Annotated in this window: 88 protein-coding genes, 3 pseudogenes and 1 other annotated feature (1 of these 92 running past the window's edge); of the genes and pseudogenes, 23 read left to right on the forward strand and 68 right to left on the reverse strand. The window is 58.4% G+C overall.

From position 1 onward, the window contains the following. Positions 1–106: 106 nt before the first annotated feature. Both PV407_RS21725 and PV407_RS21730 read right to left on the reverse strand, forming a co-directional pair. Positions 107–814, reverse strand: coding sequence for a hypothetical protein (locus tag PV407_RS21725; protein ID WP_332092093.1), 708 nt, complete (start codon positions 812–814; stop codon positions 107–109). A 304-nt stretch (positions 815–1,118) separates the two neighbouring features. Continuing rightward, positions 1,119–1,823 (reverse strand): gamma-glutamyl-gamma-aminobutyrate hydrolase family protein, encoded by a 705-nt coding sequence (locus tag PV407_RS21730; protein WP_332092094.1) that lies wholly within the window; start codon positions 1,821–1,823, stop codon positions 1,119–1,121. Between the two features lie 117 nt (positions 1,824–1,940). Here PV407_RS21730 and PV407_RS21735 point away from each other — a divergent pair, with 117 nt between their 5' ends. Further along, positions 1,941–2,501, forward strand: coding sequence for an AAA family ATPase (locus tag PV407_RS21735; RefSeq protein ID WP_332092095.1), 561 nt, complete (start codon positions 1,941–1,943; stop codon positions 2,499–2,501). 90 nt (positions 2,502–2,591) lie between these two features. On the opposite strand, the gene PV407_RS21740 is transcribed toward PV407_RS21735, so the two are convergent. After that, on the reverse strand, positions 2,592–4,145 hold the full coding sequence (locus PV407_RS21740) for a DUF4127 family protein (RefSeq protein WP_332092096.1): 1,554 nt from the start codon (positions 4,143–4,145) through the stop codon (positions 2,592–2,594). A gap of 303 nt (positions 4,146–4,448) precedes the next feature. On the opposite strand from PV407_RS21740, the gene nagZ reads away from it, so the two are divergent. Further along, positions 4,449–5,675, forward strand: coding sequence for a beta-N-acetylhexosaminidase (gene nagZ, locus PV407_RS21745; protein WP_332092097.1), 1,227 nt, complete (start codon positions 4,449–4,451; stop codon positions 5,673–5,675). 114 nt (positions 5,676–5,789) lie between these two features. Here the strand turns inward: nagZ and PV407_RS21750 are convergent, their stop codons facing one another. After that, complete coding sequence (locus tag PV407_RS21750; RefSeq protein WP_332092098.1) at positions 5,790–6,818, reverse strand: aromatic acid exporter family protein; 1,029 nt, start codon at positions 6,816–6,818, stop codon at positions 5,790–5,792. 500 nt (positions 6,819–7,318) lie between these two features. Then, a complete protein-coding gene (locus tag PV407_RS21755) occupies positions 7,319–8,479 on the reverse strand; it encodes an MFS transporter (RefSeq protein WP_332092099.1) in 1,161 nt (386 codons plus the stop codon). A gap of 274 nt (positions 8,480–8,753) precedes the next feature. On the opposite strand from PV407_RS21755, the gene PV407_RS21760 reads away from it, so the two are divergent. From PV407_RS21760 to PV407_RS21775, 4 genes are all read left to right on the forward strand, one after another. Then, the gene (locus PV407_RS21760) at positions 8,754–10,697 is read left to right on the forward strand and encodes an ABC-F family ATP-binding cassette domain-containing protein (RefSeq protein WP_332092100.1); all 1,944 of its coding nucleotides are present in this window, start codon (positions 8,754–8,756) and stop codon (positions 10,695–10,697) included. Between the two features lie 26 nt (positions 10,698–10,723). Continuing rightward, entirely contained in the window at positions 10,724–11,536 is an 813-nt protein-coding gene (locus PV407_RS21765; RefSeq protein ID WP_332092101.1) for a helix-turn-helix domain-containing protein, read from the forward strand. 178 nt (positions 11,537–11,714) lie between these two features. Continuing rightward, entirely contained in the window at positions 11,715–12,686 is a 972-nt protein-coding gene (locus PV407_RS21770) for a Gfo/Idh/MocA family protein (RefSeq protein WP_332092102.1), read from the forward strand. A gap of 28 nt (positions 12,687–12,714) precedes the next feature. Further along, the gene (locus PV407_RS21775; protein ID WP_332092103.1) at positions 12,715–13,548 is read left to right on the forward strand and encodes a sugar phosphate isomerase/epimerase family protein; all 834 of its coding nucleotides are present in this window, start codon (positions 12,715–12,717) and stop codon (positions 13,546–13,548) included. A 113-nt stretch (positions 13,549–13,661) separates the two neighbouring features. Here PV407_RS21775 and PV407_RS21780 read toward each other — a convergent pair whose 3' ends face one another. Then, entirely contained in the window at positions 13,662–13,868 is a 207-nt protein-coding gene (locus PV407_RS21780) for a hypothetical protein (protein WP_332092104.1), read from the reverse strand. A gap of 273 nt (positions 13,869–14,141) precedes the next feature. On the opposite strand from PV407_RS21780, the gene PV407_RS21785 reads away from it, so the two are divergent. Next, a complete protein-coding gene (locus PV407_RS21785) occupies positions 14,142–15,698 on the forward strand; it encodes an ABC-F family ATP-binding cassette domain-containing protein (protein ID WP_332092105.1) in 1,557 nt (518 codons plus the stop codon). Positions 15,699–15,835: 137 nt separating this feature from the next. Here PV407_RS21785 and sigW read toward each other — a convergent pair whose 3' ends face one another. The 7 genes from sigW to PV407_RS21820 form a co-directional block, all read right to left on the reverse strand. After that, complete coding sequence (gene sigW / locus PV407_RS21790; RefSeq protein ID WP_332092106.1) at positions 15,836–16,477, reverse strand: RNA polymerase sigma factor SigW; 642 nt, start codon at positions 16,475–16,477, stop codon at positions 15,836–15,838. Between the two features lie 930 nt (positions 16,478–17,407). After that, complete coding sequence (locus PV407_RS21795; protein ID WP_332092107.1) at positions 17,408–18,271, reverse strand: hypothetical protein; 864 nt, start codon at positions 18,269–18,271, stop codon at positions 17,408–17,410. Between the two features lie 420 nt (positions 18,272–18,691). Then, positions 18,692–19,381 (reverse strand): ImmA/IrrE family metallo-endopeptidase, encoded by a 690-nt coding sequence (locus tag PV407_RS21800; protein ID WP_332092108.1) that lies wholly within the window; start codon positions 19,379–19,381, stop codon positions 18,692–18,694. Then, positions 19,378–19,728 carry a helix-turn-helix domain-containing protein gene (locus tag PV407_RS21805; RefSeq protein ID WP_332092109.1) on the reverse strand — a complete coding sequence of 117 codons (351 nt, stop codon included), beginning with the start codon at positions 19,726–19,728 and terminating at the stop codon, positions 19,378–19,380. The genes PV407_RS21800 and PV407_RS21805 overlap by 4 nt, the downstream gene beginning before the upstream one ends. Before the next feature lie 77 nt (positions 19,729–19,805). Beyond that, positions 19,806–21,464: a glutamate--tRNA ligase gene (locus PV407_RS21810; protein ID WP_332092110.1), complete on the reverse strand. Its 1,659-nt coding sequence runs from the start codon at positions 21,462–21,464 to the stop codon at positions 19,806–19,808. 53 nt (positions 21,465–21,517) lie between these two features. Continuing rightward, positions 21,518–21,825, reverse strand: a binding site (T-box leader). A 207-nt stretch (positions 21,826–22,032) separates the two neighbouring features. Next, positions 22,033–23,442: an extracellular solute-binding protein gene (locus PV407_RS21815; RefSeq protein WP_332092111.1), complete on the reverse strand. Its 1,410-nt coding sequence runs from the start codon at positions 23,440–23,442 to the stop codon at positions 22,033–22,035. 96 nt (positions 23,443–23,538) lie between these two features. Then, on the reverse strand, positions 23,539–24,936 hold the full coding sequence (locus PV407_RS21820; protein WP_332092112.1) for an extracellular solute-binding protein: 1,398 nt from the start codon (positions 24,934–24,936) through the stop codon (positions 23,539–23,541). A gap of 281 nt (positions 24,937–25,217) precedes the next feature. Here PV407_RS21820 and PV407_RS21825 point away from each other — a divergent pair, with 281 nt between their 5' ends. Then, the gene (locus tag PV407_RS21825; protein WP_332092113.1) at positions 25,218–26,210 is read left to right on the forward strand and encodes a hydroxyacid dehydrogenase; all 993 of its coding nucleotides are present in this window, start codon (positions 25,218–25,220) and stop codon (positions 26,208–26,210) included. Between the two features lie 392 nt (positions 26,211–26,602). On the opposite strand, the gene PV407_RS21830 is transcribed toward PV407_RS21825, so the two are convergent. The 5 genes from PV407_RS21830 to PV407_RS21850 form a co-directional block, all read right to left on the reverse strand. After that, a complete protein-coding gene (locus tag PV407_RS21830; protein WP_332092114.1) occupies positions 26,603–26,965 on the reverse strand; it encodes a hypothetical protein in 363 nt (120 codons plus the stop codon). Positions 26,966–27,295: 330 nt separating this feature from the next. Continuing rightward, positions 27,296–28,648, reverse strand: a complete 1,353-nt coding sequence (locus tag PV407_RS21835) for a UDP-N-acetylmuramoyl-tripeptide--D-alanyl-D-alanine ligase (RefSeq protein ID WP_332092115.1) — start codon at positions 28,646–28,648, stop codon at positions 27,296–27,298. 107 nt (positions 28,649–28,755) lie between these two features. Then, a complete protein-coding gene (locus PV407_RS21840; protein ID WP_332092116.1) occupies positions 28,756–29,229 on the reverse strand; it encodes an ankyrin repeat domain-containing protein in 474 nt (157 codons plus the stop codon). Between the two features lie 37 nt (positions 29,230–29,266). After that, positions 29,267–29,809 (reverse strand): hypothetical protein, encoded by a 543-nt coding sequence (locus PV407_RS21845; protein ID WP_332092117.1) that lies wholly within the window; start codon positions 29,807–29,809, stop codon positions 29,267–29,269. 217 nt (positions 29,810–30,026) lie between these two features. Further along, on the reverse strand, positions 30,027–30,581 hold the full coding sequence (locus PV407_RS21850) for a helix-turn-helix domain-containing protein (protein ID WP_332092118.1): 555 nt from the start codon (positions 30,579–30,581) through the stop codon (positions 30,027–30,029). 201 nt (positions 30,582–30,782) lie between these two features. Here PV407_RS21850 and tdh point away from each other — a divergent pair, with 201 nt between their 5' ends. Beyond that, the gene (gene tdh, locus PV407_RS21855; RefSeq protein ID WP_332092119.1) at positions 30,783–31,826 is read left to right on the forward strand and encodes an L-threonine 3-dehydrogenase; all 1,044 of its coding nucleotides are present in this window, start codon (positions 30,783–30,785) and stop codon (positions 31,824–31,826) included. Between the two features lie 20 nt (positions 31,827–31,846). Continuing rightward, complete coding sequence (locus tag PV407_RS21860; protein WP_332092350.1) at positions 31,847–33,022, forward strand: glycine C-acetyltransferase; 1,176 nt, start codon at positions 31,847–31,849, stop codon at positions 33,020–33,022. Between the two features lie 89 nt (positions 33,023–33,111). On the opposite strand, the gene PV407_RS21865 is transcribed toward PV407_RS21860, so the two are convergent. From PV407_RS21865 to PV407_RS21875, 3 genes are all read right to left on the reverse strand, one after another. After that, complete coding sequence (locus PV407_RS21865; RefSeq protein WP_332092120.1) at positions 33,112–33,873, reverse strand: VOC family protein; 762 nt, start codon at positions 33,871–33,873, stop codon at positions 33,112–33,114. Position 33,874: 1 nt separating this feature from the next. Further along, a complete protein-coding gene (locus tag PV407_RS21870) occupies positions 33,875–35,305 on the reverse strand; it encodes a VOC family protein (RefSeq protein WP_332092121.1) in 1,431 nt (476 codons plus the stop codon). Between the two features lie 112 nt (positions 35,306–35,417). Then, positions 35,418–37,088, reverse strand: coding sequence for an RNA polymerase sigma factor (locus tag PV407_RS21875; RefSeq protein WP_332092122.1), 1,671 nt, complete (start codon positions 37,086–37,088; stop codon positions 35,418–35,420). Between the two features lie 269 nt (positions 37,089–37,357). On the opposite strand from PV407_RS21875, the gene PV407_RS21880 reads away from it, so the two are divergent. Further along, on the forward strand, positions 37,358–39,457 hold the full coding sequence (locus PV407_RS21880; protein ID WP_332092351.1) for an AMP-binding protein: 2,100 nt from the start codon (positions 37,358–37,360) through the stop codon (positions 39,455–39,457). A gap of 111 nt (positions 39,458–39,568) precedes the next feature. Here the strand turns inward: PV407_RS21880 and PV407_RS21885 are convergent, their stop codons facing one another. The 13 genes and pseudogenes from PV407_RS21885 to PV407_RS21945 form a co-directional block, all read right to left on the reverse strand. After that, positions 39,569–39,796 carry a hypothetical protein gene (locus PV407_RS21885; RefSeq protein WP_332092123.1) on the reverse strand — a complete coding sequence of 76 codons (228 nt, stop codon included), beginning with the start codon at positions 39,794–39,796 and terminating at the stop codon, positions 39,569–39,571. A gap of 218 nt (positions 39,797–40,014) precedes the next feature. Continuing rightward, on the reverse strand, positions 40,015–42,360 hold the full coding sequence (locus tag PV407_RS21890) for a hypothetical protein (protein WP_332092124.1): 2,346 nt from the start codon (positions 42,358–42,360) through the stop codon (positions 40,015–40,017). Between the two features lie 299 nt (positions 42,361–42,659). Next, a complete protein-coding gene (locus tag PV407_RS21895; protein ID WP_332092125.1) occupies positions 42,660–42,920 on the reverse strand; it encodes an S-layer homology domain-containing protein in 261 nt (86 codons plus the stop codon). A gap of 35 nt (positions 42,921–42,955) precedes the next feature. Next, entirely contained in the window at positions 42,956–47,728 is a 4,773-nt protein-coding gene (locus PV407_RS21900; protein ID WP_332092126.1) for a DUF4838 domain-containing protein, read from the reverse strand. Positions 47,729–47,864: 136 nt separating this feature from the next. Beyond that, a complete protein-coding gene (locus PV407_RS21905; RefSeq protein ID WP_332092127.1) occupies positions 47,865–48,725 on the reverse strand; it encodes a carbohydrate ABC transporter permease in 861 nt (286 codons plus the stop codon). A 12-nt stretch (positions 48,726–48,737) separates the two neighbouring features. Next, positions 48,738–49,637: an ABC transporter permease gene (locus tag PV407_RS21910; RefSeq protein ID WP_332092128.1), complete on the reverse strand. Its 900-nt coding sequence runs from the start codon at positions 49,635–49,637 to the stop codon at positions 48,738–48,740. Between the two features lie 120 nt (positions 49,638–49,757). Further along, positions 49,758–51,353 carry an extracellular solute-binding protein gene (locus PV407_RS21915; protein ID WP_332092129.1) on the reverse strand — a complete coding sequence of 532 codons (1,596 nt, stop codon included), beginning with the start codon at positions 51,351–51,353 and terminating at the stop codon, positions 49,758–49,760. A 29-nt stretch (positions 51,354–51,382) separates the two neighbouring features. Next, on the reverse strand, positions 51,383–51,529 hold the full coding sequence (locus tag PV407_RS21920) for a hypothetical protein (protein ID WP_332092130.1): 147 nt from the start codon (positions 51,527–51,529) through the stop codon (positions 51,383–51,385). A gap of 425 nt (positions 51,530–51,954) precedes the next feature. Then, the gene (locus PV407_RS21925; protein ID WP_332092131.1) at positions 51,955–54,267 is read right to left on the reverse strand and encodes a helix-turn-helix domain-containing protein; all 2,313 of its coding nucleotides are present in this window, start codon (positions 54,265–54,267) and stop codon (positions 51,955–51,957) included. A 438-nt stretch (positions 54,268–54,705) separates the two neighbouring features. Continuing rightward, positions 54,706–55,014: pseudogene (locus PV407_RS21930) on the reverse strand (metallophosphoesterase); the annotation flags it as partial. Positions 55,015–55,432: 418 nt separating this feature from the next. Further along, positions 55,433–57,262: an ABC transporter ATP-binding protein gene (locus tag PV407_RS21935; protein ID WP_332092132.1), complete on the reverse strand. Its 1,830-nt coding sequence runs from the start codon at positions 57,260–57,262 to the stop codon at positions 55,433–55,435. A gap of 16 nt (positions 57,263–57,278) precedes the next feature. Continuing rightward, positions 57,279–58,997, reverse strand: coding sequence for an ABC transporter ATP-binding protein (locus PV407_RS21940; RefSeq protein ID WP_332092133.1), 1,719 nt, complete (start codon positions 58,995–58,997; stop codon positions 57,279–57,281). Between the two features lie 208 nt (positions 58,998–59,205). Next, a pseudogene (locus tag PV407_RS21945) lies at positions 59,206–59,772 on the reverse strand (YdeI/OmpD-associated family protein); the annotation flags it as partial. A gap of 314 nt (positions 59,773–60,086) precedes the next feature. On the opposite strand from PV407_RS21945, the gene PV407_RS21950 reads away from it, so the two are divergent. Beyond that, positions 60,087–60,356, forward strand: a complete 270-nt coding sequence (locus PV407_RS21950; protein WP_332092134.1) for a hypothetical protein — start codon at positions 60,087–60,089, stop codon at positions 60,354–60,356. Between the two features lie 179 nt (positions 60,357–60,535). Here the strand turns inward: PV407_RS21950 and PV407_RS21955 are convergent, their stop codons facing one another. The 5 genes from PV407_RS21955 to PV407_RS21975 form a co-directional block, all read right to left on the reverse strand. Then, positions 60,536–61,066: a DinB family protein gene (locus PV407_RS21955; protein ID WP_332092135.1), complete on the reverse strand. Its 531-nt coding sequence runs from the start codon at positions 61,064–61,066 to the stop codon at positions 60,536–60,538. A gap of 85 nt (positions 61,067–61,151) precedes the next feature. Beyond that, positions 61,152–62,069 carry a helix-turn-helix transcriptional regulator gene (locus PV407_RS21960; protein WP_332092136.1) on the reverse strand — a complete coding sequence of 306 codons (918 nt, stop codon included), beginning with the start codon at positions 62,067–62,069 and terminating at the stop codon, positions 61,152–61,154. A gap of 213 nt (positions 62,070–62,282) precedes the next feature. Continuing rightward, positions 62,283–64,925, reverse strand: a complete 2,643-nt coding sequence (locus tag PV407_RS21965; protein WP_332092137.1) for a family 10 glycosylhydrolase — start codon at positions 64,923–64,925, stop codon at positions 62,283–62,285. 755 nt (positions 64,926–65,680) lie between these two features. Further along, entirely contained in the window at positions 65,681–66,655 is a 975-nt protein-coding gene (locus PV407_RS21970) for a Gfo/Idh/MocA family protein (RefSeq protein ID WP_332092138.1), read from the reverse strand. A 28-nt stretch (positions 66,656–66,683) separates the two neighbouring features. After that, complete coding sequence (locus PV407_RS21975; protein WP_332092139.1) at positions 66,684–67,703, reverse strand: Gfo/Idh/MocA family protein; 1,020 nt, start codon at positions 67,701–67,703, stop codon at positions 66,684–66,686. 362 nt (positions 67,704–68,065) lie between these two features. Between PV407_RS21975 and PV407_RS21980 the strand changes: the two genes are divergently transcribed. Then, the gene (locus tag PV407_RS21980) at positions 68,066–68,986 is read left to right on the forward strand and encodes an AraC family transcriptional regulator (RefSeq protein WP_332092140.1); all 921 of its coding nucleotides are present in this window, start codon (positions 68,066–68,068) and stop codon (positions 68,984–68,986) included. A gap of 61 nt (positions 68,987–69,047) precedes the next feature. Then, entirely contained in the window at positions 69,048–70,097 is a 1,050-nt protein-coding gene (locus tag PV407_RS21985) for a LacI family DNA-binding transcriptional regulator (RefSeq protein ID WP_332092141.1), read from the forward strand. A 40-nt stretch (positions 70,098–70,137) separates the two neighbouring features. On the opposite strand, the gene PV407_RS21990 is transcribed toward PV407_RS21985, so the two are convergent. The 7 genes and pseudogenes from PV407_RS21990 to PV407_RS22020 form a co-directional block, all read right to left on the reverse strand. Continuing rightward, positions 70,138–70,503, reverse strand: a complete 366-nt coding sequence (locus PV407_RS21990; RefSeq protein WP_332092142.1) for a hypothetical protein — start codon at positions 70,501–70,503, stop codon at positions 70,138–70,140. A 63-nt stretch (positions 70,504–70,566) separates the two neighbouring features. Further along, positions 70,567–71,145: an NUDIX hydrolase gene (locus PV407_RS21995; RefSeq protein ID WP_332092143.1), complete on the reverse strand. Its 579-nt coding sequence runs from the start codon at positions 71,143–71,145 to the stop codon at positions 70,567–70,569. A 96-nt stretch (positions 71,146–71,241) separates the two neighbouring features. Continuing rightward, the gene (locus PV407_RS22000) at positions 71,242–72,360 is read right to left on the reverse strand and encodes a GerAB/ArcD/ProY family transporter (protein WP_332092144.1); all 1,119 of its coding nucleotides are present in this window, start codon (positions 72,358–72,360) and stop codon (positions 71,242–71,244) included. Between the two features lie 32 nt (positions 72,361–72,392). Beyond that, positions 72,393–72,896 (reverse strand): Ger(x)C family spore germination C-terminal domain-containing protein, encoded by a 504-nt coding sequence (locus tag PV407_RS22005; protein ID WP_332092145.1) that lies wholly within the window; start codon positions 72,894–72,896, stop codon positions 72,393–72,395. A gap of 18 nt (positions 72,897–72,914) precedes the next feature. Then, a complete protein-coding gene (locus PV407_RS22010; RefSeq protein WP_332092146.1) occupies positions 72,915–73,469 on the reverse strand; it encodes a Ger(x)C family spore germination protein in 555 nt (184 codons plus the stop codon). 22 nt (positions 73,470–73,491) lie between these two features. After that, positions 73,492–74,430, reverse strand: a complete 939-nt coding sequence (locus PV407_RS22015; protein ID WP_332092147.1) for a spore germination protein — start codon at positions 74,428–74,430, stop codon at positions 73,492–73,494. Between the two features lie 49 nt (positions 74,431–74,479). After that, positions 74,480–75,070, reverse strand: a pseudogene (locus PV407_RS22020) (spore germination protein); the annotation flags it as partial. A 40-nt stretch (positions 75,071–75,110) separates the two neighbouring features. On the opposite strand from PV407_RS22020, the gene PV407_RS22025 reads away from it, so the two are divergent. Continuing rightward, positions 75,111–76,004, forward strand: coding sequence for an AraC family transcriptional regulator (locus tag PV407_RS22025; protein ID WP_332092148.1), 894 nt, complete (start codon positions 75,111–75,113; stop codon positions 76,002–76,004). A gap of 36 nt (positions 76,005–76,040) precedes the next feature. On the opposite strand, the gene PV407_RS22030 is transcribed toward PV407_RS22025, so the two are convergent. From PV407_RS22030 to PV407_RS22045, 4 genes are all read right to left on the reverse strand, one after another. After that, on the reverse strand, positions 76,041–77,123 hold the full coding sequence (locus tag PV407_RS22030; protein ID WP_332092149.1) for a glycoside hydrolase family 172 protein: 1,083 nt from the start codon (positions 77,121–77,123) through the stop codon (positions 76,041–76,043). Between the two features lie 194 nt (positions 77,124–77,317). Further along, positions 77,318–78,559 (reverse strand): Gfo/Idh/MocA family protein, encoded by a 1,242-nt coding sequence (locus tag PV407_RS22035; RefSeq protein WP_332092150.1) that lies wholly within the window; start codon positions 78,557–78,559, stop codon positions 77,318–77,320. A gap of 326 nt (positions 78,560–78,885) precedes the next feature. Then, a complete protein-coding gene (locus tag PV407_RS22040; protein WP_332092152.1) occupies positions 78,886–79,662 on the reverse strand; it encodes an ABC transporter ATP-binding protein in 777 nt (258 codons plus the stop codon). Between the two features lie 324 nt (positions 79,663–79,986). Continuing rightward, positions 79,987–80,838, reverse strand: a complete 852-nt coding sequence (locus PV407_RS22045) for an ABC transporter permease (protein WP_332092153.1) — start codon at positions 80,836–80,838, stop codon at positions 79,987–79,989. A 593-nt stretch (positions 80,839–81,431) separates the two neighbouring features. Between PV407_RS22045 and PV407_RS22050 the strand changes: the two genes are divergently transcribed. Continuing rightward, a complete protein-coding gene (locus PV407_RS22050; protein WP_332092154.1) occupies positions 81,432–82,514 on the forward strand; it encodes an aliphatic sulfonate ABC transporter substrate-binding protein in 1,083 nt (360 codons plus the stop codon). A gap of 92 nt (positions 82,515–82,606) precedes the next feature. Here the strand turns inward: PV407_RS22050 and PV407_RS22055 are convergent, their stop codons facing one another. Next, positions 82,607–83,566 (reverse strand): D-2-hydroxyacid dehydrogenase, encoded by a 960-nt coding sequence (locus tag PV407_RS22055; RefSeq protein WP_332092155.1) that lies wholly within the window; start codon positions 83,564–83,566, stop codon positions 82,607–82,609. 310 nt (positions 83,567–83,876) lie between these two features. Between PV407_RS22055 and PV407_RS22060 the strand changes: the two genes are divergently transcribed. Then, positions 83,877–85,640, forward strand: coding sequence for an ABC transporter ATP-binding protein (locus PV407_RS22060; RefSeq protein WP_332092156.1), 1,764 nt, complete (start codon positions 83,877–83,879; stop codon positions 85,638–85,640). Continuing rightward, entirely contained in the window at positions 85,615–87,444 is a 1,830-nt protein-coding gene (locus PV407_RS22065) for an ABC transporter ATP-binding protein (RefSeq protein ID WP_332092157.1), read from the forward strand. Before PV407_RS22060 ends, PV407_RS22065 begins: the two co-directional genes overlap by 26 nt. A gap of 158 nt (positions 87,445–87,602) precedes the next feature. On the opposite strand, the gene PV407_RS22070 is transcribed toward PV407_RS22065, so the two are convergent. The 13 genes from PV407_RS22070 to PV407_RS22130 form a co-directional block, all read right to left on the reverse strand. After that, complete coding sequence (locus PV407_RS22070; protein ID WP_332092158.1) at positions 87,603–88,328, reverse strand: ABC transporter permease; 726 nt, start codon at positions 88,326–88,328, stop codon at positions 87,603–87,605. Continuing rightward, positions 88,329–89,039 (reverse strand): ABC transporter permease, encoded by a 711-nt coding sequence (locus PV407_RS22075; RefSeq protein ID WP_332092352.1) that lies wholly within the window; start codon positions 89,037–89,039, stop codon positions 88,329–88,331. After that, entirely contained in the window at positions 89,039–89,953 is a 915-nt protein-coding gene (locus PV407_RS22080; protein WP_332092159.1) for an ABC transporter ATP-binding protein, read from the reverse strand. Before PV407_RS22080 ends, PV407_RS22075 begins: the two co-directional genes overlap by 1 nt. Positions 89,954–90,135: 182 nt before the next feature. Continuing rightward, positions 90,136–91,494, reverse strand: a complete 1,359-nt coding sequence (locus PV407_RS22085; RefSeq protein WP_332092160.1) for a HAMP domain-containing sensor histidine kinase — start codon at positions 91,492–91,494, stop codon at positions 90,136–90,138. Further along, positions 91,491–92,162 carry a response regulator transcription factor gene (locus tag PV407_RS22090; protein ID WP_332092161.1) on the reverse strand — a complete coding sequence of 224 codons (672 nt, stop codon included), beginning with the start codon at positions 92,160–92,162 and terminating at the stop codon, positions 91,491–91,493. Before PV407_RS22090 ends, PV407_RS22085 begins: the two co-directional genes overlap by 4 nt. A gap of 185 nt (positions 92,163–92,347) precedes the next feature. Beyond that, positions 92,348–93,667: an ABC transporter substrate-binding protein gene (locus PV407_RS22095; RefSeq protein WP_332092162.1), complete on the reverse strand. Its 1,320-nt coding sequence runs from the start codon at positions 93,665–93,667 to the stop codon at positions 92,348–92,350. A 520-nt stretch (positions 93,668–94,187) separates the two neighbouring features. Continuing rightward, positions 94,188–96,929, reverse strand: a complete 2,742-nt coding sequence (locus PV407_RS22100) for an Ig-like domain-containing protein (RefSeq protein ID WP_332092163.1) — start codon at positions 96,927–96,929, stop codon at positions 94,188–94,190. A gap of 250 nt (positions 96,930–97,179) precedes the next feature. Beyond that, complete coding sequence (locus PV407_RS22105) at positions 97,180–97,956, reverse strand: class I SAM-dependent methyltransferase (RefSeq protein ID WP_332092164.1); 777 nt, start codon at positions 97,954–97,956, stop codon at positions 97,180–97,182. Positions 97,957–98,132: 176 nt separating this feature from the next. After that, complete coding sequence (locus PV407_RS22110) at positions 98,133–99,509, reverse strand: extracellular solute-binding protein (RefSeq protein WP_332092165.1); 1,377 nt, start codon at positions 99,507–99,509, stop codon at positions 98,133–98,135. Next, positions 99,506–100,465: a DinB family protein gene (locus tag PV407_RS22115; protein ID WP_332092166.1), complete on the reverse strand. Its 960-nt coding sequence runs from the start codon at positions 100,463–100,465 to the stop codon at positions 99,506–99,508. The genes PV407_RS22110 and PV407_RS22115 overlap by 4 nt, the downstream gene beginning before the upstream one ends. Positions 100,466–101,809: 1,344 nt before the next feature. Next, positions 101,810–103,333, reverse strand: a complete 1,524-nt coding sequence (locus tag PV407_RS22120) for an extracellular solute-binding protein (protein WP_332092167.1) — start codon at positions 103,331–103,333, stop codon at positions 101,810–101,812. Between the two features lie 68 nt (positions 103,334–103,401). Further along, positions 103,402–104,268 carry a carbohydrate ABC transporter permease gene (locus tag PV407_RS22125; RefSeq protein WP_332092168.1) on the reverse strand — a complete coding sequence of 289 codons (867 nt, stop codon included), beginning with the start codon at positions 104,266–104,268 and terminating at the stop codon, positions 103,402–103,404. Between the two features lie 18 nt (positions 104,269–104,286). Further along, the gene (locus tag PV407_RS22130; RefSeq protein WP_332092169.1) at positions 104,287–105,255 is read right to left on the reverse strand and encodes an ABC transporter permease; all 969 of its coding nucleotides are present in this window, start codon (positions 105,253–105,255) and stop codon (positions 104,287–104,289) included. 206 nt (positions 105,256–105,461) lie between these two features. On the opposite strand from PV407_RS22130, the gene PV407_RS22135 reads away from it, so the two are divergent. Continuing rightward, positions 105,462–107,747 (forward strand): helix-turn-helix domain-containing protein, encoded by a 2,286-nt coding sequence (locus PV407_RS22135; protein WP_332092170.1) that lies wholly within the window; start codon positions 105,462–105,464, stop codon positions 107,745–107,747. A 124-nt stretch (positions 107,748–107,871) separates the two neighbouring features. Here PV407_RS22135 and PV407_RS22140 read toward each other — a convergent pair whose 3' ends face one another. Then, positions 107,872–108,060, reverse strand: coding sequence for a hypothetical protein (locus tag PV407_RS22140; RefSeq protein ID WP_332092171.1), 189 nt, complete (start codon positions 108,058–108,060; stop codon positions 107,872–107,874). A 490-nt stretch (positions 108,061–108,550) separates the two neighbouring features. Here PV407_RS22140 and PV407_RS22145 point away from each other — a divergent pair, with 490 nt between their 5' ends. Genes PV407_RS22145 through PV407_RS22155 form a run of 3 tightly spaced genes read left to right on the forward strand, consistent with a single transcriptional unit; the run spans position 108,551 to position 109,897 of the window. Continuing rightward, positions 108,551–108,898: a metalloregulator ArsR/SmtB family transcription factor gene (locus PV407_RS22145; protein ID WP_332092172.1), complete on the forward strand. Its 348-nt coding sequence runs from the start codon at positions 108,551–108,553 to the stop codon at positions 108,896–108,898. Between the two features lies 1 nt (position 108,899). Then, entirely contained in the window at positions 108,900–109,412 is a 513-nt protein-coding gene (locus PV407_RS22150) for an SRPBCC family protein (protein WP_332092173.1), read from the forward strand. 29 nt (positions 109,413–109,441) lie between these two features. Beyond that, entirely contained in the window at positions 109,442–109,897 is a 456-nt protein-coding gene (locus tag PV407_RS22155; RefSeq protein WP_332092174.1) for a VOC family protein, read from the forward strand. 70 nt (positions 109,898–109,967) lie between these two features. On the opposite strand, the gene PV407_RS22160 is transcribed toward PV407_RS22155, so the two are convergent. Genes PV407_RS22160 through PV407_RS22170 form a run of 3 tightly spaced genes read right to left on the reverse strand, consistent with a single transcriptional unit; the run spans position 109,968 to position 113,957 of the window. After that, on the reverse strand, positions 109,968–111,275 hold the full coding sequence (locus PV407_RS22160; RefSeq protein ID WP_332092175.1) for an ABC transporter substrate-binding protein: 1,308 nt from the start codon (positions 111,273–111,275) through the stop codon (positions 109,968–109,970). Positions 111,276–111,301: 26 nt separating this feature from the next. Continuing rightward, positions 111,302–112,255 carry a carbon-nitrogen hydrolase family protein gene (locus tag PV407_RS22165; RefSeq protein WP_332092176.1) on the reverse strand — a complete coding sequence of 318 codons (954 nt, stop codon included), beginning with the start codon at positions 112,253–112,255 and terminating at the stop codon, positions 111,302–111,304. A 43-nt stretch (positions 112,256–112,298) separates the two neighbouring features. Then, complete coding sequence (locus tag PV407_RS22170; RefSeq protein WP_332092177.1) at positions 112,299–113,957, reverse strand: extracellular solute-binding protein; 1,659 nt, start codon at positions 113,955–113,957, stop codon at positions 112,299–112,301. A 295-nt stretch (positions 113,958–114,252) separates the two neighbouring features. Between PV407_RS22170 and PV407_RS22175 the strand changes: the two genes are divergently transcribed. Next, positions 114,253–115,343 carry the 5' end (the start) of a helix-turn-helix domain-containing protein gene (locus PV407_RS22175; RefSeq protein WP_332092178.1) on the forward strand. Its footprint extends 1,147 nt past the window's final position, so 1,091 of the gene's 2,238 nt are visible here — the first part of the coding sequence; its start codon is at positions 114,253–114,255; the stop codon falls past the right edge of the window.

Genomic DNA, 115,343 nt, shown 5'->3' on the forward strand with positions numbered 1-115,343 from the left:
AACTTTTCTTGCTCTTCCACCGTTAAACGAACAGGGTTTTGGATTGGACGCATCTATGGATACCTCTTTTTAGCACTAATATACCATATCCATCCAATCTATACTATTAGAGTTGAGAGAGTACTAGGTATAGTTTATTGTTTACATTTTGTTGACCGATCCATGAGAACCAGACTATCACTTGATAGGCAACCAATACATACAGGACGTACACCATTCTGAATTTTAAATGCAGCCCGCACTTTTCTTTGAAAAAAGCTATCAAAAAGTGCAGAAATGCAATGGCGATGCACGGCAAAGCTATGCCTAGCATTAATTTTGCAATTCCATCCCCCCTTGCGGAGGCGGCTAAACTCATAAACGTCACTCCGACATTAAGAAACAGAATGGATAATATCTTAGCGGATCGGGAGTTTCGAACCTTTATGTAGAGTAGAAGCGCTACCGAAAAACATATAATCTCGGCCAAAATCGGTAAAACATCGCGTTTCAAAGAATTTTTCACTTCTTTTAACCCTACTTGTATAGACTGCCCGTCCCGGATCACCTCCAGAGTATCAACCTGTTCAACCGCTCTCCACTTCGTAATGGTCATGTGTTGATCCGGGTGATTGCCATTAACTTTGTCGATAATATCTCCAATCCGAACATCCAATCCCTTTACTTCATCCTCTAACGATCTTACTACCCATTGACTACTTTCGGTTTGGTTAACGTATATACCAAGGAAAGGGTACTTTAGATGAAGATAGCCGAACCACAGCTGCAGAGCTAACAGAAAGATAATGCCTATTGAAAAATAAAATGTTCGCATCAATAAATATCACCTTCCATTTTTAACCTTATAATACGTATAATAATAGTGTAATCTATTTGAAACGAATTGAGGAGGGTTTATATGCAAACCATTACTTGGTCGTCCGACTTACAGGCATCGGTACGGAAAACAAAAAATCGTTCTTCCCTTGTTACTCATGGACCATTGACTTCTCTGGAACAAAAAACTTTAAAGAACGTTCTCAACAAAACACATTCCAGAAGACCTGAGAACGAGCCTCGTTATCTTTGGATATAATTGAGACAAAGCCAGGATCCGCAATATCGGATCCTGGCTTATACTATGCCTGCTCCCCCCGACAAGCCTCAACAAATTGCTCGAACAACTTCCGCGAAACGTCGTCGACGCCGGCCGTATCTTCGGGGTGCCACTGCACGCCTACGACGAAGCGGGCGGACTCGCATTCGATCGCTTCGACGATGCCGTCTTCCGCCTTGGCGGTGACGCGCATGCCCGGGGCGACGTCCTTGACCGCCTGGTGATGGAAGCTGTTCGTCTTGAATTCGGCCGCGCCGGCTATGCGTCCGATCCTGCTGTCCGCCTCGGCCCGGACGCGGTGGGACAAATGGCTCCGCGGCGCATTCTGGCTGTGCTTCAGCGCCCGGCACTGCGAGTACACGTCTTGGTACAAGCTGCCGCCCAAGGCGACGTTAAGCACTTGAAGCCCGCGGCAAATGGCGAAGATCGGCTTCTGCTCCGCCATATATTCGCGGATTAGGAGCAGCTCCTGCCGGTCCCGTTCGGGCGTAATGCGCCCGAGCTGCGGCAGCGGCTGTTCGCCGTAATAGTCCGGATCGATATCCGGCCCGCCGCTGAGCAGCAGGCCGTGCGTCGCTCCGCACAGCGTCCGGACTTCCTCATCTCCCAGCCCGAACGGCACGATGACGGGAATGCCCCCCGCCTTCAAAATCCATTCGGAATACGCATGCTTAAGTCCGGCATACTCGTCCTCGCAATTGGCCGTTACGGCAATGATCGGTTTCATCCGTTTCCCCTCCGCGTCGTTCGATCGTTCCACTCAATTTGGTTATACATGATGCCCCGGATCGTGTAAACTGTTTCCAAGATGTAAAAGATGAAGCAAAGGGGAGGGACCGGTACGATGAAATTCGTTTTGCTGTTCGGACCGCAGGCCGTCGGGAAGATGACGGTCGGTCAGGAGCTGGCGAAAAGAACCGGCTTGAAGCTGTTCCACAATCATATGAGCATCGAGCTGGTCGCCCCGTTTTTCAGCTACGGCACGGCGCCCGGGAAACGGCTGGTGATGCTGATCCGCCGCGCGATATTCGAGGAAGTGGCGAACAGCGACCTGGACGGTTTGATTTTCACCTACGTCTGGTCGTTTGACAGTCGGGCCGATTGGGATTATGTCGAGGAAGTATGCCGCATATTCGAGTCCAAGGGCGGCGACGTTTATTTTGTCGAGCTGGAGGCCGATCCGGAAATCAGGCTGGAACGCAATAAAAGCCCGCACAGACTGCTGCACAAGCCGACGAAACAGGATCTCGCGTTTTCCGAACGGGATTTGAAGCAGTCGATGGAACAAAAACGGCTGAACTCCCGGGACGGAGAAATCCGGAGAGCCCGTTACATGCGCATCGACAATTCGACGTTGAGCCCGGAGGCGGTCGCCGACATGATCAAGCAAAGGTTTGATTTGTAGAAAAAAAGAGGGAACCGGGCGATGCGCGCACCGTCCCGAATTCCCCGATTTGATCGCTCGCTCTCCCGCACCTACGAACGATCTTGAATCTTATTGTTCCAGCGCGACGTCGAACCCGACCTCGAACATGCGGCTCCACGGCAAATGCACGTCCTCGATCCGAACCCGCCCCGGACAGCCCTCCTGTACGTATTCGGCGAAAAATTGCTCGAGCTTCGCGCGGATGACCGCGTACACTTCGTCCTGCACGTGGGTCAGCTCGTAATAGCTCGCTCCGAGCTTCGGCAGCTCGTTATGGATGACGTCTTTGCGCACGATCGCCTGGTAGCCCCAATCCTCGATGAGGCGGAAATAGTAGTACGCCCGGCTGCGGTTCAGCCGCTCGGCCGAATCGCCCTCGCGCCCGCGATAATACGATTCGATCACCGCATGGGAGACGACGGTGCCCATCGTATTGCCCGACGTGTTCCACGCGGCGTACGCCGCGATGTCGTGCAGCAGGCCGGCTCGGCTGACCAGCTTCATGAACGGATGATCCGAGCCGTTGCTGACGGCGACGTCGGCCAACGCGACCAGATGCCCTTCGCGAACGTAATGGCGGATCGCCTGGACGAACTCCCTCGTGTTCGTTTCCGAGAAATAGGAGCGGTGCCGCTGCCCGTACGGCGTCGAGCATTCGGCCATCTCCTTCTGGCCGACGGGCGGCGAGTTCGTCATCAGGATGAAGTCGGTGCCGCACGAATTGTCGTGAGCGACCGCTCCGGCCGCCGTCAAATGCGACTTGATGCTTTCGCCGAGCGAGCGATCCTCGTATTTCGGCACGACGAACGGGCCGTGAACGGAGGAATAGCGGACGAACGCTTTCGGCACGTAGCCTTTCGCCTCGCAAAACGCCCGCGCGAACAGCGTGCAGCCGATTTCGTCCGCGCCCGGATAAATCATGATTTTGTCGCCGAGATCGAGCTCCTCCGCGAGCAGCGACAGCTTGCGCTGCTCCATCGGGCTGAAGCCGTACTTCGAATTGTCGTCCAGCGGGATGATCAGGAAATCGATCACGCCGTCGCGGACCAGCTTCATCGTCTCCCGGTTGACGAACGCGTTCGTCCCGCGCCGGGTTAAAAAGTCGGACAGCACCTCCGTCGGAATCGCCGCCGTCACGGACGCCAGCTTCGCCGTCTCCGCTTCGTCCAGCCGCTCCTGCTCCGCCTTGTCGGTCAGCCAGCCGTACGTATAAATTTCGTTGCCGTAATCCGCATAGTAGTCCGGCTCCTCCTCCGAGCTGGAATACGCCGGCACGCGGGTAATCAGGTTGAACGCGTATATGCGCAAGCGGGGATTGCTTCGCTTCAGTTCGGCAAGTACGCCGAGACGCTCTTTGCAGACGTCTTCCGACGTATGGTGCAGCCGCGACGGGACGATGCCTCCGTGCACGAGCATGTCGATCGACACGATCAGACTGTCCGCGCCTTCGGCGGCGCCGGTCAGCCAGTCGCGCACGGCGCCGGTATCGGCGGGCGTCTTTTTGCGCCCGAGCAGGCCGATGTCGGGCACCTCCAGCGTCAGGTCGGTCATGGAAGCCAAATATTGCGGGTAGCGGTAATTGCACGGCCTTTCGTCGAGCGGAACGTATACGATTTTGGGCATGATGTCTCTCCTAGCGCATGATGATATAGAGCATTTTTTCTTTTAAGAACAAAACTTTGGAGAATAACTCCATTCTATCACGTGCGCGCCGCCAGGAAAAGCGACGCCTCGACGTCCGCTAAAATAAAAATCGGCGCCGCATCGGCTTCAGGATACGCCGGACTCCTTTACCAGATATCCGAGCCGAATACGCGAACGGACGCGACGTGCTTGTCTTTCCCCGCTATGTTACGATAAGTATTGCGCCCGATTCGTATGGGCATATTGCGATAGTAGAACCGATCCGAAAAGGAGTGAAGCCGAATGAGGACGACCCGAATCGCCGCTCCGCTGCTGCTCGCGATGCTGCTTGCGGCCGGATGCGCCGGCTCGACCAAGCCGAACGAAGCGTCGCCGGATACGGGGCAGCGGCCGGAAACGGCGGCTCCCGCGCCGGAAGATCCGATCCGGACCAAGTTGAATGCGATGACGCTCGACCAGAAGCTCGGGCAAATGGTCATTGCCGGTATCGACGGAACGGAAGCGGGCGAGCAAGCGAAAAGCTTGATCGCGAACGATTACGTCGGCGGCTTTATTTTATACAAGCCGAACATCGAATCGACGGCGCAGACGGTTCGGCTGCTGAACGGCTTGAAGGAGGCGAACCGCGCCAATCCGGCCCCGCTGCTGCTGAGCGTCGATCAGGAGGGCGGCCGGGTGAACCGGATGCCGGGCTCCTTCGTCTCCGTCCCGGCGAGCCGGGATATCGCCAAATCCGGCGACAGCAAAAAGGCGCGGGCGATCGGCGAAGCGATCGGCGACCAGGTCCGCGCGCTCGGCTTCAACGTCAATTTCGCGCCGGTATTCGACGTCGACAGCAACCCGAACAACCCGGTGATCGGCAGCCGGTCGTTCGGCTCGAAGGCGTCGGTCGTCGCTTCGTTCGCCGCCGAAGAAATGGCCGGTCTGCGCGCCAAGCGGGTCATTCCCGTCGCGAAGCATTTTCCCGGACACGGCGACACCTCCGTCGACTCCCATCTCGAGCTGCCCGTCGTCGCCAAAACGGCGGACGAGCTGCGGAAGCTGGAGCTCGTTCCGTTCGCCGAAGCGATCCGCGCGAAAGCCGACATGGTGATGGTCGCGCACATTTTGCTGCCGCAGCTCGATCCCGACCGCCCTTCGTCGATGTCGTCCAACATTATAACGGAGCTGCTGCGGAACGAGATGGGCTTCGACGGCGTCGTCATTACCGACGATATGACGATGGGCGCCATTTTGAAGCATTACGATCTCGGGCAGGCGGCCGTTCAATCGGTGAAAGCCGGCGCCGATATCGTGCTCGTCGCCCACGATTACGCCAAGGCGAAACAAACGCTCGCCGCGCTGAAGCAAGCGGCGCAATCCGGCGTAATCGCGGCGGACGCCATCGACCGGAGCGTTTACCGCATCCTTGCGCTTAAGGACCGCTACAAGCTGAGCGACGCCCCGTCCGGCCCCGTCGACGAGAGCGCGATCAACGCGGAGCTCAAAAAGGCGATCGGCGGTCCGTGACGTACGGATCCGCACAGCAACGCGATTCTGCGATGCATGTTCCGTCGGGGGGCCGCGCCGCCCCCTCCCAAAACCTCGACATATCGACTGGATTGCCCGGCACCCTGGATCCGGCTACGCCTCCAAACGAAAAAACGCTTCTCTGCCTTCGACGATCGACCGGGACGAGACGAACAGAAACGTCTGGTTAATGCCCGTAAACTGCTCCACGTATTCCGACAGCGCCTCGTACGCCTGATAATACGGAAACAAAACGTACGGCGATTCCCCTTCCCCCGCATGCAGCAGCTCCGGCCGGAGCGCCTTACGCATCAGGCCGGAATGAATTTTGCGGCCGCGCATGACGCGCTCCTGCAGCCGGACGGTCAGCCCGATCGCGCGAATAAGACGCTGCCGTTCGGGACTGGCGAGGTCGGCTTTTTGCAGCGCCTTCGCCAAATCGCGCACGCGCTCGATCATCGTCTCATACGTGCGGAACAGCTCCCCCGGCTCGACCGGATCTTTCCGGTTCAGCCAGCGGTCTTCGCGGATCAGGGCGGATATTTCTTTCCCCGACTCGATGTAAGACCGCACCTCCTCGATTTGCAGGCGCATTTGCGGCCTGTACGGCGTCATGCGGCCGACCATCAAATCGTGCTGGATGTAGTAAAGGAGCGTGCGCAGCATGCTTTCCGACTTCATGAGCAGCACTTCCTCCCGTTCCCGGTGAACCGGCTTGCGGATCATATTGACGGCCGTGCCGACGAGCATGCCGATGATGACGAGCATGAGCTGATGATAGGCGGCGTTGCCGTGCAACTCGTCGGACGTTCCGATCGTATTGACGGCCACGATGACGGCCAGCGTGAGCGATGCCGTTTGTCGCAGCTTGACGTGAACGGCCATAATGAGCAGGGCGACGCCGGCAATGACAAGCGAATAGTCTCCGATGACGAGCGCGGCGCAAATCGAGAGCAGCGCGGCGAACAAAGCGCTGGCCAGATGCGACAATGTATGCTTCAGCGACCGGTACACCGAAGGCTGAACGGCGAGCATCGAGATGATGCCGGCGAAATGATCCGGCTCCAAATGCAGAAGACGGGCAACCGCAATGCTGATCGCGATTGAAATGACCGTTTTGACGACGCGAAGACCGACCAACATTCAAACCTCCACCTTTCCGCACGAATTATGTCATATATCATAACACAAAACCGAATGAACGGAACGAACATTTTGTTTAGCGTCATGTTATATGACATAAACATTTCGTGAGATGCGTTCGGATGCTCCCTTGGCGTGCATGTGGAGATGGTTTTTCGGACATACGGCTAACGAACCGAGCGATCGTTATCGGATTCGAATACGGGGGTTTGAAATTGCAGCGAACTCCATTGTCGTTATTTCCGGCAAATCGGCTCGTTTTCTTCCATTTTCGGCTCGATAACGATGTCTCGATTCGTTAGCCTGGAAAACGTTCGTTTTTCCGCCGATAAGCATGCTGCAGTTCGTTGGCCATCGCCCCGGATCCGCCCGGTCGCCGAGATATCGTCAAAAAATAAAGCTTCCCAAACGGCAAAGCCGTCAAGGAAGCCTTCTATGATGCAGGCGCGGTTGCGAATCGCCCTATTCTCCAACTATGCCGGCCGGACGCCGTTTCCGGTTCACGCCCCGATACGTTGCCGGTTCCGGCCGAGCTGCCGCATCGCGACAAATCCGGCCCCTCCGACGAAGCAGAGCAGCGCGGCGATCCGAAACAGAAGCGGAAACCCGGCATGATCGATCAGCCAGCCGCCGAAATTGCTCGCGATCAGCACGGCCATGCTCGTGTACACCATGCTGAACAGCGTTTGCGCCGTCGTCTTCCAGCCGTCCGGGCATAAGTCGTTCGCGCATTGGACGCCGGCGGCGTAAAAGAGCGCGAACGTAACGCCCTGCAGCGGCTGGCTGAGAAGCAGCACCGCCAGCGGCGGATCGAACGAAACGATGCACAGCCGCAGCGCCGCCGTAAAGGCGCCCACCGCCAGCATCGCGCGATAGCCGAACCGTTCCGACAGCCGCGCGGCGAAAATGAAAAACGGCAGCTCGGACAAGGCCGATACGGCCGTCAGCCAGCCGATTTTTTCCGAAACGTTGCCGCCCGTCGAGCCGAGATAAACGGAGAAAAAGACGCTGAAGCTTTGCGTTCCGCAGGCGACCAGCAGCACAAGCAGCAAAAACGCCGCGAACTTTTTGTCGCGGAGCAGCTTGCCGACGTCGCGCAGCGAAGCCGACTTGCGCACGCCGCCTTTTTCGAGCACGAGCGTGATCGCGAACACGACGACCATGAACGCCATATAAAATGCAAACATATGCCGAATGCCGATATGCGTGTACAGCATGCCGATCGGCGAAACCGTGAGGGCGAAGCCGATCGAGCCCCAAACCCGCGCCGCGCCGTACGTTTGCCGGTGCTTCTGCGCGTGCGCGACCGCGATCGCGTCGGACAGCGGCACCATCGGCGAGTTGAACACGGCCAGCGCGACCGCCGTCGCCGCGTACAGGGCGAAGCCTCCGCCGGTCGAATAGCCGAACGCGATCGCCGGTACGGCGAGGCTGCACAGCATAAGCACCGCTTTCTCGATCCCGTGCTTGTCGCACAGCAGCCCCCACACCGGCTGCACGAACAGGGCGACGAGCGGGCCGATCGCGTACAGCGCCCCGATTTGCTGATTCGTTAGGCCGACCTCGCGGAACCAATAGCCGAGAAACGGCGAATACGAAGCGGCCGCCGCGAAAAAAAAGAAGTAGTAAACGTGAGGCGCGTACTGATGCAAGCGGTTCATGCCGGTCAGCTCCATCCGATGTTCGTCCCGACTGGCAAGCCGGGCCCGTCTTCCGGTGCTAACGATACCACGGCCTCTCGGACCCGTCAATACGCCAAATCGCCGCGGCCTGAGCAGCTCGCGACAGACGACGTTCGGAACCGGAAAAGGCCGCAGCGAACCAAACGGCCGGAAAACGTCCCGCTATTTTCGCCCGTTCCCCCAACAAGTGTCTAAATCGGCGAAATATGCTATGCTTGTGCTTACTACAATATTTGACGAGGAACCCGAACTTATGAATCTATTGACCGCGGAACGACTGAGCAAAAGCTTCGGCATGAAGCGCCTGTTCGAGGACGTCTCGCTTTCGATCGGCGAAGGCGAAAAAATCGGCCTGATCGGCGTCAACGGCACCGGCAAATCGACGCTGCTGAAAACGATCGCCGGCGCGGAGCCGCCCGACGAAGGAACGATCGCCGTCCGCAACGGCATTACGATCGAATATTTGCCGCAAAATCCGCCGTTCGACGACGAGGCGACCGTACTCGGGCAGCTTTTCGCCGGAGCTTCCCCCCTCATGTTGCTGCTGCGCGAATACGAAAGCGCCATGGACCGGCTCGAGAAGGGCGAAAGCGGCCCGGAGCTGCAGAAGCTGCTGCTCGGGCTGACCGCGCGGATGGACGCCGCGGACGCCTGGCACGTCGAGCACGAGGCGAAGCGCATCCTCGGCAAGCTCGGCATCGACGACTTCGCCGCGCGCATGGGCACGCTTTCCGGCGGCAGGCGCAAGCGCGTCGCCTTGGCCGGCGCGCTGATCCGGCCCGCCGATCTGCTTATCCTGGACGAGCCGACGAACCATATCGACACGGCGACGGTCGATTGGCTGGAGCAGCATTTGTCCAGGTCGAAATCGGCGATGCTGCTCATAACGCACGACCGCTATTTTCTCGACCGGGTTTGCAGCCGCATCGTCGAGCTGGAGGGCGGGAAGCTGTACGGCTACGAAGGCAGCTACAACGTCTTTCTCGAGCAAAAGGCGGAGCGAATGGCCCGGCTGCAGGCTTCCGAGCAAAAGCGGCAAAACCTGTTGCGCCGCGAGCTGGCCTGGATTCGGAGGGGCGCCAAAGCGCGGTCGACGAAGCAGAAGGCGCGAATCGAACGATTCGAGCAGCTGCGCCAAGACGCCCCGGAGACGGCCGCGCCGCCGATCGACATCGCGCTGCCCAGCGCCCGGCTCGGCAAAAAAGTGGTCGAGCTGGATCGCGTCTCGAAGGCGTACGACGGCCGCGAGGTCATCCGCTCGTTCGGCCATATCGTCCGGCCCGGCGACCGGATCGGCATCGTCGGCCCGAACGGGGCCGGCAAATCGACGCTGCTGAAGCTGATCGCCGGCAAGCTGCAGCCGGATTCCGGGACGATCGACATCGGGCCTACGGTCCGAATCGGCATGTTTTCGCAGGAAAACGAAGAGCTGGACGAAACGAAGCGGGTGATCGAGTATATACGCGAAGCGGCGGAGCAAGTCCGCACGTCGGACGGCGAGACGATCGGCGCCTCGCAAATGCTGGAGCGTTTCTTGTTCCCGCCTTCGGCGCAATGGACGAAAATCGCCGACTTGTCCGGCGGCGAGAAGCGGAGACTGTTTTTGCTGCGCATTTTGATGGAAGCGCCGAACGTCCTGCTTCTCGACGAGCCGACAAACGACCTGGACATCCAGACGCTGTCCGTGCTCGAGGACTATTTGGAGCGGTTTCCGGGCGCCGTCCTGATCGTCTCGCACGACCGCTATTTTTTGGACCGGACGATCCAAACGCTGCTCGTCGCCGAAGGCGACGGGACGTTTTCCCGTCATGCCGGCACGTTCTCGGAATACCGGGAGCGGCTCGAAGAGCTGCAGCCGTCCGCCCCGTCCGGCAAGCCGGCGACGCCCGCCCCCGCTTCCCCCGCCGCTGCCGCCGGCGATCCGGGCGACGGCAGGCCGAAGGAGAAAGCGCTCAAGTTTTCGTTCAAGGAGCAGAAGGAATTCGAGCAGATCGACGACACGATCGCCGAAGCGGAGCGGGCGCTGCGCGGCGTCTCCGACGAGATCGCGGAGGCCGGCGGCGACTACGAGAAGCTGCTCCGCCTGACCGAGCGTCACCGCGGGCTCGAAGCCGAGCTGGAACGGCTGCTCGAGCGGTGGACGTATTTGAACGATTTGGCGGAGCGGATCGAGAAGCAAAAAAACGGATCGCACTGAAGCTTTCGTATCGGGAGGTTCGACGCATGGAACAACCGGCGTTCCATATACGCAGCTTTATCGGCACGTTCAATGAAGACTGGTACGACGTCGGCTTTCATCAAAACACGACGCTTGAAATCGAAATCGTTTTGGAGGGCCGCGGTCTGTTCGAATGGCCGGAGCGCAAGGTGTACATCGAAACCGGCCACGTGGTCGTCATTCCGCCCGGCATTTCGCACCGGTTCGCCGCCGTCACGAAGGTCCGCTTCGGGGTGTTTCATTTGCAGGGGATGCCTACCGACCTGCAGGAGGTCGTCGACAAGCTGGCCTGCGGCTACGACCAGCCGCGCATATACGCGATGTCGCGCATCGACCGCGACCGGTTCGAGAAGCTGTTTCGCGAATGGCTGCGCGTGCTCGCCTCCCCGCTGAAAGACCGGGAGCGCACGCACGCCGTCTGGGCCGAGCTGCTGCTGCTGTACATGCACGAGCACGCCCAGACGGATTTGCAGGCGATGACGATTACGAAAGCGGCCGATTTCCTGCGCGAAAATTTGAGCCACAACGTCCAAATGTCCGACCTCGCCGAGCTGACCGGCCTGACGGTCGCCGGCTTTCGCCGGACGTTCGAGAAAATATACCGGCTCAGTCCGAAGCAGTACCAGCAGCAATGCCGGATGCAGGAAGCGAAATGGCTGCTCAGCGCGACGGACAAAGATTTGAACGAGATCGCCGAGCAGGTCGGCTTCCACCGGCTCCATTCGTTTTCCCAATGGTTCAAAAGCGTCGAGGGCGCCTCCCCGTCCCTTTGGCGCAAACGGCAAAAGACGATGCACGGCTACGAAGGCCGTCCGTAAACCGCTCCGTTTCCGGCGGCAGCCGCTTCTTGCGGCAACCCGGCGGCACCCGCTTGCGACACCCGTCTCGACGGGTGTTTTTTTGCGTAAATTCCGTTTCCATTTCGATAAATACAATTCCGCGCCGATCCTCTATCCTTGTTCGTGTAACGTTACCGCAAACGAGGAGGAGCCGTAAATGGACAAAGTAAGAATCGGATTTATCGGCGTCGGCGGCATGGCGGAGCATCATATCAAGACGCTGCGGAAATTGGACGGCGTCGAGCTGACGGCCGTATACGACATCAACGCCGAACGCGCGGCCCAAATTCGCGACGCCTACGGTCCCGAAGTATTCGCCGGCGAGCGGGAGCTGCTCGACTCGGGCAAGGTGGATGCCGTCTTTTTGTGCACGCCGCCGTTCGCCAGAGGAAACATCGAAGAGCAGATCGCGGCGCGAGGCATCCATCTGCTCGCGGAGAAGCCGGTCGGACTCGATCTGGAGACGGCCCGGCGAATCGGCGGCATGATCGCCGCATCGGGCATCATCAATTCTTCCGGCTACTGCTTGCGGTATTTGGAAACGGTGCAGAAGGCGAAGCAGTATCTCGCCGGCAAACAGGTGAACATGGTGCTTTCGTACCGGATCGGCGGCTTGCCGCCGGCGAAATGGTGGGCCCAGCTGGACAAGTCCGGCGGTCAAATCGTCGAGCAGGCGACGCATCAGGTCGATTTGATCCGCTATTTGGCCGGCGAGTTCGACCAGGTTCAATCGTTTTACGCCCAGCGCTCCATTCGCGGCATCGACCCGCAAGCGACGATTCCGGACGTCGGCGTCGTCAGCTTCACGATGCGCTCCGGCGCGGTCGGCTCGTTCGCCAACACGAGCGTATCGCCTCATTTCGGCCGCGGCGACGTGGAAATATTCGGACCGGGCTACTACTTGGCGATTAAAGGCCATACGCTGACGATCCATGACGCCGATCAAAAAACGACGGAAAAATGCGAAACCGACTTTTATCTCGAGCAGGACCGCGCCTTTATCGAAGCGATCCGGACCGGCCGGCAGGAGCTCGTGCTCGGCAGCTTCGCGGAAGCGGTCGAAACGCTCGGGGCAACGCTTGCCTTCGGCGAAACGAAATTCGTCGCGGATCCGGTAGCCGCCGGCTGACATCGTAACGGGGAGGAACGAGTCCAATATGCTGAAAAGCGTCAACCAGTGGTGCTTTCCGGAAGGAACGCCGCTTCCGAAGCTGTTCGAAATAAGCCGCGACGCCGGCTTCGACGCGGTCGAGCTGAACGTGTACGCGGCAGGCGCGCCGGCCGGCTTCACGATGGAAACGACCCCGGCCGAAGCCGATGCGATCGCGAAGCTCGCCGGCGATTACGGCCTGAAGCTGCGCAGCGTCTCGACCGGGCTGATGGGCCGCAATCCGCTGTCTTCGCCCGATCCGGCCGTACGCGAGCAGGGACGCGCGGTCGTGAAGAAGCAGCTGGAGCTGTGCGAGCGCATCGGAGCGGATACGGCGCTCGTCGTGCCCGGCGTCGTCAACGCGACGTCGTCGTACGACACGTGCTACGAGAACAGCCGCGGCGAGCTGGAGAAGCTTATTCCAGAGGCGGAGAAGCGCGGCGTCAAAATCGCCGTCGAGAACGTATGGAACAAATTTTTGCTGTCACCGCTCGAAATGAAACGGTACGTCGACGAGCTGAATTCGCCGAATGTCGGCGTCTACTTCGACGTCGGCAACATTTTGCTGTACGGCTTCCCGCAGCAATGGATCCGCATTCTCGGCAGCCGCATTTTCAAAGTGCACGTCAAAGATTTCAAAACGTCCGTCGGCAACCACGGCGGCTTCGTCCCGCTCATGGCGGGCGACGTCAACTGGCCGGAAGTGGTCGCCGCCTTGAACGAAATCGGCTATACGGATACGCTGACCGCCGAAATCGGCATTTACGGCTCCAACCCGTATCAAGCGGTGTACGACACCGCCCGGCAGCTTGACGCCATTATATCGGGAAAAGCCGGCTAAAAAAATTGCGCAAAAAAACGGAGCTGCCCCGGCAGCTCCGTTTTTTTGTCCTGCATCAGCCTTCCGTCGTCGCGATTCGGCGTTCGGAGCTTCGACGCTCCTCCCCCGCTTGCTTACCGCACGATGTACCAGACAAGCGCCAAACAGGCGACCAGCGTCGCAGCCGCGTAAAACAGCGTCAAACGAAGCGTGTTTTTCCCTGTCCTCGTATCGTATTGCGGATTCCCCTCTTTATTTTGCTTCGAGTTTCCGATCCACACCGTCGCGATGCCGGCAAACGCAATCAAGGCGATCAGAAGGACTACAACCGGCGCGTTCACGGCAATCGCCCGCCTTTCCGTTCGTAATGGTCCGACTATCCTTCTATTGTACAGCAGAACCGCCGAAAATAAACCGCTCGCCATATGAACGTTTTATGAACCGGAAACGGCTGCCATTTCATACCTCCGTTATGACGAGCCGCAATGACGGACCGGACCCGCGCAAGAAGCGGCTCTCGTCCGGCCGGCATAACCATTGTATTTGCGGCGCGGCGCGGACTATAATAGGTGAGTAGCGCGGGCTGACTACCATTTCTGTTAAAAGGGTGCACTATGAGCATATTAACCGTAAAACATTTGAGCCACGGCTTCGGCGACCGGGCCATTTTCAACGACGTCTCGTTCCGGCTGCTGAAGGGCGAGCATATCGGACTGATCGGAGCGAACGGCGAAGGCAAATCGACATTTATGAACATCGTGACCGGCAAGCTGCAGCCGGACCAAGGGAAGATCGAATGGGCGAAGCGGGTGCGCGTCGGGTATTTGGATCAGCACGCCGTGCTGCAAAAAGGGATGACGATCCGCGACGCGCTCAAGACGGCGTTCGCCTATTTATTCGAGCTGGAAGCGGAAATGAACGGCCTGTACGAGAAAATGGGCGAGGCGACGCCGGAGCAGCTGGAGAAAATGCTCGAGGATGTCGGAACGATTCAAGATACGCTGACGAATCACGATTTTTATATGATCGACGCGAAGGTCGAAGAAATCGCCCGCGGCCTGGGGCTCGAAGAGATCGGCCTCGACCGGGACGTTCACGATTTGAGCGGCGGCCAGCGCACGAAGGTGCTGCTCGCCAAGCTGCTGCTGGAGAAGCCGGACATTTTGCTGCTGGACGAGCCGACCAACTATTTGGACGAGCAGCATATCGAATGGCTGAAACGGTATTTGAACGATTACGAGAACGCGTTTATCGTCATTTCGCACGACATTCCGTTTTTGAACAGCGTCATCAATCTGATCTATCATATGGAAAATCAGGAGCTGACCCGGTACGTCGGCGATTATAACGTGTTTCAGCAGCAGTACGAGGCGAAGAAGCTGCAGCTCGAGTCCGCCTACAAAAAGCAGCAGCAGGAAATCGCCGAGCTGAAAGATTTCGTCGCCCGCAACAAGGCGCGCGTGTCGACCCGCAACATGGCGATGTCGCGGCAAAAGAAGCTCGACAAGATGGACATTATCGAGCTGGCGAAAGAGAAGCCGAAGCCGGAATTCCGCTTTAAGGATGCGCGGGCGTCGGGCAAGCTCGTCGTCGAAACGCGACGGCTCGTCATCGGCTACGACGAGCCGCTGTCGAAGCCGCTCGATCTGCGCGTCGAGCGCGGGCAAAAGATTGCCCTCGTCGGCGCGAACGGAATCGGCAAAACGACGCTGATGCGCAGCATTCTCGGCGAAATCGCGCCGCTCGGCGGGTCGGTCGAGAAGGGCGAATATTTGCATATCGGCTACTTCGAGCAGGAGATGAAGGGCGACAACGGCCGTACGTGCATCGACGAGGTGTGGAACGAGTTCCCCGCGATGTCGCAGTTCGAGGTACGCGCGGCTTTGGCCAAATGCGGCTTGACGACGAAGCATATCGAGAGCCGCATCGAGGTGCTGAGCGGCGGCGAGAAAGCGAAGGTGCGTCTGTGCAAACTGATCAACAAGGAGACGAACTTGCTCGTGCTGGACGAGCCGACGAACCATTTGGACGTCGACGCGAAGGACGAGCTGAAGCGGGCGCTTCAGGCGTATAAGGGGACGATCCTGCTCATTTCCCACGAGCCGGAATTTTACCGCGACGTCGCGACCGACGTTTGGAACTGCGAGTCGTGGACGACGAAGGTGCTGTAAGTAAGAGCCTTCGGGAGCTTTTATTTTGGGACCGCGATTTCCAGCCAAACGACGTCCGCTATCTTAAAAACGAAAGCCTCGGATCCGATCCGGATTCGAGGCTTTCGTTTTCTTTGGGGCGGGCCGCCCCGGCATCGTTACGCCCGGGCCAGGCTGCCGCCGTTCCAATCGAATTGGAACAGCATGCCGAGGGCGAACATCGTCACGCTGACGGCGAGCGTCATTCCCCATTTTTTGCGCAGCTGCTCCCGGCCGCGGTACAGTCTCGTTTTGACCGTCGTGACCGGCAGGCCGAGCACTTCGCTGATCTCTTCGAGCGTCAGCTCGTTCAAATAATAGAGCGTGACGATCGTTTTATATTTGTCCGACAGCTTGTCGATCACTTTGCGAAGCTGGTCTTGAAACTCGTTCAGCAGCACCCGGTTTTCCGGCCCGATCTCGTCGCTCGTCAGCTTGTCGTAAAAAATGATTTCTTTATCGTCGTTAAACCCGGTATCGAGCGAGCGGACTTCTTTCTTTTTGCGCAGCAAATCGATGCACAAATTTTTGCCGATGCGAAAAATCCAGGTCGAGAACTTCTGCTTCTCGTCGTACTGGTTCAAATTCAAGTAAACCCGCATGAACGTTTCCTGCACGATATCCTCGGAGTCGTGCTGGTTGTGCAGCATCCGGAACGCGAGACGGTGCAGCTTATCCCGGTACATCTGAATCAGTTCCATAAACGCAGCGGAATCCCCGGTGCGGGACTGCCGAACGAGCGTAACCTCCGTCGCATGCATGACGCTTCCCCCTTCAATCGAAAGCCGATTCAACCTTGACTCCAGTATACCACAACGTTCGCAATTTCTTAAAATCGATCTTGCTTGCCGGCCGGGAAAAGATCGATTTAAAAAAATTTACGCTTTCGGCGAAATCTTAAAATAGACTTTAGCGAAGGGATAACGGTAAGAAAACGAGGATGAGCGCAAACCGTCGGCTTCCGAAACGTAACGGACGCCACGGCGCTTATTTCGCGAAAATCGGCCGTTTTCCAATCGTAACGGACACCACCTGCGCTTATTGGCTCCGAACAGCCGTCCAAAAGGAGTTTTTCGCCAAATAGCTGTGCCTGTATCCGTTACAAAAAAAATAAGACGAAATGAGGCCCATTAGCGGCCGCCATGTCCGTTAGATACTTGGAACTGAGGGCCAATCCCGCCGAAGCAGGTCATACGAGCCGGTATCGCCGTTTCCCGCCACCGGCAGTAGGAAGCCCGCTCCACTCCCGACAACGCCGGCGCAGTTCGTACGGGCCGATATTCGCCGTTTCCCGCCGCCGGCAGTAGGAAGCCCGCTCCGGCTTTGGCGCTTAAGCGAAGGTCGGGACGAACGATTGTTTCTGTGCAAACCGAACCTTTTGTGCCGAAATGGCAGCGAAGCGGGGAAGCGAGATGGAAAAGTTCCCGCTAGTTTCGTTCGTTTCCCGTTTCCGGGCAAAACAACGGGAAAACGTCCCGCTAAACTCGTCCAACCCCCGCTTTTCGCCGGTTCGGCGCCTTTTTACCTGGAGCATTTCCCGGTATTTCGAAACGGCGCCTATACGAGGGCGAGTTAACCGGAGGTTTTCCCGTTCGTTCTGTTCCGGCTGCCCGGCAGCCACTGGATACGTCGGACATGGAATCATACATTTTCTACTGAAAAAGGGCCCGGCTTTGCCGGAGCCCCTGGTTTCAAGACGGTCCCGCCGCTGCGAGCATCGCCTCGATCCGTTCCTCCATACGGTCGATCGCTCCGCCCCAGTCCGCTTCCTTCCGTACGGCGCGAACCATTTCTTCCTTGACGATCCGCGACGCCTGCCATTCATAGTTGCTTTGTTCGACGGGAAACCATACTTCGTCTTCTTGCTCGAACAGCCACGAAAGCGAGCCTCCGTCCCCGGAAACGAGCGGGGTTTCGCTTCCGTATTGCTCGGCGTATAAAGACCGGCGAATGGCCGGGACATGCCCCCGCCGCGCCAAATGCATCTGGAGCGGCTCGGAGGCGAGGTACGTCATAACCTCGACCGCTCTCTCCTTCCGCTTCGACTTCGGATGGAGCGCCAAAAACGTCGCTCGCGTACCGGACGGCATACGCTTTCGTTCCCCGTATCGCGGAAACGAAACGAGCCCCATCCGGAAAGGCGCGCCGCCGGACAAACATTGGGGGCAGTGAACGCTCATCGCCACGTTTCCTTTGCGCTTGAAGCTTTTGCCGAAAACGAACAGCCTTTCGTCCGTCTCCTGGTATCCGCCGGGAATGCCGTACGCGTCCCGGACGATTCGAAAAAACGGCTGCCACTCCGGCTCGCGCAGCCGGGATTCGTGAGTATCCGGGTCCAGGCAAGTAAGTCCCATTTGCATTTTCAGCAGCGTGCAGTCGCCCATATCGAGTCCGTAAACGCGCGTTCCCCCGACATCGCCGGTTACGTTCCGCGCCAATTCGATCACTTCGTCCCAAGACATGTCGTGCGTCGGAGGCGGCACATCGAATGTCTCGAACAGCTCCGCGTTATAAAAGAGCGCATGGGCGTTCGTACCGCCCCTTTCGAAGGGCATTCCAACCAACGTCCCCGCTCGTCGCAAACGGCATCGGGCAGGCCGGAAGCGTACAAATCCGGATCGACGGCTCCGGGAGCAATCCACGGAGTAATTTCGTATTCCGACGTTTTCGGGATGGGAGCCGAGTTTATCCGAATATCGAGCGTCTCGTTCGCCTCCCACGCCTGCCAGGCTTCTTCCCGCATTCCGGTCGCATCCTGGACATGGGCGAACCCGACGTCCGGGAATTGGTCCCGAAGCCGGGACCCGATCAATCGTTCGAATCCTTCGTCGTACCAAGACGAGCTGAACGTAATGATGCTGTTCATCCTCTCATTCCTCCAATTGAATCGGATTTATGTAAACGTCCGATCGCAGCAAAACGACCGTCCGCAAACATTGTGTTGACATTCAACTCAACATCGGCCGCAAAAAAAATTATAGATCCAGCGTCATCTGCTCGTATCGGACCGCGGTCGGGCTTTCCGTCCCCGGTTTGATTATGTCGCCGTCGCGCCCGATGTGCAATAGCCGAAGCTGGTCGAGGCGAACCGCCAAAGCGGAGACGGACACCTTCAAGCAGTCGGCCAATCCGTATAAATGCCGGAGCCGGATCGAGCCGAGCATCGCGAGCTGCTTCACCGCCCTGGCCATCATCGGCTGCGGCATGAGCAAGCAGCCGGCGAACAGGTCGGCCTGCACTTCCTCGATCGGCTTCCGCGAGCTGCTGCGGCAGTAGTAGACGAACGACGATTCGTCCGCCCGTTCCTCCGATCTTCTGCCGCCTGTTCGCAAATGGGGCCGCTCCGCCGCATGCAGCACCCAATGGCCCAGCTCGTGCGCCAGCGTAAAATGGTACGTGCCGATTTTCCGGTCGAACAAATCGCGATGCGTTTCGTTCAAAATGATCTGTCTTCGTTCCGGAATGATCGCCGCCATGACCATGCCGTCTTCGTCCAGCCGGTCGATCGGCTCCCAGCATATTTGCAAATCGTAATGGAACTCCACGATTTCCTCGATCGGAACGGGGCGTACGCTCTTGTCGTACGGATCGAAGCCGTAATCGGTCAAAATCCGCTCGGTAATGCGTTCCATCTGCTCGCGGGCGATATAGGCCGTCCGGCTCATCGTTTCCCTTCCCCGTCGTCGTCCGCTCCGATAATTTCTTTGATTTTCTCCCATTGCTTCGGCGACAAATGCGAAGCTTTGCGCAAAAAGATCGGAACGTCGCTGTTTTCGGTAATCAGCTTCTGGAACGTCGTCGGCACCTTTTTGGCCGATAAAATAAGCTCCTCGGGCTCCACGCGCAGCACCTCGGCCATCCGGATCAGCTTGTCCTCGGCCGGCGGGTCCATCGTGCCGCTCTCGATTTTGCTGATATACGTAAAATCGATGCCGACGAGCGAAGCGAGCTGCCTCTGCGTTATTTTGTTTTGTTTGCGCAAGCTGCGAAGCAATTCGCCGAATTCGCTCATGGAAATCGTTTCCTCCCGTTAAGATGAAGTATGCCATGTTGTTGAATGTTTTGTCAACTAGGGAGTGCTGCATTTTTTTAGCCCGCGAACGCTTCAAGACGGCTTCGCACCCGATTCTCCCCCATGACCCGCATCATGTCGAACAGATCGGGCGTCTGCAGTCTGCCGGTAAGCGCGGCGCGGATGACGGCCGCCACGTCGCCCACGTGTCCGGCGTACGATTCCGGGTTTTTCTTGAACTGCTTCGTCTCTTTGGCGAAACCGTGCGCTTCGGCGACCCGTTTCACTTTATCGAACCAGACGTCCCGTTCGTCCGCGAATTCGTACGTGTCGAGAAACGAACGCACGAGCCGCTTGGCGGTTCCGATCGATACGGCGGAAGGGAGCGGAACGCCGTCCGCGGCCGGGTCGAACCAATCGTCGTTAAAGAAGGCGATCGTCTGTTTCACGTCGGACCATTTGGCGATATCTTTGCGCGGTTTGTCCGGCGTGCGGCCTATGGCGAAAATGTCGACCGCATAGCGTTCGTTGCCGCGCAGCCAGCGGAACAGCTCCGGATCGTACGCTTCCGCCCATTCCGTCGTTTGACGGTACACCTGCTCCGCGCCGAAACGCGCGACGACGTCCTTGCTCACGTCAATCAGCTTGTTCATGTCGAACAGCGCGCCGCTAACGTTCATTTTGTCCGGACGGATTCGAAACGCCGTTAACGGCTCGGTCGGATTTGCGAGACGCCATTCTTCGTAATCGGAATTGATCAGCGTCATGAAATATTCGCGGACGGCTTCGCTCGGATACCCTTCGCTCCGGTAATATTGCGCGGACGCGTCGCGGTCTTTGCGCTTGCTGAATTTGCGCTTGGATGCGCCGTCCATTTTCATGAGCGTGGCGAGATGTCCGTACTCCGGCCTGCGGAAGCCGAGCAGCTCGAACAGCTGCAAATGAATCGGCACCGATGACAGCCATTCGTCGCCGCGGAACACGTGCGTCGTTCCCATCAGATGGTCGTCGATCGCATGGGCGAAATGGTAAGTCGGAATGCCGTCCGCCTTCAGCAGCACGATATCTTGATCGTTTTCCGGCAGCTCGATATCGCCCTTGATCAAGTCGGTATAGCGAACGCGATTATCGCCGGAGCCGGGCGATTTGAGCCGGATGACGAACGGGCTTCCGTCGTTCAGCCGGTCGCGGACCTGCTCGACCGTCATGCCGCGATGGACGGCCCATTCGCCGTAGTAGCCGGTCGCTTGGCCCGCCGCCTGCTGCCGGTCCCGGATCGCCTGCAGATCGTCCTCGGTGCAGAAGCACGGATACGCCAAATCTTCGGCGATCAGACGCTTGATCCAAACCCGATACAGCTCCGCTCTGTCGCTTTGCCGGTAAGGTCCGTAGCTCCCGGCTTCCGTGCCCCCGGCTCCGACCGGACCTTCGTCGACGGCGATGCCGAACCGCTTCAGCGATTCGAGCAATTCGGCGGCGCTCCCTTCGACCTCGCGCTTTTTGTCCGTATCCTCGATTCTCACGTAAAAAACGCCGCCGCTCTGATGCGCCATCCGTTCGGAAATCATCGCCGCGTACAGTCCCCCGATCGTCATCAATCCGGTCGGACTCGGCGCGAATCTCGTTACGCAAGCCCCCGGCCCAAGCGCCCTCGGCGGGTATCGGGCCTCGATTTGCCCGGGGCTGACGTTCACCTCCGGGAATAGCAGGTCGGCGAGCTCGGTTCGGTTGGTCATGGTCGATTCTTCCTTTCGTTAGCGAATGTAAAAACGCAAAAAGCCTTTCATCCGACAAGGACGAAAGGCTCGGCTTCCGCGGTACCACCTGCATTGGTCGTTACGACCCGCTTGATCGCGACAAGAAAAACGACAAAGTCGAAGCGGGACGAAGCTGCGCGCACCCGCATCCCTTCGGGGCGAACGTTCGCCCTTGTTCCGATCGCGTCGTTCTGTAACGGGAACTCCCGCCGGACGTACTCCTTCTTTCGGTCCGGTGCTCGAAGGCTTCTTTCGTCAAGTCCGAATATCCGCGTTTCACCGGCCGCGGACTCTCTGCCAATCGGGGCGCTCGACTACTGTTCCTCTTCATCGCATGTCGTTCGGTAAATTAGTAATCAAGTTATCATAACCGGCGGCGGGAGTCAACTACGAGTTCATGTCGCGTTACTCCCGAGCGGCCACGGGTGCGGTACGGCTCGGCACGCAGGGCCAACGCAAAAACACCGTCCCGCCAAGGAAACGGGCGCGGCGAATCGGCTTCGCCGCCCTCCCCCGGAGGGACGATGTTTGTTTCGCGTTGAGGCGTTTAACGAACCGGTCCGGCGCCGCGATGACGCACGTGATCGCTTAGCTGATCGCGCACTTGCGCGCATAGCGTCTCGTCGTCGATCAAGTGCGACCAGTACGTTTTCAGCAGTCCCCACAGCTTGCCGAGTCCTTCGCTCGTCAAGTTCAGGTCGCGATGAAACCGCATCGTCGGCCATATGTCGCGGAACAGGTCGTAGCGCGACGGCCGGTTCAGCCCTTCGCCGACTTCCGCCTCGGCGGCCGGCTTGATCGCCGGAATGCCGATCGTTTGCCGCCGGATGAGCATTTGTCCTTCGACGGAGCTCAAATAGTCGACGAGCAGCTTCGCCGCCCGCTTGTCGGCCGATCCTTTGCGGATGCAGGCCGCCATCGCGACCGTCAGCGTCCGGGGCTCGCGCCCGTAGGGCAGCGTCGAAATGTCGTAGCGGATATCGGAATGCTTCAATTCGTTCAAGCTCATATAGCTCGTCAGCATCATCGACACTTTGCCCGTTTCGAACAGCCGGCCGATATCGTCGTTGCTCTCCGACAGCACGCTCGGAAACATGTCCCGGTCGTGAATGATCGCGTCGCACAACCGGATGCCGTCGAGCAGCCCCGTTCCGGCGATGTCGCAGCCCCCGTCCGGCCCCCGGGCGAAAGCTTCCCCGCTTTGCAGCAAAAAAGCAGGCCAACGGTTGTCCGACATCACGTAAAATACGAAGCCGTACCGCTCCCGCCGCCTCGTCAGCCTGCGCGCCGTCCCGATGCAATCGTTCCACGTCCAGCTGCTGTCCGGCTCGGGCAGTCCCGCCTCCAGAAAATGATCCTTGTTATAGCAAAGCACGAGCGGCGAAAACAGCAGCGGCTGCCCGTACAGAACCCCGTCCGCGGTAAACCCTCCCTCGAGAACGCGGTACGTGCCTTCCGCCGGAGTCAGCGGCTCGAGCGTGGAAAGGAGCCCGCTTTCCTCCATGCTTTGAAAATATTGATGGTTGATAATGAAAGCGTCCAATAACGGCGACTCCGCGTATTCCTTGACGAATTGGCGCGAATTGCCCGGGATCGTGATCGTCCGGACGCGGACCGACGGATATTTGCGCGAAAACGAAGCGAGCAGCTCGGACATCGCCATGTCGCGTTCCAGACTGCTGTTGATGCCGAGCGTTACCGTCGCCTGAAGCTCCTTCGCCGTTTCCGTCACCTGATTGCCGACGCGGGGAATTTTGCGGATCAGCCCTTCGCCGACCAATACGTCGAGACCTTGGCGCACCGATTTGTTGCTGATGCCGTACTGCTCCGCCAGCGCCGATTCGGAAGGCAAAAAGTCGCCGGGCGCCAGCGCGCCGCTCATCATGTCGTTTTTCAACTGCTCGGTCATACGCTCCAGCCTGGCGCGAAACAACCGTTGACTCGTTTTTCCGCTCACTCTCGAACATCCTCTAACGTTCAGAATGAACTAAGTATACATGACATGTCGCGGACAAAACAACAGCGGCGCGAGTTTCCGATCGCATGCCGGACTTTAGAGGAGTCGGCCGGCGGCAGCGTTCCCGCCGATCCGCTCGATCAGGCGCTCCTCGTCGATCAGGTCGGCCGCGTACCGCTTCAGCAGCTCGCGAAAGCGGTAAAACGATTCGGGCGCCAGCCCCATGTCGCGATGACGGCGATAGCCGGGCACGATATTGCGGTATAAATGAAACCGCGACGGCCGGCGCGGCAGCGCGTCGTTTTCGACCGGGGCGTCCGCGACCCGTTTCATCGCCGGAATGCTTAGCGTCCGCTCGCGAATGAGCCGCTGGGCGATTTCCGACGACATAAAATCGACCAGCCTCATGGCGGCGGCCTTCTTATTCGAATACCGGTTGACGGCGATGCCGATCGTCGTCAGCAGCGTACGCGGCTCCCCGCGGTACGGAACGGCGGAAATGTCGAAGTCCGGACCTACCGAGGCAAAATCGTTGAGCGACATGTACGTGCTCAAGATCATCGACGCCCGGCCGTCCCGAAACAGCTTGGCGAAATCCCGGCTCGACTCGGCCATATAGTCGGGAAAAACGTCCCGGTTGCGGACGATCGATTTGTAGAGCCGAAAGCTGTCCAGCAGCTTTCGGGCCGCCGGCCCCCCGCCCTCGCCCGAATCGGCCTCGAGCCTCACGCCGCTTTGCAGCGGAAACACCGGCCAGCGGTTGTCGGACAGCGGATAAAAGCACAAGCCGTACCGTTCCCCGGGTACGGACAGCTTGGACGCTTGCGCGATCGCGTCGTCCCACGTCCAGCTCCCGTCCGGCTCCGGAACGCCCGCCTCGCGGAAATGGTCTTTATTGTAGGCGAGCACGACGGGCGAAAAAAGGATCGGGCGCGCAAACTGCGTCCCCCCGCTTGCGAATGAATCCCGCAAAAACGAATACGCGTCGTCCGAATCCGGCATCGGCTCGAGATGCGGCTCGCCCAAGGCGCCTTCGATTTCCCAAAACAGCTGGTCGTTGATCATCAGCGCGTCGACGAGCCCGGCGCGCAAATACGTATCGACCGCTCCCGCGTAGTCGTCGGACGAGAAAAGGACGACCTCGACCCGGATGTCGGGATGCAGCTGCCCGAACCGTTCCAGCAGCAGCGACATCTTCATATCCCTTTCGAGCGAATGCATCGATCCGAGCAGCAGCCTCGTCGCCGGCCGCTTCGCGGTTTTGGACACGATGCTGCCGACCCGCGGTATTTTTTCGATCAGCCCTTCCTCCGTAAGCGTCTGCAGCCCTTTGCGGACCGTTTTATTGCTCATGCCGAACCGCTTCACGAGCGCGAGCTCCGACGGAAGAAACTCCCCCGGGGCGTACAGGCCGCGTATCGTGATGTCGTCCCGCAGGATGTCGACCATCTCGTTCAGCCGGTACGGCTTCTTTTTCGTCCGATTCGATGTCATGCAGCATCCAGCCTCTGTTTTTATTGATTATTTCCGTGCTATTCCGATGATAGCGAATTCCCTTGTAAAAGTACAGTAGATTGCTGTACTTTCGAAATGAAAATAGAGTATTGACAGAACAAACGGGAGATTTTATGCTTTTTACATCTGTTGTAAATCAGATCACGGCACAATGAACGCTTTTCGTCGGCATGACGTTTGGCGCCAGCCCGTTCGAACATTCCGCTCTCCTACATCAGCATACAGCAGACAAACCGTACGGAAGAAAGAGGTCGAGACCGATGTCATTGAAAATCGCCGTTTTACCGCCGGCCGGGGGCAGGCAGCGGATATTTACGGAGAAGCATTTGGAGCACATGAGCCGTTTCGGCCAAGTCGTCTGCAACGAAGCGGGCACGAACGATCCGGATGCGATTCGAAGCGTGATCGAAGGCGCCCATATCGCCGTTTCGTCCTGGGGCACGCCGAGCTTAAACGACTCCATCCTGCAGGCCGCGCCGCAATTGAAGGCGGTCATCCATGCGGCCGGAACGGTCAAGCCGATCGTGACGCCGGAGCTGTGGAGCCGCGGCATTCGCGTATCGAGCGCCAACGGTCCGCTCGGCCAAGGCGTCGCCGAGACGGCACTCGGGCTGACCATCGCCAGCCTGAAAAATATGTGGAACATTTCCCGCGAGACGGAGCGGGGCGGCTGGAGCGAGGAGAAGAAGCGGGTCCGAGAGCTGTACGACGTTACGATCGGCGTCATCGGCGGCGGCAAAGCCGGCAAGCATTTCATCAAGCTGCTGCAAAATTTCGACGTGACCGTGCTGCTGGCCGACCCGTTCGTATCGGCCGATCAAGCCGCCGCCATCGGGGCGACCAAAGCGGAGCTCGAGGAGCTGCTCGTTCGCTCCGACGTCGTGTCCATTCACGCTCCATCGCTTCCGTCCACGTACAAAATGATCAACCGCGATCGGCTCGCCTTGATGAAGGACGACGCGATTTTGATCAATACGGCGCGCGGCTCGATTATCGACGAGGATGCGCTTGTCGCCGAGCTGAAAACCGGCAGGCTGTTCGCCTGCATCGACGTGACCGATCCCGAGCCTCCGGCGCCGGATCATCCGTTCCGGACGCTGAGCAACTGCATTTTGACGTCTCATATCGCCGGCTCCGTGACGAACGGCTTGTATCGGATCGGCAAATTCGCGGTAAACGAAATCGAGCGGCTTCAGGAAGGTAAACGGATGGAAGGCGAAGTCGAGGAGAAGGATATGGCCTTTTTGGCGTGAACGGGGCCCGGTCGAGCAGGGCCAGGCCGGGCCGGGTGCGGAATAAGGTGCAAAAGAACCTTATTCCGCCTGATGCGGATTCTTGCGGGGGCGTATAGTGTTCCTTTGCACACTATGCGCCCTTCTGCCGCGCCGCCAGCCCGGGCCGGGTACGGAATAAGGTGCAGAGGAACCTTATTCCGCTGATACGGCTTCTTGCGGGGGGCGTATAGTGTTCCTTTGAACACTATACGCCCTTCTGACGCGCCGCCAGCCCGCGCCGGGTGCGGAATAAGGTGCAAAGGAACCTTATTCCGCCTGCCCCGGCTTCTTGCAGGGGCGTATAGTGTTCTTTCGAGCACTATACGCCCCTCAGGCTGGCCGCGGCGGTACTTTTGAGTCGCTGAGGGCTCTTATGCCTCGTCGACTCCTTCCAGTTCGGGCAGCCCCGCCTTGCGCCGTTGTTCGATGATATATGCGACATACCACTCCGCGTTCTCGTTGTTTCGCCGAATCGAACGGATCGTGGCTAGCCAGTCCTCGTTCCAACTCATGCCGTTCGATATTTGGTGACCCCGTTTCTCCATTTCGATGGTCTGGTCGTAGGCGAGGACGGCGAATTCCCGCATTCTCGGCGTATCAAGCAAGATGACGTTTCCTTGCGCATCCCGCTTGCTGTCCACGTCCTTGCCGGCCTTGAGCATCGCATAAGCTCCCACCGCAAAACGAACAAAATCGCCACGATCACGACCGCCGCGACCGCAGCCGTAATCCACTGCCCAACGTGCATACTCCCACCTCCCGAAATGACAGAAATTCCGGCTTCCGGAAGCCAGGCCTCGCCGCCCCCCTTGAGCTTGGCGTGTACCGCAGAAATTCAGCATCCCGCCGTACTTGCAGGCTGCCTTCGTCAACCGAGATGAACCGGTACAAGCCGCCCCGTTCGCGAATTCCGAGCCGGAATTCCTGTCCCTGTCCTACATTGCCGTTGCATGCCTCGCCTGAATGCCGGTTGCTCGGGATTCCAATATTCGCCAGAGACGGACTAATCCCTCGGAAGCCGGGTATGTTCCATTCAAGAGCCGCTGCCCCGCACCGCCGCTGCATCAATCGCGTTCTTTCAACAATTCGGCGGCTAAACGTTCGAGCTCCAGCCCTCTCGATCCTTTCACCAGCACCGCGTCGCCCGGACCGAGCTTGGCGCGTATTTCGCGCAGCGCCTCGGCCTGGTCGCGAAAATGCTTCACCCGGCCCGCCGGGTACCGCGACGCCGCTTCCAGGGCGATCCGTTCGGCAAGCTCCCCGATCGTGAACACGTACGGGATCGCATCCGGGTTCAAAGCGCGGCCGACATCCGCATGGTAGCGCAGCTCCTCCGGACCGAGCTCGCGCATGTCGCCGAGCACCGCAATTTTGCGATCGTACCCCGCAAGCTCGCCGAACGTGTCGAGAGCGGCCAGGACGGAAACGGGCGACGCGTTCCAAGCATCGTTGATGACCGCATATCCGTCCGCCGACCGCAACAGCTCCATCCGCATGCCGGTAACGTTCGCCCGTTCCAGCCCTTCCTTGACGCGCTCAAGGGCGATACCGGCAACTTCCGCGGCGGCGATGGCGGCAAGCGCGTTCGTCACGTTATGTTTGCCGAGCAGCGGAATGCGGTAGGTCGTGCCGCTTAGCCGGAACGAAACGCCCGATGCGTCGGTCCGGACCGCCTCCGCCCGATAATCCGCGCCGTCCGAAAAGCCGAAGGTTACGGACCTCGCCGGCTCGCCGCATAAGCGGATTTCGCGTTCCAGCAAAGGCTCGTCGCCGTTGTAAACGAGCGTTCCGCCCGGCTCCAGACCGCGCACGATTTCCATTTTGGCGGCGGCAATCGCTTCGCGCGACCCGAGCGTGGACAAATGGGAGACGCCGATCATCGTAATGACGGCAATATCCGGCCGAACCATTCGCGAAAGCCGTTCGATCTGCCCGGGCTCGCTCATCCCCATTTCGACGACCGCATATTCGGTGTCCGGCGCGATGTCCAGCAGCGTAAGCGGCGTGCCGATTTGGCTGTTCCAATTCCCTTGCGTCTTGTGCACCTTGTACGTCGTTCCGAAAATCGAGTCGATCATGTCCTTCGTCGTCGTTTTGCCGTTGCTGCCCGTAACGCCGACCGCTTTGACCGGCAGCCCGTTTCTGTAGTCGGCGGCCAGCCGCTGCAGCGCCTCCAGGCAATCGCCGACCCGGATGACCGGAACGTTCGCCGGCGGATCGGGACGATCGGCTTGCCACAAAACGGCGGCCGCCCCGCCGGCGACCGCTTCCCCGACAAAGTCGTGGCCGTCCTTCACCCGGACGAGCGGCACGAACAGATTGCCTTCGCGAATCGTCCGCGAATCGATCGAAACGCCGCGAACGGCCGTTTCGACGAAACGATCCGCTGCGGCTTTTCCGCCCACGATCGCTTCCACTTGTCTGATCGTTCGGCTTAACGTATGGACCCGCCCCTTTCCGATCTATTCCTCATACATATTCGCCAAAAACGAAGAAGACACCACCCGAAACGGGCGGCGCTAAGTTATGTTTGCAGCAATGCGATCATTTCCTTTTCTTCCCGCCGTATCGCGATATCCAGCGGGGTCAACCCTTCCCGGTCCTTCGCCTCGCGGTCCGCGCCGCGCGCGAGCAGCAGCTTGACGATATCCGCCCGCTCCTCGCCGTCGGCGACCTGCGTGTGCAACGGCGTGCTCCCGTCGTCCGACGCGCTGTCGATCGCCGCGCCGCAATCCAGCAAGCATGCCGCCACTTCCGGGTACAAGGCGATATGCAGCGGCGTTATCCCTTCGTCGTTGCGGGCGTTCACGTCGGCGCCGCGCTCGATCAAAAATCGAACGAGCCCGACGTTGTCGGTCATGACGGCGCCGTGCAGCACGGAAAATCGATACTCGTCCGTTTCCGCGAGCAAGCCCGGATCGGCTTCCACGATTCGTTTCGCCTTTTGAAAATCGCCCTCTTCCGCAGCTTCGAATAAATCGGCGAATGCGTAAGTCATCGGCTCATGCTCCTTTGCGCGGTTCTATACGCTCCGTTTACGGGAAATCGACCGTATCGTCGATAATCGTGAACATTTCCGCCATTCGGCCCGGATAGCGCCTCTCCAGTTCGGCCCATCGTTCGCCCCGCAGCACTAAAAAATCGTGGGTATCGGACATGTAGGAGCCTTGAAACAGACGAATTTCGTATGTCGGCTTGATGATTTCGTTGAACGCCCGGATCGTTATATAACGGTCACCGCCGGAAAAGCTCAACCGGATCGGATGCGATCGACCGTTGTAAGTTACGAGCAGCCCTTCGTCCGTTTGCTCTACATCGACCGTTTCGTCCGGAAGACGCGCGCCGAACAAGCGGACAATCTCGTCGTCATATTCCCGCCAGTCGATCGTTACCCCGAACACGAACGAAAAAACGATCGGGATCAGCTCCTCGGTCGCATACTCCTCCGCCATTTCCTCGACATCATCCATCCATTGTCCTTCTTCGAACAGCGGCTTATGCTTCTCGATAAAAAGGTCCGCTTGTCGCCGATCGCCCTCAAATAAGAAGGTCAAATCGTTCTCGTCAGGCAGCAGCATAGTTTCGTCTCACTCCTCGCTCTATCGTTCGGACTTCCAGTTTCTCCCGTATATACTGTACAATCCATCGCTCGGACGCCGCATCCGCCTTTCGCCCTAATCGCGTACCTGTTTCCGGACACGGAACGACAAGATGGTAAAAAAAACGAGCGAATGCGACCGTTCCGGAAACAAGGCCGGCTCGGTCCGCCTTCGCTCGATCGGGCGAAACGTTCGGTTAAAACGGGTAACGAATAATAATTTGCAGCCATACGGTCGAATCCGAATTGTTGACGTACAGATGGCCCTGGTCCGCGTAGAAGCGGATCGCGTCGCCCTGCTCCGCCACATACACGTCGTCGCCGATGTGGAGCTCCAGGCAGCCTTGCGTGACGATGACGAATTCCTCGACGCCCTCCTGGTGCGGCTCCGATTCGTGGCTGGCTCCCGGTTCCACCTTGACCGTGTATACCTCGAAATGCGTTCTCGAGTCGAACGGAAAAAGCGGGAACGCCTGGTACCCTCCTTCGTTTTCCGTAATCGGCTCCATGTCGGCGAAGCGGACGATCGTCACCTCCGGCTCCTCCTCGGCGATGAGCGCCGTGACGGAAATGCGCAGGCCGTTGGCGATTTTCCACAGCAGCGAGATCGTCGGATTCGAGTCGCCCCGCTCCACCTGGGCCAGCATCGCCTTGCTCACCCCGGTCAGCTCCGACAGCTTGTCGAGGCTCAGATCTCTCGATTTGCGTATCGTTCGTAAATTTTTGCCTACCTTGATCGGAATATGGTCCATGGCGAAAATGTTCTCCTTACCTCGTCGATTCGTTCACTATATTGTATAAAATTAATACTATATTGAAAAGCCCATTGACATGCATCCGTTTTCATGTATGATATAACATATATTAGTACGTTATATTGTACATATAGCCGAGGTGAAAACGACCGTGCCATAAACGGTCATTCACCCGAGCTATTCCGGGGAGGTGCGGGAATGGGCGCAACGATGATGGCATTGGTCAAAGAAAACCGCGCTTCGGGGCTATCCTTGAAGCAAGTGCCGATCCCGTCCGCGGGACCGAACGACGTACTGATCAAGGTGCGGTCCAGTTCGATTTGCGGCACGGATATGCATATTTATAAATGGGACGCCTGGGCGGAGCATACGGTCGTGACGCCGAACGTCGTCGGTCACGAATTCGCCGGCGTCGTGGAAGCGGTCGGCTCCGCGGTGACGAACGTGAAGCCCGGCGATTACGTCTCCGCGGAAGGACACGTCGTGTGCGGCGTCTGCCGCGCTTGCCGGAGCGGCAACGCGCACGTTTGTCCGCATACGCGCAGCTTCGGCATTACGATACCCGGCTGCTTCGCGGAGTATGCCGTCGTACCGGCGTCGAACGTCGTCCATAACGACCCTCGCCTTCCGTTCGAGCTCGCCTGCTTGCAGGATCCGCTCGGCAATGCGGTCCAGTCGGTCATGGCCGGAGACATTGCGGGCAAAAGCGTGGCCGTCGTCGGCGCCGGTCCGATCGGCCTGATGGCCGCGGCGGTCGCCAAAGCGTGCGGGGCGTCGACCGTCATCGCCGCGGACGTCAACGATTTTCGGCTGCGGATGGCGAAGCGAATGGGCGCGGACGCGATCGTCAACAGCGCCACGGAGCGGCTGTCCGAACGGCTGAAGGAGCTGACCGGCGGGGAAGGCGTCGAGGTGCTGCTGGAAATGTCCGGCCACCCGGACGCGATCCGGCAAGGGCTCGAAGGCACCGCCAACGCGGGCCGCGTGTCGCTGCTCGGCATTCCGGCGAACAGCGTGGAGCTCGACCTGTCGCGCAGCATCATTTTCAAAGGGCTGCGGGTCGAAGGCATTACGGGCCGCCGCATGTATACGACATGGTTTCAGGTGAAAGGGCTGCTGGAGGGCGGACGAATCGACTTGACGCCGCTCGTGACGCACCGGTTTCGGCTGGAGCAGTACGAGGAAGCGTTCGAGCTCGTCCGCAGCGGCAACTGCGGCAAAGTCGTCTTCATGCACGAATAAAGGGAGGGATCGTTATGGCTTTGCCGACATTCGACTATTTGAACGGCGAACTGGAAAAGCTGCAGGCGAAAGGGATGTACCGGCTTCCGACCGTATGGTCCGGCGCTTCCGGCCCGTGGATGGAGGCGGACGGCCGCAGGCTGCTGCAGCTTTCCTCGAACAATTACTTGGGCTTTACCGGCCATCCCGACATCAAGCGGGCCGCCGTCGAGGCGATCGAGCGGTACGGCTCGGGCAGCGGCTCGGTGCGTACGATCACCGGCACGCTGGACATTCACGACGAGCTCGAGCGGGAGCTCGCCGACTTCAAAGGGACGGAAGCCGCGCTCGTGTTCCAGTCCGGCTTTACGACGAATCAAGGGGCGATGTCGCTGCTCGGGCCGGACGATTTGGTCGTCAGCGACGAGCTGAACCATGCGAGCATTATCGACGGCATCCGGCTGACGAAGGCGGAACGCGCCATTTTCGCCCACAAAGACATGGACGAGCTGGAGAAGCGGCTGCGGGAAAACGGCGGACGGAAGCGGGCGTTCATCGTGACGGACGGCGTGTTCAGCATGGACGGCGACATCGCCCCGCTGCCGGCGATCGTCGATCTGGCGGAGCGGTACGGCGCATACGTCTACGTGGACGACGCCCATGCAAGCGGCGTGCTCGGCGCGAACGGCAAAGGCTCGACCGACCATTTCGGCCTTCACGGACGCGTCCACATTCAGGTCGGCACGCTGTCGAAGGCGGTCGGAGTCGTCGGCGGCTACGTCGCCGGGGCGGACGTGCTGAAGCGCTACTTGATTCACAAGGCGAGGCCGTTTCTGTTCTCGACGTCGCACCCGCCGGCCGTCGCCGCCGCCTGTCTCGCCGCGATCCGTCTGCTGCGGCAAAGCCAGCCGCTCATCGACAGGCTGTGGGACAACGCGACTTTTTTCCGTTCGCGGCTGCAGGAGGCAGGCTTCGATACGGCGGGCAGCGAAACGCCGATCGTCCCGATCATTATCGGCGAGCCGGACAAGACGATGGAATTTTCGCGGCAGCTGCTGCTCGAGGGCGTATATGCCCAGGGCATCGTCTACCCGACCGTGGCGCTCGACAAAGGCCGGGTGCGCTGCATCGTCACCGCCGCCCATACGAAGGACGACCTGGCGTTCGCCGTCGACCGGATCGCGGCCGTCGCGGAACGCACCGGCTTGCTGCGATAAACGATCAACGATATGCAAAGACGCTTCCAAACCGCCGCGACGGCGGGTCCGGAAGCGTTTTTGCGTTTCAGGCGGCTTCGAAACGGTCGTTACAGCGGCCGCTCGGCAATCCGGTTCGTATTGCCGTCCGGATCGCGAAAATGAAAGCTTCCGCTTCCCTCTCCGTTATCCGGCTCGACGATCGCCGCGCCGTGCGCCTCCGCCCACCGCCGGGCCGCCGCGAGATCGGCCGTCGTCAGCTCGAACATCGGATGGCTGACGATTTCCGCGTTCAGCTTGTCGTACCGAACCGCCGGGATCGGATTGCGGCGACGATCGAGGATGTGCAGCTTGGCGCCTTGGCGCGGCTGCAGCTCGCAGCCGTGTTCCGGCGGGATGCCGAGCATTTCGCCGTACCAGCTGGCCGAGGCGCCGACGTCGCCCGAATGGGCGAACACGCGGCCGATTTCCGGTCGAATCGGACAATGGCCGGACTGCCGCGCCGGTTTCGTTTCATGGTCGCCTTGGCACACCATGATTCCGTTGTTTTTGCCGTCGTCGAACACGTTGAAATACGCCACGTTCGAAAATCGCTGCATGTCGTGAAAAATGTCGTACCGGCGTTCCTTCGCGAACCGGTAAGCGCCGTCGATATCGTCGGTTCCGTACATGACGAGATGCGGGAACCCGTATTGATTCGGGTCCAAAATAAGGCCCGTTCCGCCGCCGACCGGCAGCGAATAGACGCCGCCCGGGATCGAATCGGGCAAAGGCAAATCGAGCAGCCGGCTCCACCATGCGGCGGCGCGGCCGAGCTCTTTCACGGGGACGAACACGGCGGCGATATGCGATATCGGAGTCGTTCGAACCATTTTAACGCTCCTCCGTAAGAACCGATTTGACGAATATCGCGCTGCCGATATCGGCGCCTATGCCGATCGCGAACCGGCAGGCCGAGTAATCGCCCTTCCGTTCGAACCGGACGGCCCCGTCGACGGAAACGGTCGTCCGATCGCGATCCATCGTCCATCGGACCGTACAAAAGCTTGGCGGCAGCGCCCCTTTGCCTTCCGCCCACGTTTCGTCCTTCGTTACCGGATCGAGAAAGCTGAGCGAGCCGTCCGTATGGAATTTGACGCGGGCCGACGATCCCCCGTACAGCACGACCGAGTTCGTATCGCTGCTCACGACCGCTTCGACCGCAAACGGGACGGAATACGCCGACTTCGTGCGGGCGTTCCCCCATTCCCTGTTGTAGCCGAGCCATAAGCCGTCGCCGGTCATGATCGGGTAGCAGGACGCGTCGGGAACGAGTTCGTCCGACGGTTCGCCGTTTCGCGTTACCGCGAGCGAAGGCAGCGACGCTTCGTCTTCCAGCGGCTCGACGACGAACGATTTTACCGTAATTCGTCCGTTGTCGCAGCCGATGCCGGCTTTGGCGAGCAAATGGCCGAAATACCCCTGCTGTTCGTGGAACAGCCGATCGTCTACGCGCACTTCCATGACGCGCTCCCGAATCGTCCAGCTCAGCCGCACCCATTCGCCGACCGGAATGGCGCCTTTGTCCAAGTAGCCGAAATCTTTGTCCACGGCGGGGTGCCGCACGTAAAATTCGTCGCCCGCTCCGTTCGCGGACGTCGGACCGTAGTTGAACGTAAGCGACCCGCTTCTCCCGTACAGCAGCCGCAGGCATCCCCCTTCGATGCGGACCGTCGTTTCGATGCGCAGCGGCGCGGCGAACGCCGTCTCCGTAAAGGCGCGTCCGGTCAGCGACAAGCCTTCGCGGCCGACGGAAGCGAAATAGGCGGAATCGCCGGCGACCAGCTCGCAGCCGCCGCCGTCGTAGCGGACCGCCGTTTTTTCCTTGACGGAAGCGGCTGCATCGTTCTGCCCGCCCTCCTCCTTGCTTCCCGGCTTCCCGCAAATCATGAGCAGATTGCGGTCCGGATCGCGGAACGTAAAAAACGCCATTCCCGGATACTCTTCGATGTTCGACTCGGGCTCGATCCCGTTCCGCTGCAAAAATCGGTAAGCGGCATGAACGTCCGGCGAGTCGAACATGAGCATCGGCCTGTCCTGCGGCGCGAGCTTGCGGTCGTACCCGTGCTGGTCCAGCACGAAGCCGTGATCGCCCTGCATCGCGAGCGCGTGCACTTTGTCGGTGACGGCGGACCTTTCGGGCATGCCGAACAGCTTGTGATACCAATTGACGGAACGTTCCATGTTGCTGACGTGCATAAATACGCCGCCGACCCGATTCGTAATCGGATGGACGGGGGCTTGCGGTTTCGCCGCGCTACTCATTGCGAAATCCTCCTCGTTATAGTCGGTTGCAGGCTTCCGGCGCCTTCGATAAGGAAGATGCGCATGCCCCCGGGTTTCTTACAGCCGCCGAACCTTTTTTGCGAAAAAAATGCTAACGCCGCCCGCCGAACGTTCTGCGGACAAGCAGAGCGGCGGCCTCCTCGAGGGCGGAGACGGCGTCCCGTTCGGCCGCGGCGGCGCGCTCCAGCAGCCGGGCCGCCCGGTCCGCCGGACCCGGCGCCGTCGGATCGGCGCCGAACGGCAGCGGAAACAGCCTGCATACGCCTTCCCACGCCGCGGCGATTTTGCCGTACGATCGCTGCGCGTGCGTAACGGCGGGGAGCGCGGAAGGACATCGCGCGGACAAAAAGCCGCCGGCGGTCAAGCTTCGCAAATAAGCCGCCGCATGCGTTCTCGCTTCGCGCACGACCGCCGCGTTGTAGGCGACCCCCAGCGGCTCCGCTGCCGTCTGCCGGTCCAGCGCCTCGATCCAAATCCGGTACGCGGCGATTCCGCCGATGCCGTAATTGGCGGAATGGCGAATGCCGCCGCATTCGTCGCCGCGCATATGGCGGGCCGTCCGCTCGAACAGCTCGGCGGCTTGCTCCGCCCGGTCGACCGGAATGCGGCCGGTCGGCACGGCGGCGAACCATTCCGTCCGATCGCTCAGCCGCCCGAGCTTGGCGTAGGGCAGCGCTTTGCCGGACGCGGACGTGTCCGTGACCGTCCATTGCCGCTTCGCGTCGTCGAACCCTTCGATCATGCCGAACTCGGCGTTCGAGACGTTCCAGGCGACGGCCGGTACGCCGCGCTCGAGCGAGCCGAGCAGCGCGTCCATCGCGGTTACGAGCTCGTCCGGCTTATCGAGCCGCGCTCCCGCACCGCCGAAAACGGCGACGGCATAGCCCAACCGGCGCCATCCGCCGCGCATCGCTTCCGCCCAATCGTAGGCGTACGGACCGCTTACGCCGAGGTCCGGCGCGACCTGGATGCGGAACGCGTGCCCGGTCGCGGCCATCGCGTCCGTCAGCGACGCTTCCCGGTTTCCCGCCGCCTCCATCGTCATCGTCATGACCGACGCCATCGTATTGTAAGCCCCGGAGAAGGCGTAATAGCGGGCCCGCTCGCAACGCCGGGCGGTCGGCCTTCCCCTTTTCCGCCTCGCCTCGACGTATCGGTCGATTTCGTGCTCGTAGCGGGCTTCCGCCAGCTTTTTGCGGGAACGGGAAACGGCCGTATAAACGGCTCCTTCCTTCATGTTCAGCAGCCGGGCGACCTCCTGGACGGATAGCCCGCCGAGGAGATGCGCCTCCGCGATCGTCCGGTCGCGTTCCGACAAACGCGAAAGAAGGTCCTTCATATCTTTCGCGACGAGTTTGCCGATCGCTTCCTTCTGCGGATCGCCGTCATCCGGCATGCCCCAGGGACGATTCCTCGTCGTCCGCTCGCCGTCCCCTTCTTCGCCGGCGTCGCCCGCGGCGATCTCGTCCCGGTTCGTCTTGCGGCGGATCGCCATCAGCGCTTGATTGCGCACGATCGTCCGCAGCCACGGCACGAATTTGTCCGGCTGCTCCAGCTTGCCGATGCCGCGCATCGTTTGAACGAGCGCATCCTGAACGACGTCCTCCGCCGCAGCCGCGCTGCGCACGACGCGGTTCGCCCAGCCGAGCATTTGGCTGCGGTGCCGCCGCACCAGCTCGCCGAACGATTCCGCGTCGCCTTGTCTCGCTTTTTCAACCAGAGCGTGGAGTGGCAGTGGCGTGGCATTATCCGAATCCGTCATCGCGCGCGCAACCTTTCGTTACAGAGTAGTTACGTATTCGCCCGGCGGCGGCTTTTTCCTCCTCCCGAAACGTCGAAGCGCAAAAAATGAAGAACGAACGTTCCGGTACTAGACGAAGATAGTACTATTGACGCCGATCGTTTCTGCTTACAATGGAATTAGGACCTGGTCATAAACAACTCGCCGAAAGCCCCGATAAATGAGGAAAGCTTCGGTTCGAAGCTTGATCGTGAGCGGATACGCTTTTTTGCATGAAGGAGATGATCGCCTTGAAGGTGATGCTGGCCTTGCTTAGATGGATCGTTTTTCGTCTGTTCCGCGTCCGGTTCGGCGGATTGGATCGGCTCGACCCGACGGGACCGGCGCTGCTGCTTCCGAACCACGTTTCGCTGCTGGACGGACTGTTTTTGTTCCTCGCGCTGCCCCGGAACGTCGTATTCGTCGTCAATACGCAAATCGCGCGGCGGTACGACTTCTTTTTGAAATGGTGCAGCTTCGTGACCGTCGACCCGCTCAACCCGTATTCCGTGCGGCATATGATCAAAACGGTCCAAAGCGGACGACCGCTCGTCGTCTTTCCCGAGGGCCGCATCACGACGACGGGCGGGATGATGAAAATATACGGCGGCGTCGGCTATATCGCGCTCAAAACCGGCGTGCCCATCCATCCGGTCGCCATCAACGGCTTGGAGCGCTCCAGGCTGTCGTACTTGGGCGGACTCGCGAAAAGACGGCTGTTTCCCCGCGTCGATATTACGATCGGCAGCCCGCATCGGCTCATGCTCGATCCGGCCCGTCCGGTGAAGGCGCAAAAAGAGCGGGCGGCCGCGCAAATCGGCCATATGCTGCGGCGCGAGCTGTTCGAAAGCCGCATGAAGCCGGACGTCAATTTGTTCGACGAAGCGATCGAGGCGGCCCGGCGCTGCGGAAGCGCGTTTCCGGTATGCGAGGACGCGGCGCAGCGGATCGGCTACAAGCAGCTGCTGCTGGGCGCCTACGTGCTCGGGCGCAAAATGGCAGGCAAGCTCGGCGGCGAAACGAACGTGGCGCTGCTTATGCCGAACGCCGTCGCCCACGTCGTCGCCTTGTTCGCCTTGATGCGCATCGGCAAAACGCCGGCGATGCTCAATTTTTCGAGCGGCGCGCAAACGATGCTGGACGCCTGCGAAACGGCTTCGGTCCGCACCGTCGTCACGTCGCGCCGGTTTGTCGAGAAAGCGAAGCTGGAGCGATTTGTCGAACTGTTCGGGGAACGCGGTCAAGTGCTTTATTTGGAGGATCTGAAAGCTTCCGTGCGGTTTGCGGACAAATTGCGGGGGTGGGCCGACTTTCGCGCGAAGCGGCCCGCGCTGCCCGGACCGAACGAAGTCATTCTGTTCACGTCGGGCAGCGAAAGCAAGCCCAAAGGCGTCGTGCTAAGCCATCGCAACATTTTCGCCAACGTGCAGCAGGCGCGGTCGAGCATCGATTTTACCGAGCAAGACAAAGTGTTCAACGCGATGCCGATGTTCCATTCGTTCGGCCTGACGGCCGGCACGCTGCTGCCGATCGTCAGCGGCATGAAGCTGTTTTTGCATCCGAGCCCGCTTCATTACAAAGTGATTCCGGAGCTTGTCTATACGAGCAATGCGACGATTTTGTTCGGAACGTCGACGTTTTTGGCCGCCTACGGGCGCGCCGCCCATCCGTACGATTTCCATACGCTGCGCTACGTCGTCGCCGGCGCGGAGAAGCTGAAGGACGACGTGCGACAGCTATGGTACGACAAATTCGGAATCCGCATCCTCGAAGGCTACGGCACGACCGAGACGGCTCCGGTGCTGGCACTGAACACGCCGCTCGCGTTCAAAAAAGGAACGGTCGGCCGTCTGCTGCCGGGAATCGAATGCGTACTGGAACAAATACCGGGAATCGAAGGCGGCAATTTGCTCGTTCGCGGTCCGAACGTGATGAAGGGCTACTTGCTTCACGGGGAGGGCTTCGTTCCCTGCCCGGAATGGTACGACTGCGGGGATATCGTCGATATCGACGCCGACGGGTTCGTCACCGTGCTGTCCAGACGGAAACGGTTCGCGAAAATCGCCGGCGAAATGGTTTCGCTGAACGCCGTCGAGGAGATCGTCGGCCAATGCTTCCCCGGCATGCAGGCGGCCGCCGTCAGCGTCCCCGACTCCCGCAAGGGGGAACGGATCGTGCTGTTCCACACTTCCCCGGAGGCGGGCATTCCCGCGATGAAGGAAGCCGTCCGGGCGCGGGGCGGTTCGCCGCTGCTCGTTCCGTCGCAGCTGCGCCGCGTGGAGAAGCTGCCGCTGCTCGGCAGCGGCAAGACCGACTACGTGACGCTGAAGCAGTGGGCCGAGGCGGAGTGAGGCGCTAACGGATCGTATTCTTTTGAAAAGCATGCCATTCGTTCCAAATCCTTTTCGCTGTTACCCGGCAAGCCTACAAGCGCGGCTTCTCCGATTCGCAGCACCTGGATTTCATAACGGTATACACGGGTTGATACTGACGCAAGTGCCGTTAAGCACGACGGAGACGCAGTCATCCCCATAGCTCGCTTTCATTTCGTTCGCCAAAGCCCCCGGCCAGTCTGCGGAAACGAAAAACTGCCCGAGCTGATGGACGGGATGACAAGTGTAATGGAGCAGCAGGGCGGAAATCGGCGCCGATTCGCCTTGGAAAGCGACTACGCCGACATCCGGATCCATCGCCCTTCCACATAACGGTTCATCGGTGCGGCGGGGCCAGCCGCGCTAGGCATGCTGATCGAGCCGGCCTTCATGCGTCGGTTAAACGCCAGCCAGCCGGCCTTCGACGCCGCTGCCGCTGCCGCAGCCGATCTCACGGGCATGACGGCATCCGGGTCGAAGCCCCAGCGTCTTTGCAGCTCATGGCGTATCAGCTATGGTCTATAGGAGTCTGGATTTCAGGTTGCAGCAATAAACTTGAATGTTGGCGCTCGATAGGTCACCGCAGTCCCTGTTTGTGTTGATGATGCGTTTGTGCTGACTGTCAATGTTTGGGTTTCCTCATTCATTGCCAGTACAACCACTCCCATTAGCCCGGCCGATGCAATACTCAATACAGTGCCAACGCCAATTCCAATCAGGCTGCTGACAGCAACTTGATTACTGGATGCAGTTGTATTTGCTGTAATTCCGCTCAGTGTTCCAGCTGTTCCGCGCAAGCTGCAAATCCAAATTCCCGAACCTGTCAGGTCGGCGACAATATCGCCGGCTGCAAAAGTTCCCGAGCTTGGTAAGCCAGACGAATTTGTATACTTTACATTATTTACTGTATTTAGGTCGCTCAAGATTCCGCTTTGCTTGGTGCCGGTAAAACGCCCGCCGGACCGCCCCTCAATAAAATTGTTCGATATTGTATCGATACGAATCATGTGATTGCCAAGAACAAAGCAACTGTCAGTCGTATGGTTTGCATATCCGATATCGGCCCTATTCCCGCTTAACTCAGCCAGATTACCTCCAATCCCTATAGCTCGATGTGCAGAAGTAAATGATTTATAGAACTCATTATCTATCACCTTTCCATACCCGCCACTGTAGGTAACGGCAAAAACGGCGGCGCTGGGACATAAATCAAAGTGTTTGTTTCCGATATATTGTTTGCAATTTTTAAGCAATACGGCACCGATGCCATTAGTCAGCCCTGTTTCATTTGCAATGGTGTTGCGGACAAAGGATGCTCCGAACTTATGGTTCGGTTGGCTCAAAATGGCGCGTCCCCATGCGGTTGAGATGTAGCAATCTTCAGCTTTTGAATCCAGGCCGAAATCGTAAATTTCTGAACCGTCGATAGCGTTTAATTTGCCATTCTGAATCAATTCGCTGGCGAATACGCCGCAATGTTTCGAAGTTGAATGAAATCCGACACCATAAGTGCCATTGTTTTCAATCCAGCACTTTATAGCTTTACACGAAATCGAATCGTTATGATACCAGATACCTGCACCCTTGTTGTTTACGATACGAACACCGGTCAATACCGCATCTTTATTGAAGGTGTTGTACCCGTATTGACTTCCTTCCGCCTCAAAATCGATACCTGCCATCGGGTTTGTCCCTTTGATCGTGCCCGTGTTTGACAACGTTCCTCCGAACATTCTGAACCCGACAGAGCGCAAGCAACTAATTCCTTGGCGATAATTGCTATCGAAATGACAATGATTCAGAACAATATGTTCTGCGATATTGTCCTCTGCAGCCCCAAGTCCGCCATAACCGATCGTTAAGCCGTCCATCAATGCGCGATTTGACGTTACGTTATTAAACGTAAAATCTTTACAAGCGTCTTCAATCGAAATATTGGATTGTTGATTATAGGCACCAGCGTCACCGCCGGGGGCGGTCCGAGCATCCAGGCGACCGTCAATTTCCAGTCCGTTTACAATCACTTTGTAACAACCGCGACCAAAGCGAAGGATAGCATTTAGGGGCGATGGCAGATTCCCGCTATGCGACTGTATGACAGCGCCATTGGCATGGATGGTAAGACGCTTGATTGTGTCGACATAAAGCAAGTTGGACTTGGTGTCCGCCCCGCCTGAACCATGCGTATAATAATAAGGTTCAATTAATAAGCTACCGTTATTGCGAGGCAGCGCTTCAATAGCGGCTATCATTTGTAAAGAATCGTCCGTTCCGTCTACTTCAAAGTCAGCATCGGCCATACAACCGGCATTGCAAAAAGAAATCTGATTGTCCTGACGCACCCAACAGCCAGTCCCCAAATTTGTCGACTTGCCCAAGAAACCGCCTAAAACGGGGCGTGCATCTTTTACCGCGGCATTCAAAGCAGATATTGCAGGGTATGAAGTAACAGAAGCGACAAAAGCATGTGTTGCTCTATATCCATTCCAATTCACATCCGGGTCAATAATCGTAATGCCGTTATGTCGTGTTTTTTCAACACCGGAACGCCACACCCAAAAGCCATGCCCTTTGCCTTCATTGTCTGGCCAATACGACTCCACACTTACTTGATAACCATTCCCTTGAGGTGCTACGGATAAGAGAGCATGAACACTGTTAACGCTTTCGATATTAGAAACGAATAGGGCATTACTATTGTTAACGCTTCCATCATTTAAAGCTTCAGGCTTATCCTCATTCGACGATTCTCTGCCTGCGGCCGCTACAGTACCGAACGATGCGCTGTAGGCGATTGTCGCCGCTCCCGCTGCTCCGAAAGTCGCCAGCAGTTTCCGGCGCGTCATCCTTTGCTGCACGAAATCCGATTGTCTGTTCGTCATACTTCATCTCCCTTTGGGTGCTTCTTGTTTCACCAGCAGCGATCGTAGAACCTCCATAACCACTGGTAATATGGAGATAGAGGTTCTACTTTGACATGAAATGGACTGCTTCTCATAGCTCTTCGAACGTGCTCGATTCCTCAGGATCGAAGCCGAAGCCCGCAAACGGAATAGCTGGATGACATTCCAACGGTCGCTTTTCGTCTCCGCATTCACTTCGAACGAATTATCCAAAGACGGTTTCGGACCGGTAGTTTGTGACCATAATCGAATGTTCCGTTCCGCATAGTCGGATGCGGTCAGTCTGCCTGAAGGTAGATTTTCCAGGCAGAAAAGATCAGGATGGCGGCTTGCGCGCGACTTGCTTGTTCTGTTGGCCTGAAGCTGCCGTCCTCACAGCCTTGTATCAGGCCCGCGCCTTGCAGCCCGCCGACCGCATCGCGCGCATAATCGGAGACAGCTTCTTCGTCTGTGAATGTCTTGTCGGAAGCAGATGCTTTAAGCTTCAACGCGCGGTCGATCATGACCGCAATGTCTTCGCTCCGAATCGGATCGTCCACGCCGAATGTGCCGTCTTCCCGCCCATTAACAATACCTAAGATACGACAGGGGAGGAGGCAGTGCCGCCATTTCTACTGTTACCGTTATTTCCGTTTTTGCCATTGCTGCCGTTATTGCCGTTATTGCCGTTATTGCCGTTGTTGCCGTTGTTGCCGTTATTGCCGTTGTTGCCGTTGTTGCCGTTATTGCCGTTGTTGCCGTTGTTGCCGTTATTGCCGTTGTTGCCGTTGTTGCTCTTATACGGTACAACCGGAGCCGAAGCCGAAGATGCTTCACCCTTGCCCATCGCGTTGATCGCTTTCACCGTGAACGTATAGCTCGTTCCGTTGGTTAATCCGGTTACATGGATCGGGCTTGCCGCGCCGGTCGCCACGTAATTACCAGGTGAAACAATCACCTCGTACCCCGTAATCGGACTTCCGCCGTTGTCCGCCGGGGCCGTGAAAGAAACTGTAGCCTCCCCGTCTCCGGCAATCGCCGATACATTCCTGGGCGCACCCGGAATCGTCGCAGGAGTCGCGCTCGCTTGATTGGAAGCAACGCTCAAACCGCCGGAGTTGCCCGCCTTCACTATAAAATAATATGTCGTGCCGTTGACCAAATTGGAGACGGTATATGTGGCATCCGTTACCGTGATTGTTTCATCGAAATGGAACGACTCCGGCGTGTTGGACATGTACACGTTGTAATAAACGGACTCCGGCACTTCATCCCATGTCAAGACAACCTGCCGATCTCCCGCTGTTGCTTGCAAATTTTGCGGAGCGGCCGGGAGATCTTGCTCAATGACGACCTGCGTAATCGTAAAGGACACATCCTGCATATGAGCTGCCGATACCGTTATCCTCGCGGTGTAGGTTCCTGCCGCCAGGCCGTCTCGGGCTCTTACGGTAAAGCTTGCAGACTCCCCAATGCCTAACGCAGCCTTTTCCGGTTGAGTCAGTATAAAATCTTGCGCATGCTCCCCGCCAATGGCGACTGTCAGTCCGCTCAAAGCTGCTGTTCCGCTGTTCTCCACCCGAATGACCTTCGTCTCCTGCGTGCCAGGCTCATAGCCCGACTGCAACTGAACTGCTGTTTGGTCGCCTATTTCGGCGATACCATACTCACGCGTAACCAAATGAACCACGCTCTGGTCGGCAGGACTCCAAACCACGCCGCCGCCCCAACTGTACCAGCCCGTTTGCCCATGGAAATTACGAAAGAAAAGAGCTTTAAACTTGTCATCCGTTTGCGGGTCGACCCCAAAGCTGGCAAACGGTATCGCCTGAATCACATTCCAGCGATCTTCCAGCGTTGTGGTGCTGGCCGTAAAATCGACTTCGGGGGCTAACATCGGTCCCGTTTTCCATACAAACTTGAGGCCGATCGGATTCGTGGAATAAGAATAGGTAGTGCCGCCTTTGCCATCCGACAAATGCGTTTCCGCCGAATCGTCCGCTCCGCTTCTCCACCATCCTCCCGGCGCATCTTCGCTTATGATCCTACCATCCATATCGTTGTCAAAGTTCTCGTAACCCACGTATAGATTCTCGTCGTCCCATAGCAGGTAAACCTTCGTTTCAACCGGAGGAGTCTCGGTCGTTCGCATTTTCATAAAGGTGGTCACCGGTTCGGCTATCGACCATGGCCCCTGGCTGAAATCAAGCGCGCTCAAAATCTCTTCCTGTGTCGCAGACGTTTTTACCGCATTGCCTGAAACCTGCTGACGTCCTCCGTACTGGAAGGTCATTTCCATAAAAGTCGAACGAATCGGTGCGATTCTCGCTTTAGCTCGCTCATCCGCAAGCTCATACGCTTCGCCCAGCGCCTGCGCCGCCGGCTCCTGAATGCCGGCCTGCACAATGTATTGTCCAATCAGCTGATTCTCATTCGAGTACCAGTTGATCGGCTGCTGGTCGTAGTTCCAGCCCTGCTTGATCAGATCGTAATACCGTCTCATCGGCTCTGCCGCCGCGCCGTATGCCTTGTGGACGAATTCATTCGTGAGCGCTTCGATGTTGGCATCCGGATTCCAGAACAGCTTCTCGAACAGCCAAAATTGCAGCGCATTGACTCCCCAAGCTTCGCTTCTGGCATCCACGATCCCTTCCGGCAGCATACCCAAAATACCCAGATCGCGATAATACTGCATATCGGCCTGTACCTTTTCGGCGATCGGCCGCTCATAAGACTTCGCATAACAGCAGCCGTAATAGTTGTACATGATGATATTTTTCGTCCGCTCTGCCCATTCCTCAAGTCTTTGTTTGTATTTGTAGTTGTTGTTTTGCTGGTTCTCCGTGTTAATCGGGGTTCGCTCGTCCTCGTTAGCCGGAGCCATCACTATGACGATATTATCTTCCAGTTCGACCTTCGGCGGCACTTCCGTAAAGAAGTACGCGTACGACACAATCTTCACTCCCGGATACGTCTGCTTCACCTCTGCAGCCACTTTATTCAGGAAGGTAAAGAAGACGGTTGACTTGTAAGCCGGATCGTCAGGCTGTACAACAACACCGCCCGGCGTCGTGAACGGCAGCTTGCTTTCCGGGCTCTGCGTGAAGCTATGATTGTCATTAATCCCGATTCCGATATATTCCGTCCCATACGTTTGATAAAACGTCTTTACTTTCCCCGCGATGATCGACGGAACATCCGGATGGTAGAAATTGATTTGCGTTCCCGCCGAGAGGGGTACGTATTGCCCATTTTCCCAGTTGTAATATTCCGGATGCGAGCTAAAATACTCCTCGTTCGGCAGCCAATACCCCAAATTGTGGCCGAGATTGACCGCTTTGAGGCCGATGCTTTCATGCCCCGCCCAGTATGAAAGATTGCCGACCTCCGCAAACTTGGCGTTCAGCTTGTTGCGGGCAAGCATTTGGTTCGTTCGGGCGTCCGTATGGAACTCGCCGTTCGCGCCAACGCCTGTCGTATGCCAGCCGCGCACGGCAAAGGGCGATTTCTCCCGATAGTCGGTCTGCACCGCCTGAATGGTCGGCTGCGGCTCGAAAATCGTTCCAACATCGGATGCCCGGGTCCAGAGCACGCCGGCGTTCTTCTCCAGGAAATCATAAACGCCGTTCAACACGCCGCGAGGCTCGGAGCCAAAAATATAAATCGTGTTCCCCGATTGTCTAATCGCGAAACCGTCGGAATCCTCCAAGAAGGCCAGATCGTCCGCAAACAGAGTGGACAGCTCCGGATACGATTCCGGCGTTGCCAGTATAATGCGGGTAAGCTCGGCGCCGGACTCGGACACTTCCACAATAGCCGGTTCATTACCCGGTCCGGCAGGCTCCGTCCCCTGCTGCTCCTCCGTAACGTCTGGTCTTAATGTCACATCATCGATCCATAGCGTCCCCGTTCCATCTAGATAATCAAGATAGCTCCAAAAATTGATCCAGTTATAGTCGATGTCCTGGTTCGGGTCACGCGTATACGGCAGCTCCACATAGGTCCAGTCCTTGCCGATGATTACGCTGTGCTTCGTTGAACCGCCCGCAATATCGGCGTTATTTTTTAATGATCGAAATTCGACCGTTACCCGGCCTTGCTGCGCTCCCTTCATCCACGCTCTCAGGATATATTTCTGACCGGGCTTGAGATTAAGCTTTTGGTCTGTTCGCGAATAGGTATAGCCGCTTGCCGGCAAATCCATCCGCATAGAAGACGAACCGCTATGCTTCTCCGCTTGAACTTGAGTCGCTACCCCGGTCGGCGCCCACCAGCCTCCAAGGCCAATCTCAAATCCGGGATTGTCGATTATGTTGGGAGCGCTCTGCTTCTCCACCGGACTTAACGTCATGTCGTCGATCCACAATGTGTTCGTTCCGATGTTGTCATCGAAAGCCCAGACGTTGATCCAGTTGTAGTCGAAGTCCTGGTTCGGATCGCGCGAGTACGGCAGCTCCACATAGGTCCAGTAGGTGTCGACGGTGACAGTTCGCTTCGTTGAGCCTCCCGCGATGTCAGTATTGTTTTTCAGCGAGCGGAACTCAACCGTAGCCCTGCCTGCCCGCTCTCCCTTCATCCAAGCCTGCAGCACGTATTCTTTGCCCGGCTCCAAATACAGCTTCTGGTCCGTCCGCGCATAGGTGTAGCTTTTCGCGGGCACAGTCATTCGCATGGAAGACGCGCCGCTATGCTTCACGGTTCCATCCAGGCTCGCGACCCCGGCCGGCGCCCACCAGCTCGCAAGGGTAGTATCGAAGCCCGAATTCAGGAGGATATTCCGATCAAGCTGCACGGTTAAGGTTACCGGTTCAAGCTCCTCGCCATTCGCAACCGTCTTAATCCCCACTTGATACGTACCGTCTGTTGTCTGCGCGGGCACCTTCACGGCGCCGCTTACGCTTGCAGTCTGCCAAGGACCCAGGCTGACCGGGTTCAATGGCGTAATACGCAGCGCTCCCTGATCCGTTTGCAGGAAGCTCACTTGAGCCGCTAAAGCGCCAGTATTTATCAGTTTGATCGAAAATGCATATTCGCCGCTCTTGGTTATCCGCAATGTATTCGTTTCCAAACTTGCGTTCACGCCATCCTTGCTCAAATCTGCTCTGGCAATCGGCAGCTCTGCGCCGCTAACCTGCTTGATTGTGTTCTGCAATTCGGTCGCGGCCCATGCCTCCATATCGCTTCCGGCAGAGGAAAGAATAATGTTCGCTTTGGCCGCTCCGTCGCGAGCGATCGTTAATGCATCCGCCAGGTCTGCCTGACTGGGTTCGGGAATCGGCTGACTGGCAAAAGCTCTCTGGCCGGTGCCGAACAACGGCGTCAACGCAATACATAATATAAGCACCCATAGAAATGACTTTTTCTTCAAGATCATTACCTCCCTTATTTCTGTTTCATGGTTAACCTAATATCCGCGTATGCCGTTGACGGCGTGAAAGCGCTTAAGGAAGCGAGCGAAAAAACAATAGCGGAAGCGGATCGTTGGATCCGCCCGTTCTATTGCCTTACTCCTTCAACGATCCCAGCAGCGCCCCTTTGACAAAATATTTTTGCAGGAAAGGATATACAAGCAAAATCGGAATCGTTGCAAATAAAATAATGCCTGCCTTCAACGTCTCCGGCGTCGCCGAGAGCAAGTCCCCGGACGTCTTGTTCGTCAGGGTGTCGTCCTCGATGATCAAGCTGCGCAGAAGAATTTGCAGCGGGTACAGTTCTTTGCTCCTGATGTAGATGAGTGCGCTGAAGTAGGAGTTCCACAGGCCTACCGCCTGAAACAGCGCAAGCGTTGCGTTTACCGCCATCGACAGCGGCATCGCGATGCGCGCGTAGATGCGGAATTCGCCGCAGCCGTCGATCTTCCCGGCGTCGAACAGCTCGGATGACAAGCCTTGAAAAAACGTCCTCATAATAATAACGCCGAATGCGTTAATCGCGCCTGGAAGCATAAGTACCCATAACGTATTTTCCAGCCCCAGCGAACGGATGACCAAATATCCGGGAATCAGCGGCGAAGTGAAAATAAACGTGACCAAAACGAATTTCATGATCAAGCCTCTCGCCGGCGCGTGAGGGCGGGACAAGCCGTATGCCATTGTAGAAGTAAAGAAAAGATACAGCAGCGTTCCCCCGACGGTTATCGCGATCGTGACGCCCATCGACCGCCAAAGAGACTCCATGCCCAATATGATTTTGTATACGTCCATATTAAAGCCTTTCGGCCACAAATAAACCAGCTTCGCATTTGCATACACGGAAGAGCTTAACGACACCGCCGCAAGATGGATAATCGGAGCCACCATCGAAAGCGCCGCGATCGCCAGGAACGTTCCGTTCACCCACTGAAAGATGCGATTGGATCTGTTCACATGCTCGTCCTCCTAGTAGATGCTTTCGCCGGTCGTTTTTTTACTGATCGTATTCAAGCCGACGACAAGCGCCAGTCCGACAAGCGACTGAAACAGACCGATAGCCGTTGTGTAGCTGAATTGAGCCTTTAGCAGCCCGACTCGATAAACGTAGGTGTCCACCACTTCTCCGACGTCCCTGATAAGAGGATTGAGGAAAATAAGCAGTTGTTCCGTATTGGAATCCAGCACGGTTCCGACCCGCAGCAGCAAAAGAACGACGATCGTCGGCAGCAGCGACGGCAGCGTCACATACCAGATTTGTTTCCAGCGGCCCGCGCCGTCGACGACGGCCGCCTCGTACAAGCTCGGATTGATCCCGGCAAGCGCCGCCAAATAAATAATCGTTCCCCAGCCGACTTCCTTCCAAATCCCGATTGCGACAACGATGCCGCGGAAATACCCGCCTTCCGTCAGAAAATCGATCGGCGCAGCCCCGAACCAGCCCCTTATGACGTTAATCATGCCGTCCAGCGACAGCAAATTGATGAATATGCCTCCGACGATAACCCAGGACAGAAAGTGCGGCAAATACAGCAGCGTCTGGATCGGCCGCTTGAACCACATCTGTGAAACCTCATTCAAGAGAAGAGCCAAAATCAATGGAGCCGGAAAGCCGAACAAGATTGATAGGAAGCTAAAGGCCAGCGTATTGCGCAAGACGTTGAAAAACTCCTCATACGTAAAAATCGTCACAAAATGCTTGAAGCCTACCCAATCGCTATGCATGATGCCCCTGAACATGTTATAGTCCTGAAAGGCGATGATATTGCCGGTCAACGGCGCATAACGAAAAACAAGAAAATGCAGGATACCGGGAAGCATGAGGACGAGAAGCGCCCAACGATCCTTCTTCATGATTCTGTTCAACACAGCGTTTTCTCTCCTTCGCAGCGAATGCGTTCGGCCGGAATCCTGCCGGATATACGGATGCCGATTTCTCCGGCAGGCTCCGGCCCTCCGCTCCGATCACTCTATCCGGTGAACGATGCTCTATTTTTTAGCCTTCCGGTTGTACCATGCCGTCGCTTCTTTAATCGCTTCGTCGCCGCCGCGGCGCTTCCACTCGCTGACGAACTTGTCGAAAGCGGGATCGAGCTCTTCTTTGCCGGTGACGACTTTGGCGAACATATCGAGGAACAGCGTCCCTGCGCCGGTACCAGGTACAAGCTCAGGATGCGTCTCCAACGCCTTGAGCGCCGGCATGTTCAGGCCGTCGTGCTTAAATATGGCGTTCTTGGCCAGCTCCACGCCGCGGACCAGCATATCTCCGTTAGGCGAAAACTTTAACACGTCCTGAACCATGCGGCCGTCCCCGCGCGGATTGATCGACAATTGGTAGAACACGGAGTCGCCTTTCTCTTTATTGCTCGGGGCATTCGCGTCCCATTTGACCGCGCCGTTCTCGACCGTATAATTCTTTCCTTCGACCCCGTAGGCAAAAAACTTGTTTGCATCATCGGACCAAGCCCAGTCCAAAAATTTGATCGCCGCTTCCGCCTGCTTCGACGAAGTCGGAATGACCCATACGTAGTAAATGCCGCTATACTGCGGAGTCAGCGCCCCTGGCCCTTTCGGTCCGACCGGGGGCTGGATCATGTTGATTTTCACGTCCGGTTGATTGACGAATTTGTCCGCCGTCCAGTCCGAATTGTAATTGGTCACTTCGTGTTCCCACATGCCTGCCTTGCCTTGTTTGATTCCGGCTCCCCAATCCGCCCCCTTATTCGTGAACAGATTCGGATTAATGTAGCCCTTACCGTACAGCTGCTTCCAAAAGCTGATCGCGTCCTTCATTTCCGGACGGATCATGTCAGGGATAAGCTGACCGTCCTTCATGTTCCAAACATTCGGAGAAACGCCGAATTCTTTGAAGAATAGATCGGCATAGGCCATATTTTCCCGCACGTAGAAGCCGTATTCGTCGTTCGGATCGCCATTGCCGTTCATATCCTTCTGCTTCACCGCTTCGAAATAAGCCAAGTATTCGTCCAATGTTTTCGGCTGCTGCATGCCGAGCTTATCCAGCCAGTCTTGCCGGACATAGACGACTTTGGCGGCCGGAAGCGCGCTGAGGGCGGGAATCCCGTAAATTTTGCCGTCCTTGCTCACCTGCGGACTATCCCACGCTTCTTGCGGTATTTTTTTCTTCAAATTGGGTCCGTACTTGTCGATAAGCGGACCGAGCTCTTGGAAGACGCCTTGCTCCACCGCGCCCGAATGCATCGGGGCTTCGATGCTGTACGTCCGGATCATATCCGGCAAATTGTTCGAGGCGAACCGGACCGTAAGCTGCTGTTCGTAATCTTGCGCATGGCCTAAAAATTCGAATTTCAGGTCGTAGCCCGAAAGCTTGGACAATTCCTTCAGATACGGGTCGTCCGCCACCTTCACTTCCTTGGCATAGGCGGCGCCCGCATGCGACGTCAGCAGATTCAGCGTCGCTTTTGGCCCGGCGGCAGCCGCTTCTTTTTTTTCCGAAACATCGCCGGTTTGTCCGGGTTCCCCGGTTTTGCCGCAGCCGACGATAGACGCAGTCATCATAAGCGCCAGCCCCCCGAGCGCCGCTTTACGTTTGAATGTAGACATGCTGTTTCCCCTTTCTCTCACTCCTCGATTTAGATCGTTTCCCGGAAGGACGACAGGCAGCCTTCGAGAATGACGACTTCTCCATGCGTCACCAAATAGACGGAATCGTCCCGGATGAAGCAATGATACGCAGCCGTTTCATCATGCAGAAGCTGCACTCGCCTTTGCACATTCATATCCTGCCGGAAACCTCTCCGTCGTTTCCTTTCCCAAGCGGAAGCATAGGGGGGTTGATTAACGGATCTCTTCCGTACGGAATGGCTGCCCGTTTTATGTCTCCCCGCCATCTCTCCGCTTCAATTGCCTTTATAGGTTCGTATCGAATCCCTTCCCCCTGTGTGAAATCGCCTGTTCGGCACATTCAGCCTATCCGTTTTTGCGAATGAACGGCAATAATCACGTATTGGAGTGGTGGAAAAGCAAGAGCCAATACGGCAAAAGAGGAGCAATTTATCCCTCTCGGCCTTACCTTCCAACTTGCCTTCCTCACGCGGCTGAATCGCGCAGCCTTGCCGCATCCGTCGTCTTCAATGAGATGAAGAACACGCGCCTGCAAGACCCGCGACCGCGGCCGAAGACGCTGCCGTAGCCGCTCCGCTCGTCAATGCTCCGATCCGTTTCCCTCTTCTTCCGCCTTCTTCCGAAACGCGCCCGGCGGCAAGCCGGTATATTGCTTGAACGTCCGGTTGAAATTTTGTACGTTCGAGTAATGAAGCCGCCCGGCGATTTCTTTAACCGGCATGTTCGTGCGGAGCAGCCAATCCTGCGCTTTCGTCATTCGCTCCCGGATCAAGTAGTCGGAGAAATGCTCCCCGGTTTTCTCTTTAAATAACCGGCTTAAATGCGAAACCGACATGCCGTACTGCCGGGCGATCCGCTGCAGATCGGCGTCCCATCCGTCATGCACATGCTGCAAGACGTATTGTACGGCCTTTTCTTGCCTTGATACCTGCGAGGTATCCAAATAGGCGGCGACGGAAGGAAAGACGGAGCTGGAGAGCCAATCGTGCACAGCGGAAAGCGTGTTTAAGCTGTGAAGCTTTTTATGCAAATCCTCCGCAAAAATATCCCGCAGCTCGCAGCCATACTCATGCAAAAGCGAATCCAGTTCGACGAGCAAATAGTCGAAGATGCCGAACATCGTTTCCGGATTGGCGACGGATTCGCCGATTCGTCCGGCCAGCTTGGACAACAGCCCGTTCGCTTCCTCGACGCTGCCGCCGGTCAGATTCGTTAATATGCTCTTCTGAAGGCTGACGATTTCGCGGCCCGATTGGGCGATCGCCCGCTCCGTTTCCTGCTCGGTGATCGTCACGTTCGGTCCCATCAGAATCCGGTATGCGGAAAGCTCCGTAGCCTCCCTATACGCCTGCTTAATGCCGTAGTAGTTCTTATAGGAGCGGCTGACCGCCACGCTTACGGTAAATTTGAAATATTGCTCTGTGCCAAGCCGGATGTTCGCGGCGATCTCTCCCAGCTTCCGCTCCGTCTCTCCCTGCGCTTCGCTTCCGCCGGATTCGCCGATAATAAGCGCCACCTGACCCGGTTGCGTAGTCAAGGCCAGACAAGGGAGGACCGTTTCGCATATTTCCTCGGCCATTTTGCGCAGCGCGTATTGGATCAGGGACTGATCTTTCCCCTGGTAGTTTTCCGTAAGCACCGCGAAATCGTCAGCCGTTATGAGACAAACCCGGAATGAAGAGCCGTGCAGCGGCAGACCGAGCTGATCGCGTTTATTGCGGATTTCCGCATCCGTCATGTCCCCCCATAGCAAGTGGCGCGACAGATTTTCCTGCAGGGACGGCAGATCGGCGTGAATCCGGCTGCGCAAATGACGATTGTCGCGAATCGTTTCGTTCAATACCGATTCCAGCATTTTCAGCCCGTCGGTGCCTTCCATACTGCCGGCATATTCCTCTGGCACCCGCTTGATCATACGTTCGATCGGAATATACAGCCTGTTCGACCCGGTCAGCGCGACAAGGATCCAGAAGGCGACGATCGCCCCGATAATCTCCCATGTTACTTTTTTGATAGCGGCGGAGCGCTGCGTCAATTCGGCCATCGGCGTCATCGCGATGATCGTCCAATCGTACGTTTTCAGCTTGAGCGACGACAGATGATACGCAACCCCGTCAATCCGAATCGGCCCGTCGAATCCTTGCGGGTTTTTCCAAAATTGATACAAATCCGTAGTCGAGGCCAGCTTCGCGCCTATATCTTTGTCGTTGCTGCTTATCATCACCCTGCCGTCCTTGTCCACGACCGCCATCCGTCCTCGATACTGCTCTTGCTCTTCGCTGTCGCCCAGCACTTTGGACAGCTCGTCGATGGAGACGTTCAGCACCACGATTCCTTCCGTATAGTAGGAATGAAGCGGGATCGGACGGAACAGCATAAGCTCCTTGTTGTTGAACGTATTCGGCGTTACGACGAAAGGCGCGTTGCGGTTCGTTTGCGTATTTTGCATAATCGTTTCGTAGACGGATCGCGAATAAGGAATGGATTGATGGACGGAGGAGTAAACGTGATCGAACTTCTTATAGATGAGCGTGACGTCGTAGCGGATGGGCGAAAAGTTCACCTGCTTGCGCAGCGTCTCCATCATATCCATCGTTTGGCTGACATCATTGCGGTCCGGCGGCCCCGATTCGACGGATCGCTCGACGGTAACGTTCGTGGCGATGGAAACGGCGTGAATGCCCAGATTTTCCATCAGATGGTTCAGCCGGTATTCGACCTGCTTGAGCAGCGTCTGGTGGTTGAGGTCGACTTCCTCTTGAATGCTCCGCGACGCGATCGACGAGGAGAGAAAGCCGACCAGCAGCACGGGAACCGCACTGATCGTGATGGAGTAGAGCGCCAGCTTTCTTTTGAACGATACCTTTGCGGACCATCCGCGTTTCCGTTTCATTAATATACCTCCAGGTTATATGGCGCTTGGACGCCTTTATTTTGCCAAAGCGATATCGGAAAAACGGTTACCTATCCGATGAAATGCCAATAACAGCTACCGGCTATATACCAATAACTGTATCATGAGGGCAACTAGCCGCTTTCTATGAAAACGGCGGAAACCCGCGTAAAACCAACTATAGTTGGAGTTGGCCTACATTACAATAATCAAATTTGCTGCGGAAGCAAAAGATGAGCATTCTGCGAAATAAAAGAAAAACCGGCGGTAATTTAAAAAAAACGGTCCGAAAATCACGGACGTTCCCTTTGGTGCTTGGCTGTATATGTTTGCGCGTGTGGAAAATAGGAGGTCGGGGCTTTCAATCGCTCTCGCAATCCTGTCATTGTATTCAGGGTGCGACGGCTACTTTACTCAACCTTAGCGGCCGCGAAAGACTCATTCAGGAACCCGTCCCCCTGAACACATTAACGCCGTAACGAACATAAACTTTCTGGAGCTTTTCAAGATAAACGGCTTTCGTTCAGGCGCATTACCCACATCGTCATGGTTGCCGAATACCGCAGCCCATACAAGTCCGCGCTCCTCAACGGCGGCAACGGCTTGGCGATATGCGGACACGCCGTCCGAACAACACTTCCCGTATATCGTATCGCCTGTAAATACGACCAAATCCGGCTTTTCGGCATCCAGTACCAACTCCATCAGCCGCCTGCTCAGGCCGTCTTTCTCGTCGCCGCTCTCTCCCCAGTGGACATCCCTGCCGCCGTATGACCAAACACCACTGCGACAGAATTCCCGTGTGGTGCGGTCGTGCGGAAAAACGTCCGGATTTCCGTTTACGAATGATTATAATGCGGATAATATCGACTTTGAGGCAAGGCAAGCGATAAAAGGTCGATCGGCAAAGGGGAAACGGCTAAGATGAAGCTGAAGTTGAAAAGCTATAGCGGCGTCATCAAAGGGACGCGCGGCGGCAGTACGCAGGGCGCGATAAAGCTCGGCTAGGCGGGGCGGCAAGCGGGACTGCGGCAATGGATGCGCGGCGGCAGCGTACGGAGCGAGTCGGCAGCACGCTGGGCGCGATAAAGCGCGGCTAGGCGGGGCGGTAGGCGGCAAAGCGGAACTGCGGCGGCGCAGCGCCGCTTGTCGGCTGCCGTTAGCGCTAACCGCGATACCACTCCGCCTGCGCGCGAAACATCGCCGCATACGCCCCGTCCGCCGCCATCAGCGATGCATGCGTCCCTTCTTCGGCGATCCGCCCGTCCCGCAGGACGACGATCCGGTCCGCGAAGCGGGCCCAGCCGAGCCGGTGCGACACGAACAGCGTCGTCCGGCCTTTCGCCAGCTCGCGAAAGGAGCGGTACAGCGCCGCCTCGTGCTGCGGATCGAGCGCGGCCGTCGGCTCGTCGAGCACGAGCAGCTTCGCTTCCCGGAGCGCGGCGCGGGCGATCGCGAGGCGCTGCCATTGGCCGCCGCTCATGTTGCGCCCGCCGTCCGCCAGCAGCCCTACGCGGTCGTCGAGACCGGCGGGCGGGCGCTCGAGCGACTCGGCGCCGGCCGTCCGCAGCGCGCGGCGCAGCGCTTCGTCGTCGGCCGCCGCCTCCGGCAGGCCGAAGGCGACGTTGTCGCGCAGCGTCGTCTCGTAGCGCACGAAATCTTGAAACGCCGCGGAGACGGACCGACGCAGCAGCTCCGGCTCGAGCTCGGCATAATCCGCCCCATCCCACATGATGCGGCCGCCGGTCGGGCGGTACAGGCCGAGCAGCAGCTTGACGAGCGTGCTTTTTCCTGCCCCGTTTTCTCCGACAAGAGCTACCGTTTCTCCCGGATTCAGCGTCATCCGAATTTGGCGCAGCGCCGGCGACGAAGATCCGGCGTACGCGAACGATACGTCCTGCAGCACGATTCGCCCGTCCGCCCCGGATGCGGCGAGTCGTTGCGAGGATGCCTCCTCTCCTCGACCGGGCCGCGTCCCGCCCGCCGCCATCGGCTCCCGCAAAAATTCGGCCAGGTCGACGACTTTGGCGCTCTGGATATACATTTTCCCGATCGGGAAAGCCATTCTGCCGGATATGCCGTACGCCTGCCGCATCGCCTGAAAGACGACGACGATCGTTCCGGCGGTCATGCCGCCGTCCTTCAGCTGCAGCGCCATCCAGACGAGCGCACCGAACAGTCCGGCGATTTGTACGCACGAGACGACGATGCCCCGCCGAATTTCCCGCCGGTTCGCGTTGCCGCGCAGCTCAAGCGAATGCAGCATGCCTTTCGCGAATTTGCCGGTCAAATAGCCGATCGAACCGGAGACGCGCATATCCCGCACCGTCTCGGGCCTGGCGATCGTTTCGCGCAAATAATCCGACTCGCGTCCGCTCCGCGTCAACTCCCGGTTCAGCCGCCGCTTTACGATATCCGACTCGAGACGGATCGCCAGCGAAACGGCGAAGACGACGGCGAGCAGCAAGGAGACGAGCAGCGAAGCCATGCAGGCGACCGCCAGCAGTCCGAACAGCTCGCACGACAGCCGGAAAGCGGTGACGGCGTTTTGCAATACGCCGAACAAGTCGTCCCCCGCTACCGCCCGGGCCCGCTGCAGCCGGTCGTAATAGCCGGCGTCGTCCATCCGTTCCAGCGGCACGCGGGCTGCCCGGTCGTGCACTTCGGATTGGACGAGCATCGTCGCTTTGCCGCGAAACGCCGTATCGGCGACAGCCTGAAGCGACTCTGCGACGACGCGCAGCAATGCGAAGCCGACGTAAAGGGCGAGCGGCGGCAGTGCGGCTGCAAACGCCTCGGACCAATCCCGGCCGGCGATGCCCGCGGCGAATAGATCGATCAACCGCTTTTGCGCCGCGTACAGCGGAACGACCGATGCGCCGAGCAGAAGCGGCAACGCGAGCCACAGCGAAGCAAGCGCCGGCATTTGCCGACAAACGGTTCCGAGCAGCGGAACCGTCCCCCGCGCGATCGCTCCGAGCGAATTCGATTTCATCGGCTCGTCCCCCCTTTTACGCATACCACGACGCTTGCATCCGGAACATCCTCGCGTACTCGCCGCCTCTCGCCATAAGCTGCTCGTGCGTGCCTTGCTCTACCGCTTTCCCGTCCTTCATGACGACGATCCGGTCGGCCAGCTTGGCCGCCCCGAGCCTGTGGGTGACGAGCAGCGCCGCCTTTCCCTCCGTAACGCGCATAAACGTTTCGAACGCTTCCTTCTCCGCCATAGGGTCGAGCGCAGCCGTCGGCTCGTCGAAAAAAACGAAGCCGGCCCTTCGCAGCAGCAGCCGCGCGGTAACGATTTTTTGCCATTCGCCGCCCGACGGCTCGAAGCCGCCGAACGGCGCGCCGATCGGCGCGTCCAATTCAAGGCGCCTGCTGCCGGCTTGGCGGAGCGCGGCGAGCAAAGCGTCGTCGTCCCCGATGGCGGACAGGTCGCCGAGCGCCACGTTTTCCCGCAGCGTTACGTACAGCTTGGCGAAGTCCTGAAAAACCGCCGACAAGCCTCCCCCTTCGTCCGCCCCCGACAGCCGCTTTCCGTCGCCGTCCATCCAGACGACTTCTCCCGCGGTCGGCGCGTACAAACCGGTCAGCAGCTTGACGAGCGTCGACTTGCCCGAACCGTTTTCCCCGACCAGCGCGATCCTGCAGCCCGGCGGAATCGTCAGACCGACCCCGTCGATCGTATTTCGCGCCGCCCCCGGATAACGAAACTCGAGGCCGTCTGCCCGCAGCTGCAAGCCGCTCTGCGCCGCCTTTCTACGTATACCTTGCCGATGTTCGCGAGCGTCCTCGTCCAGCGCCTCGTACGCCCGGTAATCTTCCCATCTCATTCGCTGCGTTCGCATGGCCGCGCCTTGGGCGATCAGATCGGAGACGCGCGAAACGAGCACGGAAGCGCTTAAAAACAGCAGCGAAAAGTCGCCGGCGCTCCATTCGGCCGCGCCCGGCAGCAGCGCGAGCAGCGAGACGAGCAGGCCGAGGGCGACCGCGGTAAACGAACCCGGCCCGAGCTTCCGCAGCTCGGCGGAGCGGACCGCCGTGCCGGTTACGCGAAGCTGCCGCTCGCCGATCCGTCTCCACCGGCCGGCGAGCAGCTCGCCCAGGCCGAACAGGCGAATTTCTTTGGCCGCCTCGCGGCTTGTCAGCAGCTTGCCGTAATAAGCGGCCTGCAGCCGATCCGGCGTAAGCTTGCGCGCCGCTTCTTCGACGATTTCCGCCGCGCGGCCTGCCGTTCGCGCCATAAGCAGCCCCGATACGCAAACGGCCGCTGCGGGCACCCACATGCCGTAAACCAGCAGCACGCCCAGCAATGCTGCGGTATGCGCAATCGATTGCAGCAGCTGGATGCCCGTATGGTACGCGTCGTGAAACGATACTTGCGTAGCCCGTTCGCGCATCCGTTGAACGAGCGGAGACTCGACGGCGGCAAGCGGCAGTCTTTCCGTTTTTTGCAAAATGCGCCGCTGCCCTTCCGCGGTCCCGATTTCCTGCAGCCGCGTTTGCGCCATCGGCATCGGCACGCCCAGCGCAATGTTGCCTGCGACCATCAGCAACGCGAGCCACGCCGCCGCCTCGACGACAGGCCCGATCGGCTCGGGCGCCGACCAGCCTTGAACGCGGTCGATCAGCGTTTTGACGAGCCACAGCTCGGCCGGCATGATCGGCAGCGAGAGCAGCGCGGTCGCCGCCAGGACGAGCACCGGCTTTTTTTCCAGACGGTACAGCATGGCCGCCGCATCCCGAAAGCATCGAATCAATCCCGTTATCGTCCATCCTCCGTTCGTGGGAAGCCGTGCGGCCGATACGCCGCGTCAGGCATCCGATTCAAAAGCTTTACCATTATAATTTCGCACGCTCGCGAACGGCCACGGAAAAAACCGCTGAAACGATTCTTTCTGGCGCCGTGCGGACGCCTGTTCGATCCGGCGCATCTTCATAATCGAGCAGGCGTCCGTTATCGTTCCATTGACCGTACATTTTATTTTCTTTCGTGTTTGATATAAATTTGTCTAATCTGCTCTTAAACAATTGCGGCTCATTTTTATTGCTTTGAATCGTATCGATCCGAACCCTTCTATACAGGGCCGGAAATGCCAAAAAATTTTCATATGTTTGCCTATCCTCCTTGAGCCTTTGCTCTATCACGCTATCGATTTTAAAAGAATCGAGGTCCATATCGGGAAGCACCTTTCTTCCTTCGTCTCTCATTAATCCCAGCTTTTCGAGGCGGCGGACACGTTCTTTGTTCAATTCGGTCCATGAGCTTTTTTTGCTTCTGGGAGACAGTCTTTGCGCCTGCCCGGTTTCGGATATTTTCTTTTTGACTCCGTCAATCCACCCGAAGCACAAACACTCTTCGACCGCGTCCAAATAAAGCAGCGTATCCGGGCTTGGCTTCATGCTGACGACTACCCAGCAACATTTTTCCGTCTTTCCGTTTTCCTGCAGCCATACCCTTAATGCTTCTCTCGTTTTAACTGTAATCAGATTTTCGAGTTCCATAGATTAGTTACAACCCCTTTCTATATTCGGAGAGTGACTATTTTCGTTCGTAATGCGCCAATTATACAGGAATACGTTCTATAAACTGCCCGACGGCGGCTGGAATTGCGAGGCGTCGAACGGCTCGACGCGATCGTCGTTCAACACCACGATCTGCGTGTCGGAGGCGCTGCTCGAGCACGAACGGGCCGGCGGGGGCAGTCCGGCTGTGATCGCAGCCCGCCTTCGCGGACAGAATACTTGCTCGAGCGCCGACTTTTCCGGCGGCGGTCGACCGGCGAGGCGATCGAGCGGGATCGCAAGGGCGGCGCGGCGTGGACGCGATTCGCCTTCCCGACGTGGTGGCATTACGACGTGCTGCGGGGGCTCGATTACTTGCGCGGCGCCGGCGTCACGCCCGACGAAAGGTCGCCGAGGCGATCGAGCTGGTCGCCTCGAAGCGCGATGACGACGGGAGATGGCCGCTCGAGACCCGGTACCCCGGCGTGATGCCGATCGAGATCGACGAGGGCGTGGGCCGGCCGAGCCGGTGGAACACGCTGCGCGCCTTACGGGTATTGAACTGGTATTCGGCGCATCGCTAAAGCGGGTGCCGACGAATGAGAGCATGCCGTCATCCGAGCGACAGGGGCTGTCTCCATTAGATACAGCCCCTTCCTCCGGTCCGATCCGCGGCATTACCCGCTTCGGTTAATAAGAAGCAATCCGGAACCGTTTTGCTTCGATTCAGGACTTTTTCGGCATCCGCGGGGCTACCATCGGATCAGGATGGCTCCATGATCTCGCTCGTTACCGCATGTTCCTGATACCAAAAATGCGAATAATCGTTCATGGCGGAGGCGTAGCCCAGCTGACGCAGCATGGTGGAAACATTGCCCCGGTGATACGTCCCGTGATTGACCAGATGAAGCACCATTTCCGATAAGCGCGTTTGGCGGATTCCGGCGAACGGATTGTCAAGCAGAACGGTTTGCTCCAAATCGCCTTGGCTTCGGAACCATCCTCTGTACTGTTCGGCTAATTCGTCAAAGGTTTTAGCGTATTCATCCGCAGAATTCAAAACGCTCGCATTGAGCGGTATGCATGCTTGCAGCGCCTCGGGCATACCGGTGCCTGTTAAAACCAGATACCACATTTTATCGACCGCATACATATGACTGAAGGCATGGGCGATGGTGGGAAACGAGCTGTTCACTTCTTGACTGAGCACGGAGGGCGGGAGTTCCTTGATTCTCCCCAGGATCGTTTGAGTAGCCCAGGCGTGATAGCTATACATGACTTCCGGATGGTTCATCGTTCGCGTCGTCTCCTTTTCGCTTGCGATAGATTTGATTTTGTTCCTGTTGTAATAATAAAACAAGATATATGACAACAGTCCGTCATACATCTTCGTAAAGTTTGAGCGCGTTTTGAAGCTGTTCTTTCAGGATGTTTCGCAGTGCCGGGGGCTCGAGGACTTCGGCGCCGCTGCCGAGGCTCAGCACAATGGACCAAAGCCAACGTGCTTGCAATGGCTTATAAACGGGGATTCGCATCGTCATGCTTCCATCGGCATGAAATTGCTTATCGACCTGGTGCAGCTGATCCAGCGCCTCCGCCAAAGCTTCCGGCCCGACCCGAATCACTACATCCTCCAACTGCTCCTGCCATTCCTTGTTGGAAGAAGCGGCCTCTTCCGGCATCTCGCGATGCGGTTCGAAAGTTTCCGGCGTCAGGACCGCATTCATCATCCGGGACAGTCGGAACTCCCGGTAATCTCGCCGAGTCCGACAAAATCCGTACAGGTACCAGTTGCGATATTTAAAATGAAGCCGCAGCGGTTCCATCTCGCGGGTCGTGCGTTCGTTCTTCGCATTAATGTAATCGAAACGGACGATGTTTCGCTCCGTAATGGCCGTACGCAGGCGACTAAGCGCGCCGGGATCCGTCCGGTACGTATCGAAGTCCACGGACAGACTCGTTGTCCGAAACTCCGGCCCGATCGTCTGCAGCCGTTCGATCGTCCCCTGTGCACGCTCGTCCTCAAACACGGTGGAGAGGCTTTTGAGCACGGTTATCAGCGAATGGACGTCGTACGAACCGAGCAGGCTTTTATCCATTTTGTATCCGTCCATCATGCCGTATCCGCCTTTAGTTCCCTGAAACGATACGACCGGGAAGCCCGCGGCGCCGATCGCGTCGATATCCCGATAGATGGTTCTTGGGGAAACTTGAAACTCTTCTGCCAGCACGGAGGCAGACAAAACTTCGTGATTCAGCAGCTTGTAGATGATGGAGATCAATCGCTCCAACTTCACGTGCATCCCCGCCCGTTCGTCCGTTTCGTATTGCTGCTCATTATTGTATCACAAATTTTTGGGTGCCGATCTTTAGAGATGGCCCCTATGTTGTGTCCCAGGCAAACGAGCTAGTTAACCGGGAGGAAGAACTCGTTCCGCTACTCGAAAAAAAGCTTCCGCCCCGCCGCTCGGCGGTTTGGAAGCTTTTTCGTCCGGTATCGTCAGGGCCGATTATTCGTCCTCGTTGTCCTCCGGCTCGTTCGGATTCTTTTTGCCGGTGCCGGTGATCGTGATCGTTTTCTCGTTCGTTTTGCGGCCGTCGACGAACACTTCGATTTTGACCGGATTCGCGCCGGCCTGCAGCTTGATTTTGTCGCTGAATCGGTGCGTCTTTTTGTCCAGCTTCGCGCTCTTGCCGTTCACGAGCACGTTCAGCTCTTTGCCGTAGCCGAGCACGTCGACGGAGCCTTTCAGCTCCAGCTTTTTGCCGTCGAACGTTTTTCCGTCGTAATCCCGGAAACCGTGAAGAACGGCCGCGCGAACCTCGTCGCCGATCGAGTACGTATTCGCGATCAGCTGGCGCCGCGTCTTGACGCCGGATTTGTCCATCGCAGAAATGACGAAGCCGCCTTGCGGGATCGGGCTGTTGTTCAATTGGATCGGCGTCCATACCCAGTCGATCGCCTGCCGCTTGTTGCGCGTGTCTACGACTTTGCCGGTGCCGTCGACCGATATTTCAACGCCGTATGTGCCCGTATTCGTATTCGTGCCGTAATCGTTCGTGTATACGTTGATGATAGCTTCGCCGCGGTTCACGTCGACGAAATCGCCTTCGATAAACGATGCGCCATCCCCCGGCTTGCTGAATCCGAGTTGATACGACTTGACGTATTCCCGGTCCTCCAGCGACGCTTTAATAATATCGAAATTCGCCAGCGAATATTCGAACAGCATCAGTCCGTCCGAGTTTTTCAGCGACGCCTGGAACACTTCCCGCTGCAGGGCGGGTTCCGCGATGTCGGCCAGCGCGATCGAGGCGTACATCGGGATTTCGTTTCTCGTCAAAATGTTTCCGAGCGTCACATATTTGCTTACTTCCGCCGCCGTTTTCTGGTACGAGCCGATCATGATGAAATCCAGGTTGCGGATGTAGCCGGTTTTATAATAGTCGTCCGTATAAATGCGGCTTTCCGGGAAGTTCAACCGCGGATCGTAGCGGAAATCCGGGCTCGCCCAGTTGATGCCGTTCGTGTAAAGCGTTTCGTACCACGAGCCGACGTAGGTGGACATCAAAATGCGCTTGCCCTTCTGCGCGCTGTACCGGTCGACGATCGCCCGCAGCTCTTTCGTGAAGCTTTCGATCGTGGATGAGCGGAACGCCCACCAATCCGTATAATATTTGCCTTCGACCCGCTTCGCCTGCCCGTTCGCCTCGTACGTCAGCTTGTAAACGTCGTCCGGCCACTTCTCCAGCGTTTTGCCGCGTGCCTGCAAATAGAGCCGGAACTTCGCCTTCGATTCGTCGCTGAAATCGGCGAAATCGCTGTCGTACCGGCCGCGGTCCAGGTTGATCCCGTCGACGTCGTAATTTTTCATCACTTCCTCGAACGATTTCAGCTGGTAGTCGCGCACCTCGTCGTTCGCCGGGTTGACGAACGCGACGATTTTGCCGGGTGCGGCGCTTTGGCGGATCGGCACGATCGCCCCTTTGTCCTCGGCGCGGTATACGCGCTCCTCCCAGGACGGATGCGCGTCCAGCACGGCGTTCTCGTCCATCGAGCCTTCGGCGAACACATTCATCGCCGCATGGATTTTCAGCCCGAGGGCATGGCCGTGCGTAATGAATTCCTGCAGCAGGTCGAGATCCGGATTCGCTCCGGCGCGGTTCACCCCGGTCATATTGCTGACGTAAGGCCGTCCGGTCAAATCGTTTTTCTTGTACGAGGCGAACCCTTCATACCCTTTCACATCGAACAAAACGCCCGTCACGCCGGCTTCCTTCGCCTTCGTCAGCAGCTTGAGCACGCTTTCGGACGTCTGCAAATTTTTGGCGTTGGTCGACTGGTCGACCCACAGCAGCACTTCCTTCGGCGCCGGATTCGTCTTCGTTTTCCAGTAGGCGATGACCGATTTATTATCGATTTGCTGGCCGCTCTTGCTCAGGACGACGTCGATGTAGTTCGTCCCTTCGCCAAGCGAAACCTGCTTCGTGAAGCTGCCGTCCGGCGCGATCGCCGTCGCGGCTCCTCCCACGTTTAGCGCGAGCGGCTGATCGTACACGTAATTTTTGACCGACCCTTGGATCGTCGTCGTTCCTTCGAGCGTCGTGTACATCGACGGATTCGACACGAGCAGGCTGAACGCCGGTCCCGACGGGTTCGTCGGCAATATGTCGGCAAGCGGAACGACGCTGCCGTTTTTGCGCAGCTTGATCAAGTCGCCGATTTTGAAGTTGGTCGCGAGATATTTTTTGTACCCTTTGTTCGCATACGAATCGTCGAGCGCGAGCAACACGAAGCCGCCTTCCGGCACCGGCAGCTCGACCGGGTTCGGCTCCCATACCGGCGGCGCGCCGTTGATGGACGGGTTGACGACTTTCAGCACTTTATTGCCCGCATCGACCTGCACGGCAACCCCATAGCGCGGAACCGTCACCGAGCTCGTATACGATTTGGAAAATAACGCGATAAAATCGTTTTTGCCGGCGATGTCCTGGTTGATGATATTGATCTGCTTGCGCGGCCCTTCGAGAACGATGCTCCCGTCGGCGGGAGCCGCTTCGACTTCGATGAAATCCCCCGTCGCCGCCTGCGCCCTGCCGCCCCCGCCGATCAACGGGAACAGCGTCGCCAGCAAGCAAACCAGCACAACCATAGTTACGCTCCGTTTTGCCATTTCGCGATTATACCACCTTTCCTGTCCGATATTGGGCTTACACCCCCATTCTAGTTGGTAGCGGTTTCATATCCTAGTGAAAACGTTTACTAGTTTTGGTACTATGATGACATCAAGGGGGGCGCACGTTCGGAGCGACCGACCGCTGATTTTCCGCTAAAGGAGGCAGATTCCGCTCGAAAAACAAAAATAACGGAACCCGAGTTCCGTTACCGTTATATGCGAAATCGATTGGATTTCAAGCCGATCGGGCCGTTTGTCCGCGATATAGCGAACCTTTTTGCACGCCGAAACGACAGCGGAGCGGGAAACGAACTGGAAAAGTTCCCGCTATTTTCGGTCGAGCCCCGTTTGCGGGCAAAACAACGGGAAAACGTCCCGCTATACTGGTCCAAACCGCGCTTTTCGCCGATTCGGCGCCATTTTATCGGGAGCTTCTCCCGGTATTTCGAACCGACGCCTATAGGAAAGCGAGTTAACAGGAGGTTTTCCCGTTCATTCGATTCCGGTTGGCCCGGCTGGATTCGAATCCGTCAGGACGTGGAAACAAAAGGCGGTACTCGCTGCATCCTTTGGCGTCCTCACGGTTTGCAAAACTGTAAGGAGACCTGCACTCCCGTACATTCTTTAGCGAAAAGAAATAGCGGAACATCCGTTCCGCTATTTCGGCCGACCGCCCGGCACGCCTCAACGCAGGCGACGACCGCCCGCGCGGCCGTCGGGGCTCCTCGCGGCTATTCCACCGCGACCGTTCCGCGCCGCTCGGCCGCCCGATACGCCGCGACCGTGAACGCCAGCGTGCGGATCCCGTCGGCGTAATCGCACAAAATCCGGTCGCGCGAGCCGCTTGCGACCGCCTCGACGAACGCTTTGTCCTGCTCGTAGCTCGGGTCCATCCTCGAGGTGATCGTCACGTTTTGCGCATTGTCGACGATCTGCACCGTCTTGCCGTTTCCGGTAATGTTTACGAAAAAGTCGGCGCCGATAAATTTGACCTCCGACCCGCCGAAGTGCGGCGACAGGCACGACTCCGTTATCGTGCCGACCGCTCCGCTCTGCAGCGAAAACGCGACGGCGCCCGCGTCCGGAATCGTCGCCTCCGGATTTTGCGAGCTTATCGAATTGCGGCCGAACAGCGCGCCTACGTCTTGATACTCGCCCGCCAAGTAGCGGATCATGTCGATCTGATGCGTCACCGCGTCGCCCAAGTTGCCGCCGGACATGTGCAGCTGCTTCCACCACGGAGCCGGATGGGAGCCGCCGATCCGAAACGCCTGAACGAGATGAATCGTTTTCCCCCGCAAATATTGCTTCGCCTTCTGCACGGTATCGAAGTAGCGCAGCACGTAGCCGACCGAGTTGATCACGCCCGATTCGCGCACCGTCCGCTCCTTGCGCTGCACCGGCTCCAGCTCCAGGCCGAGCGGCTTTTCCACGAAAACGTGGATGCCGCGCCGCGCCGCGACTTCCTCCAGGTCGCCCCGGGCGAACTGCGGCACGCAAATGAAGACGGCGTCGATTTCCGCGGGATTGAGCAGCGCGTCCGCGCTCTCCGCCACGCGCGCGCCGACGTCGGCCGCCATCTCCTCGGCTCCGGCCGTATTGAGGTCGAAGACCCAGACGATTTTCGCGAGCTCCACTTTTTTGAGCGCTTTGACGTGGCTTCTGGCGATGCCGCCCGCGCCGATCATTCCGATTTTGACGGTCATAATGGTAGTCATCCTCCAACAGGTAGCGTTATTTGGCGAGCGGCAGCGTTACGCTTTTGCCGGTCGCGATCGATTCGTCGATGGCGAAGCTGACTTCCATCGATTTGTAGGCGTCGAAAAAGTCGCAGCGCGTCGTCGTGCCGTTACGCAGCGAAACGACGAAGTCGTCGATTTCTTCCACGAACGGATGGTGCGAGACGTCCCCGCTGTCCGGCAAAATCGTCGGAATGACAGCATAGTCTTTTTGCCCAGGCAGCTTGTGGGAAAACAGCTGGTTGTTCATGATCGCGCCTTTCTCGCCGAGCAGATGAACGTTGAACTTGTACGGCGTTTTGCATTCGAGCGAGGACGACACTTTGCCGACGCCGCCGTTTTTCAGCTTGAAGATGGCGATCGCGTTCGGGTCGAACTCATAGTCCGAATCCGCCCAGGTCCGGCAGCTGTACGCCGTCACTTCGGTAATGTCCCCGGCAAAATAGCGGACGGCGTCGACCGCATGGCAGCCCGCGGACAAGATGCTGCTGCCTCCCTGCGCGAGCGTCTTGCTCCACCGGTATTGCCCGTACTGCGGGCCGACGTGGTGCCAATAATCGATTTGCGCCATATAGACGCGTCCGATCGCGTCGTCGTCGATCAGCGCCTTCGTGTTCGCGAAGGACGGATTCCAGCGGAGCACGAAGCTGACGACCGTATGTACCGGATGCTTCTCCAGCGCGTTCGCCATGCTCCACAGCCCGGCGCGATCCATCGCCAGCGGCTTCTCGATGACGAGATGCTTGCCGTGCTGCGCGGCGAGCACCGCCTGCTCGGGCCGCGAACCGGGCATCGAGCACAGGACGACCGCGTCCACGTCGGACGATTTCACCGTATCCTCGTAGCTGGCGGAAATGCGCGCGCCGATGCCGAGCTCGGCGAGCCTGCTTTTCGCATGCTCTTCATTCTGGCTGACGACCGCGACGACTTCCGCGTCGGCGCGCTTCGAAATCGCTTTCAAGTATTCGCCGGCGACCCAACCGGTGCCGACGACGGCAAAACGCAACGTCCCCATGTTGACTCCTCCTCCAAATGGCAATAATTTGTTCGGTTCGAAAGCCGATCATCCGGTCATCGCAAAGAAGCGCCACTCGCCCTTCATTATAAAAAAGCGAGTGTGAAAACGGAGTGAATTCACTGTTGCTAACAAACAATTTTATGTTTGTTTTAAACATTTTATCACGAACGAACCGGATGCACCACGAAAAATTTCCGGCCTCCGAGCTTTGCCGCCGGGCGATCGGCCATTTCGAATTGTAAACGGAAACGTTTCGCTATAAGATAAAGTCGAAAACGAAAACGCGGCCAACCGTCCCGTACGGGCGCCGTTTCGAAACAAGCGCCGCGGCGCACTTGTCGCCAAAGGAGAAGATCCGTTTGAGCTACGAGAAGTACGAATTGCGCGAAGAGCTGGCGATCCGGAAGCTCGTTACGTTTTTTTACCGGGAAATGCCGAAAGACTATTTCTTTGACGGGGAGAAGCACGATTTTTGGGAAATCGTCTATGTGGACAAAGGGGAATGGGACGTGACGGTCGACGGCGCGCCGTTCCATCTGGAGCAGGGCGATCTCGTGTTTTACGGACCGAACGAATTCCACCGCGGCGGCGCGGGACAAAAATCGTCTCCCAACGTCATCATCGTCACGTTCGAATGCGATTCGCCCGCCATGAGCCACTTCGCCGCGGCCCGCGTATTCCGGCTGGACGAAAAGGAGCGGGCGCTGTTCGCCGCGCTCGTCAAGGCGGGGCTCGAATCGTTCGATCCGCCGATCGATTCGCCCCGAATGCGCAAGCTGCACCGCCGCGAAGGGGCCCCGTTCGGCAGCGAGCAGCTGATCCGTAACTATTTGGAAACGCTGCTCATTCATTTGATCCGGCGGGAGCAAGCCCCGGCCGCCGCGGAAAAGCCGCCATCCGCGGTCAAGGAAAACCGGGCCCACGACATCGCGACCGAAGTCGCCGACTATTTGCAGGCGAACATATCCCGCGAGTTGACGGTCGACGACTTGTGCCGCCGGTTTCAAGTCAGCCGGACGCAGCTCAAAACGGCGTTCCGGCAGCTGACCGGACAAGGCGTGCTGGAAACGTTCAACCAGATGAAAATCGAGCGGGCCAAGACGCTCATCCGCGAAGAACGGCTCAGCTTTACCGAAATCGCCGAGCTGCTCGGCTACAGCAGCATCCATTATTTTTCCAGGCAGTTCAAAAAGCTGACGAACATGACGCCGACGGAATACGCGCGCTCCGTCAAGCTGCGGGCGATCGACGACCGGACCGGCTGTTGGGATTCAGTTTGACGGCGGCGAGCCGGCGGCATAGAGCGGTTCCGGCTCGCGGCACGAATCAGGAGGGAGCGCCATGCCCCGCAAAAAAACGGTTACGCTGCGCGATTTGGCCGAGCTGCTCGGCGTATCCGCGCATACGGTGTCGAAGGCGCTGCGCGGTCTTCCCGGCATGTCCGAGGAAACGCGAGCGGCCGTCGTCAAGGCGGCGGCCCGGTACGGCTACCGGACGAAAGACCAGGAGCGCAGCCTCGCCGTCGAACGCATTCCGATCATTCCCCACAAGCGGCGCCATTTCAAGCTGGTCATCCCGGAACGTTCGGGCAACTCCCGCATGTACCGGCTTCTGCTGGACGGGCTGCGGGACAAGCTCGGCGAGTACGGTCACGCGATCGAGACGATCGCCGCGCCGGCCGGGCTGACGGAACGCGAACCGTTCGAAGCCTGGGCGGACCGGCACGGACTCGGCTATACGGACGGCCTGTTCATTCATCCGCTGATCGAAGAACCGTTCGAGCGGATGCTGATCGAGCTGCCGGTGCCGCGCGTGCTGCTCAACTTCCCGCCCCCGGCGGCCGAGGTGGACAGCGTCGCCTGGGACGTCGGCACGGCGGTTTACCAATCGGTGCGCCATTTGCTGTCCAAAGGACACAGCCGCATTTTGTATATCGGCGGCATTCACGAATACCGGGGCTTCCGGCTGCGCTGGCACAGCTTCGTCAACGCGATGAAGGAGGCCGGACTGGAAGCGCGGCCGGACGAGCATGTGACGGAAACGTTCGCCAGCCGCAAGCTGTGGCATCGCGACGTGACGGAGAAGCTGCGCGCCAACCGGTCGACCGCGATATTAAGCGCCGTCGGCGACAATTTGCTGCAGATATACGAGGCGTGCGGCTCCGTCGGCTTGCGCGTTCCCGAGCAGCTGTCGCTCGTCAGCCTGGAGCACGAGGCGAACGAAACGGTGCCGGAGTTGACGCGGCCGCTGCTGCTCATCCGCGAATCCGGCGTGCGCGGGGCCGAGCGCATGCTGTGGCGGCTCGGCAATCCGAACGTGCCGTACGAGCATATTTTGCTGCAGGGAAGCTTCTTCGAAGGAAAAACGGTCAGCCGTCCCGCGACGCGCTGACCGTTTTTTTATTCTCGCAGGTTCCGGCCCGGAGCCCGGCTTAAGCGCGAGACGCTTCGGAAATATGCCAGCAGACGCCCGCCGGGTCGATCAGATGAATTTCGCGCTTCCCCCAAGGGTACAGCGTCGGCTCCTTCGCTTTCATCGGAAACTCGCCCGATTTCGCCATCGCCTCGATCCGGGACCACCATTCGTCCAAACGTTCCACGACCAGCTCCAGCATATAATTGTCCTGCAGCTCCCGGTTATGGATGTTTTGCAAAAAAAACTCCTGCTCGCCGACCCGGAAAATCGACAAGCCGGCATCGGCGTACAGCTTCGTAAAGCCCAGCTCCTTGAAAAAGCGCTGCGCCAGCTCGTAGTTGTCGCCCGACGGAATGAACGGGCGCAGCTTAACCGCTTTCATTCGCATTCCCTCGCTTCCTTCGATTGCGTTCCGCGCCGGCTTGCCGCAGCCGGGCCGCGCCGTTCAGACGGTTACGCTCGTCGGCACTTTGAACAGTCCGGCCTGCTTCAGCGGCAGCGACGTGGACGAGTCTTTTTCCAGCCCGGCGGTTTGGCCGTTCAGCGCGATATTGACGAGCCATTTCGTAAAAGGCGCCACGTTCATCGACGCCATCTCCTCCGCGTCGAAAAAGCCGGCCGCGTCGACCTCGAAATGGTCCGGAGTCGGCTCCCCGCTCACATACTCCATCTCGAAGGCGATATACACGTTGTGGATGTCGCGCGGCTGGTCGCGGACGGCGAGCACGCCGACCGACTTGGCCACGATGCCGGCTTCCTCCAGCACTTCCCTCTCGATCGTGCGGTCGATCGGCTCCAGCTGCTCGATATAGCCGCCCGGATTCGTCCAGAAGCCTTTGCCGGGCTCCTGTGCCCTGCGGACGAGCAGCACTTTGCCGTCCTTCTTGAGCAGCGCGCCTACGCCGATGCTGTAAGAGCCCCAATGGACGAACGGGCAGCTCGGGCAGGCGAGCCGGTCTTCGCCGTCGATCGATCGGGTTTCCAGCTTCGTTCCGCAGCTGGAGCAAAATTGTACGGTTGCCATCGCCATTCTCCTTTTATTCGGATACGATCACTCCCTGTATTGTATAGGAGCCCGGCGCAACCTGTAAACCATAAAACGCAAAGCCGGCGCAATCCGTTACGCCGGCTTTCTTCCGGCGAAATGACGCGCCGATCTTCTCCTTATAAGCACGCATACGAACAAAAACGGAATATAAGCGTAAATAAAATAAAATCCGACGGCCCCGTACCATTCGGACACCCGCTCAATCGTTCTGTGATCCGCGACGAAATTATTCAACGCCACAAACGCAATTAGAAACACGATCAAACTGTGCCGCTGCCCCGCGCGAAAAGCGGTTTTCATTCCGCGGCAAGCCCCCCATAAATAGATGCCGATACCGGCAACCATTTTTAGTAACCATAACGACACGAAAAAATATTCAAGTCTCTGGAGCAGCGGCACTTCATAGATACCGATCAATTCGATGGTCGGCCATATCGAATGCCGCAGTTGACCTTCGCTGAAAAACATGAATGTCAGGATGATGATCAATAAATATAAACATGTAACCAAGATCAAAATGAGGTGCGCCCATTTTTGCGACTTTGCCGGCGTTCGGATAAACGGATACAAGAAGAGAAGCGTCTCGACCCCCAAATATTCAAACACCATGCTTTTCGAAGCGAGCATCATATCGGCTGCCGAATGGTTCAGCAGCGGCAGCAAGTTTAACGGATGCAAAAACGGCAAGCTCAGCAAAACTTCCGGAAAAACGGAAACAAGGGAAAAAAACGTCGCCCAGGCGCTGACTCCTATTACCGACCGGAATCCGCCGGACACGGCATAGTATAGCAGCAGAGCGATACATATACTGAGCGGCAAAACGTTCATTACCGGAAAAAACCAAACCTGAACAATTTCGATATAGATTTTCAATTTCAGAAAGGCTCCGAAAACAAAATAAAGAATAACGGCCGAGTTAATAACATTGCCCGCAATTTTTCCGAAAAGCGTATGGTTAAGCGAGATGATTTCTTGACCGTCATGCCGGGAGGATAACAGCCGATACATCATCCATAAGATGAGATGAATGCTCGTACCCGTCAAAACGACGGATATCCAAGCGTTATAGCCGGCATGCTCCATTAATTTTGTTTGGAAAGTGATAATTCCGGCTCCGACCATGCTGACATAGAGAGGGAACATGACGAAGTAGGGAGATATCATGTATTTTCCGCTTATCTCTTTTCTCACTGCGCATGCCGCCTCTCTTTACACGGCCGCCTTCACTGGCCGGCGCCGGTCTGGACAATGGTAGCTTTAACGCTGACCGTCGTTTTTAACGCCCCGTAATGTTCTTCAAACTCTCGGGCATCCCATCGATGCGATCTGCTTCTTATCAGATCGCCAAAGCCTACCGGATCGACACGATTTGCTTTGCATAGCGATACAAAAGTTTGAATTTCATTTTCCAAATAGTCCTCTATCGTTTGCTCAAGTGACGCAAGCTGATCCTCCGAACCGAGATCCATCCATTCCGGAACGTCTTTAACGGATACGTCCACGGTCAACCGGATGGAAACGGAAGCCGGCGGTCCGACGCCGACCACCTTCAGTCTTGACTTGGAACCGATACTGTTCATTAAGAAGGAATCGCTGCGTTCTTGATTCGGTCCCTTCACCGGAACCAGGATGCTCCCGTTTTTGGAATTACCCAGCAGCGTCTTCAATAGGAATGCGTCCTTTAAACCGACTTTGGTTTTGAATTGATCGCCCTTGAACAAAGCCAAACCGTCTATTTTGACTTCTCAGCGTTCCATGGTGAAATGCGGCAGGAAGACGTCCCGTCCCTCTCCGTATAAATTAAATAACGTTACATGAAGGTTCGTCATCGGCAAGTTTCCGCCCTTGCTGTTATTCTCGATCATATCGGACAAATAATAAGGATCCCGTTTGTTTTCGGTTACGTTCAACATTTCCAAAGCGTCCCGATCCGCAACGCCGAGGTGCATTCTGGATGAAACGACCGGATGGCGCGCCATCGCGTCCGTTACGATTTTGATCCCTTTGCGCGCGAAAGTTTCTCCGAACAACGTCATTCTCAACTGTCCGTATTCATCCGGAAAGTCAAGCTTCGTTCTCAGCCTTGGCAAGCTGTCGTAAACGGAGTTGGACTCGGTCACGAAAAATTCCAGCTTCGATTTTCCTTCTTCGTAATTGGCGATAAGAGCGGCGTTCCGCACTCCGCTTTCGACGGCATCGTAACCGACGGTTTGGACTAGCTTAATATTATTCACGACCCTCGGGTTGCCGCACGCGGTCATGCATGTGCATAGAACGATAAACAGAAAAGTCGTTTTCAAACCCGTATTCCCGCTTTCTCCATCATTCATCGTCAAAATCGGTCTTCTTCCGTCTAACCGGCTCGGGGATGAACCTGATTATGGAAAGCGGCCTTAAGTGCCGAAACCTTGTATTAATAAATTGAAACGACGGACGTATAAAGCTGTCCCCGAATCCGCGCGCCCGAAAAGGATATATCGGCACCGTATACGGAGTCCCGAATGAAGTCAATCGGATCATATGGACGAGCAGAAAACCGATCGCGATAAACATCCCTACCCCGCCCCATATGGCTGTCATTACGATCATGGGGAAACGCAAAAACCGAATCGCATTGGACATCTTGTAAATCGGCGTCGCAAACGAGGCCAACGCCGAAAAGGCGACGATGATGACCAAAATATGGCTTGTCAAACCGGCATGGACCGTTGCCGTTCCGATAATGATGCCTCCTACGATACCCAACGTTTGACCGATCTTGGTCGGCAATCTGGCGCCGGCCTCCCGGAGAAATTCGATGGTGATTTCCAGGAAGAGCACTTCAACCAAAGGGGGAAACGGGACATTCCTTCTGGAAGCTATAAGCGGCTCCAACAAATCTCTCGGGATGACCTCATAATGGAACGTCGTGACCGCGATATACATGGACGTTGCCAATAAGGAAAATATAACCCCGAAAATTCGAATCATCCTAAAAAACGACCCCAAGATCCAGGGCAAATAATAATCTTCCGGGGAAATGAAAAAGTCGAACAATGTTGAAGGTCCCGTAACAAAATAAGGCGAACCGTCGCTTACGATCGCCACCTGCCCGCTGATCAGGGCATAGACGACCCGGTCCCGGCGTTCCGTCGTCAAAAATAACGGGAACGGCGTGGACGAGTTGTCCGAGATGAACTGGTCCAGCAGGGACGAATCGAATACGACGTCGACATCGATTTGCTTCAGCCTTTGCTCGGCGGTCTGAACCCATCTGTTCATTGGTCACCCCGTCGATGTGAATAAGGGCGACTCTTGTTTTCGATGTTGATCCGATCGTCATTTCTTTTACAATTAAGTTCGGGATGTTGATTTGCGCTCGTAACAAGCGTATGTTCGTATCCAGGTCCTCGACAAACCCGACCTTGGGTCCGACTACGCTGAACTCGTTTTCGGTATTGTTCTCTTTCCGCAGCCCTTTTTTATTCCCGACATGAACCAGCATGCATTTCCGGTCGTGTTGATCCAGCTCTACCATTGCATATCCGTTGAATAGTTTCGCTTGAATGTCTTCAACCCGATCCGTTATCTCTACGTCATCAATCGCAATCCATTCTCTTATATGCTCAAGCCGGCGAAGCTCGGAAAGCGTCGTGCGGTTTTGCACCGGAAAAATGACATTGGACTGCAGCAGCTTCTCGTCGATTAACGTTTTGAAATAGGAAATACTGACTTGTTGTCCGGCACTATCAATCCGAATGGTTGTGTAGTCGCTCGATTGTCCCGATAGGTCTTTTAAGTGCCCGATGTCCTTGAAGTTCGTTTTCAGCTTATTCATACGATTGTCAACCCGTATATTCATTTGATTCTGGTATTTTTTGCACATGAACCCGCAATTATTCGATAAAGCAAAAATCCACATCCCGATGCGGATGTGGATTTATGGGACGGAGGGAACCCCATTGAACGATAACCGAAGCCGCATGGATCTCGACCGGCTGTCGCCGTACGTGCGCGTCGCGCTCGACCATTATCTCGCTCCCGGCTGGAAAATCCGCGAGCGCGCGCTGTTCGATTACGAGCTGCTGTACGTCAAGGAAGGAACGCTGCGGGTGACGCTGGAGGAAGGCGACTGCGAAGGCGTTCCCGGCGACCTGTTTCTGTTCAAGCCGGGCCAGCGCCATGCGATTACGGTGACGAGCGACGTGCCGGTTCGGCAGCCGCACGTCCATTTCGACTTGATCTATTTGCCGGACAGCCCCGACGTGAAAGTGTCGTTCAAGCCGATTGAAGAAATGACGCCGGCCGAGCTCGCCATGATCCGCGAGGACGTATGCTCCGCTCCGCCGTTCGAGCTGCCGACGCGGCTGAGCCTGCGCAATCCGTCCGTCTTCGAATCCATGCTGCTCGATCTGATCCGCGACTTCAGAATCGGCTTGCCGTATGCCGGCGCGGCGGCGAAAGGCGCGTTCATCCGGCTTTGGATTCATCTGCTGCGCGAGCACGCCTGGAGCGTGAATCCGCACCTTCATTCCAACTGGGAGCGGCTGACGAAGGTGAAGCAGACGATCGACCATACGCCGGAGCAGGACGTCTCGCTGGCGGCGCTCGCGGATATGGCCGGGCTCAGTCCGTTTTATTTTTTGCGCGCCTTCTCGCAGGCGTTCGGCATGCCGCCGGTCAAATACGCGCAAACGGTGCGCATCGGCAAAGCGCGGGAAATGATCCAGTTCACCTCGCTGCCGTTAACCGAAATTGCCGAACGGGTCGGCTTCCGCAGCATCCACGCGTTCAGCCGGGCGTTCAAGCGGATCGACGGCGTCCCTCCCTCGTTTTACCGCGGCAAAAACGCGTAACGCGCCGGGCCTTGCCGGCCGGGCGCGTCCTTCTGCTTATATCACTTCCAGTCCGTCCTTGTCCGGCAGCGGCGCGAAAGGCGCGTGCGGCTCCGCCTGGTACCAGAAGACGGTCGAGGCGATGTCGTCCTGCAGCGGCAAATACCGCCCCCCCGAGCGCCAGCCGAGCGCCTGGATCGTGACGCGCAGATCGCTCTCGAAGCGGATCGGGTCCATGACGTGCCAGCGGTACATGCCGAACCGCTGCTGGCTGCGGTACAGCCCGTCCGGCTTCAGCGCCTGGTGCATGCCGAGAAACGGCGTCGAGTACGTGCCGTATTCGCCCTTCGGCTGCTCCCAGTTCCAGGCGCCGCCGAAATAATCTTCCGTCCCGGTGCCGCAAATCGTCGGGAACCGGTCGTCGCCGTCCATGTAAAACTTGATCTCGCCTTCGCCGAACCAGCCGGTGTTGTTCGACTGCCAGGCCAAATACGTGCCGACGTAATGCCCGCGGCCGGTTACGCCGTCCAGCAGCGTGTGCACGTCCTTATACGGAACCGGGTTGCTGCGCCGCCATTGGGCGTGGAAATAGGCCGCGTCCTCCGGCACGTCGGTAAGCGTGTAATCGACCTGGAAATAAAGGACGGCGTCTTTGTCGTCGATATTTTCGACCGTCAGTTTCGCCGACTTCCGAAACGGCATTTCCCAGTAGCAGTTCATCCCCCCGGCCGGATTGACCGCCACCGGCAGCGAGACGACGTTGCTCCGCTCGCACCAGCCGTTGCAAAAAAAGTCGCCGATCGGCACTTCCACGGACGGCTGTTCCTCCCCGTCCCAATACATGCGCAAAATAAGCGTCCGCCATGTCGTCGGAAAGCACGTAAGCCATATATGCTGAATCGCGCCCGGCTCGCCGATGTCCGCCATCGTGAACGTCGTGCCCGCTTGAATGTGTACGGACGGCGACACTTTCCAGCCTTGTCCCAAATCGCGGGACGCCGCTTTTCCCGTTCCTTCCGTCGCCATGCCGGCCTTCCCTTTTTCGCCCGTCCAGTTTTCCGCGCTGATCGATCTCGTCTTCGCCTTCGATAACCGGGACAGCTGTCCGAGTCCCATCCCGAGCCCGTTAAACGGCTGCATGCCCATTCCTCCCACGAATTTGCGTTTTGATGTCCGCCTTCATTGTACCGGAATCGACTGGATTTGGATTTAGCCCGAATCATGAACTTGTTAACCGAAATTGCTCCGAACGAAGGCCGACATGCGAACAGGCGCAAAAAAAAGCCCCCGTTCCGGCCGTAACGACCGGAAGGAGGCTTCTCGCGCATCGGCGCTCAGTTCGCGAACAGCGATTCGTCGACCGTGTCCAGCGAATATTTGCTTTTCGGACCGGGACCGCGGCTGATCCACTTGCCCTTCGTAAAGTCGGGGATCGCGACGGGAGCGCTGCCGAGCGCGACCGACTCTTCGGACAGCACCGTAATCGCCATCCAAACGGCCGTGTCGTACACGTCGATCGGCGTTTGCGTATTGTCGCGGACGCTTTCCAGAAACGCGCGCAGCACCAAATAGTCCATGCCGCCGTGTCCGCCGCGGACGCCGTCCCGGATGTACTGCTTCCAGAGCGGATGCTCGTACTGCTCCCGGTAGGAATCGAACGACTCCCATTGATGCCCGGGGCTTCTTCCTTCGATATGGATCGAGTTGTTGTCCTCCATCCAGATTCCTTTCGTTCCCTGCACGCGGCCGGCTCGCGAATAAGGCCGCGGCAGCGTCGTGTCGTGAACGAGCATGATCGTTTCGCCCTTCGCGCATTTGACCATCGTCGTCACGATATCGCCTTGGGCGAATTCGGTTTTCGCCAGCTCACTCGTCTCGCCGAATTTGCCGGCCGCCCATTCGCGAATGCCGCGCGCTTTCGAAGACATCGACGTCAGCGACACGAGGCGGTTGCCGTTGTTTATGTTCAATATTTTCGAGATCGGTCCGAGGCCGTGGATCGGGTACAGCTCGCCGTTCCGATTCAAGTAGTTGCGGTAGCGGTTGTGGCGGTTTTGTTCGCCGAGCGCCACTTCGTCGCGCAGATCGTGCTCGTACCCGCATTGGCAGTGAATCAGCTCGCCGAGCAGTCCTTGCTTCACGATGTTCAGGACGGCAAGCTCGTCGCGGCCGTAGCAGCAGTTTTCCAGCAGCATGGCCGGCTTGCCGGTTTGCTCGGACGTCCGCACGAGCTCCCAGCATTCTTCGAGCGACGCCGCGCCCCCGACCTCGAGTCCGGCATATTTGCCCGCTCTCATGGCCGCTATGGCGATTTCCGCGTGCGTCACCCACGTCGTGGCGATCACGACGCCCTGCACGTCGTCGCGCGCCAGCAGCTCGCGATAATCCGCATAGCCGTCCGCCTTGGGGCGGCCCGCCTGCTCCACGATGTCGAGCCCCATCTTCAGCCGGTCCTCGTAAGGATCGCATACGGCCGGAATGTCCACGTCTTCCATCGCAAGCAGCAATTTGAGCAGGCTTCTTCCCCGTCCGCCGAGGCCGATTACCGCCAGCTTCACTTTACCGTTGTTTCCCATCGCCCAAATCCTTCCTTTCGCCCGGCGCGTCGAACGTTCGCGCGCCGGCTTTTTTCCGACCGTTATCAGTGTTTCGGCCGTCGGCCGTTTCGGTGTAACCGATTGCATGATCGATATGCAAAAAAGAATGCACATAATCAATCATACCCGAAACAAATCGATCTATCAATGCTCAAAAAGAAACAAATCGCCCCGTTTTGGGCGATCGGATCGGCCAAGCGGCGCCGCGGGCTTCGGGAAAAGCGTTTTCGCGCCAAAAAGCTCCGGCCCGCGCGAAACCGCGGGACGGAACGGGCTTCGGCCGCAACGGCCGTATGGGCGGGCGTTCAAATGCCGGCGCTTTCGGTCAGCTCCAGCCTGTCGATTTTTTCGAACTCGCTCAACACCTTGTAGCGAAGCTCCTGAAAAGCGACGCTCGACTTTTTGCGCGGAAACGCGAGGTCGATCGGGATGACGCTGCGAATTTCGCCCGGGCGCGGCTTGAGGACGACGACCCGATTGGCCAGAAAAACGGCCTCGTCGATATCGTGCGTGACGAAGATCATCGTCGTCCGGTTGTTTTGCCATATGTCCAGCAGCGCCTCCTGCATATGCGCCCTCGTGAAGGCGTCGAGCGCACCGAACGGCTCGTCGAGCAGCAAAATGTTCGGATTGCGCAGCAGCGCCCGGGCGATGGACACCCGCTGCGCCATGCCGCCGGACAGCTCGCGCGGGTACGACTTTTCGAACCCTTGCAGCTTGACGAGCGCGACGAGGCGGTCGACTTCCCTGCGCACGTCGGGATGCTTCAGCGACAAATCGGCCGCGATGTTTTTTTCGACCGTAAGCCACGGAAACAAGCGGGGCTCTTGAAAAATAAACCCTTTGTCGATGCCCGGTCCGGTCACCTTTTCGCCGTTCAGCCTCGCTTCGCCCTCGTAGTCGGTATCGAGGCCGGCGATAATGCGGAGCAGCGTGCTTTTCCCGCAGCCGCTCGGGCCGATGACCGTAATCAATTCGCCCTCCTTTACGCTCAAGCTCAAATTGTCGAGCGCGCGGACGGTTCCTTTGTTCGTTTCGAAGCTTTTGCCCAGACGGTCGATTTGCAGCAGCGGCGTTTCCATCGTGCGTTCCTCCCATTATTTGTATATGCGATTCGCATCTTTTAGAAGCGCTTATCCCTTTTTGCGGCGCGAACCGAACCGTCCCCGAAAAACGACGCTCCGCCTCTTCCGGCTTCGGTCGCGATTTGCGCCGCTATCGAAAAAAAAGACGCAGCCTGCCGGACCGGCGAACGGTCCTTGCCAAGCTGCGCCTCCAATCGGTTGGTCGGCGGCCGTAACAGCTCCATCGTAGCGAAAAGGCAGTCCGCCTGCAAGCGAGCCGCCGGCCCCCGGCGCCCCTGCGGCTCGATGCATCCGGCCTCGGCCGGAGCGACGGACGCGGTTCTATCCGCCGTAGCTGTCGCGCCAGCGCAGCAGCCGTTTTTCCAAATAGCGGACGAGCGAATCGGTCGCTTTCCCGACTACGGCGAAAATGACGATCCCTACGAACACGATCGACGTTTGCGAAAACTGTCTCGCGTCCAAAATCAAATAGCCGATCCCTTCGCTCGACCCCATCAGCTCCGCGACGACGAGCCCGAGCCAGGCGACGCCGAGCGACAGCCGGACGCCGAGCAAAATGTTCGGAAGCGCGGCGGGTATGACCAGCCGCACGATTTGCTTCCAGCGGTTGAATTCGAGCACGCGCGCTACTTCGAACAGCTTGGCGTCGACGCTGCGGATGCCGAGAAACGTATTGACGTACAGCGGGAAAAAGGCGCCCTTGGCGATCAGCAGCACTTTGGAAAATTCGCCGAAGCCGAACCAGAGGATGAACAGCGGCGTAACGGCCAAGTGCGGTATCGTGCGCAGCATTTGCAGCGACGGATCGAGCGTGCGCTCCACCTGGCCGGAGAAGCCGACCGCCAGCCCGGCCAGCAGCCCGAGCGCGCCGCCGAGAGCGAAGCCGACCGCGGCCCGGTATACGCTAATTTCCAAATGGATGAACAGCTCGCCGCTTCGGGCCAATTCCCAAAACGATGCAAAAATGGCGGCCGGCGTCGGCAAAATCGTCGACGATACGAGTCCGGCCCATCCCGCCGCCTGCCAGACGGCCAGCACGGATAGCGGAAATAGGAGCCCGACGAGCCATGTTTTCGCCGGCGCGTGCGGCGCGCCGGGCTTGCGCGGCTTTGCTTTGCGGGCAGGCGCCGATACGGCCTGCGGATTGCGGACGGCGTCCGCCTGGTTGCTCATACTCGTCACCTCGATCATGATTTCAAATGCAAGAAAAGCGGTCCGGAAAAGCGTCCTTCTTGAAAAACGATCGTTTTTCCGCCTATAAGCATCGGACGATTCGTTAGCCGTCGATCCGGCTCCGCCCGGTTGCCGCGGCAACAAAAAAAGACGTTGCATTTGCAAGCAAATGCAGCGTCTCCGGCTAACCGGTCGACCGTTGTTGATTCGATGATGCGGAAGTTATTCCTCATATTCCAATAGGATTAATTGATTTTGTAGCCATCGTATCATCCCGCCATTCGGATGTCAATGGCTTCTTTCGGTTCGCGGAGGGCGGAAGCAGGCGGAGGGCGAAAGCAGCCGGATCGTGCGCGCATGATTCGCGCGATGCGGCACCCGCTCCTCCTCCTCCTCCTTCTCCCTTTCCTTCGCAAAAAATGCGATTGACAGCGCCGCGCGAAATTGCTACGATACATTTCAAATTAATCCAATCTATTTTATAGGTTTAATGTGCGACTTGCGCGACCGGATAACCGGAGACCGACGCCCGACGGCGATCTGTCTCCTTTTTTTGTTTCGCGCGCACATGAACGGGAAAGGAGCTGGATCGTATGTGGAAACTGTCGGCTTGGCGGCCGGCCGCCCTGCTCGCCGCCGTACTGCTTGCGGCCGCCATGACGGCTTGCGCCCAGGGACAGCCGTCGTCCGGCGCCGCGCCGGGACCATCGAACGGCGGGGCAGCCCCGAACGGAACGGCGAAGCCGCAGGACGACGCATCCCGCAAGGAGAAAGTCGTCGTCAACATCGGCGTCCAAGGCAAAACGGGCATATTGCCGTACGCCCGCGAAAAGCAATACTTCGAGAAAGCGTTCGCCAAAGTCGGCGCCGAAGTGAAATGGAACGAATTCGCGAGCGGGCCGCCCCATTTCGAGGCGCTCGCCGCGGGACGGCTCGATTTCGGCGCGACCGGCGGCACGCCGCTCATTTCCGGGCAAACCGGGGGCGTCGACTTCCGGGCGATCGCGGTAACGACGGACGGCAAGAAGGGCAACATGATCGTCATTCCGAAAAACAGCCCGATCAAAGAGCTGAAAGATTTGAAAGGCAAAAAAATCGCCGTGGCGAAAGGAAGCAGCGCCTACAACTTCCTCTACATGGCGATCGACAAAGCCGGCCTGAAAGGGAGCGACATTAAGGAAATCCAGCTTCAGCCCGACGAAGCCAGGCCGGCGCTCGACACCGGCGCCGTCGACGCATGGTCGATCTGGGAGCCGTACGCGACGACGGCCGTGTTCCAAACCGGCGCCGGCATACTCGTCAGCGGCCAAGATTTGAACATCAACGCCCCCAGCTTTTTGATCGCCAGGACGAAATTTACGAAAGAGTATCCCGATTTGACCGTCCTGTTTTTGAAAACGTACGAGGAAGCGCGCAAATATTACGTCGAACATGCGGACGAGGTCGCCGGCGATTTGGCGAAAGCGCAAAAAATCGACAAGGCGATCGTCGCCGAGGTGCTGAAAAACACCGAGCCGATCACGTCTCCCGTGACGCCCGAATTCGCGAAAGCCCATCAGGAGCAGGCCGATTTTCTGCTGTCGGTCGGAGCGATTCCGAGAAAGCTCGATACATCGCTCGTCATCGACAACCGGTTCGTCGAACAGGCGCTGAACGAACGGAAGCAGGGCAAATGAACGTTGACGGGCCGCGAGGCGGCGCGCGCACGGACCGGACGGTCCGCCGCGGCTCGCTCGTCGGTCCGCCATTCGCGGCCGCCGCCCGCCCGTCAATACATCCGGTCCGCCGGAATCCTATTGACGGGCGGCTCCCGGCCTTCCCGATAGGCCGCCAAATTGGCGACGATGATGTCCGCGACGCGCCGGTCGTATTCGGTCGTAATCCCGGTATGATGCGGCGTCATGATGACGTTGTCCATCGCCCATAGCGGATGGTCGGCCGGAAGCGGCTCCTGCTCGAACACGTCCAGCCCGGCGCCGGCGATGCGCCCTTCGCGCAAGGCGTCCACGAGCGCATCCGTATCCGTCGTGCCGCCTCTTCCGATATTGACGTAAAACGCGCTCCGCTTCATGGCCGCGAACGCCTCCTTGCCGACGATATGCCTCGTTTCGTCCGTCAGCGGCAAGCAGTTGACGACGTAGTCGCTCTCCGCCAGCATCGCCGCCATTTCCCCGAACGTCGCCATCCGGTCCACGCATTCGGCCGGCGCGCCGGACTTCCGCACGCCGAGCACGCGCATCCCGAACGCTTTGGCGATTTTGGCGACCTCCTTGCCGATTTCGCCGACGCCGAGGATCGTCATCGTTTTCCCGTGCGCTTCCCCTAGCCCCCGCGCCGGTTCCCATACGCGCTCCTGCTGGTTGCGGATCGCTACGTGAAGCTTGCGGGTAAACGCGAGCACCATCGCGAACACCGATTCGGAAATCGGCTTCGGGTGAACGCCGCTGGCGTTCGTCAGCCATATGCCGCGCTCCTTGATCGCCGCGAGCGGCAAACGCTCGATGCCCGCCCCCCACGTCTGAATCCAACGCAAAGCGGTGCCGGGCTGCATCGCCAGCTGCTTCGCTTTCGCGTTCCAGCCGCAGATGATTTCCGCCTCCGCATAATGCCGGTCTTCGACGGCGCCTTCCGCCGCCGTCAGCACCTCGAAGCCGGGCGCCGCTCCGCGGACTGCCTCCAGCAAATGCGGCTCGAGCTCGTGCAGGACGAGCATGATTCGTTTCGTCATCAACCGATCCCTCCTTATAATCATGACGATCGCCGGTCCATACGTCCATTGTACCCGAACCGGACGATTCGCGCCCGCGTCGGGCGGCCGTATTCGCCGTCTTTCGCATAAAAGTTTCGTTCACGAAATTTTCACAACCGATTGACAGCGATTTCGCAAATAAGCAAGAATGATTACCGCTGCGTTCGCATACCGGGCGAATACGAGTCAATATCGCGGCAATCCCGCGATGAACGCGGGTGAAACTTTTCACCTGCTCGCGGTATAATGAACCTTCGAGAAGAAAAACGACAACGGGAAGTGGTACAAGTTGCAATCACCGCGTCTGCTGCTCGGTTATTTGCGGGCCCACTGGCACATTTACGCACTCGCCATCCTCGCCATAACCGTAGCGAACGTAGTCCAGTCGCTTTACCCCCGCGTTTTGGGCGATTTCACCGACACGCTGCAGGCGGGCGGCATTACCCGCGCCGGGATCGTCGATTCCAGCCTGAAGCTGCTCGCGATCGGAATCGTCTTCGGCGTGCTCGTCGGCGTCGGCCAATACGTCGTCATGCGGCTCGGCCGAAGGTTCGAATTCGTCACGCGCGGGAAGCTGTTCGTTCATTTTACCGGACTCAGCGAAACGTATTATTCGAAGCACGGCGTCGGAAAAATGCTCAGCTACGTCATGAACGACGTGACGTCCGTCCGCGAATCGATTTCGATGGGCATCAACCAGACGACGAACGCCGTCATCCTGATCGTCTCGGTCATGGCGATGATGGCCGTCAGCTCCATTCCGATCTATTTGATTATCGTCTGCATGATTCCGCTGCTCGCCATTCCGTTCGTCGTCGTCCTGTTCGGACCGCCGATTCGGGAACGTTCGATGAAGGTGCAGGAATCGCTCGCCGCGATGACGGAAACGGCCGAGGAGCAGTTCGGGGGCATTCGCGTCACGAAAAAATTCGCCGTCGAGCCGATCATGCAAAACCGGTTCGGCCAAAAGGTCGACAACATCGTGGACAATCAGCTGCGGCTCGTCCGCATGTCGTCGCTGTTTCAGGCGCTGCTGCCGTTTCTCGGCGGGCTCTCGCTCATTATCGCAATCGCTTTCGGCGGCTATTTGACGATCCGGGGCTCGATCACGATCGGCAGCTTCGTCTCGCTGACGCTCTACTTGCGGATGATCGTGAACCCGCTCCAGCAAATCGGCAACGTCATCAACACGATGCAGCGTTCGCGCGCCTCGCTCGCCCGGCTCGGCAGCCTGCTCGCCGTCCAGCCGGACATTCGCGAAGCGGAAAACGCGAAGCCGCTCAAGAAAGGGGCGGCGGACATCGTCATCCGGGGGCTGTCGTTTTCGTACCCGGGCAGCAGCCAGCAGGCGCTCCGGCAAATCGACCTGACCGTCCCCGCGGGCGGAACGCTCGGCATTATCGGCAAAACCGGCAGCGGCAAAACGACGCTCGTCAAGCTGCTGCTGCGCATGTACGACCCGCCCGAAGGGACGATTTTCGTGGGCGGCGAAGACATTCGCGGCGTCACGCTCGAGAGCTTGCGGACGCAAATCGGCTACGTGCCGCAGGACGGCTTCCTGTTCAGCACGACGATCCGCGACAATATCGCCTTCTCGAACCGGAGCGTCCCCGTGGAATCGACGCACAGGGCGGCGAAGCAGGCGCAAATATACGATAACATCATGCATTTTCCCGAGCAGTTCGAAACGAAGCTCGGCGAGCGGGGCGTCACGCTTTCGGGCGGGCAGCGCCAGCGCACGAGCCTGGCCCGGGGCTTTATGAAGGAAGCGCCGATCCTCGTGCTGGACGACAGCGTCAGCGCGGTCGACGCCGTAACCGAGACGGAGATCGTCGCCGGCCTGCGCGCCGAGCGGCGCAACAAAACGACGATCATTATCGCCCACCGCATCAGCGCGCTGAAGCATGCGGACGAAATCGTCGTCATGGACAAAGGGGCGATCGTGCAAAGGGGAACGCACGAGCAGCTGCTCGTGCAAAAAGGGCTGTACGCCTCCCTCTACGCCATCCAGGAGGAGGGAACGAAGCATGCCGAGTCCAAAGCCAAAGCCTGAGCGCGCCAATCCGGACAACGAAATCAGCAGCGCGTACAACGTCAGCAAGGAAGACCGCCGGGCGGCGTTTCGCGCGATGCTCGCCTACGCCAAGCCGTTTCGCGGCCGCTTCGCGCTCATCTTCCTGTGCACGCTGCTGGCGATCGCGGCCGATCTGCTGCAGCCGTATTTGGTCAAAATCGCGATCGACGACAACCTGATGGCCGGCAAAAACGATTTCGGCATGCTGCTGCTCATCTGCGGCGTTTACTTCGCCTTCGTCGTCATCGGCCTCGTCTTTACGTATTTGCAAAACAACATGCTGCAATACGTCGGCCAATCGATCGTCGCGCGCATTCGCAAAGAGCTGTTCGGCCATCTGTCGAAGCAGTCGATGTCGTTTTTCGACCGGTTTCACAGCGGCAGTCTCGTCACTCACGTTTCGAGCGACACGGAGACGCTCAACCAGTTTTTCACGCAGGTGCTGCTCAGCCTGATGCGCGACGGCTTGACGCTGATCGTCATTATCGCGCTCATGTTCCATCTCGATCCGGTGCTCGCGGGGTACAGCATGATCCTGCTGCCGATCATCGCCGGCATCGCCGTCGGCTTCCGGTCGTACATGCGGAAAATATACCAGATTACGCGGACGCAGCTGTCGCGGCTGATCGCCTTCACGGCGGAAAACCTGGCGGGGATGAACCTGATTCAGGCGTTTCATCAGCAAAAGCAGCAGCAGCAATCGTTTAACGAGCAAAACAGCCGCTATTTCCGCTCCAACGTGCGCGAAGTGCGCACGAACGTCTTTTTCAACCGGTCGTTCGACATTCTCGGCAACTTGTCCGTCGCCTTCATCGTCTGGATCGGCGGCATGGCCGTCTTCGAGCGGACGCTCGAATTCGGCGTCCTGTATGCATTCATTACGTACATCCGGCAATTTTTCCAGCCGATCAACTCGATTACGCAGCAATGGAACACGCTGCAGTCGACGACGGTATCGATGGACCGGCTGTGGCGGCTGTTCTCGATCCAGCCGGCCGTCCGGGACGCGGAGCTTCCGAAGCCGCTGGAGCCGGCCGCCGTTCGCGGCAAAATCGACTACAACGACGTCCATTTCGGCTATTCGGAAGAGGTGCCGATTTTGTCCGGCCTCGACCTGCATATCGCCGCCGGCGAAATGGTCGGCATCGTCGGCGCGACCGGCGCGGGCAAAAGCTCGCTCATGAGCTTGCTGTGCCGCTTCTACGACGTGCAGAAGGGCAGCGTGACGATCGACGGGATCGACATCCGCGACATTCCCCAGGCGAAGCTGCACCGGATCATCGGGCTCGTCCAGCAGGAGCCGTTTCTGTATTCGGGCAGCATCGTCGACAACGTGCGCCTGTTCGACGAATCGATATCGCGCGAGGACGTCGTCAAGGCGTGCCAATTCGTCGGAGCGGACAGCCTGATCACGAGGCTGAAGGACGGCTACGACACGATGCTGTCCGAGCGCGGCAGCGGCTTGTCCGCCGGGGAGCGGCAGCTGATCTCGTTCGCGCGCATCGTCGTGTTCAAGCCGAAAATATTGATTCTCGACGAGGCGACGGCCAATCTCGACTCCTACACGGAGCAGCTCGTCCAGACGGCGCTGCAAATCGTCTCGAAGGGCCGGACGACGCTCGTCATCGCCCACCGGCTGTCGACGATCATGCAGGCGGACCGCATCATCGTCATGCGCCAGGGCCAAATCGTCGAGCAGGGCACGCACCGCCAGCTGATCGAGCGCAAAGGCTACTACGAGGAGCTGTACAGCCACTCGCAGGGCGCCCACGCGGTCAGCTGAGCCGGAGCCTGACGACCGGCAACGAATTCAACGGCGAAAAGAACCGGAAGCTAGCCATAGCTCCCGGTTCTTTCCGTTTCAAGCCGCCGCCGTCAAGAAGCTTGCGTCCGGTGCCGCTTGGGCGGGTTATCCGACATAACGGAATCCGGATTCGTTGCCTACACAGACTTTCGCATAAAATAGCCGAGCCCCGACGCGAAAAACAAGGCGAAGCTGCCGAATATGACAAGAAACAGCGTCTCCGCAGGCACCAGGAACGCGCCGAAGCTCTCCTTCGACGAAGGAATCATCGCAAGCAGCGGCTGCGCCCACGGGTAGTAGGGACCGTACGTTTCCGAATTGGCGATAAGCATGTTCGGAAGCGTGAAGACGACATTGACCGCGAGCGGAGCGGCAAAGCTGGTCCAGGCGACGGAAACGGCCAGCTGCAAAGCGGCGAGCGGCATGCAGGCGACCCAGCCGCCAAGCGCGCTATTCAGGATGACGTCCCATGGAATCGGTCCCGCATATCCTTTCGCCGCGCCGACGGCCAGCAGTCCGGCGACGAACAAAAGCTGCGTAACGGCGAGCAGGCCGAGCACGAGCGCGAATTTGACGACGTAGACCGACGTCCGCGATACGGGGAGGGCGAGCAGCTGCTTCCATCCGCCTCCGGCATGCTCGTACCGGCAAACGAACGCCGAGAAAACGCCCGCGAGCAGCGGCAAAAACAGCAGCGCATGGAGCATGGCCATATACGAGAGCGTTTCCGCCCACGCACCGGCGCTGTCCCGCACCGTGCTCAGCAAGCCGATCAGCGCCGCAATCACGGGGCTAACCGGAACGAGCAGCCCTATCGGCGATTTTTTGAGCTTGAGCAGCTCCGAGCCGAACATGCGCCTCATCTACTGCACATCCTTTCTGGCAAAATTCGCGAGCCCGATCGCGTACAAGGCGAGCCCGGCGACCAATCCCGCCCCGACGAAAAAGAGCGGCTGCTCCCATTTGTCGGTCACGTACGGCCATTTCAGCGGCACCCAATCCGGATACCGGGGGGCGAACAACGCCGAAATGGCGGTCGTAATGCCGACGGTCAGCGGGACTGCCTGATTTTTGACCGCAATCGACAGCCAAATTTGCAGGGCGATGAACGGCAGCGACGCGACAAACGGGTAATATATCGTCGTCAAAACGTTTGCGTACGGAATATCGGCGCCGTAGCCGAGCGACAGCCCGAGAACGACCGTCCCGACGCCGAGCAGCGTGCTCGATGCGGCCAGCAGCAGGCAGGCGAGCGCGAACTTCGCCGTGAATACGGTCAGCCGCGAAACCGGCAGCGCCAGCAGCTGCTTCCAGGCGTTCGTCTGATGCTCGATCGTCGCGATCATGGAAGTGAGAATCGCGATGCCCATCAGCAGCGCCGGAACCGCCAGCATTTGCACGTTGCTGATGACCCCGCCCCACAGATCGTTCGCGTAAACCCGGGTCAAAAAGTCGTACCGGAGTCCGAAGTTCAGCCCCTGCAGCCCCACGACGCCGATCGGGCCGAGAAAGACGAGAAACCAAATCATTTTTTTGCGGATTTTGTAAAATTCCGCAGCCAGCACGCGCAGCATCACAGGCTCGTCTCCCCTCCGGTAAGCTCCAGAAAAATGTCCTCCAGCGACCGGCTCGCCTCCTCCACCCGGTAGACGGAAAAGCCTTCCCCCGCGAGCAGCGAGACGATCGCCGCGATTTGATCGTTCGGGGCGTGCCCGACGACGATTCGCTCCTCCTCGAGGTCCGAGCGGATCCCGTTCGCCAGCAGCCGTTTCCACGCTTTTTCCGGCTCGCTCACGCCGATCCGGATGCTGCTTTTCGATTTTTGCCGGAGCGCGGCGATCGAATCTTGAAAAATAAGGCTGCCCTTCGAAATAATGCCGACCTCCGTCGCCATTTGGTCGATTTCGGACAGCAGGTGGCTCGATACGAGAATGGTGATGCCGTGTTCCCGGGGCAGCTTTTTGATCAATTCGCGGATTTCCAGTATCCCCGACGGATCGAGTCCGTTCGTAGGCTCGTCCAAAATAAGCAGCTCCGGGTTTCCGAGCAGCGCCGTCGCGATGCCGAGCCGCTGCTTCATGCCGAGCGAATAGCCTTTGACGGCGCGCCTCGCTTCCCCGCTCAAACGGACGATGGACAGCACTTCGTCGATCCGGGCGCGGGGAACGTCGAGAATGCGCCTTACCGTTTCCAGGTTTTCGATCGCGTTCAAATGCCCGTAATAGGACGGATATTCGACGAGAGAGCCGACGTTCCGCAGCACGGCCAGCTTTTCTTTTCGCAGCTCTTTGCCGAACATCCGAATCGTGCCTTTCGTCGGCTTCACCAAACCGAGCAGCATTTTGATCGTCGTCGTTTTGCCGGCCCCGTTCGGCCCGAGAAATCCGTAAATGTCGCCTTTCCTCAGCCGCAGACCGACGTTGTTGACGACCCGCCTGCCGTCGATCTGCTTCGTCAGCTGTTCCGTTTGCAAAATCCAGTCATTCATCCACTGTTCACCTCGGTATCCATCTTAACGGGCGAAGGTTAAAACGAACGGCGGACGAAGTTTAAAAATCGTTTAAAAAGCCGGGAACGGAGCCGGATCCGGCGGATACCGCGGAGCCTGATTCGCGAAAAACGGCCGTTCTCCGGCTTGTAACGGAAGTCGGTGCGTCCGGTATCGCCGTCTCACGCGCCCTGTCCGATTCGGATCGTCGTTCCGGCGGGGCCGCTCTCCACGCGGGCGCTCAGCTTCATTTCCTTCAGCATCAAAGAGACGATCGACAGGCCGATTCCGGCTCCCGCCCCGGCGGACCGTCCGGTCATGCCCGGCCCGCGATCCTCGATCGCGACGACCGTGCGGGGCCCGTCCGTTTCGATGCGGACGGCGGCATACTTCCCGTCGCTCGCATGACGCAAAATGTTTTGAAAATAATTGTCGAGAATCCGTTCGAACCATTGCGGATCGACCTGCCAATACACCGAAGCTTCGGGCAAATCGAAATCGACGGCGAACCGCTCCCGTTCGAACACCGGGTACCAGTTGGCGCAGCACGCCCGCACAAGCCGGACGATGTCGGTTTTTTCCGGCCGGTACGTATATTTGCCGGTCGTCAACAGCGTGTACGACAGCAAGTTGTCGATCAATCTCGCCAAATAGTCGACCTTCTGGTCGATCAAATCGACGGCTTCCCGGCCTTTCTCGTCCAGCGACTGCTGCCGCAAGCTGTACGCATGCCCCCGGATCGTCGTAAGCGGGGTCCGCAAATCGTGCGACAGGTTGGCGATCAGCTGCCGCCGCAGCCCTTCTTCCTCCGCCTCGCGCCGCCGCCCCTCCTGCAGCTGTCCGATCATCGCGTTGAACGCCTGCTCCAACCGGCCGACCTCGTCGTCGTTGAAGGCGCGGATCGGGGCCGGGATGCCGTTCGCCGCCGGAGTCGTCATCGCCTGCTGCAGCCGGAGCAGCCGTTTGCGAATTTTGTAGAAGAAAATATAGGACACGAACACGAAAAAGCCGACGATCAAAAACGTCAATCCGAACATGAAGTAATTGTACCGGCTGCCGAACGGCACGCCCACGGGGCCCAGAAACGACCGGGGCGCTTGCATCACGATAAAGCCTTCGTCGCCGGTTTCCCCGATGAACGCGACTACCGTAAACGGATCCCCGCCGTAACCGGCCTTCATAAACCGGACGAGCTCGGACGGGCTCCATGCCGGAGGCAGCTCCGGATTTTCCGGGAGCTGGAGCGCCGTTCGGCCCGAAGCGTCCACCCAGAACATCGAGACTTCCGCGTACTCCGCTTTGAAGTCGGCGAACGCCCGGCCGATTTCCTCGCCGGAAGCGCCGGCCAGCCGTTTTCCCGTCTCGTGCCATGCCTGCTCCAGCTTATGGCTGCTCGGATTCAACGGTTCGGCTTGACGATAGGCGGGCGGGATCGCTACGGCCAAAACGAGCCCAACGACCGGCAGCGACAGCGGCAGGATGACGATGGCGAACAGCACGATCAGCACGTATTTGGACAAAAGGGAGTTTTTCAGCTTCACAGCTTCACCCGGTACCCGATTCCGCGAATCGTCTCGACGATCGTCGGCGATCCGGGATCGATTTCGATTTTTTCCCGAAGGTAGCGAATGTGGACCATCAGCGTCTTATCGCCTTCCAGGTAAGGCTCCCCCCATACCGCTTCGTAAATTTGCTCCTTCGTCAAAATGCGGTTCGGATGGCGCAGCAAATACATGAAAATTTGATGCTGCTTCCCGGTCAGCATAATTTCGTCCCCGGTGCGCGAGTCGACGATCCGATTTTCCCCCGGAACGACCGTAAGATGGCCGAGCGTCAGCTCCGCGGAGCCTGTCCGGCCATAGCGCCGAAGCAGCACTTCGAGCCGGGCGGCCAATTCGTCCGGATGGAACGGCTTGGTCAAATAATCGTCCGCGAATTGCAGCCCCTGCAGCTTGTCGTCCACGGAAGTGCGCGCCGACAGCATGAGAATGGGCGTCTCCGGCAATTCCTTCTTCAGTCTTTGGCCGATCGTAAAGCCGTCCAGTCCGGGAAGCATCACGTCCAAAATGACGAGATCCGCCTCCTTCGCCCGCTCCGGAGCGCCTTCACCCGATTTCAGCCAGTCCACCGCATAGCCCCGCCGCTCCAAATCGCGCGCGACCCAGGAGCCGATCTCGTTGTCGTCTTCGATATATAGCAACCGTCTCAAGCGGCCTTCCCCTGCCTTTGCATAAGTGTCGGACAAATTGTCTACGTTATCATACCATATGCGTACTTGCGGATGAACGCGACCTGAGACGGGTGACGGCAGGCGCAAAAAAGGGCTGTCCGACGGAAGACGGAAGCCCTTTTTGAAGGCGGTTCGTATGGGTTGCCGCCTGAAGCGGCGTTCGCTTATCTCGTTTTCATCTCGGCGATTCTTTTGTTGAAATCTTCCTCGGCTTGCTTCAGCAGCGTGTTCGCGTCGTTTTTGCCGTTGACGTAATCGAGCATTTTCCCGCTGATGACGCTCAAGCCGGCGGAATTGTACGGCGAGGACAAGATCGGATCGGGATATTTTTGCGAGAACACCGCTTTCAAATTTTTCCCCTTCGCGGCCGGATTGTTTTCGAAGGCGTGCTCGAGCATGGCGGCATTATCTTTCAGGGCGGTAATCCGTCCGTTTTTGGTCGCTTCCATCTGCACGTCCGGATCGGTGCTCAAGTACGCCATCACCTGAAACGCCACGTCGGGATGCTTGCTTCCTTTCGGGATGACGAAGCCGTCGGAAAAGACGCCTACCCCGACTCCCGGCTTGTCTTTGAACGTCGGGAACGTGACGATGTCCCATTTCAGCCCCGCTTTTTCCGCCGCGGCCATGTCGTAGTTTTGCAGCTGCAAAATTTCCGGCATCATCGCGACCGTCCGGTTGCTCAGGAACGCGTTGCGCACGTCGCCGAACGATTTGATTTGCGGCGCGTTCGGGTAATCGGTGATGCTTTTCATCACGTCGAACATCCGCTTCCATCCGTCGTTCGCGAACGCCGCCTTCTGCTTGGTGCTGTCGACGTACGAAAGGCTCAGCTGGCTTTGCACCCGGTTCAGGCCGGTCGGCGGGAGAAGGCCGATATACTGCGTGTCGCCGTCCTTGCGCGAGATCCGCTTGCCGAGCTCGATCGTTTCTTCCCACGTCATATTGTCTTTCGGATAAGCGACGCCGAACTTATCGAAAATATCCTTATTATAATGCAGGGCGAATACGAGGACGTTGTACGGCATATACAAAATTTCACCCTTGGGCGAATACGACTTGATGCTGTCGACCATCTTCGCGTCGTATTTGTTGAAGTCGAACCCGTGCTTTTTGGCGAGCGGCGTCAAGTCCATCGGCACGTCGTATTCGGCGAGCGCGCCTCCCATATTCGTGAGGCCTTGCCAGATGATGTCGGGGATGTCGTTCGTCGCGATCAAGTCCTGGATCTCGCTTCCCTTTTTGTTTTCGACGACTTGAAGCGTTACGTGGGGAAATTTTTTCTTGACGAATTGATTGATATATTTTTCGAAATCGTCGATAACGGTCATCGTATAAAATTTCAGCGTGACCGGTTCCTGCTTCTCCGGCGGCTTCGCCGCGCCGCCTTCTTCCTTCGTTTGGCCGCCCTGGGCGCCGCAGCCCGCCAGGAAAGCGGTTACAATCGCAGAGCACAACAATAAAGCGTTTGTCTTTTTCAACATCTGTCACCTCGTTTGGATTTGGTCCGACCCTCGTTTTCGTTCTTTGGATCTAACGCTCATGCACGTTCTTCATTGTAGAACTTCGTTCCGCATACTGGACAAAAAAAGGAGGGATTCGCGCCGTCTTTATTAACTGGGCTGAGGTGCTGCATGTATCATGGCAAGGAAAGCGCTTTATTCTGCGATGTACGTTCTGTATTGGAGAACTAAGTTCTACAATACTAATAGTACCATGCCGCTCGCCGACTTTCAATATGATTTCGGGCGAAAAAAGATGCGGACAGGCCGAACCGTTGCAGCCTCGCCCGTCCGATCTTGGCGTTTTCCGCCAATTCGCCGCCTCCGGTGCGGCCGCTTTTCGAATCCGCACCCGATTGGATGGGCCGGGAAACGGGTGCGCGAGCGGCTTGCTTCGAAGCGGTAACGGTATTTTTTTTCGACGAAAAAGGCCACCCGCGGGACGAGAAAGCTTCCCGGGGCGGTCCTCATCGAAATCGCCGCATGACCGGCAGCGGACCGGCTAAGGCAGCACGCGGACGGTTATCGACGCGCGATGCGCTCCGTCGACGGACTCCGCCGTTATCGTCGCCGTGCCGGGCGACACCGGGGTGACGACGCCCGCCGCGTTCACGGTCGCGACCGAGCCGTTGCCGGTCGACCATACGACCTTCGGGTTGGACGCGAAGGACGGGTAGACGGATGCGGTAACGGTCAGCGTCCGGCCCATCCGCAAATCGGCCTCGCTCCGATCCAGAACGACGCCGCGAACGGCCGCCGTCCGGTCTTCGACCGTATAGCGCCATAAGCTCGTCTCGTTTTCCTTCAGCTTGAAATAAAAGTTTCCGTACCGGTCCTGCGCGAGCAGCGACGCGCCTTTGCGCAGCACCGTAATCGCTCTGGTCGTCTTGTCGATCTTGAACAGATTGTCCCCGCCGATCGTTCCGTATACGTCGCCGTCCTTCACGCTGACCTCCATCTCGGCGTCGCGGAACGTGCCGGACGCTTCGGGAAACGCGTCGTCCGTATGGATCACCCGCCGCTGAACCGGATCGTACACGAAAAACGTTCCCTGCGCGAATCCCCAAATGTTTCCGTCCGGCCCGACGATCAGCTCGTTCACCGACCCTTTGCCCGGTACCGGCACGAGCTCCGCTTCCTTCGCTCGCGAGGCGACGTCGTAGACGAACAGCTTTCCGTCCGCGTACGGCCATTCCGCTCCGAGGCCGCCCCGGTACGACGTTCCGCCGTATAATTTGCCGTCCTTGTAGGCGAGCGCGACGACGCTCTGATCCTGGACGATGTTGCGGTATACCTGGTACGAAACCGTGCCCGCCGACGGATCGTATACGGTCAAGGCGCCTCCGCTGACCGCATAGTCGGGCACCGTGCCGATAAACACTTGATTCAGCTCCGGAACGCCCAGCATCGCGTACGGACGGTCCTGCATGTAGCCGGACTTCAGCTCGAACCTGTTGACGACCGTCAGGCCGCTGCCGCTGATTTTCCACGGCTTCGTCGTATCGTATTCGTAAATTTTCGCTCCCGGATACACGCCGAAATACATCCGGCCGCCGAGGGCCGTCATTCCTTCGACCTGGCCGATGGAATGGTTCGTGCTCGTCCGGTCGTCCGGATTGAAGATGCCCATTCCGCCCGGCAAAAAGCCGGCCGCGTAAATCGAGCCGTTCGTCGCCGCCCCGAGCGTATGGAGCTTGATCGCCACCTTCGGCAGCGTCACGTTCGTTATGCGCAGCGTTTTGTTCGTCAAATTGTATTTGAAGAACCCTCCGCCCGTATTGCCGTTGAAGCCGACGAGCGTATAGCCGGGGTAATCCGGATCGTCGAGCCGAACGATGCCCCAGCCGATCGTGTTCGCCTTGAAATCGATTTTGCCCGAAGCGGTCGTCAGGTCGGTTATCGAGTTCGTGCTCAAGTCGTATGCTTTCAGTATGCCGCCATACGTCAAGTAAACGGTGTCGGAGTACGGCGATTTCTCCGAGACGCCGCGGGAGTGGATCGCCAGCGTGCCGAAATCGCGGACGACCTGTCCGCTGTTTTTGTCGATGACGATCAGCCCGTAATTCGGGTCCATTTTCAGAAACAGCTTGTCGCCGACGAGATTCAGATCGTATGTAAGCTTGTATTTGCCGCGGATCGATTCGGGAAGCAGCTCCGTCTTCGTCCCCGTCGCCAAATCGTACTTGACGAGCGACGCCTTGTTGCCCCCGGCTCCGACGAACAACGCATGCTGCCCGGCGTCGTACGCGATGCTGCGCGCGTAAGGCTGGCCGGGCGACATCCCGCCGAGGTCGGTCGTTTGCTTCGCGACCGGGTCGAACTTGAACAGCTTGCCGCCGGGATAGGAGCCGTAATACAGGTTGCCGTCCCGATCCTCGGCCATTTCGTACAAAATCGCTCCGCCCGTCTGCGCATAAGGGCTGCCCATATCTTCGATCGAGCCGGCGGCTGGATCGTAGCGGAACAGCTTGGCGCTCGTATACGTGCCGATGTACACTTTGCCGTCCGACGCCCTCTTGATCGACCAGGCGCCCTCCGCCTCCGGCAAATCGTACTGCTTCGCCACCTTCTCGGTCGCGATATCCAGGACGACGAAGCGCGAATCCGGCTTGCCGGTAATGACGGTGTAGCCGACGGCGCGGCCGTTCTCGGTTCCGAATTCGCCGCGGTAGATGCCGTCCTGGAACACTTGCGGGCCAAGATCGGCGAACGACGGGACGACCGAGACCGTTTTTTCGGCGACCGCCCAAACGCGTCCCTGCGCGTCGGCGATTTTGAAGGCGAACGCATACTCGCCGGTTTTCGTAAATTTGACGGTCCAGTCGACCGTCCGTTCCTCGTGCTTCGGCAGCGGGAACCCGTCCGGCATATAGACGCCGGAATCGATAAAGTCGACCGGCGCGCCGGCGCGGTCGAACGCCGCCCAATACGCCTCGCCTTCGCCGGACAGCTTCTCCACGACAATGTGCACGTCCCCCGCCTTCTCCGTCGCCTCCGAGCCGCGCATCGTCATCGGGACCGTTACGTATTGTCCGACGCCGGCCGTTTCCGGCAGCTCGACGCCGAACTTCGTGCTTCGCGGCGGACTCCCTTTGCCGGCTTCCGCCGCCTGCGGCATCGCCGCACTTCCGTTTTCCTGCGCCACCGCAATCCCTCCTTCCGCCGTCATCGTACCGAATGCGACGGCGAGCGACGCCATAACGGCGACCCGCCGCAGCCATTCGGCTGCTCGCATGTTTCGCATCGAACTCCCTCCACGTTCAGGATGAATGATTCCCTTTCGCTAGACCGACCCGAAACGTTCCTCCTTTGTGTGTTGTAATCGTTTTCATTATAACGATAAAATGGAACAACTTAGGTACTTACGTAGGTAAGTGTATCGATCCCTCCAAGCGATGTCAATGTCCAAAAATCGCCCCTAATTCGCGGCAGGCGCCATTCCGGGCCGGCAAACGCGAACGGACCGTGCATGGAAGCACGGTCCGTCCGGGCGTTTACAAGCTGATTTTGACCGCCTTGGTGGCGATAAACGTACGGATATGGTTGTCGAGCAAGCTTTGCCCGCCGTAATGGTCCTCGTAAAAATCGGTCAAGACGAGTCCGGCGTCGAGCTGGCCTTTGATCTGATCCTCGAGCGTATGGCCGAATTCGAGCGGGACGCACTCCCGCAAATGCTTGTCGAGCCGCTCCTTCGGCAGCTGTTCGCTGTCCGCATACGGGATCGAATGCTCGACCGCGAGCTCTCCGCGCTCTTCCGCCTCGATGCTGAAAATATAGACGAGCGGGTTCACGAAGCCGGAGATGAGCACGCCGCGATGCTTCAGCACCCGCGCCGCTTCCCGCCAAACCGGCCGCACGTTTTCGGCGAACAGGTTCGATACCGGATGGACGATCAAATCGAACGTTTCGTCCGCAAAGCAGGACAAATCCGCCATGTCGCCTTTCACGGTGCGGACCGCGAGCCCGTCCCGCTCGGCTGCGAACCGGTCCTGCTCCAGCTGCTTCTCGGAATTGTCGAACACCGTCACGTCGGCTCCGGCCGCCGCGAGAATCGGCCCCTGCTGCCCGCCGCCGGAGGCGAGGCAGAGCACCTTCGCTCCTGGCAGCGGCGGATACCACGACGCCGGCACCGGCCGCGTCGGCGTCAGTACGATTTCCCACTCCCCCCGCTTCGCTCTGGCGATCGTTTCGGCGGACACCGGCACCGTCCACCGGTTTCCGGATTCGACGTTCCGGTTCCACGCCCTGCTGTTATGTTCGGCTATATTCATCGTTTCGTTCCCCTTTCCGAATCGCTGCTGCCCGCGCAAGCCCAGTATATCGGCGAAGCACGGCGGGCGGAAGGGAAAAAACGGCTATACGGAACGTTCGGCAAAACGGCGGCACCTTGACGGGAATCCGCGCAAACGTATAACGTTCGCCAAATCCGCTGCGCCGGCCTTGTTCCTTACCCGTTCCGGTCGGCAAACAAAGAAGCGACGAGGTGCCGCGGACTTTCGAGACCGGCCCAAAACGGTTTCATCCGCCCCTCCAGCTCCTGCGGCTTGAAAAAGACCGGAAACAGATCGTGGATGAAGCACGAACGGTCCATCCGCTCCCGATCGATGCCGAGCACGCTTCGCTCGTAAGCCGACCAAACGTCGCGGTTGACGCTGTCGTATATCGATAGAAAGCCGGTCTGCTGCGACATCCGCCTCTGGAAATCATGGCGTACCGCATATTCGATAAATCGCCGGGCCAGCTCCGGATTGGACGCGGAGCGCGACACCATAAGCCCGTTGGCGATCGCGAGACTTCCGCTCGTCACGCCCGGCTGCCGCGGCAGCGGCAGGACGCGAAGCGGAAACGGCCGCCGCCGCATCGGAGTCGCGAGCGTCGTCGTCAGCAGCATGGCGAGCCGGCCGTCCTCGAACAGCTCGTTCAAAAACAGCCAATCGCCGACCGCGGATACGGGGCATACCCGATCCCGGTACAGCAGCCGCTGCATGAAGCCGAGCGCCTCCTCCAGCCGATCGAGCCCGGACCGTCCGTCTTCCGTTTCGCGGCGGTAGCCGAAATTCATCGCCAGCACCGGCCAGCGGATGAGCGAGCCGGACAAGCCGAATCCGTACGTTTCGCGCAGCATGCCGCCGCCTTCGTCCCGCGTCAGCCGTTTGGCCGCCTCGGCGAACTGCTCCATGCTCCATTCGAGCGCGGGCATATGGACGCCCGCCGCCTCGAACAGCGCCGGATTGCACGCCAGAAAAACCGGCGAGTACGTAACCGGCGCCGCGTACAGCTCGTCCTGCTTGCGGAACGCCTGCAGCAGCTTTCCGGGAACGTCGGCCTCGTCCGGAACGATGCGCGTCAGCGGGACGAACTCCCGCCGGTCGAACTCGATGAAATGCCGGTCCCAGGCGAGCACGAGATCCGGCTTGACGCCGAACCCGGTCAAATCGCGCATGATCGTATCGGCCAAGTATCCGGTATACAGCAGCTTCACGTCCACGTCCGGATAATCGCGCCGAAACGCCGAGACGAGCAGCGGCAGCCCTTCCTCGGCGAACGACGACCGATACGGGCTGAGCAGGACGAGCGTGTTCGGACCGTACCCGTCCGGGCGAACCCGGTCCGCGACACGGTTGCCCCGCCCCCGCTGACGGACGAGCAAGCCCTCCTCCGTCAGCAGGTCGAGCGCCTGCCTGAGCGAATTGCGGCTGATCGCGTATTTGCGGCACAGCTCGGTTTCCGGCAGCAAATATTGGCCCGGCTGCAAGTAGCCGGACATAATTTCGGTGCGGAGCAGCCCCGCCATCTCGACATAGCGAAAGTCGTTTCGTTTCACGGCTCCGCCCTCCGCGCCGTTTCCGGTTTCGGGTCGGCCGCGTCCGCCGTGCCGCTCGCCGCCAGGCGGATTTGCTCGATGCGCCGAATATGCCCGTTCGCATGACCGGCCATCGATTTCATCAGCCGCCCCGCCGTCTCGGTACGGCCGCCGCTTACGATAACGCTGCGCGCCAAAGCGCCGGGCACGACGCGGCAGACGGCGAGCAGGTGCTCCCGCAGCAGACGGAACAAGGCGACCTCCGCTGCGATCGGCCGTTCGGCGTAGCGCATTCCTTCCGCCCAGCGGTCCTGCTCGAACCGGCTGGCAGCGTACGTCCGGCCCGGCGCGTCGTCCGCCACGATAAACTTCAGCTTATGCGCCGCGGCCATATCGAGATCGACGAGGTGGAGCACCTGCTGGCGGATGCTCCATTTGCCCGGCGCGAGCGACAAGTCGAGCGCGCCGTCCGGAAGTCCGGCCAGCGCCGCCTCGAGCCGGTCCGGCCCGGAGGCGAACAGGCCGACGATTTGCTCGTCGGACGCGTCGAACTCCTGCCAGTGCGCGAGCAGACCGCCCTCCGGCGTCCGAATCGTCAGCGTCCGCCAGCATAGCGGCTCGATTTCGTCGCTCGCGACGGCACCCGCCGCGGCCGCTCTTTGCTTCAGCGGCTCCAGCGCATTCTCGTCCCCTTCCTCCGGCACGCTGATAAAAAATCGTTCCCCCGGCGCCGATCGGGCCGCACCGGGCTCCGCCAGCGCCGCCGCCGTTTCGTCCGCCGCGCCTCGTTCGACCAGCAGCGCCGACTCGCCGCCCGGCATCGACAGCAGCGCGTACCGCCCCTTTTCGCAGACGGAAGCAAGCCTCCACTGCAGCACATCCGTATAAAAGCCGACGGACGCGGAGACCGATTCCGCGGCGATGACCAGCTTCGCCTTTCGCCCCGCGTGTCCCGCCCGGTTCGCATGGTTCCCCATTCGCATACCCCATCGATACGTTTTCGCTATTGCTTCCCGCCGGTCGCCCGCCTTCGCGGGACAACCGTCTCTCCGTATTGTAGCATACCGGATCGGGCGAAACGGACAAAATGAGCCGGAAAACCTTCCGCTATTTTTGCCGTTTCCCCGTATCCGACTATTTTAGCGGGAAATCCGCCCGGTAAATGGGTCGGTCGCGTTTTTTCGCCGCGGCAATGCATATTTACCGGGAGCTTATCCCGGTATTCGAACCGATGCCCGGCAGGGTGACGGCGATTGCGTGGAGCCGTAATTAAGAAAGCCGTCCGGGAAAAACTTCAGGACGGTACTTTGGCGCGCAAACCGATACGCTTGATAATGGGAGGGAACGGGGATTAGGCTCCCGGCCGCGGTGTAGCCGCGTTGTCGATTCGATCTGCGGGCCGCATACGACTTCAAAGGCGACCCGTCAACGTTTCGCCTTTATCCCAAGCTCCCCCTAAGCTTCCGCAGCCGCTTTCGGCCTCCATTCGCTTCTTTCGGTTTCGGTCAGACGGCTAACGAATCGCTATATCGTTATCGGGGCCGAATGCGGCGGTTTGAATTTGCAACGAACTTTAGTAACGTTATTACCCGCGAATCGGATCGTTTTCTTCCCTTTTCGGCTCGATAACGATATTCGGATTCGTTAGCCTTAAAACGAACGTTTTTCCGCCGATAAGCATCGTACGGTTCGTAAGCCGTCGATCCGGATTCGCCCTTTGCCTCGAATACCTGGTACGCTGTGACGTGCTTCCGTAGAGACACGAAAGAAAAAGAAATCCCCGGCCTTGGACCAGGGTACGCGCGATTACGGACACCGTCACCGGTGCGGATAGCCGCACTTCGCTTTAGTGCATTAGCCAGAATTGACGGTCTTTTCGGCGCAAACCGGTTTGCACGCCGAAACGGCGGCGGAGCGGAAGCGAGAGGGAAATGCTCCCGCTCTTTTCGGTCGTTTCCCGTTTCCGGGCAAAACAACGGGAAAACGTCCCGCTGCATTCGTCCAAACCGCGCTTTTCGCCGATCCAACGCCATTTTATCGGGAGCTTCTCCCGGTATTTCGATACGACGGCTACACGAGAGCGAATGAACCGGAGGTTTTCCGGTTCGTCCGTTTCCAGCGGCCCGGCGGGATTAGGATACGTCGGACGCGGAAACGATAGGCGCCATTCGCTTCATGCGTTGGCGTTCTTTGCGGCGGTCTATTATTTGTGCATAAGCTTCTGATCGAAGCCTTTCGATAGCGAAGTAAAACATTCAATATCGACAACAAAAAGCCGCCGGGAACAAATCCCGGCGGCGCGCGCCTTCGCGCATCCCGCGTCATTTCGCCTGAAGCACGCGATCGTATGCATCTTTATACACCTTCATCACCTGCTCGAGGCCGAGTCTTTTGACCTCGTTCACGTACGCGTCCCATTGGTCCATCCCTTTTTCCCCGAGGATGAACCGGGTGATGTTTTCTTCGCGATGCTTGGCGATCGACTGGCCGACCGTCGTCAGCACGTCGTTCTCCTTCTCGGTGAACGCCGGCTTCGGCTGCAGCTTGGAGTCGTACTTGACCGCCTCGGCGTACGCCTCCTTCGTCTCCGCGCCCGTCAGCGTCAGCAGCGCGTTGTAGTCGATCCACGTGTACGTGCCGTAATTGAGCAGGCCCGGCTTTTCGCGCAGGTCGGACATCGTTTTGAACGCGTCCAAATATTTTTTGGCGCCGTTCGTCTCCTCGTACGTCACGCCTTTGATGCCCCAGCTGGACAGCTCCTTGCCCGCCGGACTGTAGAAGAAATCCATATATTTCATCGCTTCTTTGATTTTGGACGAGGTGGACGCGACCGTCATGCCGGAATCGACCGTGTTCTGGTTGATGTTTTGCCGTTTCGCGCCGGCGAACCCGGCCGGGGGCGGCATGAACCGCATGGCGAACTGCGGATTGTCTTTGCGCAGCGGCACGTTGTAGTAGTCCATCACCATATAGTCGAGGAAGACGAACGACTTGTCGTTCGCGATAAAATCGTCGAACTGCTTCCCTCTCACCGTCAGCCAGTCGGGCGGCATCAGGCCGTCCTTGTACAGCTTGTTCAGAAACAGGACGATTTTTTTGTAGTTGTCCTCGATCGGCCCGTACCGCCATTCCTTCTTGTCGAAATCGTAATAGAAGTCGTTGTACGTTTCGAACTGCGGCGCCATGCGCGAAATCGTGCCGAACGCGCCGCGGGTGACGAACGGGTAGCTGTCCGGGTATAGCCGCTTCAGCGCTTTGAGCGTTTCGTACAGCTCGTCGTAAGTCGCCGGCACCGTCAAATTGTGCTTCTTGAACACGTCGTCCCGGTACATCCACGTGATCCGCTCGCCTTGCCCGAAGCCTTCGTTCGGAAACATGAACATTTTCCCTTCCGCCGACGTATACCGCTGCTTCAGCTCCGGGTATTGGCTCAGCCAGCTTTTGAAATTCGGCATCAGGTCGAGATAGTCCAAAATGTTCGCCAGCGCGCCCTGCTGACCGTATTTGTTCGCCGTCGAGAAGCTGCTCATAAACATCAGATCGGGCAAGTTGCCCGACGCGATCGTCAGGTTGACCGCTTCGTTGTAATTGTCGCCCGGCGGCACCTGGCCGTTGATCGCGACGTTCGTCCTCTCTTCGATCGCCTTCCAGATCGGCTTGTCTTTGGAGTACGTCCAGTTCGACTGGCTGCCGACGAGCATCGTCAGCGTCGTCTTCGCCGCGGCCGTTCCCGGCGCCGGTTCCGGGCCGCCCTTTCCGTCGCCGCCCGGGCTTCCTCCCGAGCTGCAGCCGGCCGCCGCGACGGCCAGCGCAACCGCGAGCATTGCCGCTCCTTTTGTTTTCATCCGCATTCGCGCCACCGCCGCTTTTCTATGTTCGGCAGCCGGCGCTTGCCTCCCACCGGTTTTCACGGTTATCCTTTCAGCGAGCCGACCGTCACGCCCTGGATGAAATATTTTTGCAGAAACGGATACGTGACGAGAATCGGCAGCGTGCCGACGAGAATCGTCGCGTATTTCAGCGACTCCTCGACGATTTTCTGGTCTTTGCCGAGCGTGAACGTGCCGTCCAGGTTCGTCTGTCCCGCCAGCACGATGTTGCGCAGGATGACTTGCAGCGGAACGAGGTCGGGATTGCGCAAATAAATAAGCGCGGAGTAAAAGTTGTTCCAGATGCCGACCGCGTAAAACAGGCCGATCGTCGCCAGCGCCGCCTTGGACAGCGGCAGCGCGATCCGGACGAACAGGCCGATATCGTTCAGGCCGTCCATTTTCCCCGCTTCCTCCAGCTCCTGCGGCAGTCCGGCGAAAAACGTCCGCATCATGATCAAATACCAGGCGCTGACCGCGCCGGGAACAATCATCGACCAAAACGTGTCGACGAGCCCGTAGCTTTTCACGACGAGAAACGTCGGAATCATCCCGCCGCCGAAAAACATCGTGACGACGATCCCGATCGTGATCGGCTTGTGAAACAGCATGCGCGGCTTGGACAGCGCGTACGCCGCCATCGAAGTGACCGCGAGCGATACAGCCGTGCCCGCCGCCGTATACAGCACCGTGTTGCGATACCCGCTCCAAATGCGCGGATCGGTCAGCACGACCCGGTACATGTCGACGTTGAATCCTTTCGGCCACAGAAACACGCTGCCTTTCATGACCGATACGCTGTCGCTGAGCGACACGGCGATCATGTAGACGAACGGGTATACCGTCGCGACGAACAGCAGCGACAGGAGCCCGATGTTGACGACGTCGAATACGCCTGTTTTTTTCTTCATGCGGCCGTCGTCCTCCTTTTACCACAAGCTGTTTTCGCCGAGCCTTCGGCTGATCGCGTTGGCCGCGAGCAAAAACGCGAGATTGACGACGCCGGTAAACAGGTCGATCGCCGCCGCGTAGCTGTAGTTGCCCTGCACGAGGCCGACCCGGTACACGTACGTGCTGATGATGTCGGCCGTCTCGTACGTCGCCGGGTTGTACAGCAGAAACACTTTCTCGAAGCCGACCCCGAGCACGTGGCCGATGTCCAGGATGAGCAGGACGACGATCGTTTGCATCATGCCGGGCAGCGACACGTACGCCATTCGGCGGAAGCGCCCCGCCCCGTCCATCTCCGCCGCTTCGTACAAGTGCGGATCGATCGCCGTCAGCGCCGCCAAATAAATGATCGACGACCAGCCGATGCCCTGCCAGATGCCGGAGGCGACATATATCGTCCGAAACCATTCGGGCAGCATGAGCCAATTGACCGGATCGAAGCCGACCGCCTCGATCAGCCGGTTGACGAGCCCCCCCGACGGCGACAAAAAGACGACGATCATGCTCGCCACGACGACGTTGGACAAAAAATGCGGCAAATAGCTGACCGACTGCACGAGCCGCTTGAAGACGGCGTGCCGCAGCTCGTTCAGCAGCAGGGCGAGCACGATCGGCGCGGGAAACCCGAACGCGATCTGGTACAGCCCGAGCAGAAACGTGTTGCGCAGCAGCTTGAAAAAATCCGGATTGGCGAAAAACAACTTGTAATAGTGGAAGCCGACCCACTCGCTGCGCCAAATCCCCTTGAACAAATTGTACTTCTGGAACGAAATGACGATGCCGAACATCGGCGCATAGTGAAACAGCAAAAAGTAAACGACGCACGGCAGCGCGAGCAAAAGCAAATAGCGGCTCTCGCGAAAACGTTTGGCGAGCGCGGAGCGCCAGCCCGGACCGATGCGGACCGCATCCGGCGGCAAGCTGCCCGTTACCCGGCCTGCCTTCATCTCTCCCCCTCCTCGATTCCGACGATTGATCGTTTGCGTTGCCCCTTGCGGTTCGAGCCGCCCGCTTGCTACAATGGGCGTACACCCAGCATAGGCGGAAACGCCGCTTCCGGCCATCCGCAATGCGTCATTTTGTAAGCGCTTTATTGTTTTCGGACGAAATGCATACAATCGGACCGATTGCATATCGGGAAAGGGGATCGCCGATGAACCGGGTCAAGCAAACGATCGCCGCGCGCCGCAATTCGCTGTTCGTCAAGCTGCTCGGCAGCTTTCTGCTGCCGATCGCGCTGCTGCTCTCCTTCAACGTGCTGTCGTTCGCCTTCTTCCAAACGAACATTCAAAACGAAATCATCAGCCACAACACGCTCAACCTGAACAATACGGTGAACGGCTACGAGAAGCAGCTGCAGCTCGTCGAAAGCGACATGATGCGCTTTTATTTCAACGAAAAGTTCGGCACGCTCGTCGGCCCCGGCGGCGAGCCGAATTACAGCGCCGTACCGGCGGTCAAAAGCGAGATGAACGCCCTGCTGTCGAACGAGATGCTGCATTTGGACAATTTGTTCATCCTGTTTCGCGACCATTCGTTCGTCATGGAGAAAGAAAGCACGACGAACGCGGTGAACATGTTCACGAAGTTTTACGTCGGCGACCGGTACGACCTATCGTTTTGGCAGCGGCAGTTCGGCGAGCCGTATACGTTCCGCGTCTACCCTTCGGCCCGGTTCCGCGAGTACAAATACGACAAAACGGTCGTCGACAAAGGCGAGCTGCTGCCGGTCGTCATCAAAAACAAATTCAGCAGCCAATATATCGTGGCGGCGCTGCTCGACGCGCAGGGCATGTACCGGTCGCTTCATCACAACGGCGAAGACGGCTTCTTCGTGCTCGGTCCGAACGGGGAGACGCTGTTTCGCGCGGGACCGGGCCGGGAGGCAAGCGGCCTGCCGGACGCCCTGCTGCCCCCGGACGCCCGGTTTCGGGGCGAATCCGGTTACCGTCTGATCGACGACCGGTACTATTTTTACAAAAGAGGGGCGGGCTCCTCGCTGCTGTACGTCAACGTCGTGCCGAACGAGCGCATCGCCGCCCAGGTCGAGCGGCTCAATTGGGCGCTGCTGCTCCTAATGGGGACGGCCGTCGCGGCGAGCGTGCTGCTGTCGGTCTGGTTCAGCGTCCGGATCAACAATCCGATCCAGAGCATGGTCCGGCTGCTGCAAAAAACGGACCAGCCGCGCCCGCTGCGGAGCAGCATCCGCGAGTTCGACTTTCTCGGCAGCCGCATCTCCGACATTCTCCGCGACAATCTCGTGTTCGATCAAGACTTGCGCCGCAAAAACAAGCTGCTGCAAACCTACGGCTATATGAGCAAAATCAAAAGCATCCACCACTGGAACGATTTGCGCGATCTGATCGAAATGAGCCGGCCGTTTTACCTCATCGCGTACGAGCTGACGATTACGCGGCCGATGCCGGCGGAAGACCAGGAGAAGACGGCGTATCGCGTCCACGAGCTCATCGACGCGCACATGAGCGGGGCGTTCGCCGATTCGGTCACGCTGCAGATGGAGAAGGAGCAGTTTTTGTCGCTCCTGTTCGCGACCGACGACGCCGGCGCCGTCACCGAAACGCTGCGCCGCCTCAAGGACGCGTTCGACCGCAACCGGGAATTCGGCTTCGTCACGATCGCGTTCCGCGCGGCTTTGCGGACCGGAGCCGAGCTGGCCGCCGCTTACGAGGAGGCGCAGGCGATGATCCGCCTGCGGCGGCTGAACCGCGAGACGCAGATCGTCTCGGAGCCGCCGCGGGAGGAGCGCGACGCCGCGCCGACGTCCGCGCAGGAGCAGGAGCTGGCCGCCTCCGTTCTCGGCGGAAGCGGCGACAAGGCGGCCGGGCTGATCGGCGGCCTGCTCCGCCAGCTCGAGCAGGGCGGCGCCGGCGCCGGGGCGTTCGCGGAGCTCGGCAAGCAGCTTGCGGCGCTGCTGCTCAAGCTGCTGCTCGAGCATCGCTACGACATCAGCCGGCTGCTCGGCGGGCAGTCGCCGTTTTTGCTGCTGAAGCAATGCTGGAGCGTCGGCGAGTACGAGCGGCTGTTCCGCCGTTTCGCGGAGGACGCGGCGAAGCTTGTCCGGGAGCGGAAAGAAGAGCGGGACCCGATCCGCGACTTCGTCCTCGACTACGTGGCGAACCATTACGGGGAAGATCTTTCGCTGGAGCTCGTTGCGGATAAGCTGAATTTGTCGCGCGGCTACTTGTCGACCTACTTCCACGAGAAGACCGGGCGAACGTTCAGCGAGTACGTAAACGGGCTGCGCATGGAACGCGCCAAGCATATGCTGAGCGAGACCGATACGCGCATCCAGGACATCGCCGCGGAAATCGGCTACCGGAACGTCAATTCGTTCATCCGCATGTTCAAGCGGATGTGCGGGCTGACGCCCGGCGAATTCCGCCGCGTCGCCCTGCGGCACGAGGCGGAAGCCGATTGACGCGGCACGCGTGCGCGGGCGTGAGAGCGGGAGCCGGAGCGGGGGCGGCGTTAGCAGTCTTTGAGACTTATCGCCGAAGCGGAGAAACGTTTCTTTCGCTGCCGTCACTTCCGCCCCGGTACCGTCACTTCGGCTTCGGATCCGCAAGCAGCTCCTCCACCTTCGCCTTCATGGCGCACACGACCGTCTTCCGGTAACGAATGCCGAGAAGCAGCACTTGAAGCTGCTGCACTCGCGACAGACGGGCAAAGCGCGGCTCCCGTTTCAAAAACGAGCGGACGACCGACCAGCCGGCCGGCACCGTCCGCGGCAAGTCGGCGACGACCGGATACCGGCCGAGCAGCAGCCGAAACCACGCCTTCGTTTCCGCCGCCGCGCGGTTTTGTTCGACGATGCACGGCGCGAACTTTTTGACGCGTATGCTGCCGCATATGCTCGTACCGGTCCAAGCCGCCGACGACCGTATACGTGCCGTCCTTGCCGTTTTTCCGGACCGCCAGCAAATGGACGCTGTCCCATACGAGCCGCCGCAGCTGCTTGACGCGCTCCGACATCGCCATGGACATGGCGGGCTTGATTTTGCTCAGAGGCAAATATTGTACGGTGTATTTCATCGCTGTCCCTCCTCCGTACCTTTATGCGTATGAGCGCACGACCCGTCCTATTCCCGGCGTGCAGACGCGGCCCCCTCTTTTTATTTAAGTATTTACTTTATAAATCAAATGCTTTATTATAAAGCTGCAAACAATACTTTCGACACCGACGCAAACGCAGCCCGAAAGGAGGAGAACGATCGGAAGCAGATGTCCAACGATTTATTTTCCGCAATCGCCGATCCGACGCGGCGCAAAATTTTGGAGATGCTCGCCGATTCGAACGGCCTATCCGCATCCGAAATTTGCGAACATTTCGAAGTCAGCCCGCAAGCGATATCCCAGCACTTGAAACTTCTTCGGGAGTCGAACATGGTGCATGTGGAGAAAAAGGCGCAGCAGCGTATTTACACCTTGAACACGGCGGCGATGGTCGAGCTGGAACAATGGTCCTCGAGCATGCGGAAGCGTTGGAGCCGCCGCTTGGACGCTATGGAATCCGTATTGAAGGCGGAGATGGAAAAAATCCGAAAAGGCGAAGACGAAAGGAGCAAGTAACGTGAATCCAAACGGACAGAAGCAAGATTTGGTCATTACCCGGGTGTTCGATTTTCCGGTGGAGCTCGTATGGAAGGCGTGGACGGATCCGAGATTGGTCATGCTGTGGTGGGGTCCGGCCGAATATACGTCGCCGTCGTGCGAGATCAACTTTCGCGAAGGCGGAACCTATTTGTTCTGCATGCGTTCGCCGGAACATCAAGGTTCCCGAGATTTTTATTCCACGGGCCAATACCAGAAAATCGTTCCGCTGGAAAGGCTCGAATTTACGCAATATCTTTCCGACAAAGACGGCAACGTCATCGATCCCGCCGATGTCGGAATGCCCCCGGATTTTCCGAAGGAAGTGAAGTTCGTCGTCGAATTCGTCAAACTCGGCGAGAAAACCGAGCTGCGGATTACGGAACGCAACTGGACGATCGGCCAAATGTCCGAATATGCGGTCATCGGCATGAATCAATCGCTCGACAAGCTGGCGGCCAGGATCGGCCACGCCGCGTCGCTGCTCGAATAACCCCATACCCTTGAAAGGAGCTGTTCGGCTTGCAAAAAATTGTCCCGTTTTTATGGTTCGACAACAACGCGGAGGAAGCGATCGCATTTTACAGCTCGATTTTCAAAAGCGCGCGAACGGTTCAAGCGAACCGCCGCGGCGACGGCACGCTCATGTCCGCGACGTTCGAACTGGAAGGACAAACGTTTATGGCGTTGAACGGGGGACCCCATTTCCAGTTCAACGAAGCGGTGTCGCTGTTCGTCAACTGCGAAACGCAGGAAGAAGTCGACGACTTGTGGGAAAGGCTGACCGCGGACGGCGGGCAAGAGTCGCGATGCGGCTGGCTGAAAGACAAGTTCGGCTTGTCGTGGCAAATCGTTCCGACGATTCTCGGGGAGCTGCTGCAGGACAAGGACGAACGCAAAGCGAACAACGTCATGCAGGCGATGCTTCGCATGAACAAGCTCGACATCGAAGCGCTCAAGCAAGCTTATGCGCAATAAAGCCGGGAAGGCGCTCCGTCGTTGCGGCGGAACGCCTTCCCTTTCATTCGCGGCGGCACTGCCGCGCCGTTTACTTGCTCAGCTGCTGCTGAATCGCCTGGGCCATTTTCTCGTCGGCTTCGCGCAGCGCCGTGTTTACGTCCTTCCCCTCGTACAGCATCGAATCGAACGCCTGGTTGATAATCGTCGCGGCCGGCAAATTTTTGAACGTTTGCAAAACGGCCAGCTTCGGCTTCGTAAACGCCACGACGTTTTTCGACTTGTAGCCGGGGACGTTGCTGCCGAATTCGTTCTGGATCGCCGTATCTTTCAGCACCGACAACCGGCCGTCCCGGGACATGAGCCGCTGCACCTCGTCCGACAAAATGACGGATATGACCTGGAACGCGGCGTCTTTCTGTTTGCTTTGCGCGGTAATCGCCAGCGTGAACGAATCGACCCGCTGCCCGACGCCCGGCGCCTTCGGATTTTGCGGATATGTGACGACGTCCCAGTTCAAGTCTTTGACGGCCAGCATGTTTTTCAGCGTCGAGGTCGAGCCGCTCATCATGGCGAGCCGGCCTTCGTTGAATTCCTTCGTGTAGTTCGTCCCTTTCGGCGCGTAGCCCGGTATTTTGTACAGGTCGTACCACATCGCGAACAAATCTTTCCACGCTTGCGTCTGGAACACGGGCTTATTCGCGTTGAAGTCCGCCCACGGCAAGCTCGCCTGATACGCCCCCCGGTAAACGCCGTCCGGCCACAATCCCCAGTACGGAACGCCGCCTTCGCTTCTCGTCATTTTGACGGCGATGTCTCGCACCTGCTCCCACGTCATGCCGTCCTTCGGAAACGGCGTCGCCATCCGCCCGAACAAATCTTTGTTGTAAAACAGCGCAAACGACTGGTTGAACATCGGCAGACCGGTCAAATAGTCGAGGCTGCTGCCGATTTTGATCGATTCGACGAATTCGGGCTGAATCCGGTTCAGATCGAACTTGTATGTCTTGATCATTTCGTCCATGTTGTAGGCGAGCCCGAGCTGGACATAATCGTTCAGATTGAGCGGGAAATTGGCGTAAATGTCCGGAATGTCCTTCGCCGCCACCAGCTCCGGGAGCGTTTTGCCTTTTTCCGCGATGTCGACGATCTGTACCGTAATGTGCGGGTAAAGCTTGGCGACGGGGTCGGTTATATATGTTTTGATTTCCTCGGCGGTCAGCACCGAATTGTGAGCGGCGAGCTTGACCGTCACCGGCTCCCGCTTCGCCGCGGCGTCCGGTTTCGCCGCGTCCGGCTTCGGGTCGGCGGGAGAAGTCCCTCCGCCGCCGGAGCAGCCGGCCAGCGTGATCCCCGCCGCCAGCAGCACGGCAATTCCTCTCAACGAACGTTTTCGCATGGCGACACCCCTTTTCGTTTCGTCGGTTACGGCTCCATATTGCCCGGCGCGCACCGGTGGGCCGTCGCCCGCTCCCAGTAATCGTCTAGCGGGGTCAGGCCGAATTCGCGGATAATGTCCTGTACGGTAAATTCGTCGGTTTCGCTGGAGAGGAGCACGGAACCGAGCAGCCCCGGATCGTGGATGTTCACCTTCGGGCCGTACTTGTTTTTGATTTTGCGGAAATGGGCTCCGTTGTAATCGATGTGAATCACTTCGCAGTCCAGGTTGACCGTCCGCGTGACGTAATGGTAATAGTTCGTGCTCGTCGCGATCACTTCGCCTACCGGCGATACGATCGAGCTCGTCGCATGCGTATAAATCGAGCCGGCGAAATGGGCGCGGCAGCTGTACGCCCAATATTGCTGCATCAGCCCGCCGTGATACGCGGACGAAAACAGGATGAGATCGGGCTTTTGCCGCACGTACTTCAGCCGCAGCTCGTCGAAATTCAAGTCAAAGCAAATGGCGCAGGCGACCCGGCCGAATTCGGTTTCGAATACGGGCGCGTCTTTGCCGTATAGCATGCCGCCGTTCGTCCGCTCCCCTTCCACGAGATGGTTTTTGTTGTAAACGCCGGCGACGGCGCCGGTCCGGTCGAGCAGCTGCGTCGAATTGCGGAACGTGCCGTCCTCCAGCTCGCGCACCGCGGAATAGGCGATCCAGCAGCGCCGCTCGGCGGCGACGCGGGCGAAAAAATCGCGGATCCGGTTGCCGCGGTACCGGTAATACTCCTTCATCCGTTCGGCGGTATAACCGGACTTCTCGGGCCTGTCGCAGCATTCCGGCAGCACGATCAGATCGGGCCGATCCGGGAGCACCTGCTCCAGCTGGCGCTCCCAGTAGGCGATCATGCGGACGACCGTTTCCTCCAAGTCCGTTTCGGACGGTACCCGCAGCTGCGGAGCCGATAAACAGCTGATTTTCACAAAACGCGCCATTGTCGTTTCCTCCTTGCTCTCTCCAAAGTGATGCGGCGTCTCGTCACCTCGAGCCCGCCCATTCGTTCACTTCCGCGGTGATTTCGTCGCCGCCGAGCCGCTTCCAATCTTCCGCGAATTGGTCGAACTCGTCGAGCGGCGCGCCGAGGATGATCCGTTTCATCACGTCCTCCTCCAGCTTGGCGAGGCTCGCCTGCTTGCGCACCATCGTTTTCGTCGGCGATCCGTAAAACCGGTCGGCCAGCAGCTGGCCGTTTTTGACATAATCCAAAATGACGGTGCCGCCGCCGTGCAGGCCGTTGCGCGCGATTACGGACCAATCCGCCGATTTGCCGGTCAAGTAATCCTGAATGAGCGCGTATTTCTCCCGCTCCTCCGGCGTAAGCCGAGCTTTTTCCGCGGCCGTCGGCGTCCTGCCGGCGGATAAAAACGGCTCGAGATGGGCGGATATTTCCGCGTTTTTATACGATTTGAACAGCTTGACCGGCGCCTGGTGCCAGATCGACGTCTTGTGCTCGATATCGAAGTTGAACTGCTTGTAGACGGCGTCGTCCGTGTTCAAGTAAAACGTTTTAACGAATTCGTCGGCCATGCGCAGCACCGCTTCCGGATGCGGCGTTCCTTTCCTCACGACCCAAAAGCCGATGTTCAGGTTGAGCCCGTGCTGCACCCGCGTCGGCGCTCCGTCGGCCGAAGGGGCCGGGTAGGCGAACCAGCGGCTGTCGGGCGTTTGCGCGTACAACGTATTGCCCGATATCGATCCGTATGCCATGCCGATTTGGCCCGCGCCGATCGATTCGTACACTTTCGTCCCTTCCTTGGTTCCGAAATCGGGATCGATCAGCCCGGACCGGTACATCTCCTGCAGCTTGCCGAGCGCCTGCTTCATTTCGGGCCGGACGCTGCCGTACGCGAGCCGGCCGTCCGGCTCCGCGATCCAGATGCCTTTGTACGCCCGGTACCCGTTCAGCAGCCCGATTCCCATCGACAACGATTTGTCCAGCGCGAGCCCGTACGTATCGTGCCGGCCGTTGCCGTCCGGGTCCCGCTTCGCGAACGCTTCGGCGATGGCCAGCATGTCGTCCATCGTTTTCGGCTTCGGCAAGTTCAGCTTATTTCGCCAATCTTCCCGGATCCACAGGACGGGCACCGACTCCTTCGCCACCCCCGTGAACGGAATGCCCATCAGCTTGCCGTCGATTTTCGCCGCCTCCAGCACCTCGGGACCGGCCTCCTCGATGACGCCCCGAACGTTTGCGGACGCGTGGCGCGGGTAAACGTCGGTCAAATCTTCGATCAAGTCCGCCCGTTCCAGCAGGACGAGCTGCCTCGGCGTGGCGATGAAGAAGTTCGGGATGCTGCCGGAGGCGATCATCAGGTTCGTCTTCTGCTCCAGCTGCCCCGGAGCCGTTTCCCACCATTTGTCGACGACGATGCCGAGATTGTCTCTCAAATGACGCGTCCACGCGTTGTCGTTCCTATCGTCGCCCTGCGGGTATACCGGCGCCGGCAGCGTCGTCCCGACCGTCGACAGCGCGACCGGGGGATCGTATTTGAAAACGAGCTCTCCGGACGTCTTTCCGGCGTTCGGGAGCGGCGTCTCCGCGCCCGGCGCTTCGATGCAGCCGGCAAGCAGCAGCAATCCGGCGGCCGCCGCCGCGATGCCCCCGCCCCCGCTTCCCCGCCCGTTGCCGAAACGCATGCTATCCCCCCTTTGATCGGCGCATGCAGCCTCCCTTTCCGCGGCACGCATCGGAAACCGCTTACAAGCCAACCATACACCCGCTTCGTCCGCCGCGCCAGTATCTCTTTTTGCAATCGTATGCGCTCGTTGCGGCATATCAAAACATGCAAACAAGTATAAAAAATGTAAACGGCCGCGCTATTGACTTGGGGCTGCGGCCGTATTACCCTTATTGAGTCAAGGCGGGATGCGCCCGTCAACCGTATCGAATCATCCCGATTGCGAAAGCGTTTCCGAAACGGAGGGGACGACTTTGAGAACGAACTCGTTGTTCATCAAATTGTTATCCGGGTTCATCGCGGTCATCGTTCTCCTGCTGTCGTTCAATCTCGTCTCGTATTCGTTCTTTTACCGGAACATCCGCGACGAAATTACGACGAGCAGCAAGCAAAACTTGTCCCATATCGCCGACCGGTACGAAAATCATATTCAGTCCGTGCAGCTTTCGCTCGTCGGACTGTTTTTCAACAATCATCTGAACTACTTGTTCGACGCCGACCGTTCCGTCGCGAACGACGCCGTCAATCAGCTCGTCAAGCGGATCCGCGAAATCCGCGAAAACGACATGCTGTTTTTGCACGACATCATCGTCCAGTTCAAGCCCGACTCGTTCGTCGTTCATCAAGGCGGGCCCGACCGTCTCGAAGCGCTGTACGCCAATACGTACCGGAGCTCCCGGTACGGCGCCGACTTTTGGCGGGAGCAGTTCGACGCCGGTTTCAAGCTGCGGCTGTACCCGCAGGCGGCATTTGCCAATTCGCAGCAAATGCCTCAAGGCGACTTGTTTCCGCTCCTGCTGAAATCGACGACGGACGAAAATATGGTAATCGCCGCCCTGCTCGACGCCGAGAGCATGTTCCGCACGTTCGACAGCCGGACCGCCGGCTATTTCTACATGCTGGACGAAAGCGGCCGCATCTTGTTCGGCTCCGACCCGAGCCGCCCGTTCGCGCTTTCCGCAGACCGTCTCGACCCGGCCCGGGACTATGTGAAAGCGGACCATAACTACTATTTTTTCCGCAAAGGCGACGTCACCGGGCTTACGTATGCCCTCGTCATCCCGAACGAAAAGATCGCGAGCCAAATATCGCGCATCAACGTCGTCCTGCTCGTGCTGCTCGCCCTGGCGCTCGTCGTCAGCGCGGCGTTGTCCGTCCTCGTCAGCATCCGCTTCTATACGCCGATCCAAAACATAATCGAGACGATCCAGCGTCACGGTCCGCAGGCGCAGCTGCCCGCCTCGAAGCGAATCGACGAGCTGCGGTTTATCGACGCCAACGTGAAGCAGTTTTTGCAGACGAATCTCGACATCAGCCGCGACTTGCGCAACCAGCAATCGCATCT

The sequence above is a fragment of the Paenibacillus sp. GYB003 genome, assembly GCF_036577625.1.
GTDB lineage: Bacteria > Bacillota > Bacilli > Paenibacillales > NBRC-103111 > Paenibacillus_AB.

What these genes read in the sequence shown, in the direction of transcription:
- PV407_RS21725 (WP_332092093.1), bottom strand. Translation starts at nt 814, where the DNA reads ATGCGAACATTTTATTTTTCAATAGGCATTATCTTTCTGTTAGCTCTG.
- PV407_RS21730 (WP_332092094.1), bottom strand. Translation starts at nt 1,823, where the DNA reads ATGAAACCGATCATTGCCGTAACGGCCAATTGCGAGGACGAGTATGCC.
- PV407_RS21735 (WP_332092095.1), top strand. Translation starts at nt 1,941, where the DNA reads ATGAAATTCGTTTTGCTGTTCGGACCGCAGGCCGTCGGGAAGATGACG.
- PV407_RS21740 (WP_332092096.1), bottom strand. Translation starts at nt 4,145, where the DNA reads ATGCCCAAAATCGTATACGTTCCGCTCGACGAAAGGCCGTGCAATTAC.
- nagZ (WP_332092097.1), top strand. Translation starts at nt 4,449, where the DNA reads ATGAGGACGACCCGAATCGCCGCTCCGCTGCTGCTCGCGATGCTGCTT.
- PV407_RS21750 (WP_332092098.1), bottom strand. Translation starts at nt 6,818, where the DNA reads ATGTTGGTCGGTCTTCGCGTCGTCAAAACGGTCATTTCAATCGCGATC.
- PV407_RS21755 (WP_332092099.1), bottom strand. Translation starts at nt 8,479, where the DNA reads ATGAACCGCTTGCATCAGTACGCGCCTCACGTTTACTACTTCTTTTTT.
- PV407_RS21760 (WP_332092100.1), top strand. Translation starts at nt 8,754, where the DNA reads ATGAATCTATTGACCGCGGAACGACTGAGCAAAAGCTTCGGCATGAAG.
- PV407_RS21765 (WP_332092101.1), top strand. Translation starts at nt 10,724, where the DNA reads ATGGAACAACCGGCGTTCCATATACGCAGCTTTATCGGCACGTTCAAT.
- PV407_RS21770 (WP_332092102.1), top strand. Translation starts at nt 11,715, where the DNA reads ATGGACAAAGTAAGAATCGGATTTATCGGCGTCGGCGGCATGGCGGAG.
- PV407_RS21775 (WP_332092103.1), top strand. Translation starts at nt 12,715, where the DNA reads ATGCTGAAAAGCGTCAACCAGTGGTGCTTTCCGGAAGGAACGCCGCTT.
- PV407_RS21785 (WP_332092105.1), top strand. Translation starts at nt 14,142, where the DNA reads ATGAGCATATTAACCGTAAAACATTTGAGCCACGGCTTCGGCGACCGG.
- sigW (WP_332092106.1), bottom strand. Translation starts at nt 16,477, where the DNA reads ATGCATGCGACGGAGGTTACGCTCGTTCGGCAGTCCCGCACCGGGGAT.
- PV407_RS21795 (WP_332092107.1), bottom strand. Translation starts at nt 18,271, where the DNA reads ATGCCCTTCGAAAGGGGCGGTACGAACGCCCATGCGCTCTTTTATAAC.
- PV407_RS21800 (WP_332092108.1), bottom strand. Translation starts at nt 19,381, where the DNA reads ATGAGCCGGACGGCCTATATCGCCCGCGAGCAGATGGAACGCATTACC.
- PV407_RS21805 (WP_332092109.1), bottom strand. Translation starts at nt 19,728, where the DNA reads ATGAGCGAATTCGGCGAATTGCTTCGCAGCTTGCGCAAACAAAACAAA.
- PV407_RS21810 (WP_332092110.1), bottom strand. Translation starts at nt 21,464, where the DNA reads ATGACCAACCGAACCGAGCTCGCCGACCTGCTATTCCCGGAGGTGAAC.
- PV407_RS21820 (WP_332092112.1), bottom strand. Translation starts at nt 24,936, where the DNA reads ATGACATCGAATCGGACGAAAAAGAAGCCGTACCGGCTGAACGAGATG.
- PV407_RS21825 (WP_332092113.1), top strand. Translation starts at nt 25,218, where the DNA reads ATGTCATTGAAAATCGCCGTTTTACCGCCGGCCGGGGGCAGGCAGCGG.
- PV407_RS21840 (WP_332092116.1), bottom strand. Translation starts at nt 29,229, where the DNA reads ATGACTTACGCATTCGCCGATTTATTCGAAGCTGCGGAAGAGGGCGAT.
- PV407_RS21845 (WP_332092117.1), bottom strand. Translation starts at nt 29,809, where the DNA reads ATGCTGCTGCCTGACGAGAACGATTTGACCTTCTTATTTGAGGGCGAT.
- PV407_RS21850 (WP_332092118.1), bottom strand. Translation starts at nt 30,581, where the DNA reads ATGGACCATATTCCGATCAAGGTAGGCAAAAATTTACGAACGATACGC.
- tdh (WP_332092119.1), top strand. Translation starts at nt 30,783, where the DNA reads ATGGGCGCAACGATGATGGCATTGGTCAAAGAAAACCGCGCTTCGGGG.
- PV407_RS21865 (WP_332092120.1), bottom strand. Translation starts at nt 33,873, where the DNA reads ATGGTTCGAACGACTCCGATATCGCATATCGCCGCCGTGTTCGTCCCC.
- PV407_RS21870 (WP_332092121.1), bottom strand. Translation starts at nt 35,305, where the DNA reads ATGAGTAGCGCGGCGAAACCGCAAGCCCCCGTCCATCCGATTACGAAT.
- PV407_RS21875 (WP_332092122.1), bottom strand. Translation starts at nt 37,088, where the DNA reads ATGACGGATTCGGATAATGCCACGCCACTGCCACTCCACGCTCTGGTT.
- PV407_RS21885 (WP_332092123.1), bottom strand. Translation starts at nt 39,796, where the DNA reads ATGGATCCGGATGTCGGCGTAGTCGCTTTCCAAGGCGAATCGGCGCCG.
- PV407_RS21890 (WP_332092124.1), bottom strand. Translation starts at nt 42,360, where the DNA reads ATGACGAACAGACAATCGGATTTCGTGCAGCAAAGGATGACGCGCCGG.
- PV407_RS21915 (WP_332092129.1), bottom strand. Translation starts at nt 51,353, where the DNA reads ATGTCTACATTCAAACGTAAAGCGGCGCTCGGGGGGCTGGCGCTTATG.
- PV407_RS21920 (WP_332092130.1), bottom strand. Translation starts at nt 51,529, where the DNA reads ATGAATGTGCAAAGGCGAGTGCAGCTTCTGCATGATGAAACGGCTGCG.
- PV407_RS21925 (WP_332092131.1), bottom strand. Translation starts at nt 54,267, where the DNA reads ATGAAACGGAAACGCGGATGGTCCGCAAAGGTATCGTTCAAAAGAAAG.
- PV407_RS21935 (WP_332092132.1), bottom strand. Translation starts at nt 57,262, where the DNA reads ATGAAATCGAATTCGCTCGGAGCGATCGCGCGGGGGACGGTTCCGCTG.
- PV407_RS21940 (WP_332092133.1), bottom strand. Translation starts at nt 58,997, where the DNA reads ATGCTGTACCGTCTGGAAAAAAAGCCGGTGCTCGTCCTGGCGGCGACC.
- PV407_RS21955 (WP_332092135.1), bottom strand. Translation starts at nt 61,066, where the DNA reads ATGAACCATCCGGAAGTCATGTATAGCTATCACGCCTGGGCTACTCAA.
- PV407_RS21965 (WP_332092137.1), bottom strand. Translation starts at nt 64,925, where the DNA reads ATGGTTGTGCTGGTTTGCTTGCTGGCGACGCTGTTCCCGTTGATCGGC.
- PV407_RS21970 (WP_332092138.1), bottom strand. Translation starts at nt 66,655, where the DNA reads ATGACCGTCAAAATCGGAATGATCGGCGCGGGCGGCATCGCCAGAAGC.
- PV407_RS21975 (WP_332092139.1), bottom strand. Translation starts at nt 67,703, where the DNA reads ATGGGGACGTTGCGTTTTGCCGTCGTCGGCACCGGTTGGGTCGCCGGC.
- PV407_RS21985 (WP_332092141.1), top strand. Translation starts at nt 69,048, where the DNA reads ATGCCCCGCAAAAAAACGGTTACGCTGCGCGATTTGGCCGAGCTGCTC.
- PV407_RS21990 (WP_332092142.1), bottom strand. Translation starts at nt 70,503, where the DNA reads ATGAAAGCGGTTAAGCTGCGCCCGTTCATTCCGTCGGGCGACAACTAC.
- PV407_RS21995 (WP_332092143.1), bottom strand. Translation starts at nt 71,145, where the DNA reads ATGGCAACCGTACAATTTTGCTCCAGCTGCGGAACGAAGCTGGAAACC.
- PV407_RS22015 (WP_332092147.1), bottom strand. Translation starts at nt 74,430, where the DNA reads ATGAACAGATGGGTTCAGACCGCCGAGCAAAGGCTGAAGCAAATCGAT.
- PV407_RS22030 (WP_332092149.1), bottom strand. Translation starts at nt 77,123, where the DNA reads ATGCAGCCGTTTAACGGGCTCGGGATGGGACTCGGACAGCTGTCCCGG.
- PV407_RS22035 (WP_332092150.1), bottom strand. Translation starts at nt 78,559, where the DNA reads ATGGGAAACAACGGTAAAGTGAAGCTGGCGGTAATCGGCCTCGGCGGA.
- PV407_RS22040 (WP_332092152.1), bottom strand. Translation starts at nt 79,662, where the DNA reads ATGGAAACGCCGCTGCTGCAAATCGACCGTCTGGGCAAAAGCTTCGAA.
- PV407_RS22045 (WP_332092153.1), bottom strand. Translation starts at nt 80,838, where the DNA reads ATGAGCAACCAGGCGGACGCCGTCCGCAATCCGCAGGCCGTATCGGCG.
- PV407_RS22050 (WP_332092154.1), top strand. Translation starts at nt 81,432, where the DNA reads ATGTGGAAACTGTCGGCTTGGCGGCCGGCCGCCCTGCTCGCCGCCGTA.
- PV407_RS22055 (WP_332092155.1), bottom strand. Translation starts at nt 83,566, where the DNA reads ATGACGAAACGAATCATGCTCGTCCTGCACGAGCTCGAGCCGCATTTG.
- PV407_RS22065 (WP_332092157.1), top strand. Translation starts at nt 85,615, where the DNA reads ATGCCGAGTCCAAAGCCAAAGCCTGAGCGCGCCAATCCGGACAACGAA.
- PV407_RS22070 (WP_332092158.1), bottom strand. Translation starts at nt 88,328, where the DNA reads ATGAGGCGCATGTTCGGCTCGGAGCTGCTCAAGCTCAAAAAATCGCCG.
- PV407_RS22075 (WP_332092352.1), bottom strand. Translation starts at nt 89,039, where the DNA reads ATGCTGCGCGTGCTGGCTGCGGAATTTTACAAAATCCGCAAAAAAATG.
- PV407_RS22080 (WP_332092159.1), bottom strand. Translation starts at nt 89,953, where the DNA reads ATGAATGACTGGATTTTGCAAACGGAACAGCTGACGAAGCAGATCGAC.
- PV407_RS22095 (WP_332092162.1), bottom strand. Translation starts at nt 93,667, where the DNA reads ATGTTGAAAAAGACAAACGCTTTATTGTTGTGCTCTGCGATTGTAACC.
- PV407_RS22100 (WP_332092163.1), bottom strand. Translation starts at nt 96,929, where the DNA reads ATGCGAAACATGCGAGCAGCCGAATGGCTGCGGCGGGTCGCCGTTATG.
- PV407_RS22105 (WP_332092164.1), bottom strand. Translation starts at nt 97,956, where the DNA reads ATGAATATAGCCGAACATAACAGCAGGGCGTGGAACCGGAACGTCGAA.
- PV407_RS22115 (WP_332092166.1), bottom strand. Translation starts at nt 100,465, where the DNA reads ATGGGGAACCATGCGAACCGGGCGGGACACGCGGGGCGAAAGGCGAAG.
- PV407_RS22120 (WP_332092167.1), bottom strand. Translation starts at nt 103,333, where the DNA reads ATGAAAACAAAAGGAGCGGCAATGCTCGCGGTTGCGCTGGCCGTCGCG.
- PV407_RS22125 (WP_332092168.1), bottom strand. Translation starts at nt 104,268, where the DNA reads ATGAAGAAAAAAACAGGCGTATTCGACGTCGTCAACATCGGGCTCCTG.
- PV407_RS22130 (WP_332092169.1), bottom strand. Translation starts at nt 105,255, where the DNA reads ATGAAGGCAGGCCGGGTAACGGGCAGCTTGCCGCCGGATGCGGTCCGC.
- PV407_RS22135 (WP_332092170.1), top strand. Translation starts at nt 105,462, where the DNA reads ATGAACCGGGTCAAGCAAACGATCGCCGCGCGCCGCAATTCGCTGTTC.
- PV407_RS22145 (WP_332092172.1), top strand. Translation starts at nt 108,551, where the DNA reads ATGTCCAACGATTTATTTTCCGCAATCGCCGATCCGACGCGGCGCAAA.
- PV407_RS22160 (WP_332092175.1), bottom strand. Translation starts at nt 111,275, where the DNA reads ATGCGAAAACGTTCGTTGAGAGGAATTGCCGTGCTGCTGGCGGCGGGG.
- PV407_RS22165 (WP_332092176.1), bottom strand. Translation starts at nt 112,255, where the DNA reads ATGGCGCGTTTTGTGAAAATCAGCTGTTTATCGGCTCCGCAGCTGCGG.
- PV407_RS22170 (WP_332092177.1), bottom strand. Translation starts at nt 113,957, where the DNA reads ATGCGTTTCGGCAACGGGCGGGGAAGCGGGGGCGGGGGCATCGCGGCG.